Here is an 84,250-nt window from a genome sequence, read left to right as displayed (position 1 = left end):
CCAGCGCCGATGGTACTGCACTCGACAGGGTGTGGGAGAGTAGGACACCGCCGAACACAACTTCAACCAGACAACCCCCGACCACCACGGTCGGGGGTTCTCTGCATTTCGAAACATCACCCCCACAGCCCAACCCACACACGCAACCGCCACACCCACCCCCGGCGCATACTCGGGTTCGTGTCCTCGAACACCGCGGGAGTCGACTCCGCACACAGCAGCTCTGCGTCTATGGCGAACGCGCGCGCATTCGCTGTCCGCGCGCACAATCGCACCCGGACCACCGACCATTTCCCGCGCACCTGACACACGCGCGCGCATTCGCAGACACCTCACCGGCCGGATCCGGGTGTCGGCGTCACTCCAGCTTCCCGTCACCCCGACAACCGCGTGCGACGGATCGTCCGAACAAACGCGCGCGCATTCGCCATCGGCGCGCACAATCGCACCCGGACCACCGACCATTTCCCGCGCACCTGACACACGCGCGCGCATTCGCAGACACCTGACCGGCCGGATCCGGGTGTCGGCGTCACTCCAGCTTCCCGTCACCCCGACAACCGCGTGCGACGGGTCGTCCGAACAAACGCGCGTGCATTCGCCATCCGTCGCGCATTCGCCGGGCGCTCGCACTGTCGCAGCCCGACCGCTCACCAGCCCCCGCGCATCTGAGACACGCGAGCGCATATGCAGTCGTGACCGCTTACACGTTCGATCCGACGGGTATGTGTTCGGCAGCGTCGAAGCTGCAGTACTCCGCTCGGACGCCGGCGGCATCGATCCTAGGGCCGAGTGCGCCCGGAACTGTGGTTCAGCCCGAAAGCATCCGTCGTGCAAAGGGATTCGACACGGCATGCCCATCCTTGCTCTTGGGCAAATTAATTCGGTGGAGTTCGTTGTCGAGACCGTGCATGATCGTCGAACAAGCACATCGCAGAGACCGTGGAGGTGGACAGTGACAGCAGAATCTGAGAATGCAGACCGGCGAGTCGTCTGTACGCGGTCTGTGATAGTTGCCGATCAAGCTCTCTGAGTAGAGCTTCGGGCCGAAGGTGATGTGTAGCCCTTCGGATTCTTCGCCACGCGGCAGTGTGCTGTGTTCGGCGTCCATTCTTGTTGTAGGAGAACACATGTACCAGTACGAGCAGATCTTGAACGAACACCGACAACGCGCCGCACGTGGCGTGCGAAACTACGAACGGCTACGGGTTGCAGCAGAAAGGGCAGCGAACAAGGTTGCGAGCACACCGAACTCGGCCGCTCGAGAGATCGATGACGACGAAGCACTCACTGTTTGGGAGCCTGCGGAATCCGAGTTGGATCTCGGCGCGGGGGCGTCCTCGCTGCGCTGACGGTCAGTGCTGGACGAGATCGGAATACTTGTCTCCCGCTGCTTCGATGAAGTCGCGAACGAACCAGCATGCAGGGACGACACGGAGTCCTTGCATGCTGGTGTCATCGAGGGCGTGCTCGGTGAGGGCAGCGGCGAATCCCCGTCCACGAAAATGCGGAAGAGTCACTGTGTGATGGAACGTCCTGATTCCGTCCCGTTCGAGGTACTCGGAGTAGCCGGCCAACTCGGAGTCGACGTAGATCTCGAACCGGTGGTCGGCGTTGTCGTGGGTGATCGTCGCAGACATCGTGGTGCCTCCTGGGAGAAGTTCGGTGTCTTCACGGTAACCGGCACTTGGCGGACAGGGTGTTCGGCGGTTACTCGAGCGAGGGTCGAAGCAGTAGGGTGAGGGAAACCGAGTCGTGCAGGCGCCACCCGTCGCAACACCTCTCTTCATAAGTACGGGGCGCTCTCGAGGCTGAAGGTGGCAATCCGTGGAAGACACATCCGACCGGGGAATCAAGGCATTCATACGAACTGTCACGCAGCGCGGTGGGCGTGCGGAGCGGCTGACGACATCGCGCCGCAACCCCGTTCAGGTCTGGTCGATGGACGGCAAGTCCTCGTGCATCGTTCGAGTGCGATCGAAAGTGGCAGGGGACTGGAAGGCACGTCGGCAGGACGAGTCGCTCGAGAGTGACGACACCGGATCGTCCTACTGGGTGTTCGTCGACCTCGCGAACGAAGAGCCGCGCTTCTATGTGGTTTCCTCGGAAGAGATGGCCACCGATATTCGCGGAGAAGTCGATCTCTGGGTTCAGGATTCGCCCCTCCGCACCAGGACCGGTCATCATGCGATCGCCGTGGACCGGGTTGCGCACGGCAGCGAGCGGTGGGACCTGTTGGGGCTGAGCTCGACCCTGGACGCCACCATCGATGTCGGTCCCGAACAGACGTGGGTTCGTACCCCGCGGGTGAAGGCACCCCGCAAGTCGGCCAAGGCTGCGGTGGAGGAGGAGGTCATCGACAATCGGGTGCGGGTGGTCGCCGACTGCGAGGGATACCGCCTGAGCGGACGCTACGACCCCGAGACTCAGCGACTCGAGATCACCGCTGGACCGATGGAAGGCAGACGGTTCGACAACCCGTCCGTTGCTGCCAGCGCTGTGGCCACGCACATCAGCGGCGACGTCGAAGAGCGTGACGGCTGGCAGTTCTGGCAGCTGGACACCCCTGATCGTGCCCCGCTGGGATCGTTTCAGTAGAGAAGTAAAAACTCGCGACGGCTTTGTTGTGACTCCTCACGAAATCGGCATTTACCGTGAAAACGGGACAAAGGTCCGATTAACCTGACGCTGGTAGGACGAGCTCCCTCTTTAGCCCCTGGGTCGAATCGTTGTTCGAGAGTTCGTCCGTGCATCGTAATTCGGGTATCAGCGAGCTCAACGGTCGACAGTGCGAGGGGTGCTGTCGACCGTGGGGAGAGGTATTCACCATGGATCATTTTTTCCGGTCGGGCTCAGCTCACGCGTCGCGTTTCCTGTTCCTCATCGCGCAGTTCGTCGATCGACGAATTCCAGCCGAGTTCTTCGCAACCCAGTTTCGTGAACTACAGAACACGCAATCCACCTATCTCGATTCCGACGTGTCGTCCGTGATCGGAATGCTGTCGGTGGATGTCGGTGCCTACCTGGGTGACGTCGAGATCCGCGGTGTCGACTACATCGACTCCGAGCAGTTGTGGATGGCTGCCGGGCAGGCGTTCCGTGATCTGATGACTGTCCAGTCCGAGCACTTCGAGCGTGAGGCCGGCTGACTGCCCGCGGCAGACGTCAGCGGAATCGATCGCGCTGCCGCAGCAGATCTTCGAGCCGAAATCGTCGATGAGTTCCGCGCATCTCGATCGGCAAGTCGCCTGAATCGGCCAACCGTCTGACGTAGGTGTCGGACACGCCGAGTACTTCTGCGGCTTGCGAGGTCGTCAGCAGTTCGTCGACTGTGCCGATCGCGACCGCTCTGCCGGTAGCCAGCTGGATGAGGAGTTCGAGCACCGCACCGCGTGTTTCGTCGTCGAGGTGCACCGTCGAATCTCCGATCCTGACCTCGACGTCCGCGCTGGTCCGGTCGTGCACGACTGATGAGAGCAGTGCGGCCGCGCGCGATGCGAGAGCAGGCACGACGAATCGGAAGTCCATTCGACCAGAGTAGAAGCGGGCAGTACGCATAGGCTCGAGGCACCCCGACTCACAAGGAGTGTTTCAGTGCCGCAGTTGTTGCACCTCGATTCGTCCGCCGACCCGGCTCGTTCGGTCAGCCGCCGCGTGACTGCCCGATTCTCTGACGACTGGCATGCGATCGGCACCGACCATTCGGTGATTCATCGTGACCTGCACCTGAATCCGCTGCCGCACTTGCCCACCTCGGCACTGCACTGGGCACCCCATCTGCGCACCGCAGACGAAACCGTCGAGGCTTCCGCCGAGGCGCTGCAGATCGAACTGATCGAGGAACTGATCTCGGCCGACGTGGTGTTGATCGGTGCGCCGATGTACAACTGGTCGATACCGTCGACCCTGAAGGCGTGGATCGACTACGTGCACGTTCCTGGAATCACCGTGCCCTTCGACACCCGTACGGCACCCCTCGTCGGCAAACCTGCAGTCGTGGTGACCAGTCGTGGCAACGACTACACCCCCGGTACCGAAGGCGAATCCGCCGACCACACCACGGCGCAGCTACGTCAGGTTCTCGGCGTCGCACTTGGTATGGACGTCCATTTCGTTCCGATCGACCTGACGCTCGCCGAGCGTGTACCAGCACTCGCACCGCAGATTCCGCAGGCTCGCGCCAATCTCGAGGCCGCGTATTCGGCCGTCGACGACCTCGCGCTGCAGTTGGGCGGAGCATTGCCCAGGTGAGAGCCGAGTAGCCTGGCGAGGTGCTATCGAACGGCCCAGGCAACGACACCACCCGTGGCAACCACGGATCGGGTCGCCATCGCATCCACTCACCGTCGCACCAGCGTGGTCTCGCGCTTCGGATCGGACGGGTCGTCGTTGCGACCGCTGCCGTTGCCTCGATTGCGGTGAGCGGGATCGGGTTCGCGGTCTACCGCGAGGCCACCACGGGATTGACCACCTCGGACGCTCTCGACGGGATCGCTGACAACGATCCGAGTCGCAACGGCCGAGACACCAACATCTTGTTGATCGGCCTCGACAGCCGCAAGGACATGGACGGAAACGACCTGCCTGCCGAGTTCGTCACCGATGCGCTGCACGCCGGCGACAGTGATGTGGGCGGATACAACACCAATACGCTGTTGTTGGTTCACCTTCCGGCCGACGGTGGCCGTGCGACTGCACTCTCGATACCTCGTGACGATTACGTCGATGTACCCGGATACGGCAAGCGAAAGATCAAGGAAGCGTACGGACTCGCCAAGGCCGACGCCGATACGGAGTTGCTCGACCAGGGGGTCACCGACTCGGCGGAGCGTGAGCGGAAAGCGCGGGAAGCAGGTCGACGATCGACGTTGACAGCAGTTCGTGATCTGCTCGACGTACCGATCGACCACTTCGCCGAAGTGAACCTTCTGGGCTTCTACGATGTGGCGACGGCCGTCGGACCCATTCGGGTGTGCTTGAACAATCCGGTCGACGACAGCTACTCGGGCGCTGACTTCCCCGCGGGAGCGCAAGAACTGAGTGCCTCGCAAGCCTTGTCCTTCGTACGGCAACGCCACGGCCTCGACAACGGTGATCTCGACCGAACCAAACGACAGCAGGCCTTCGTGGCCGGAGTGATGGCAAAGCTCAGCTCCTCCGGCATCCTCGCGAACATCAGCGAACTACGCGCGCTGGTAGCGGGCACCAAGAACGACATCGTCATCGACGCATCGCTGGATCCGATGACTCTCGCCGGGCAGGCCGGTGCCGTCATGCAGGGCGACATCGACTTCTACACGCTGCCCATCACGGGCTACGAGACAGTCGACGGGCAAGACGTCAATCTCGTCGATGTGGACGCGATCAGGGCCGAGACCGCACGGCTGATCGGCAATGTGCCGCCGCCCACTCCGTCGATCACAGCGGTACCCACGCCGACCAGCGCAGCGCCGGTCGAGGTCGCGGCACCGGATCCGGCTCAGGATCTACCCGCGGCACCCGACGAAGGCGTCCACAGCGACGGCGGCATTCCCTGCGTCGACTGAGCCCTACGTCGATTGAACGGTTGCTCGGTTGTTCAGGGCTTGGATGCGCTGAGCAGAACATCCATCAGCTGCTTCTCGACTGCGGCGAACTGGGGAGTCGTCACGATGTCGAGTCCGCGTGGTCGGGGAAGCGTCACCTCGACCTGCCGTCGTACATGGGCGGGCCGGGGAGAGAGGACGATCACGCGGTCGGAGAGGTAGACCGCCTCGCGGATGTCGTGGGTGACCATCAGCACCGTCCACCGAAACTCCGACCACACCTGCTGCAACCACGCTTGCATGTCGCTACGAGTCAGAGAGTCGAGTGCGCCGAACGGCTCATCGAGCAGGAGCACCGATCGTCCCTGCACCACCGTGCGCAGCAGTGCAGCGCGTTGGCGCATACCGCCGGAGAGCTCGGCGGGCCTGGCAGACTCGTACCCGTCGAGGCCGAACACCGGGAACAACTCCCATGCCCTGGCCCGTGCCTCCTTCTTCGCGACTCCCTGCACTTCGAGACCGAGCGTGGTGTTGTCCAGCACGGATCGCCAGGGAAACAACAAGTCCTTCTGCGGCATGTAGGCGCACGGCGGGACGCGAACAGTGCCGGAATCCGGTCGGTCGAGTCCGGCCAGCATATTGAACACCGTGCTCTTGCCGGAGCCGCTGGGTCCGATGATCGAGACGAATTCGCCGGGCTGTGCGGCGAACGAAATGCCGTCGAGCACAAGCTTTTCCCCGAACGATTTCGTGAGGTCGCGGACGTCGATGCAGTTGTCGACGGTGGTGGGGTCAGACATCGAGACCCACCGAACCGTGGCGTGCCCAGGGAGCGACCAATCGCTCCACCACGAAAGTCGACACGAAGAGGAGCACACTGATCACGGCCGTGACGGCGACGGCAGCCAGCACCAGATCGGTTCGAAACGAGTTCTTCTGCTGGCTCATGTAGATTCCGAGTCCTGCACTCGCCCCAGCGTATTCGGCGAAGATGGCCCCGACGACCGCGTAGGTGATTCCGATGCGCAGAGAGGTGAAGAAGCGGGGTAGCGCAGAGGGTAACCGTACGTACCGAAACTGTTGCCAGCGTGAAGCGCCCATGCTGGCCAGCAGGGATCGCGCATCGCGATCGGCTGCGGCGAAACCCTCGATGAGCCCGATGGCCATCGGAAAGAAAGTGGCCAGCGCGATCACCAGAATCTTCGGGAGCAGACCGAAGCCGAACCAAATGATCAGCAACGGTGCGATCGCAATGATCGGGAGTGTCTGCGACACGACGAAGAGCGGGACGAACGCCCGCCTCAACCAGGGCGAGAAATCCACCGCGACGGCAAGCAACCAGGCCAGGGCCAACGAGACCGCGAAGCCGACGAGGGTCACCTGCAGGGTCGCCGCCGCATTCTCGGCGATCGTATCGCGCTGCGCCCAACCCTGGACCACCACGCGGCCGGGGGACGGCAGCACCTGTGGCCGGATGCCGCTGATCTCGACGTAGATCTGCCAGGTGGCGATGAGCGCAGCGACGACGGTCAATGCAGGCCACGCCCAGCGCAGCGAGGCTCGGATACCGCTGAACGAGAACGTGTCTCGGTCAGTGGTGACCGGCTTATCGATCGCCGAGGTAGTCATTGGTGAAGTAGGTCGACCAGTCCGGCTCCGCCGTCAGAGGTGCCCCGTTCTGATCGGCCAGCACACCGCTCTCGTACAGAAACTTCGAGTAGGCGGTCCACTTGTCGAGGTTCTGCCTGCCTACCTCGCCCGCGGCGTCCTTCATGTACTTCGACGCAAGCATTTCCTGGCTCTCGAAGACGAGAGATTCGTCGGTGAAGGTTCCGGGATTGGCGTCGATCAGATCATGGGCGGCCTTGTCCGGATCGTCGGCAGCGAGTTGGTACCCGCGCTGCAGTGCCTGCACGAACTTCTTCGCCTCGTCAGGGTGGGCGTCGAGCCACGGTTCGTTGCCGCTGATCGTGATCGCGTAGGCATCGGGAAATCCGTAGTCGGTGTAGTCGAAGTACTTCATCGGGGTTCCGCTGTGTTCGGCTTCGATGCCCTCCCACGCGAAGTAGGAGACGGTGAAGTCCGCGGTACCGGAATATACCGCCTCGTATGCCGAGGTTCCCAGCACTACTGTCTCGTATTCGCCTGTGCCACCGTCGTTCTTGATGACCTGCTGAAGTCCGGCTTGCTCGCCGGACTCGCCGAAGCCGGCGTAGACCTTGCCGTCGAGTGCTTTCGGGCTCGGAATGTCTTCTCGGTCCGCCCGTACTCCGATTCCGGTCGCCCAATGCTGCAGCGGCGCAAGGACGGAGACTGTCTGTGCGCCTGCAGAGGTCGCGAATACGCCCGAACTCTGCGTGCTGATGCCGAACTCGGCGTTACCCGCATCGACGAGAGTGTCGGCCGCGGTGTTGTTGTACGGCAGAATTTCCACGTCGAGCCCGGCGTCGGCGAAATAGCCCTCCTGAAGGGCGACGTAGAGTCCGGTGTGATTGGTGTTCGGGGTCCAGTCGAGGGCAAACCGGATCGTGTCGGAGTCGGTCGACTCCGAGCAGCCGGCGACTCCGGTCGTCGCAAGGAGTGCCGCGGTCAGCGCAGTGAGAATTCGAGTGGCTCTCATGCGTACACAGCATTCTCGGCCAGGGGCCACGGTGTGGGATGTAATGCGCTGTCCCAGAACATCAATTCGTATCTCGACGCGACAACGAATGCGTCGATCATCTGTTCGCGCTGCGCAGGGGTCGCGGCGGCTGCGGCGTCGTCGACGAAGGTCTTCGCAGCGTCGACGATGGCATGGAATTCGGGTGCGTCGTACGCGGCCACCCACTGTGCGTACGGGTGTTCGGGTTCGCGATCGAGAACCGTTTTCGCAGCGTCAGCGAGTGAGCGGCCGACGTCGGCGTAGATCCAGAAGCAGGGCAGCACTGCCGCTGCCGCTACGGGATACGGTTCCGTCGCTGCCGTCGCCGTCAGGTAGGACGTGTAGCCGAGGCATGCGGGGGAGGGCTCCGGCACCTCGGTCGACGGGGGAAGTGCCCCACCGGTCAGCATGGCCTCGTGCGACGCCGCTTCGTCCATGGCGCTCGAGGCCGCGCTCGCCCAGAATGCTCCGGCGACCGGACCCGGTGCGTGCGCTGCCAACAGAGACAGCGACTTCACGTAGCCGCCCAGGTAGAGCGAGTCCTGCTCGAGGTATCGACGGAACGCATCGAGCGGAAGTGTTCCCGCTCCGAGCAGCCGGAGGAACTCGAGGTCGACTATCGCGCGTCGAATGTTCTCGGACGCATTCCACAGTAGATCGGTGAAGCGGACCGGGTCCGCAGATACAACAGGCGTCATCGCCTTGACATCCCTTCGTCAGCATTACCTGCATCAGGTTCGGCGGGTTTGATCTCAGCATCCGCATCGGCGGACACACCCCGTGTCAGAACGAAAGCGACAGTAACACCGGTCACTCGGTGTCGATGCCGCCGCCCCTGTATCTGCGGTTCGGCCTCAGCCCAGCATGTCTTCGAGTTCCATGCCCTTGGTCTCGCTGATCTTGGCCTTGACGAAGAAGAACGAGAGCGCAGCGAACAGTGCGAAGCCTGCGTAGATGACCCACAGCCCGACCGACGACGTGAGCGGTGGGAATGCAAGCGTGACAGCGAAATTGGCGACCCAGTTGGCCGCGGTACCGATTCCTAGCGCCATCGCGCGCATGCGGTTGGGGAACATCTCGCCGAGCATCACCCACATGATCGGACCCCAGGTTGACGCGAAGAAGATCACGAACAGGTTGGCACCGATCAACGCGATGGCACCCCACGGAGCCGGCAGTGTGACGTCGTCCCCGCTTCCGGTCGCCTGCGAGAACGCGACGGACGCCATGACGAGTCCGCCGAACATGCCGATGGAACCTGCCATCAGCAGTTTGCGCCTGCCGATTCGGTCGACGAACAGGATTGCCACGAACGTCATGACCACGTTGATGACGGCGGTGATGACAGAGGTGGTGAACGACTGATCCTCGGTGAAACCGACCGAGCGCCACAGCGTCGTCGAGTAGTAGAAGATCGCGTTGATGCCGACCAGCTGCTGCAGCACGGCCATGGTGATGCCTACCCAGACGATCGGTTGCAGGCCGAACTTGGGCCCGCGGATGTCGGCGAACGACGAGCGTGACTCCTTGCGGAGCGTCAGTCTGATCTCGTGGACGCGTTCGTCGGGATGCAGTTCACCGGTGATCTCGGCGAGGACTCGGGCTGCCTCGTCGTCGAGATGCTGACCCACCAGGTAGCGCGGGGATTCCGGGATCAGCGTTGCCAGCAGCCCGTACACCAGCGCGGGAACCACGCCGACGAGGAACATCCAGCGCCATGCTTCGATGCCGAACCACAGGTCGTTGGAGGCACCGTCGGCAGCACCGGCGAGCAGAGCGTCGGACAGCAAGGCGGCGAAAATGCCGATGGTGATGGCCAATTGCTGCAGCGAAGCCAGGGCTCCGCGCCACTTGGCAGGAGCGATCTCGGCAATGTACGCCGGTGCGATCACCGAGGCGATGCCGATTCCCAGTCCACCGAGTACTCGCCAGAGCATGAGATCGGGGACGCTGAAAGCCAATCCGGAACCGATCGAGGAAATGACGAACAAGGCCGAGCCGAGCAGCATGACCTTCTTGCGTCCCCATCGGTCTGCGAGGCTGCCGGCGAACCAGGCCCCCACTGCGCATCCGATCAGGGCGATCGCGACCACGAAGCCGGTGGTGAACGAGCCGAGGAGGAAGTGATCTTCGATGGAGTCGACGGCTCCGTTGATGACCGAGCTGTCGAAACCGAACAGGAACCCGCCCACAGCAGCGGCGACGCTGACGCCGATGACCTTCGCTGTGTGACGGTCCGAGGTCTGATTCATGAGTGACGCACCTTCCGGCCGCGCGCACGGGCGTCGGCCGCTGGGGAGACCGTACGGCAGGAATTGTCGTACCGTCCCTGGACATTACGCCTGGTAATTTGCTGAGCGAACGAGACCGTCAGCGAAGGTCGAAATCCTCGGCCGAGACAGTGAATCCGTGACCGACCTGATCGGTACAGGTCACCCCGGCCTGTTCGTCGATGCTGCACTGCAGTCCGTTGGTCGAGCCGCTTCCAGGGACGGTGAGAACCTCGCCGTACGGCAACGCCGCTGCGGGGCCGTCGAAACGATGGAACTTGGGGTCGCCGAGACTCTCGAACTTCGCCGGTGATCCGGCAATCAGTTGCACTGCGTTGGGCTTCACAGCAGTTCCCGATGTGCCACTGCCGGGAACCTTCGGCGCCGAATCGGGAAGCGAACCGTGGCAACCGGCGATCGAGGTGTCGAGTACGGCGATGCCGCACTCGAATTTTCCGCTGGGGCTGGAGAAGTAGTACCAGCCCGGAGCTTTGCCGGCATAGTCCTGCGGCTTCGCCTGGGCTGCAGCCGAACTCGTGGGTGCCGCTGTGGAGGTGGATGTGGGCGGTGTCGTCGAGGTCGGTGCGGTCGTCGGCACGCTGCGGGTCGCGGACGGAACCGAGGTGATCGGGGTCGGCCGGTCGGTGACGATCGTCGCCATCGGCCCGTTGGCATCGCCACCCGAACCGCAGGCGGCCGACAGGCCCATCATCACGACTAGCGCTGCGGCACATCCGATTCTCTTCATCGTCGATTCCTTCGCTCGCGGGCGACGGTGTCGAACGTGATGTCGCCGACGCGGTGGATGATGTTGGTACGTTGGGCAACGACCGAGCAGGAGGTTCGATGGACACCACGTCTGACTCCACCGTATGCGTGAGCACGCCGTACGGTGACGTCCTCGGCTATCCGGTCGTCGGCGACACTTCGCCGATCGTGGCCTGGCGGGGCATCCCCTACGCGACACCGCCGGTGGGGCAGCTCAGGTTCCGGGCACCCAGACCACTGCAGCCGTGGTCCGGCGTGCTCGACGGCCTCGAGTTCGGCGCAATGGCCCCGCAGGGGCGCGACAGTCCGGTGCCGATCGATCCCTCGTTGTCGATCTCCGAGGACTGCCTCACGCTCAATGTCTGGGCCCCGCGTCCCGACGGGGAGCAGCGTCCGGTGCTCGTGTGGATCCATGGAGGCGCGTACTCGCTCGGTTCGTCGGCGCAGCGGGTCTACGACGGTCGGAACCTGAGCGAGAACGGCGACGTGGTGGTGGTGACCGTCAATTTTCGTCTCGGCGCATTCGGTTTTCTCGACCTCTCGTCCTTCTCCACCGACGAGCACACGTTCGAGACCAATCTCGGACTGCGAGACCAGATCGCAGCCCTCGAGTGGGTACGCGAATGCATCTCGTCGTTCGGCGGAAATCCCGACCAGGTCACGGTGTTCGGCGAATCCTCCGGTGGTGCGTCCGTCACGACGTTGATGACGTCCCCGAAGGCCGAGGGCCTGTTTCAGCAGGCAATCGTGCAGAGCGCTCCTGCGACGTCGGTGTACGGGCCCGATCGAGGGGCCGCGGTGGCATCGAGGTTCCTGGAGTTGGTGGGTGTCGACCCGGCGGACATCGGCGAATTGCTCGACATGCATTTCACCAGGCTGGTCACGGCGGGAGACATCCTCTGCTACGAGATCCCGACGAGAGTTCCGGGCACACTGGGGCTTTCGCCGGTCGTGGATGGAGACATCGTCCCGCGCTATCCGGTGGCAGCGTTCCAGAAAGGCCTCTCGCACAGGATTCCACTGATCATCGGCACCAATCACGACGAGCCGTCGATCTTCCGATTCATGAAGTCCCCGCTGATGCCGATCACCTCCGACACCGTCTCGGAGATGTTCCGGGCCATTGCACACGATCACGCCGATCTGCCGGCCTATCGCGTCGCCGAAATCATGGCGGCGTACCCGGACAGGGACAAACCGGCCGGCGCACAAGCCATGTCGCGTGATGCAGGATTCGTCATGCCGAGCATGTGGATCGCCGACGCGCACAGCAGGCACTCGCCGACATGGATGTACAGGTTCGATCACGCGACGCCGATGCTCAAGGCCGCCCGTGTGGGTGCCGGACACGCCACGGAGCTGCCGTACGTATTCGGCAATTTCGGGACGCTGAACCGAGATCCGACGTTCTGGCTCGGCGGCCGTAAACCGGCCATGGCGGTGTCGGCGCGAATACAGAGACGGTGGCTCGCATTTGCGCGGTACGGGGTGCCCGCGGCGTTGGACGCGTCCAAACACTGGGCTCCGTACACAGAGAAGGCGCGCTGGACCCTGGTGATCGATACGTCCGACACCCTCGTCGACGATCCCGACGGCGACATGCGCGCCGCATGGGGCGACCGCGTTCTGGGATTCAGCTGACACGTGCGCCATCCGTTATCGCACGGGCGTCGCTGACATGAATCGAACGTAACAGCAACAACACCAGTCGCAGGAGTCTCACCGGTAACAATTGGATGTCAGCACGCTGTCGGTGGCGGCGGTTATGTTCGGTGTGTGTTGATGTCCAGGATCGTCGAAACCTCCCGTGCCGTGGCTGCGACGCGCTCGCGCAAGGTCAAGATCGAGCAGCTGAGCGTGCTGCTCGCCGCGGCGGATGCCGGTGACATCGAGCCCGCCGTCTCGTGGCTGTCGGGGGAGTTGCCGCAGGGTCGGATAGGTGTCGGCTGGCGCACTCTCGCCGATCTCGACGTTGCGTCGGCTGCGGAGTCGACGCTGACGGTGGCCGAGGTGGAAGAGTCGATTTCCGCGGTTGCGTCGACGTCGGGCGCGGGTTCGGCTGCGCGTCGGGTAGCGCTGCTCAGCGACTTGTTCTCTCGCAGTACTGCCGAGGAGCGTCAGTTTCTGATCGGACTCGTCACCGGCGAGCTGCGTCAGGGCGCGCTCGAAGGAATCATGGTCGACGCCGTCGCTGCCGCGACGAACCTCCCGCAGGGCGCGGTGCGTCGCGCATTCATGCTCTCGGGCCGCCTGTCCGCCACCGCGGTTGCTGCAATCACCGGTGGCGTCGAGGCGCTGGATGCGTTCCGTCTCGAGGTAGGACGCCCGGTCCGCCCGATGCTGGCCTCGCCCGCAGAATCTCTGCTCGCGGCATGGGAGCAACTGGACGGCGACGTCACGGTCGAATACAAGCTCGACGGCGCTCGTATTCAAGTGCATCGTTCCGGAACCGACGTGAATATCTACACCCGTACCCTGCGTGACATCACGTCGAGCGTGCCCGAGTTGGTGGAACTCGTACTGGCCCTGCCGTGTGAGTCGGTGGTACTCGACGGAGAGACCCTCGCGCTCGAGGACAGTGGACGACCTCGACCGTTCCAGGAAACCATGAGTCGGTTCGGCGCGGAAAGTGCACACGAGCTCCTGCTGCAGCCGTACTTCTTCGACTGCGTGCACCTCGACGGTGTCGACCTGCTCGATGCACCACTCGAGCAGCGGCTGGCTGCACTGGACCGGGTGGCACCGGGGCACAGAATCCCCAGCGTCGTCCGGCCCGATGCCGACGAGGCAGCGGCCCATTTCGACGCTGCTCTCGAAGCCGGTCACGAGGGGGTCATGCTCAAGGCACTCAGCGCCCCGTACGCGGCGGGCCGACGCGGAAAGAGCTGGCAGAAGGTCAAACCCGAGCACACCCTCGACCTCGTCGTACTCGGTGCCGAGTGGGGATACGGCCGCCGCACCGGTTTCCTGTCCAACCTGCACCTCGGGGCACGCGATCCCGATGGCGGCGACCCGATCATGGTCGGTAAGACGTTCAAGGGATTGACCGACGTTCTGTTGCAGTGGCAGACGGACGAATTCCCCAAACACGAGCGAGAGCGGGACGAGCACACCGTGTACCTGCGCCCGGAACTGATCGTCGAAATCGAACTCGACGGCGTGCAAGTCAGCCCGCGCTACCCGGGCGGAGTGGCCCTCCGATTCGCGCGCGTGCTGCGATACCGACCCGACAAGAATCTCGGAACGGCAGACACCATCGACGCCGTACGCGCATTGCTCCCGAACTCGGGTTCCTGACCCAGTACGCACCGTCCGACGATTAATACATACGAAACCGGGCGAACGATCCCGTAACACGGCGCAAAATATCTTGAGGGTGCAAGCCAGCGAGAGATGGAGTGCCAATGATGTCCACAGTTCGAGCTGCTCTGGTCCAAAGCAAGTGGACCGGTGACAAAGAATCGATGATCGCGGCACACGAGGGGTTTGCTCGGTCCGCCGCCGAGCAAGGCGCGAAAGTCGTCTGCTTCCAAGAACTTTTCTACGGACCGTACTTCTGCCAGTTGCAGGACGCGAAGTTCTACGAGTACGCCGAATCGGTACCCGGGCCCACCGTGGACCGTTTCGCCGCACTGGCGAAAGAACTCGGCATCGTGATGATCCTGCCCGTCTACGAGCAGGAGCAGCCTGGACTTCTCTACAACACGGCGGCCGTGGTCGATGCAGACGGCACCTATCTCGGCAAGTATCGAAAGCACCACATTCCCCACGTGAACGGATTCTGGGAGAAGTTCTACTTTCGCCCCGGCAATCTGGGGTGGCCGGTGTTCGATACGGCGGTCGGCCGAATCGGTGTCTACATCTGCTACGACAGACATTTTCCCGAAGGCTGGCGAGCGCTCGGCCTCGCCGGGGCCGAAATCGTCTTCAATCCCTCGGCCACCTCGCGGGGACTGTCGAACTACCTGTGGAAGCTCGAACAACCTGCTTCGGCCGTAGCCAACGAGTACTACGTGGGCGCGATCAATCGCGTCGGAATCGAATCCGAGTACGGGGACGACGACTTCTACGGGACCAGCTACTTCGTGGACCCCGAGGGCAAGTTCGTCGGCGAGGTTGCATCCGATTCCGAACCGGAGATCATCGTGCGCGACCTCGACATGGACCTGATCAAGGTGGTTCGCGACCGGTGGGCTTTCTATCGTGACCGCAGACCCGACGCATACGGCCCACTGGTGCAGCCCTGATGGCCACCACCTTCGTGCACGGTGGAACAGTGGTATCCACCACCGGCGCACAGGAATTGGATGTGCTCATCGACGGTGAGACCATCGTCGCAGTGCTGGCTCCGGGCTCGGTGTCACTGGCCGCAGACCTGAAGACCGCTGCGGACATCGTCGTCGACGCGACCGGCAAGTACGTGATTCCGGGCGGGGTCGATGGACACACGCACATGGAGATGCCGTTCGGTGGCACGTTCGCATCCGACACCTTCGAAACCGGAACGCGCGCAGCGGCCTGGGGTGGTACGACGACCATCGTGGACTTCGCTATTCAGACTCCCGGCCAGCGCGTCCAGGAAACCCTGGCGCAGTGGCACGAGAAAGCGGCGGGGAAGTGTGCCGTCGACTACGGGTTTCATCAGATCATCGGCGATGTCACCGACGATTCACTGAAAGCCATGAGCGAGTTGGTATCCGAGGGTGTCACCAGCTTCAAGCTCTTCATGGCGTACCCGGGCGTGTTCTACTCCGACGACGGAAAGATCCTGCGCGCCATGCAGTCTGCCGCCGAAACGGGTGCATTGTTGATGATGCACGCGGAGAACGGCATCGCGATCGATGTACTCGTTGTGCAGTCGATCGCCCGCGGAGACACGGCCCCGTACTTCCACGGCACGTCACGGCCGTGGCAGCTCGAGGAGGAGGCGACGCATCGAGCCATCATGCTGGCGCACGTCACCGGTGCACCGCTCTACGTCGTGCACGTGTCGGCCAAGCAGGCCCTGGAACAGATCGCGCACGCTCGGGGCAACGGGCAGAACGTGTTTGCCGAGACCTGTCCGCAGTACCTGTATCTGTCGCTCGAGGAACAACTCGGTGCACCGGGCTTCGAGGGTGCCAAGTGGGTCTGCTCGACCCCTCTGCGCTCGCGAGCCGAGGGCCATCAGGACGAGCTGTGGCGCTACCTGCGCACCGGGGACGTGGCGACCGTCAGCACCGATCACTGCCCGTTCTGCATGAAGGATCAGAAGGAGATGGGTATCGGCGATTTCTCGAAGATTCCCAACGGGATCGGCTCGGTGGAACATCGCATCGATCTGATGTTCCAGGGCGTCAAGAGCGGCAAGATCACTCTCGAGAAGTGGGTCGACGTCTGCTGCACGACCCCGGCTCGGATGTTCGGCATGTACCCGAGGAAAGGCGTGATCAGCCCGGGTGCCGACGCGGACATCGTGATCTACGACCCGAACGGGCACACCAGCATCGGTGTCGACAAGACCCACCACATGAACATGGACTACTCGGCGTACGAGGGTTTCGAGATCGACGGGCACGTCGACACCGTGATCTCGCGCGGTCGGATCATCGTCGACGGTGGATCCTATTCCGGCACTGCGGGTCACGGTCGATTCGTCCGACGCGACCTGTCACAGAATTTGATCTGAGCCATGGACATCGGAGTAGTGCTCCAGTGCAATCCGCCGGCGTCGAGAGTTGTCGACCTGGCCAGGCAGGCGGAGACGCACGGGTTTTCGCACGTGTGGACGTTCGACTCGCACTTGCTTTGGCAGGAGCCGTACGTCATCTACAGCCAGATCCTGGCCGCGACCAGGCGGGTGACCGTCGGTCCGATGGTCACCAATCCCGCGACTCGCGACTGGACGGTGACTGCGTCGACGTTCGCGACGCTCAACGACATGTTCGGCAATCGAACCGTTTGTGGCATCGGCCGTGGCGATTCCGCCGTCCGTGCCCTGGGCGGACGGCCGACAACGCTTGCGGCGCTTCGAGAATCGATCGAGGTCATCCGCAGCCTGGCCAACGGTCGTAGTGCTCGGGTCGGTGAGACGACGGTGCAGTTCCCATGGGCAGAGCGGTCGCAGCTCGAGGTGTGGGTCGCGGCGTACGGGCCCAGGGCTCTCGAGCTCACCGGACAAGTGGCGGACGGGTTCATTCTGCAACTGGCGGATCCGGACATCGCAGCATGGACGATCGGCAGGGTGCGCGACGCGGCGGAGAAGGCGGGGCGCGATCCGGATTCGATCTCGATCTGTGTGGCGGCCCCGGCATATGTCACCGACGGAACCGACGCAGCCCTCGAACACGCCCGAGACCAGTGTCGTTGGTTCGGCGGCATGGTCGGCAATCACGTCGCCGACATCGTCGCTCGATACGGCAGCGACGGCGGCGTTCCTGCCGCGCTCACCGACTACATCGCGGCGCGCACAGGGTACGACTACAACGAGCACGGGCGGGCCGGAAATTCGCACGCGGAGTTCGTTCCGGACGAGGTGATCGACAGGTTCTGTCTGCTCGGCTCACCGGCTGATCACATCGCCAAACTGACAGACCTCGAGGCTCTCGGCGTCGATCAGTTCTCGGTGTACCTTCAGCACGACGCCAAAGCAGCGACGCTGGAAGCGTACGGAGAGAGCATCATTCCGCAGATACGCCCGAGCGTGACGGCGACGTCGTGACGAGTGTTCTCGATCAGGCTGCGGTGGTGATCCCGACTCCCGCCCGCTCGGTTCGCGGGTCTCGACGTCCGTTGATGGCTGTGGTGGCCGTCGGGCTGTTGCTGGTGTTCTGGGAGCTGGTGAAAGTGATCGTCCCCGAGAACGGGGTGAGCATTGCCGGTGTCCGGGTGTTGCCACGTACCGATGACGGTGCGCTGCCGCATGTCTGGTCGGTGTTGGCGGCGCTGACCGAGCCGGAGGTGAATGTCGCCGGGGCGCGCAGTGTCGGTGCCGCGGTCGTCTCCAGTGGCCTGTTCACGTTCGGGCTGGCACTGTTGGGGTTTGCCCTGGGTGCGGTGGTCGGTCTCGTGCTGGCCGTGGCCATGCAACGTTTCGTCTGGGTCGAACGGTCCGTCCTGCCGTATGTGATCGTCTCTCAAACGGTTCCGCTGATTGCACTGGCACCGCTCGTCGCGGGCTGGGGCGGGAAGATCGCCATCGGTGGTTACGCGTGGCAGCCGTGGATGAGTATCACCGTCATCGCGTCGTATCTCGCGTTCTTCCCGGTGGCGGTGGGGATGCTGCGAGGCCTGCGCGCACCCGATCGGGCAGCGTTGGACCTGATGCACAGTTATGCGTCCGGATGGTGGACCACACTCGTTCGACTGCGTCTGCCCGCCTCTGTGCCGCACCTGATTCCGGCACTGCGTCTGGCCGCGGCCGCAGCCGTGATCGGTGCCGTGGTCGCCGAAATCTCCACCGGAACGACGGGCGGCATCGGCAGGCAGATCATCGTGTTCTCGCAGCAGGCGACAGGAGACGCATCCCGCCTGTATGCCGCTGTTCTCGGCGCAGCGGTGCTCGGGCTGGTGGTAACCGGGTTGGTGTCCCTGCTCGACATTGCATTGGGTCGGTATGCGGGCCGCTCACCCGGTCGAAAGGAACGGTCATGACCGAGTATGCGGTACTCGTCGAGGGCGTCGGGAAGACGTTCGACGGGGGAGTGACTGCACTGGAGGATGTATCGCTGGCGATTGCCCCCGGTGAATTCGTCTCGCTCATCGGGCCGTCGGGGTGCGGTAAGTCGACCTTGCTCCGCATCGTGGCCGATCTCGAGCAACCCACGTCCGGTGCTGTGTCGGTGTTCGGTCTGACTGCGCGCCGAGCCCGCATCGAACAGAAATACGGCATCGCCTTTCAGCAGGCCGGGTTGCTCGAGTGGCGTACGGTGCAATCGAACGTCGCATTACCGCTGGAACTGCACAAGGTCCCCAAACGTGAACGCACGGAACGGGTTCGTGAGCTGCTCGACCTCGTGGGACTGGGCGATTTCGCCGAGAAGTTCCCCAGCCAGTTGTCCGGTGGGATGCAACAACGAGTAGCGATCGCCCGGGCGCTGGCCCGAACGCCGGGCCTGTTGCTGATGGACGAACCGTTCGGCGCCCTGGACGAGATGACCCGAGAGAAAATGCAGAACGACCTGCTTCGCATTGCCGAGGAATCCAGCGCAGCAGTGGTGTTCGTGACCCACTCGATACCCGAAGCGGTGTACCTCTCCGATCGGGTGGTCGTGATGTCTCCCCGGCCGGGGCGGATCGTCGACACCCTCACCATCGACGCCTTCGACACGAACGGCGACCCGCGCGAATCCGCGGAGTTCTTCTCCTCCATCACCGCGGTTCGAGATGCATTGCACGGCCGTACGGTTCGCAGTGCGGATCTGCGATGAAGCTCTGGCTTCCGCCGGTGGTATTCGGAGCGGCGGTGCTCGCACTGTGGCAGTTGCTCACGGTCGTCGCGGGGGTTCCGTCGTTTCTGCTGCCGTCGCCCAGCGCGATCGCCGAACAATTCACGCGCAACGTCGGCAACATCGGATCAGCAAGTCTGGCAACGGGAACCAATGCTTTCGTTGGGTTGATAGCAGGGTCGGTCCTCGGTCTACTCGCGGCGATGGCAGCGGTTCGCCTGCGGATCGTCGACGAACTGCTCACCCCTTTGGCGGCGGGGGCTGCGGCCGTGCCCATTGTTGCACTGGCGCCGGTGTTCAACTCGATGTTCTCCTCGACCACCGATCTACCGCGCCGCCTCGTGGTCACCATCGTCGTGTTCTTTCCGGTCTTCGTCAGTGCGGCAAAGGGACTGCGTCAGGTCTCGGCTGTCCACCACGACCTCATGACGTCGTATGCCGTCGGTGGTTGGCAGTTCACCCGAATCGTTCGTCTCCCGTCCGCTGTTCCGCACATCTTCACCGGCTTGCGGGTTGCCGCTCCGAATGCTGTTATTGCTGCCATCATCTGTGAATACTTCGGTGGATTACAGAACGGTCTGGGGTCGCGGATCACCTCCGCCGCGGCGAACACGGCCTACCCACGGGCGTGGGCCTACGTGGTAGGTGCCATTGCAGTCGGTTTGCTCTTCTTTCTGGTTGTTCTGCTACTCGAGAAGCTCGTGTCCCGGCGTCGTATCTAGGAGATGAACGTGAATATCACCCGAACCCCCCGATCTCTTCTCGCGGCCGTGATGGCGCTGGCAGTGGTCGCCTCGGCCTGTAGCACCACCACGACCGACACCGACACCGGTGCCGACGGGGGCACCACGATCAAATTGCAACTGCAGTGGTTCAAGCAGGGCCAGTTCGCGGGCTACCTCGCCGCTGTCGATCAAGGCTTCTACGCCGAGCAGGGTCTCGACGTCGAAATCCTGGACGGCGGAACGGATATCGTTCCGCAGACCGTACTCGCTCAGGGCCAGGCCGACTACGCGGTCGCGTGGGTACCGAAGGCACTCGCATCCCGCGAAGCCGGAGCGGGCATCACCGACGTGGCCCAGATCTATCAGAAGTCCGGCACCTTGCAGGTCTCGTTCAAGGACCAGAACATTGCCTCACCCGCCGACCTTCGCGGCAAGACAGTAGGAAACTGGGGCTACGGAAACGAATTCGAGTTGTTCGCCGGAATGACCAAGGCCGGGGTGAGCCCCGCGGACGTGACGTTGGTGCAGCAGCAGTTCGACATGAACGGCCTGCTCTCCGGCGATATCGCTGCCGCCCAGGCGATGTCGTACAACGAGTACGCGCAGTTGCTCGAAACCGTGAACCCCGCAACCGGTGCGCTGTACACCGCAGACGACTTCGCTTCGCTGAACTGGAACGACGACGGCGTGGCCATGTTGCAGGACGCGATCTGGGCCAATACCGACAAGCTGTCCGACGAGGCATATCAGGATCAGACCGTGAAGTTCCTCGCAGCGTCGCTGAAGGGGTGGATCTTCTGCCGCGACAACGTCGAGAAGTGCCGCGACATCACTGTCGCAGCGGGCTCCACGCTGGGGGCGAGCCACCAGCTCTGGCAGGTCAACGAAGTCAACAAGCTGATCTGGCCGTCCACGGAAGGCATCGGCATGATCGACGAGGCGGCCTGGCAGCAAACCGTCGACGTCGCGAAGACCACGAAGAATGCCGAAGGATCGACGGTGCTGACCGCCGATCCCGACGCCGAGGCCTACACCAACGAATACGTGAGCCAGGCGCTGGATTTGTTGAAGGCCGACGGTGTGGATGTCACCGGAGAGTCGTACGCTCCGATGGAGGTCACACTGGAGGAAGGCGGCAAGTAGATGGATCACGTGTTCTACTCCTGGTCGGCGCAGGCCGAACTGAACCCGATCACCGTCGAGGGTGCGGAGGGATCGTGGTTCTGGGACGACAAGGGAAACAGGTACCTGGACTTCTCGTCGCAGTTGGTCAACGTCAATCTCGGGCATCAACACCCCGACGTCGTCGCTGCCATCGTCGAACAGGCCCAGGTTCTGACGACCATCTCGCCGACCGTCGCCAACAACAAGCGCAGTGAACTCGCCGCGCTGATCGCCGAGCGGGCACCGGGTGATCTGAACCGGGTGTTCTTCACGACCGGAGGCGCAGAAGCCGTCGAACATGCGGTGCGGCTGGCGCGACAGCACACCGGGCGTACGAAGATGCTTGCCGCGTATCGGTCGTATCACGGAGGAACCGGAGTTGCGATCGGTCTCACCGGCGAGCCGCGGCGATGGGGCACCGAGCCGACCAATGTCGACGTCGTACGATTCTTCGGGCCGTATCCGTACCGATCGCCTTGGGGCACAACGACTCCCGAGGACGAGACGTCCGCCGCGCTGGCACACCTCGAGCAGGTCATCGTGCTCGAAGGTGCGCAGAACATCGCCGGATTGATCCTCGAATCGGTCATCGGTACCAACGGTGTGCTGATCCCTCCGCCCGGCTATCTGGCCGGCGTTCGGGCGTTGTGCGACAAGTACGGGATCGTCTACATCGCTGACGAAGTGATGGTCGGCTTTGGGCGAATCGGCGAATGGTTCGCATGCCAGGCCTGGGATGTGACACCGGATCTGATCACGTTCGCCAAGGGCGTCAACTCCGGATACGTGCCGCTCGGCGGGGTCGTGATCTCGGAGAAGATCGCCTCGCAGTTCGACCACAAAGCCTATCCGGGCGGATTGACCTACTCCGGCCACGTGCTCGGATGCGCCGCGGGCGTGGCATCCATCGGAGTGTTCGAGCGCGACAAGATCCTCCCGCACGTGCGTCACGTCGGCGAGGACGTACTGGGTGCAGGCCTGTCCAAGCTGGCCGAATCCCATTCCAGTGTGGGCGAGGTGCGCGGCAAGGGATTCTTCTGGGCCGTCGAGCTGGTCAAGGACGGCACGACCCGAGAGCCGCTGGTGCCTTTCGCCGCGTCGGGCAAGGATGCGGCGGCAATGGGCACGGTGACCGCAGCGGCGAAGTCCCGAGGTCTGTGGCCGTTCGTCGCAGGCAACCGCCTCCAGATCGCCCCGCCGTTGACGACATCCGAGGACGAGATTCGTCAGGGACTGGAAATCCTCGACGACGTACTGACGGTGGCGGACGGGTTCGTCGGCTGACTCGGGGTCGTGAGCGTAAATTCGACCCCAGCTACGAAGTTGCACGCACGTGCGGCACCAGCCGCTCTGCTCAGATCACGGCACCGGGATTGAGAATGCCCGCTGGGTCGAGAGCGGTCTTGATGCGGCGGGTCAGCTCCATCACGTCCTCACCGACTTGATCGGGGAGCCAGGCCTTCTTGAGGCGACCGACTCCGTGTTCACCGGTGATGGTGCCGCCCAACGAGATTGCCAGATCCATGATCGCTCCGAATGCGACGTTGGCGCGACGGGTCATGTCGGCGTCCTCGGGGTCGAAGACGATCAGCGGGTGGGTGTTGCCGTCGCCGGCGTGCGCGATGACGGCAACCAGTACGTCGTATTTCGCGGACAGGTCGGCGATTCCGTCGACCAGGGCGGGGAGCGCGGGCAGTGGAACGCCGACGTCCTCTAGCAGCAGGCTGCCGAGTCGTTCGACCGCGGGGATGGCGAATCGCCTGGCGGCAGCGAAGGCCTCGCCCTCGTCTGGGTCGTCGGTGGTGAACACGTCCGAGGAACCGGCCTCGGTGCATGCGGCGGCCATGATCTCGATTTCCCGGCCTCGGTCGGCCCCGGGGGAGTCGGACCGGGCGATGAGCATTGCCGCCGCCTCGCGATCGAGTCCCATGTTCATGGCGTCCTCGACGGCACCGATGGACACGCGGTCCATGAATTCGAGCATGGACGGCCGCAGCGTTCGGGTGATGGCCAGAATTGCGGCCGTGGCGTCGTGCACCGATGCGAACGACGCGACCACCGTGCTGGCGGGAGGTTGTGCCGGGATCAACCGCAGTGTGATCTCGGTGATGATGCCCAGAGTGCCCTCCGATCCGACGAACAACTTCGCAAGAGACAGCCCCGCAACATCTTTCAGGCGCGGCCCGCCGAGCCGGACGGCAGTTCCGTCGGCCAGGACGACCTCGAGCCCGAGAACGTAGTCGGTGGTGACGCCGTACTTGACGCAGCACAGGCCGCCCGCGTTGGTGGCCGCGTTGCCTCCGATGGAACACATCTCGAACGACGACGGATCCGGTGGGTACCAGAGGCCGTGTTCGGCGACCGCCTTTTTGACCTCGGCGTTGAGCAGTCCTGGTTGTACGACGGCGATGCGGGTCACCGGATCGACGGTGATCCCTCGCATCAACTCGGTGGTGAGCACGATTCCGCCGTCGACGGCAGTCGCGCCGCCGGACAGGCCCGATCCCGCACCACGTGGGACGACGGCCACGGCGTGTTCGGTGGCCCAGCGCATGACGGCTCGAACGTCGTCGGTGGACTGTGCGCGCACGACGGCAAGCGGGGTACCTGCGTCGGGATCCTTTGCCCAGTCGCGTCGGTAGCCCTCGGTGATGTCCGGGTCGGTGACCACCGCACCTGCAGGAAGTAGGGATTCGAGTTCGATCAGGCGGGCATCTGCATGGGTCGTCACCGACATCCGGGTCTCCTCACGTCGAAAATGTGACCGTCGCCACTCAAGTCTGTCACGACCTCGGATGAGGCATGGACGAGGGATCCCGTCGCGTATTTCGAGTCACATCAGTAACACCAGCCTCAGGCGTTACCAGATCGATGCGTCGTCGACACGCAATCTTGTAGTTCGCCACGCTAGCGTCCAGCGCAGCGAACCTCGCGCCCCATGTGACGCGAGTCGACAAGGAGGCTGCACCATGATCGATCCCGGAAGTGACTCCTGGAACTACGTGGCGGCGATGTTCTCGTACGAATTCCTGGGTGGCGGAGTCGAATACGACACCATCGAGCGAATCCACCGGGGCGAAATCGACGATTGGGTCCAGGCACTCACCCAGTCCGGGCTGTTCGAGCGGGCCGCGGTGTCGCAGATTGCAGACTCGTGGAGAGCGGCCCCCCGCGAGTTGTTCGACATGCTGGTACTCGACGCGGACGAAATGACCGCACGGCGTTGCGCGCTGGCATGGTCATCCCTCGATCGGCTGGCTCCGCTGGCACGCCTGGGCTGATCGGCACCCCATGGACACGTTCGACGACCCAGTACGGTCAGCCGCCGAGCAATCGCGTCCCCGAATCGTCGACGACGATGGCCTGTTCGTCGGTCAAGCCGCGACAGGCGATGCCGTCGCGGCGTAGGCGTTGCAGAGTGGTGCGACCCGAATCATTCTCGTCCAGTACGGAATTCAGGTGCGGAATGATCGAGAAGTCCACCAGATCCAATCCGCTCCACACCGGCTCGACTCCGGTGGTGGGACGAACCTCGCGGGGATCGTCCGCGTCCTCGACTCCGACCAGAGACGGTGCCGCCACGCATGCACCCGCGCTGTAGCCGCCGTACACGATGGAGTCGGATCGAATTCGGTCACGCAGAATCTCGTCCGCACCAGAGCGAGCAAGCTGAGCGCGCAGCACGAAGGTATTGCCCCCGCGCACCCACACCGCACCGAACCCGTCGAGCGCGCGCTCGACGGCGGCGGGCCGACCCACGTACTCGCGCAGATCCACCTCGGCCGGCCGATATCCGAGAGCGCGCAGTGGACCGAACTCGCTGCGAAGCGAGGATTCGCGAGCGGCAGCAGGCCACGCGTCCGACGCGTTGGCGATGACAGCGAGATCGGACGGCGGCCCGGTGAGCTCGACGAAAGTATCGGAGTGGCCGCCGAATCGGTATGACGACAAGAACAGTTTCACGCCGTCGGTTCGCCGTTCAGTCGGGTCAGCCCGACTCGGACGGCGTCCGCCACGCGATCGGGCTCACGCAGGCGGCGCGTCACGAACCCGGTAGCGAACCGCAGCCGATCCCGATGCCAGCGAGGAACGACGTGCAGATGCAGATGGAAAACCGTCTGAAACGCGGCCTTGCCGTCGTTGATCACGAGATTGGCTCCGTCGGCGCGCAGGTCCGAGTGCCGCACTGCGCGCGCCAGGGTGTGCCCGACGCGGAAGACGTCGGCGGCAGCGTCCGGATGGGTCGCGTTCAAATCGGTGGCGTGGTCGCGCGGAACGACGAGCAGGTGTCCACGGGTGATGGGTCGAATGTCGAGAAATGCGACGGCATGGTCGTTCTCGAACACGCGGTGCGCGGGAGCGTCACCCGCGACGATGGCACAGAAGATGCAAGGTTCCACGGTTGTCACTGTAGGGTCCGTTCATCACCGATAGACCCATATGGCGTGCATCACAATTGCTCTCCCGTGGCCGAGGAATGTCGAAACGGACTCGATTCAGAACGAATCGGACTGTGTTCCGGGCTACCCGCGGTCTGTCTCCTCTGGCTACTATCAGGGACCTTGTGCCTTGTCGCATGGGTTCGTCCGCTCGTCGCAGGCTCGGGGCCGTTGGCCGATACGTGGACACCATTCAACGCAGGAAGACGGAGATTTGGATACATCGCAGAGCACGGAGAAGGGTTCGGGATCCACGACGGTCGTCGGTGTGGTTCGAGAATCGGGGGAGGGCGAGCGTCGTGTCGCTCTGGTGCCCAAGATCGTTGCCTCCCTGACGGGCAAGGGCGTCGAGGTCGTCGTGGAATCGGGTGCCGGATTGGGCGCTCTGATTCCGGACGAGCTGTACGTTGCCGCCGGCGCCACGATCGGTGATCCATGGTCGGCGGACGTCGTCGTCAAGGTCGCGCCGCCGTCCGACGCCGAGATCGCCAAGCTGACGTCTGGTTCGACGCTCATCGGCTTCCTGGCCCCGCGCAACGCGGAGAACAGCATCGGCGCACTGAAGGCGGCAGGGGTGCAGGCCTTCGCTGTGGAAGCCATCCCGCGGATCTCGCGCGCTCAGGTGATGGACGCGTTGTCGTCCCAGGCCAACGTCGCGGGCTACAAGGCTGTGCTCTTGGCCGCGTCGGAATCGACCCGGTTCTTCCCGATGCTCACCACCGCTGCAGGCACCGTCAAGCCTGCGACCGTACTGGTACTCGGCGTCGGAGTGGCGGGTCTGCAGGCTCTGGCCACCGCGAAGCGTCTCGGCGGCCGCCCCACCGGGTACGACGTGCGTCCGGAGGTTGCCGATCAGGTTCGCTCCGTCGGTGCACAGTGGCTGGATCTGGGGATCGACGCAGCCGGTGAGGGTGGTTACGCGCGTGAGCTCACCGAAGACGAGCGCGTGCAGCAGCAGAAGGCACTCGAAGAGGCCATCAAGGGCTTCGACGTGGTCATCACGACCGCCCTGGTGCCCGGCCGCCCCGCACCGAGACTGGTCACGGCCGCGGCTGTCGAGGGAATGAAGCCCGGCAGCGTCGTGGTCGACCTCGCGGGCGAGACCGGCGGAAACTGCGAACTCACCGAGCCAGGCCAAACCGTCGTCAAGCACGACGTCACCATCTGCTCCCCGCTGAACCTCCCCGCCTCGATGCCCGAGCACGCCAGCGAGCTGTACTCGAAGAACATCTCGGCATTGCTCGAACTCATGTTGGTCGACGGCAAACTCGCCCCCGATTTCTCGGACGAGGTTCTCGCCGGTGCCTGCGTGACACGTGAGAAGGAGAACTGATGTACACCCCGCTGCTCGCGAACATCGCGATCCTGGTGCTGTCCGGGTTCGTCGGCTTCGCCGTGATCTCCAAGGTGCCCAACACCTTGCACACCCCGCTGATGTCGGGAACCAACGCCATCCACGGCATCGTCGTGCTCGGTGCTCTGGTCGTCCTCGGCAAGGTCGAGGACCCCTCGATCGGCCTGCAGGTCATTCTGTTCGTCGCGCTGGTCTTCGGAACGGTCAACGTCATCGGTGGATTCGTGGTCACCGACCGCATGCTCGGCATGTTCAAGTCCAAGCCCGTTCCTGCCAAGGCCACGAAGGGTGCTGACTCCTGATGGACAATCTCGTCAACATTCTCTACATCGTTGCCTTCGGCATGTTCATCTACGGTCTGATGGGTCTGACCGGCCCGAAGACCGCCGTGCGCGGCAACCAGATCGCCGCGGTCGGCATGTTCGTCGCCGTCGTGGCCACGCTGATCTCCATCCGCGACACCGGAAACTGGATCCTGATCATCGTCGGACTCGTCGTCGGCGTCGCTCTCGGAATTCCGCCTGCGCGTCGGGTCAAGATGACCGCGATGCCGCAGCTGGTGGCTCTGTTCAACGGCGTCGGCGGCGGTACGGTCGCACTGATCGCATGGGCGGAGTTCCTCGACACGTCCGGGTTCTCGAACTTCAACCACGGTGAATCGCCGACGGTGCACATCGTCATCGGTTCGCTGTTCGCGGCGATCATCGGCTCGATCTCGTTCTGGGGCTCGCTGATCGCGTTCCTCAAGCTGCAGGAGACCCTGCCCGGCTCGCCCATCACGATCGGCAAGTTGCAGCAGCCGCTCAACGCTCTGCTGCTCATCGGTGCGGTTGCCGCTGCGGTGGTCATCGGCATCAACGCCACCCCGGGCGGCGGAGTGTCGCAGTGGTGGATCGTTGCGGTTCTCGTACTCGCAGGCATCCTCGGTCTCACGGTGGTGCTGCCCATCGGCGGTGCCGACATGCCGGTGGTGATCTCACTGCTGAACGCACTCACGGGTCTGTCCGCTGCTGCAGCAGGCCTGGCGCTGAACAACACGGCGATGATCGTCGCGGGCATGATCGTCGGCGCGTCCGGCACGATCCTGACCAATCTCATGGCCAAGGCCATGAACCGTTCCATTCCGGCAATCGTCGCCGGTGGATTCGGCGGCGGCGACGCTGCTGCCGGTCCCGCTGGTGCAGGCGGCGGAACGGCGAAGGCCACGTCCGCAGCCGACGCGGCGATCCAGATGGCCTACGCCAACCAGGTCATCGTCGTACCCGGCTACGGGCTGGCTGTTGCGCAGGCGCAGCACGCGGTCAAGGACATGGCCAAGTTGCTCGAATCGAAGGGCGTCGAGGTCAAGTACGCCATTCACCCCGTCGCTGGCCGCATGCCCGGTCACATGAACGTGCTGCTCGCCGAGGCCGACGTCGCGTACGACGCGATGAAGGAAATGGACGACATCAACGACGAGTTCTCCCGGACCGACGTCACTCTGGTCATCGGCGCGAACGACGTGACCAACCCCGCGGCACGTAACGACCCGTCGAGTCCGATTCACGGGATGCCGATTCTCAACGTCGATCAGTCGAAGTCGGTCATCGTGCTCAAGCGATCCATGTCCTCGGGCTTCGCAGGCATCGAGAACCCACTGTTCTTCGCCGAGGGCACGTCGATGCTGTTCGGTGACGCGAAGAAGTCGGTATCCGAGGTGACCGAGGAGCTCAAAGCTCTCTAGTCACGACCTCGTAGCAATGCCCGATGGGGCGCTCCCGATGTCAACGGGAGCGCCCCATCTTGCGTTGAACGGCGAGTGCCGCGGTATCGAGCGGGTTGTGGGCCTCACGGGCAGCGGCTTCGGGGGAGTAGAGCATGACGATCGAGCACGCAGGCCACCACACGAAGGAAACCATCAGCGCGCCCGCGAGCCCGGCGATCGACGCGGAACCGACTGCCAGGGCGGATGCGGCCACCGCGAGCGTTGCGACCGTTCCCAAGCCGAGGACGACGGGCCGCCACGAAGTCGAGGCCACCATGGATGCAGCACCGAGCAGCGCCCCCACGGCGACGAGCTGGCCGAACGGAAGGTCCTCGGGCGACACGGACGATCCTGCGAGCTCACGGACGAGCTCACCGGTGACGACGGCCCCGATCGTGCAGGCGATCACCACCCCGATTCCGTACGGCAGTTTGCGCAGCAGCGCGACGACGGCGAGGACAGCGACAGCGGTCAGCACAGTGGTCACGTCGATCGCGTCGAGCGCGACGCCCGCCAGTGCGACGGCGGGGGTTTCCTCGGCGGGCACCGACGGCGCGTGCGGTGCCGATATCAGCAACACCGACAGCGCGATCGCGAACGAACCCGAGACTGCCACCCGCGCGACGATTGCATTCTTGCGTGGGCGGGCCGAGCTCCTTCCTGGCACCGTGGTCGTCTCGGTATCACGAGTTCGTCGCATCGGGCCGCTGTCGAGACTTGATGGTGGCATGACCGTCACAGTGCCCGATGCAGCTGAGCGATCGATGTGAGGATGTTGGGAACTCGCTGATGGTTTCCTCGGTAACGGTGCGATCACGGAAGAGCCCCGCACGGGCTCGTGGCGGGAGTAGCAGGGCAGCTCTACTGTCAAGTTGCGGGCATCTGGAAAAACTGCAGTAATTCGGGCGTCGAGAATGTTTTACGCCTCGCTGCAGTCTCGCGACCCGAAGCAGGCGCGAGTGCTGCGGACCGCCGATGTCCGTTTCCGGATGGGTGGACGTCGTGTCCGCTGGACCTCTGGGTCGCCTAGCTGGGCATTTGCCCGCTTATTGTTCCTGATCACAGCATTTCGTAAAGCGAACTATGACTTCGTTGCAAGTCGTTGATTGGATGGGTAAAAGTGTGTGACGATAGTCACATTAGACAGTTCACCCCGGGCGAGACCGTCGAAAAGGGCGTAGTTTCAGCCGCATCGGAAAACCGTGTTCCGTCGTTACATTCAGTTCGATAACGATCTGAAAACGGTCCACAGAACCCGTCGGAGCCTGTCGAAGACGGGTATCCAACACATACGGACGCCGAAAACTCGAAGGAGAAGAACATGACCGCAATGTCTCAGGGACAGCTCGATATGGTCCGCGCGTTCTTTTGCAACGAGTTCCAATCGGACTCCCTCGATCGATCCATCATGCCCGAGCCCACCGTGGATGCGGTAGCCGAGTGGATCGGTGCGCTCGCCGCAAGCGGACTCTTCGCTCCAGCCGAGGTGAGCAACATTTCGTCGGTCTGGGCGGCGGAGCCGGACGCACTGGTTGCGTTGCTGGTCGGCGAGGTGGACGAGATCGCGGTCAGGCGTCACGGAGCTTCCGCGCCTGCTGCTGCGATCGCCACTCCGGCACTGATCTCTGCCTTCGGTCGCGCCAGCTGACTCCTGCCCTCGCGGTGTCTCGACACCCGAGCGTGCTTCGCTTCGATACGATCGATCGACTCCGACTACGGGAGCCGACAGTCGTATGTCGCACAGCGAAGTGAGGGTACTGGATGGGCGCAGTGGGGCTGGACGAAGATGCGGTGTCGACCTGGATCGCAGGATTGGGAATCGGCGCAGCAACCCCGGTGACCTTCCGGCGAATCGGTAACGGGCAGTCGAATCTCACCTACGAGGTGCGCGACGCCGACGCTGGTGTCTGGGTGCTTCGTCGCCCGCCGCTCGGGCACTTGCTGGCCTCTGCCCACGACGTGGTGCGTGAACATCGAATTCTGTCGGCGCTACAGAACACTGCAGTGCCGGTTCCCGACATGATTGCGCTGACCGAGGATCCGTCGATCTCCGATGTCCCTCTGGTACTGATGAGTTTCGTGGACGGCGTTGTGGTCGATTCGGTCGCCGCAGCCGAGCAACTCGACACCGACCACCGTCGCCGAGTCGGGCTCGGTCTGACCGTAGCGCTCGCCGACATCCACCGCGTCGATCTCGATGCTTCCGGTCTCGCCGACCTGGCCAGCCACAAGCCCTATGCCGCTCGTCAACTCGCCCGCTGGACCAAACAGTGGGAGTCCTCGCGCACTCGCGAGATCCCCGGTATCGACTCTCTCGCAACACGACTGGCTGCCGGCATTCCGCAGCAGCACGAAGTGACCTTGGTGCACGGCGATTTCCACCTGAGCAACGTCATCACCACCCGCGACGACGGTCGGGTCGCGGCGGTGGTCGACTGGGAACTGTGCACACTCGGAGATCCACTGGCAGACCTCGGCGGACTGCTGGCCTACTGGCCGCAAGCCGACGACGGCGTCGCGGGCCCGTTCATGGCGTCGACCCTGCCGGGCTTCCCCACCAGGGCCGAGCTGATCGAGTCGTATGCGGGGCACACCGGGCGCGATGTATCGGATGTCGGATTCTGGCAGGTGCTGGCGCTGTGGAAGCTCGCGATCATCGCCGAGGGAGTCATGCGCCGAATGGAAGCGGACTCGCGGAACCGCGCCGTTGCGGGCGGGCCGACCACCACTCTCATCGACGACATCGTCACCCGTGCGGTGAACACCGCCGACGACATCGGCCTGTAGAACCGTCAGCTCGCCGAAGTTCCGATCACCAGAGTGCGTGCTGCGCTTTCGATCTCGGGTGGGATCGCGACCGGTCTGCGCGTGACGTTATCGACGTAGACATGTACGAAACGACCCCGGGCTGCTAGTTCCAGCGCATCGTCCTCGGCCTCCCGGAACAGCGCGAGCGAGTACACGATGCTGCGGGTACCCAGCTTCTCGACGGCCAGGCCGACCTGAAGCCGATCCGGAAAGCTCAACTCGGACAGGTAACGGCACGATGTCTCCGCTACGACGCCGATCGCCGACAAGTCCCGAATGTCCACACCTGTCGTCTCCATCAACCAACCGTTGACCGCGGTGTCGAAATACGCGTAATAGGTGACGTTGTTGACGTGCCCGTAGTGATCGTTGTCGTCCCACCGGGTCGGCACCGGCCACAACGCCGGAAAATCCGACGCACGAGACAACTCCGCGCTTTCGTTCACCTGATCCGCCATGAACGAGACACTAGCCAGTCTCCTCGGGTGCGGTAGCGATCGGGGACTGCCGCCGCAGGATCGCCCGCACCGCGAGTCCGACCACCAACGCCCAGAATGCGGATCCGATTCCTGCGAACGTCAGGCCGGACGCGGCAACGAGGAACGTCAGAACGGTCGCTTCCCTGTCCGACGCATGCTCGAGTGCCCCGAAGAGGGACGCCGCGAGGGTCCCCAACAGTGCAAGTCCCGCAACGGTTTCCACCACTCCTGCAGGTGCCGCGGCCACCAAGGTTGCCAGGGCCGTGGCCAGCAGCGCGAGCACCAGATACGAGCAACCGACGGAGAAGGCCGCGATCCATCGCCGCTTCGGGTCCGGATGGGCAGCGGGATTGGCCGACAGGGCAGCGCTGATCGCGGCGAGATTGATCGTGTGGCCGCCGGCGAATGCACCCAGGACAGTGCCGGTTCCGGTGACCGTCATCGACGCGCGCCATGGGATTCGGAATCCGAACGACGCCATGACCGTGGTGCCAGGAATGTTCTGCGACGCCATCGTGACGATGTACAGCGGCACCGCGATCCCTATCGTGGCCTGCCAGGTCCAGTGCGGAACCGTCCAGTCGATTCCGGGAACGAGATCGGACGCCGCGATCGAGGTGCCGCTGCCGATCAAGTCTGCGGCGATGACAGCGGCCGCTGCAACGAACGCTGCGGGCACTGCCCAGCGGGTGCTGAAGCGGAGAACGACGAGCCAGACGACCGCCACCGGCGCTATCAGCGCGGGGGAGTCGGCGAACGCGGCCACCGGTGCCGAGCACAGGGGTAGGAGAACCCCGGCCAACATTGCTTGGGCAAGAGGTACTGGAATTCTCGAGACCAGCGCACCCAGTCGGGGCCACAGGCCCGTCAGGACGATCAGGATCCCGACCGTGACGAACGCGCCGACGGCGGCGGGCCACCCTCCCACCACCACACCGGTTCCGGCCAGCAGCGCCGCACCGGGCGTCGACCACGCCAAGGTGATGGGCTGTCGGTATCTGCGGGCCAGCCACATCATGCCCAGTGCCTGCGTCACGCACAGCGCCGACAATCCGGACGCCGCCTCTGCCGGGGTGGCACCGACCGCACGCAGGCCGGTCAGCACGACGGCGAAGGAGCTCGTGAAGCCCACCAATGAGGCCACGATTCCGGCACTGATGGGAGTCGAGAGTGGAGTCGGTCCGTAGGCGGAATCGGCAGCGGTCACGAGTGTCGATCATGCACGGTGGGCCGCGGTCTGTCGCATCCTTTCCCAGCGGCCGAAGGCCGCGATGTTCCTCGGGTAGCGGAATGCTGTCGAGGTGGTACCGACGTCGCGTAGTCTTCGGTTGGACCGGACCAGTCCGTACCGCTGGCTCGGCGATTGACCGAAAGGCCGGCGCAGTGGTGATGCCCGTACATCTGAGGGACAGTCAGGTCCCGAAACACGAACAGTTGCGCGCAATTCTGTTGCACCGCTGCACCAAGGAGCTTCAGCCGGGCGACTTGATGCCGAGCGAACGCAAGCTGATGGAGGACTACGGCGTCAGCCGTATCACCGTCAGGGAAGCGATCGGGCAATTGGTCAACGACGGACATCTGGTGCGAGTCCGCGGTAAAGGTACTTTCGTGGCCAGTCGCACCGTGCAATCTCGTCTACACCTGGCGTCGTTTTCGGAGGAGATGCGCGCGCAAGGATTGACACCCACGACGGTGGTGCTCTTCGCTCGACTCGAGAATCCCTCGGCGGCTACCGTTCGTGCCCTGGGGCTGGCGGATGGGGAGCAGACGTACCACGTCAAGCGCCTACGATTGGCCGACGCCGAACCGGTCAGCGTGGACGACGGCTGGTTTCGCGCCGCGCTGCTTCCGGGTCTGATCGGTCACGATTTGAGTAGGTCCGTGTACGAGGCCGTGCACACTCACTACGGTCTGACCATCGACAGGGCCGAGCAGACCGTCAAAGCAACTGCGGCCGACAGTGATACGGCGACCCTGCTGGGCACCAAACGCGGTGCACCGGTGCTGTACTTCGACCGAGTCTCCTTCAGCGGCGACGAGCCACTCGAACATACCGAGAGCTGGTACCGATGCGATCGGTACCAGCTCTCGATGGAGGTGGAAGGCCGGCGACGCACCCCGCAGCGTCGGTGAGATCAGGGCAGCTCGAACAGTGGATCGCCCGATGCCACGGCGGTGCCGATGTGCGCGCTGGTGATCGAATCCGGCTTCGAGTCCATGACGACGACGGGGACGACATCGGAATAGCCCGCCGCTGCGATCGCAGCTGGATCGTAGGTCACGACGAGATCGCCTGCTTGCACGCGATCCCCCTCGGCCGCAACGAGTTCGAAGCCCTCGCCCTTCATCTTCACGGTGTCGATGCCGATGTGCACCAGTACGCCCGCCTTGTCGTCGGTGAAGACGACGAACGCATGTGGGTGAAGTTTGAGTATCTTGCCCGCGACCGGCGAACGAACCTCGACGGGGGCATCGCTCGGGGCCGGGCGCAGTGCGACACCGGAACCCACCATTTGCGCAGAGAACACCGGATCGGGGACGTCGGCAAGCGAGATGACTTGGCCGGCAACGGGACTGAGGATCAGGTTGGCGTCGCTCACAGAATGTCTTCGATATCTTCGGCGAGCGTGTCCGCTTCGGGCCCGACGATGACCTGAACAGCTGTGCCCTTGTGGAACACGCCGTGGGCGCCCGCTGCCTTCAGTGCCGCCTCGTCGACCAACGAGCCGTCCTTCACCTCGGTACGAAGCCGAGTGATACATGCTTCGATCTCGACGATGTTGTCGGCACCGCCGAGGCCCTTCACGATTGCATCCGCCTTGGACATGGTCCGTTCCCACTCTCTGTCGACTGTAATTCCTGTCGGCTGGATCACACGTCTGGGTTGACATGAGCTCGCCACCTGGTCAAACTACAACTGGTAATGACCGGACAGTACCCCTGATGGCAGCCGGTCACAACAGCGGAATCATCCTTGACGGACCAGCCTCGAAGAGAAGGTCGCCATGACCCCGAAGAACACGGACTCGGTCGATACCGAGCCGAAGAAGGACTCCCGATCACTGGCCGGGTTGCAGCGGTTCGGTCGCAGTCTCATGCTCCCCATCGCAGTCCTGCCCGCCGCCGGAATTCTCCTTCGGCTCGGCCAGGACGACCTGCTGGGTAGATTCAGCGCGCTGGAGACCGCAGCGGCGGTCATCTCCGCCGCAGGCCAGGCGGTGTTCACCTGGCTACCCCTCATCTTCGCCGTCGGTATCGCCATCGGCTGGGCCAAGAAGTCCGACGGTTCGACGGCACTCGCGGCCGTCGTCGGATACATGGTGATGAACGGTGTCTTCACGGCGATGTCGCCGGTGGTACTCGACGGAAAGGTCGATGCCAACGGTGACCCCGCAGTGATCGATTACGGCGTACTGGCAGGAATCGTGATCGGCCTGCTCTCGGCCATCCTCTGGCAGCGGTTCTACCGGCAGAAGTTGCCCGACTATCTCGGATTCTTCAGTGGCCGTCGACTGGTGCCGATCCTGACGGCGATCACCGGACTCGTTGTCGCCGTGATCTTGTCGTTCGTCTACCCGCTCTTCTACAGTGCCCTCAATTGGGTCGGCAATACGGTCGCCGATCACAGTGTGGTGGGCAGTGGCATCTACGGATTCGCCAACCGCATGCTGATTCCGACGGGTCTGCACCACATCCTGAATTCGGTCGTCTGGTTCCTCGTCGGCGATTACCAGGATGCGAGTGGGCAGCTGGTACGAGGTGACCTCAACCGATTCTTCGCGGGTGACCCGTCCGCCGGAGTGTTCATGACCGGCTTCTTCCCGATCATGATGTTCGCCCTTCCCGCTGCCGCATTCGCGATCTACCGCAACGCCAAGCCGTCTCAGAAGAAGATCGTCGGCGGAATCATGTTGTCCACCGGCCTGACTGCCTTCGTCACCGGCATCACCGAGCCGCTCGAGTACTCGTTCATGTTCGTCGCCTGGCCGCTCTACATCATTCACGCAGTCCTGACCGGAACCTCGATGGCCCTGACCAATGCCCTCGGAATACACGACGGATTCTTCTTCTCCGCCGGTGGCATCGACTACCTGCTGAACTACGGAATCGCCACCAAGGCATGGTTGCTCATTCCCATCGGCCTCGTGTACGCGGTGATCTACTACTTCCTGTTCAGCTTCGTGATCAAGAAGTGGAACCTGCGCACTCCCGGCCGTGAGGACGATGTGGTGGCCGAACCGACACAGGCATGACCGATTCGGACCCGACGACGCTACGAGGGCGAGTCGTCACCGACGAGGAGGTCATCGAGGACGGTGTGGTCGCACTGGAGGGAGATCGGATCTCGTGGGTAGGACCGACCCGGCTCTGGGCGGGAGATGCACTACCGCAATCCGATTCGACGACGATCCTGCCGGGTCTGGTCGATGTGCACTGCCACGGCGGTGCGGGGGCGTCGTTCCCCGATTCCGCAGCCGCCGATCTCATGACGGCGGTGCGCCATCACCGCTCCCGCGGCACCACGACGATGCTCGCATCGCTGGTGTCGGCACCGCCCGAACGGCTGATCGGCCAGACGTCGCTATTGGCCGATCTGTACGAGTCCGGGGACATCGCCGGGGTGCACATCGAAGGGCCGTTCCTGTCCGTCGCCCGGTGCGGCGCACAGGATCCGGCGTCGCTGCGCAACGGTGATCCGGGTCTGCTGACGGACATCGTCGGTGCAGGACGGGGAGCGGTGCGGTCGATGACTCTCGCGCCCGAGGTCGACGGGTTCGCGGCCGTCGCACAGATCCTGCGAGACAACGGCATAGTGCCGAGCATCGGGCACACGGACGCCGACGCTCTCACCACCCGCCGCGGTATCGAGATACTGGGGAGCGGGCCCATCACGGCGACGCACCTGTTCAACGGAATGCCGACGTGGCACCACCGTGCACCGGGGCCGGTCAGCGAGTGCTTGGCCACCGCGGCCCGCGGCGGGATGGTGCTCGAATTGATCGGTGACGGAGTGCATCTCGCCGACGAGACCGTACGAGCCGTGTTCGACCTCGTCGGTGGTGCACGGATCGCCCTGGTGTCCGACGCGATGGCCGCGGCCGGTATGTCGGACGGCCGATACCGACTCGGACCACTGGACGTGACCGTCCGTCACTCGGTCGCACGCCTGTCGCGTGAGGCCGATTCGGAGACGGCACCGATCGCAGGTGGGACAGCCACCGTATTGGATCTGGTGCGCCGGGCCGTACAGAACGCGGGCGTGCCGCTGGTCGAGGCGGTGCGGGCCGGATCGTCCACACCGGCAACGACATTCGGCTTCGGTGCCGACATCGGCCGCCTGGAGCGTGGAATGAGAGCCGACGTACTGGTGGTGGACACAGCATTCGAGCCTGTGCGGGTCATCAGGGGCGGAATCGCGATAGAGGAGGACAGCTAGATGGAGATCGTGATCCTCGACGGGGTGGACGCGGTAGACCGAACGGCCGCCGACATCGTCGAGCGCGCAGTTCGATCAACCCGGGTATCGACCCCTGTTCTAGGGCTGGCGACCGGATCCACTCCGGTGGGTACCTATCGCGAATTGGCGCGACGTCATCGCGACGAAGGTCTGTCGTTCTCGCACTGCCGGGCCTTTCTGCTCGACGAGTACATCGGTCTCGCGAGAAGTGCGGAGCAGTCGTACTTTTCGTTCATTCGTGAGAATTTCGTCGACCACGTCGACCTGAACGATGCCGCGGTGTTCTCACCCGACGGCGAAGCAGACGACATCGCGGTTGAGGCGCAGCGCTACGACGCGGCGATCGCAGCCGCAGGCGGCATCGATGTTCAGATCCTGGGAATCGGCACCGACGGGCACATAGGCTTCAACGAGCCTGGATCGTCGCTGCGCTCGAGGACCAGGGTGAAGACACTCACCGAGCAGACCCGCGCGGACAATGCCCGCTTCTTCGATTCGCCCGAGGACGTCCCGCATCACGTGCTGACACAGGGGCTCGGCACCATCGACGAGGCGCGTCACCTCGTGTTGATCGCAACAGGGGAGTCGAAGGCCGATGCGGTGACTGCGGCCGTCGAAGGACCGCTGTCGGCGCACTGTCCGGCATCGGTGATCCAGTGGCACCCACATGCAACGGTGCTGTTGGACGAGGAGGCGGCGTCGTCGCTCGCGCTTGCCGATTACTACCGCTACGCCTACGCCAACAAGCCTCGGTGGCAGGACCTGTGAGTCAGCTGCGCGAGAACTCCGAGGCACGGGCGATCTGTTCGTCCGACGGCCGCACACCGGTGTAGAGGACGAATTGTTCTGCGGCCTGCAGGGCTATGACCTGTGCGCCGGTGATCACGGGCTTGTTCGCCGCCCGGGCGGCGACGATCAGCGGCGTCTCGGACGGCATCGCGACAACGTCGAACACCGCGTGCGCCGCGCCGATCTGGTCGTCGGTGAAGGGCGCCGAGTCGGCGTCGGGGCCACCGGCCATCCCCACCGGAGTGACGTTGACCAGCAGATCCGCCGCCACCGCCTCGGTAGACCATTCGTAGCCGTACGTCTCGGCGAGGGCAGGGCCGGTGGTCGCATTACGTGCGACGACCGTGCCTCGGCTGAAGCCCGAATCTCGCAGTGCCGCAACGACAGCCTTCGCCATGCCGCCGCTGCCGGTGACGGCAACCGAGAAGTCGGTCGACAAGGAGTGCGCCGCCAGCAGATTCGCAACGGCTTGGTAGTCGGTGTTGTATGCGTGCAGAACGCCGTTCTCGTTGACGATGGTGTTGACGGAGTCGATGGCACTGGCCGATTCGTGCGTCACGTCGACCAACGCGATGACGTCTTCCTTGAACGGCATGGAGACGGCGCAGCCTCGAATGCCCAGCGCGCGAACGCCACCCACGGCCGCGGCAAGGTCGGTGGTGGTGAATGCCTTGTAGACGAAGTTCAGGCCCAATTCGTCGTAGAGATAATTGTGGAATCGTGTTCCGATGTTGCTCGGTCGGCCGGACAGAGACATGCAGAGCTGGGTCTCACGGTCGAGGAAGCTGCGCGGGTGTGACGTTGCCATCGGCCTTACGTTACGCCGCGCACGTCGAGGCGACCGAGGCGAGAGCCTTCTGATCGTCCTGGGTGATCGGCAGCTCGTACTGGGCGGCCACCGACAGGTACTTGCCCGCGTAGAAGCAGTGGTACGCCGCGTTCGGCGGCATCCACTGCGAGGGAGTCTTGTCGCTCTTGGACTGATTGTCGGCTCCGTTGACCGCCAACAGATTGAAGGCGACGTCGTTGGCGAACCGAATGCGCTTGTCGGCCAACCACGTATTCGCGCCCATGTCCCATGCTGCGGACAGTGGATACACGTGGTCGATCTGAATTTTCCCGGCATCGGATTTGGTGAACTGCAACCGCTCACCGGAGTACGGGTCTGCGAGCGAACCCGACAGGACGACACAGTCGCGAGTGCCGGCACGAAACTCGACCTCCGACATGGACAGCGCCAACACGTTGTCGCGAGTGCCGCAGCCGTCGTGGCCGCCCGGCCCGTCGTAGTCGTCCGTCCACGCCGGTCCGAACACGCATCCTTCGCCGTTCTTGCACCCACGCTCGTACCCGAGGGCGTCGGGTCGGGCAGCGACCACACGAACCTGGGCCAGCAACTGTTCGATCTGCACCCGGGTGGGGCTGCCGGGAGCGGGTGCGGCGGGGGAGAAGCCGGGTAGGACAGTACGGTCGCACGATCCGAACGCAGCCATCATCACCGCAGCGATCACCAGCGCCGTCGCCGCCCACAGTTTTCTCACACACGCCCCATCGTCGATCGTCCGCAGTCTGCCCTCGGGGTAGCAGTGTGCCGGACGGCACCGACAGTGATGCGGCGCCACGAACCGAGGGTCAGCGAACCTCGACGACCACCTTGCCGAGCGAGTGCCCGTTCTCGACGAGGGCGAGGGCCTCACCTGCGCGGACGAGCGGGAACACATGGTCGATGCGTGGGCGCAGCACACCGGTGGCGGTCAGGTCGGCCAGCCGGGCGAAGGCGGCGGTGGTGCGATCGCGTACGACGCCGGAACCACCCCACTCGGATGCGAGCACCGGATCGGCGACGCTGACGATCGGTGTTCCGGGCCCGACGGCAGTGGCGGCTGCGCGCAACGTCTCGCCGCCGACGAGATCGACGATGCCGTCGACCGGCCCGGCGACCGCGTCAGCGATGTCGCTGCCGGATTCGACGAACCTGGCTCCGAGGCTTTCGATCCACTCCCGTTTTCCCGCGCTCGCGACCGCCACGACGTCCACACCGTCCGCACGCGCGAGTTGCAGAACGGCCGAACCCACACCACCGCCCGCGCCGAGTACGAGAACGGTACGGCCCGCAGTCACGGCCAGGCTCCGTACAGCGTCGTATGCGGTTCCTGCCGCCACCGGCAGAGTGGCCGCGGCCGCCCACGACACGGAGTCGGGCTTGTGAGCGGTGCTCGACGCGTTGAGCACGGTGTATTGCGCGTAGCCGCCGTAGCCCGAAGCAGTCCCCCCGAACACGTGGTCCCCGACCGCGAACTCGTCCACACCGGAGCCGACCAGGACCACGGTGCCCGATACTTCCCGACCCAGAACTGCGGGCAGAGTTGTCTGCACGGTGTCTTTGCGGTTGCCCGCCCGCACCTTCCAGTCCGCAGGGTTGACTCCGGCGGCACGTACCGCGACGAGAATCTGCCCCGGTCCCGGCTCGGGGACGGGTAGGTCGAGAAGGTATTCGGTGTCGGGTCCGCCGTATTCGCTGAAGCCGTACGCGATCATGTCCATACTCTGCCCTACGGTTCGAACCGATCGGCACCCTGCCCGGTGGCCTCGGCGGACTGCCTCACCGAGGTGATGTCGGTGCGTCCTGGTTGGATGGACCGATGCTGCACGGTCTGTGGTCCCCCGGTGCCGGACTGATGCTGTGGGACGACGAGATCGCCACCGGCGACGAACCCGATCTGCCCCCGACCCACTCGCAGATGCTCACCAGAACGTTCCGGCACCGCGCGTCGGTGTCGTTCCCGAACCCCGGTCATCGAGCGACCGGCCGGGCCCCGGTTCAGGTTCCGGCTATCGCCCTCGCGCCGCACGACGCCGCGGACCTGCTGTTGCGAACGCCGCCCGATCACCCGTCGATTTCCGGTGACCTGCGATATCTCGCGCACGTCGCCCGCGGAATCGAACGTTGGGTCCGCGGTGGGCGGGTGGTTCCTGCGCTGAAATTGATGGACGGTCAGTGGTGGCCACGGTGGCGTCTGGTCGGCGGTGAGCGTCAACGCGCCTGGCTCAGCGAACTTTCGGTGTCGATGCCACCTGTGCAGCGGGCGGACGAGCGACCCAAGAAGATCCTCGACGACGTGGTCGAGGAGCTCACCGACCCGATCGTCAGATCGCTTCTCGGTCGCCCCGACTCGGAACATGCCCTGCTGTCCGCTCTGATACGGGACGACCCGTATGTCGATGGCACACAACAGATCTCGACCCTGCTGGAGAAGTGGCGCGGAAGTCTCACCGTCGACGAACCGTCACTGGTGCTGCGTCTGCTCGAGCCCGATGACGAGGATGACGCAGCCGATGCCGGCACCGACGAGTCGGCGGAGTCGTTCTGGACGCTGCAGGTATGCCTACGGGCCGACGGTGAAGCGCCGCGTCCGGTTCCGATGAGCCGCAAGGTCGACGCCACACTGCTGTCGATTGCCGTACGCAAGCTCGGCGACGCAGTAGCGGCGTACCCGAGGCTGCGTGATCTGCCTTCCCAGGACGGCACTCTCGATCTACTTCTCCCCACCTCGGTCGTCATCGATCTCGTCGAACACGGTGCAACGGCACTGCAGGCCACCGGCACGACGGTGCTGCTTCCGCGGGCGTGGACGAGGCTTGATCCGTCGATGAGACTGCGCGTCGACTCGCCTGCGGTCACCAAAGCTGCCGCCGATCGTGCGGTCGGCATGGACGAGTTGATCTCCTACGACTGGCAGCTCCAACTGGGTGACATGGTGCTCACCGAGGCGGAGATGAACAGGCTCGCCGTCTCCAAGGGCGATCTCGTACGACTCCGCGGTCAGTGGGTCCTGGCCGACGGTGGTCAGCTCGCACGAGCAGCCAAATACGTCGCCGAGCATCACGGCGACGGGACCGCGCTGAGCACGCTGATGCGCGAGATGACGCTGGCCGATCCACCGCCCGCTCCGGTTCAGGACATCCGGGCCAGCGGATGGGCGGCCACGCTGCTCGAACCGGGCGCGGTGCCGGAGAGCATCCCCGTCCCCGTCGGTGTCAACGCGACTCTGCGGCCGTATCAGCAGCGTGGGCTCGACTGGCTCGCGTTCATGAGTCGGCTCGGTCTCGGCGCGGTGCTCGCCGACGACATGGGTCTCGGCAAAACACTGCAGGTGCTCACACTCCTTGCCCACGAACGACATCCGAGGCCGACACTGCTGGTGGCACCGATGTCGGTGGTCGGCAACTGGCAACGTGAGGCTGCGAAGTTCACGCCTGCACTTCGGGTCCTCGTGCACCACGGCCCGGCTCGGTCCAAGGGAGAGGAGCTCGACCGAGCGATCGCCCAGCACGACCTGATCGTCACCACCTACGCGCTGATGGCCAAGGACCGCGAGCAGCTCGCCGAGCAGACGTGGCGACGAGTGGTTCTCGACGAGGCGCAACACATCAAGAACGCCGGCACCGTCCAAGCCAAGGCAGCGCTCGCCATCCCGGCGGAACACAAGCTGGCGCTCACCGGAACACCGGTGGAAAACCGTCTGGACGAGCTCAGATCCATTCTCGATTTTGCCAATCCGGGCATGCTGGGGAGGCCGTCCGATTTCCGGAAGCGATTCTCGGTGCCGATCGAGCGCGAGAACGACGAAAATGCCGTCTCACGTCTGCGGGCCATCACATCGCCGTTCATTCTGAGACGCGTCAAGACCGACCCGACGGTCATCTCGGATCTGCCCGAGAAGAACGAAATGACGGTGCGCGCGAACCTCACCGCCGAGCAGGCTGCGCTGTACAAGGCGGTCGTCGACGAGATGATGGCGCAGATCGCCGATGCGAAGGGTATGAAACGCAAGGGCGCGGTGCTGTCCGCTCTCACCCGCCTCAAGCAGGTGTGCAACCACCCCGCCCATTTCCTGTCCGACGGTTCGCTCGTGCTCAAGAGAGGTCAGCACAGGTCCGGGAAGATCGGGTTGGTGGAGGACATGCTCGATTCGATTCTGGGCGACAACGAAAAGGTGTTGTTGTTCACGCAGTTCCGGGAGTTCGGTGAGCTCGTGGCGCCGTACTTCGCGGATCGATTCGGAGCCGAAGTGCCGTTCTTGCACGGCGGAGTGAGCAAGACCAAGCGTGATGCGATGGTGGAAAGGTTTCAGAGCGAGGACGGTCCACCGATCATGATGCTCTCGCTGAAGGCGGGTGGTACCGGATTGAATCTCACCGCCGCCAATCACGTTGTGCACCTGGACCGTTGGTGGAACCCTGCGGTGGAGAATCAGGCGACGGACCGCGCGTTTCGCATCGGCCAGCGTAAGAACGTCGAGGTGCGCAAACTGTTGTGTGTCGGCACCGTGGAGGAGCGAATCGACTCGATGCTCGTCTCCAAGCAGGGCCTGGCGGATCTGGCGGTGGGCACCGGAGAGAACTGGGTCACCGAGATGGACACCGCGGAACTGCAGGAGTTGTTCCGGCTCAGCGAGGATGCGGTGGGGGAGTGATGGTCGACTTCTCGCAGTACGGTAAGCGTCGAAAAGCCAAGGGCGGCATCGAGTCCCGAAACAAGCGCGGAGCCTTCGGGCAAACGTGGTGGGGCAGGCATTTCGTCGCTGCGATGGAAGACCTGGCCGATCCGGGTCGTATCGCGCGCGGAAGAACCTACGCTCGTCAGGGGCAGGTGCTCACTCTCGGCGTCGAGCGCGGGCAGATCTACGGCGAGGTGCAGGGCAGTCAGCTCGAGCCGTTCTCGGCCTCGGTCACCGTCGATCCGCTGACGCAGGGTGAAGTGGCCGCGCTCGTCGATCGGGTGCGGTCGAATCCTGGGATGCTGGCCGAGTTGGCGTCCAATTCCATTCCGCAGCCGTTGGCCTCGATGTTGCTGCCACACGACAAAGGCCAGCTCGACTTCGACTGCACCTGCCCCGACGACGGGTGGCCGTGCAAGCATGCGGCGGCGCTGATGTACATCGCCGCCGAGCACATCGACGCGTCCGCGGTGACCATTCTGACACTGCGTGGAGTCGACCTCGATCAGTTGATCGAGGGAGTCGGCGAAAGCGACGGCGGCACGGAGTCCGACGCCGACGACTGGTTCGCCGACCGTGCGTCCTTCCCCGACCTCCCCCAGGTGTCGTTCGCTCCCGCGATGGACGATCTCGATCCGTTGATCCTGCGTCGTGTCTTCCGCGCAGACGGCTCCAACGAGGCCGAGGTCAGCCGTGCCTGCGCCGATCTGAGGCAGTTCTACGACCGAATGTGACGAATTCTGGACTTGCATGGACATCCGACTATAGGATGGGCGCACTTCACTTCCACGCTCCAGGACGGACGAATTCCATGGCTCGCGAACTCACACACTTCATCGGCGGCAAGCACGTCGCCGGAACCTCCGGAAAATTCGGGGACGTCTTCGATCCCAACACCGGTGAGGTGCAGGCACGGGTGCCACTGGCCGATGTCTCCGAGGTCGAGGCCGCGATCGCCGACGCCGAACAGGCTCAACGCGAGTGGGCAACCTGGAACCCACAGCGCCGCGCCCGCGTGCTCATGAAGTTCCTCGCTCTGGTCACTCGAGACATGGACGAGCTCGCCCGTCTGCTGTCCTCCGAGCACGGCAAGACGATCGCCGACGCCAAGGGTGACATCCAGCGTGGCGTCGAGGTCGTCGAATTCTCCGTGGGCGTCCCGCATCTGCTCAAGGGCGAGTACACCGAGGGTGCAGGCGGCGGAATCGACGTCTACTCGATGCGTCAGCCGCTCGGCGTCGTAGCCGGAATCACCCCGTTCAACTTCCCCGCGATGATTCCCCTGTGGAAAGCCGGCCCGGCCATCGCCTGCGGAAACGCGTTCATCCTCAAGCCCTCCGAGCGCGACCCCTCCGTCCCGCTCAAGCTCGCCGAACTCTTCCTCGAGGCAGGACTGCCGCCGGGTGTGTTCAACGTCGTCAACGGCGGCAAGGATGCCGTCGACGTGCTCCTCACCGACGACCGCGTCAAGGCGATCGGCTTCGTCGGTTCGACCCCCATCGCGCAGTACATCTACGAGACCGCAGCCCAGCACGGCAAGCGCGCACAGTGCTTCGGCGGAGCCAAGAACCACGCCCTGGTGATGCCCGACGCCGATCTCGACGAGGTCGCCGACGCACTGCTCGGTGCCGCCTACGGTTCGGCAGGCGAGCGGTGCATGGCGATCTCCGTCGCCGTTCCCGTCGGAGAGGAGACCGCCGACGCGTTGGTCGCCAAACTCACCGAGCGAGTGGCGAAGCTGAAGATCGGCCGCAGTGACGACGAGAGCGCGGACTTCGGCCCGCTCGTCGGCAGCGATGCTTTGAAGCGCGTCAACGACTACACCCAGATCGGTGTGGACGAGGGTGCCGAGCTCGTCGTCGACGGACGCGGCTTCAGCCTCGACGGCCACGAGAACGGATTCTTCGCCGGCGCAACGCTGTTCGACAAGGTGACCACCGACATGCGGATCTACAAGGAAGAGATCTTCGGGCCCGTCCTGATCGTCGTCCGCGCCAAGGACTACGAGGATGCCCTGCGCTTGCCCACCGAGCACGAATACGGCAACGGCGTCTCGATCTTCACCCGGGACGGTGACACTGCCCGCGACTTCTGCTCCCGCGTCCAGGTGGGCATGGTCGGGGTCAACGTGCCGATTCCGGTGCCGATCGCGTACCACACGTTCGGTGGTTGGAAGCGTTCGGGATTCGGCGATCTGAACCAGCACGGACCCGATTCGATCCGCTTCTACACCAAGACCAAGACCGTCACCCAGCGCTGGCCGTCGGGCACCAAAGAAGCTGTCGCACAGAATCACTTCGTCATTCCGAACATGGACTGATCCGGCGATGTTCACCTTGAACGAGGACGAGCGAGCGATCAACGACACCGCTCGCGAATTCGCCGACGAGTTCCTGGCACCGAGTGCCATCGAGTGGGATCAGCAGAAACACTTCCCGGTCGACGTGCTGCGCAAGGCAGCGGGACTGGGGATGGGCGGCATCTACATTCGCGAGGATGTGGGCGGATCGGGCCTGACCAGAGTCGATTCGGTGAGGATCTTCGAGCAGTTGGCCACCGGTGACCCGTCCATCGCGGCGTACATCTCCATTCACAACATGGTTGCGTGGATGATCGACACCTACGGCGACGACGAGCAACGGCAGCGTTGGCTTCCGGGCCTGTGCGCGATGGATCAGTTGGGGAGCTACTGCCTCACCGAGCCGGGCGCGGGATCCGATGCCGCGATGTTGGCCACCAAGGCGGTGCGCGACGGTGACGAGTACGTGTTGGACGGCGTCAAGCAATTCATCTCCGGCGCAGGCACATCCGAGGTGTACGTCGTGATGGCGCGCACCGGTGCACCGGGGCCGCGTGGCATCTCGGCGTTCATCGTGCCGAAGGACTCCGCGGGTCTCTCGTTCGGAGCCAACGAGAAGAAGATGGGCTGGAATGCTCAGCCAACCCGGCAGGTCGTTCTCGAAGGAGTCCGCATTCCGGCCGAGAACCTGCTCGGCAACGAGGGCGACGGGTTCCGTATCGCGATGAACGGTCTCAACGGCGGGCGCATCAACATCGCCGCGTGTTCGATCGGCGGGGCGCAGTCCGCTCTCGACAAGGCCGTTGCCTACCTCGCCGAGCGCAAGGCGTTCGGGGCGCGGTTGCTCGATGCGCAGGCGCTCCAGTTCCGACTGGCCGACTTCACGACCGAACTGGAGGCGGCCCGCACGCTGCTGTGGCGGGCCGCGGACGCGTTGCAGAACGACGCTCCGAACAAGGTCGAAATGTGTGCGATGGCAAAGCGTTTCGGAACCGATGCCGGGTTCGACGTCGCCAACGGAGCGCTGCAACTGCTGGGCGGCTACGGCTACCTCGCAGAATACGGCGTCGAGAAAATCGTTCGTGATCTTCGAGTGCACCAGATCCTGGAAGGCACCAACGAGATCATGCGGCTGGTCGTCGCTCGATCGATCGTGGGCGCCGTATGAGTGACGTGATCCTCGAGGTCTCCGGCGGTATCGGTCGAATCACCCTCAATCGTCCCAAAGCCATCAACGCCCTCGATCATGCGATGGTGCGCGAGATCGCACCGGCATTGGCGCAATGGGCAACCGACGATGCCGTCGACGTCGTCCTGCTGACCGGAGCCGGTGAGCGCGGATTGTGCGCAGGCGGCGACATCGTCTCGATCTACCACGACGCCAAGGACGGCGGCAGCGGTAGCAGGGACTTCTGGCGCGAGGAGTACATCCTCAACGCCGCGATCGCCCGGTTCCCCAAGCCGTTCGTGGCCATCATGGACGGCATCGTCATGGGCGGAGGCGTCGGACTCTCGGCACATGCCAACACTCGCATCGTGACCGAGCGATCGAAGATCGCGATGCCCGAGGTCGGAATCGGTTTCGTTCCGGATGTGGGTGGCACGTACCTGCTCTCGCGTGCACCGGGCGAGATCGGCACCCATTTCGCGCTCACCACGGCGCGGATGAATGCCGCCGACGCCATCGCGGTCGGCTTCGCCGATCACTACATCCCTTCCGACAAGCTGGAAGACTTCTACTCGGCACTCGAGACGGTCAGCGTCGGAGAGGCCGTCGCAGCGTTCAGTGAGCCGGCACCGGAGTCCACAGTTGCCGGCCAGCAGGAATGGATCGACGAGTGCTACGCCGGCGACGACGTCCAGGGCATCGTGGACGCGCTGGCCGCCAGCACAGTACCCGAGGCACAGAAGTCGGCGGAGGACATTGCGTCCAAATCGCCTGTCTCGCTCGCAGTGACTCTGAGATCGCTGCGTCGGGCAGCGACACTGCCGACGCTCGAGTCTGTACTCGACGAGGAATACCGCGTGTCGGTCGCGTCGCTGAGCAGCCACGACCTCGTCGAGGGAATTCGAGCACAGGTGGTCGAGAAGGACCGCAACCCGCAATGGCAACCACGTACGTTGGCAGAGGTCACGCCCGAGGATGTAGACCGGTACTTCGCGCCCCTGGGCGACGCGGAACTGGGCCTGTCGAACGCACACACAGAAGGTGAGCAGTCATGAGCGAGAAGACGATCGGCTTCATCGGCCTCGGCCACATGGGTGGACCGATGGCCGCCAATCTGGCTGCGGCCGGCTACACGGTGCAGGGATTCGACCTGGTTCCCGCCGCGCTCGAGCAGGCCACGAAGGACGGCGTCACCGTGGTGGAGTCGGCCGTGGCCGCCGTCGCCGGTGCCGACATCGTCATCACGATGCTGCCCAACGGCCGACTGGTGCTCGGGTTGTATGCGGACCTGCTGCCTGCTGCCGCGCCGGGCACGTTGTTCATCGACTCCTCGACCATCGACGTCGCCGACGCGCACGCCGCGCACAAGCTCGTGCACGAGGCAGGCCATCGCAGTCTCGACGCGCCGGTATCCGGAGGTGTCGGGGGAGCCGCGGCAGGAACGTTGACCTTCATGGTCGGCGGTTCCGAGAAGGATTTCGCCTCTGCCGCAGCAGTTCTCGACGTCATGGGTCGCAAGGTGGTGCACTGCGGCGCAGCAGGTAACGGTCAGGCCGCCAAGATCTGCAACAACATGATCCTCGGAGTGTCGATGATCGCCATCAGCGAGGCCTTCGTGCTGGGGGAGAAGCTGGGCCTGAGCAACCAGGCACTGTTCGACGTGGCGTCGACTGCGTCCGGTCAATGCTGGGCACTGACCACGAACTGCCCGGTGCCCGGACCGGTCCCGACGAGCCCTGCCAACAACGAGTACAAGCCCGGCTTCGCTGCGGCTCTCATGGACAAGGACCTGGGTCTGGCGGCGAATGCACTGCGCGACAACGGTGTCGAGGGTGTTCTGGGTCTGGCCGCAGCCGAGCTGTACGCTCGATTCAAGGAAACGTCCGGGGGCGGCACCGATGTCGACTTCTCCGGCATCATCAACGACATCCGCGAGCGCTCGAACGGAGCAGGCCTGTGAGTGACTACGAGACGGTTCTGCTCGAGCGTCGGGGACGCGTCGGCATCATCACGCTCAACCGTCCGAAGGCGTTGAACGCGCTCAACTCCGAGCTGATGCGTGAGGTCGTCTCGGTGGTCGAGGAACTCGACGCGGACTCCGACATCGGTGCGATCCTGATCACCGGTTCCGAGCGGGCATTCGCTGCTGGGGCCGACATCAAGGAGATGCAGCCCAAGTCCTACATGGACGTGTACCTCGACGACTTCTTCGCGGCCTGGGATCGGCTGGCATCGGCTCGGACGCCGCTGATCGCAGCGGTCTCCGGTTACGCACTCGGCGGCGGGTGTGAACTCGCGATGCTGTGCGATGTTCTGATCGCCTCGGACACCGCGGTATTCGGACAACCCGAGATCAAACTCGGCGTCATTCCGGGAATCGGCGGGTCGCAGCGCCTGACGCGTGCGGTGGGCAAGGCCAAGGCCATGGAGATGTGCCTGACCGGTCGCAACATGAAGGTCGAGGAAGCCGAGCGAGCAGGATTGGTCTCGCGCATCGTGCCGGTCGCGGATCTGCTCGACGACGCCATCGTGACCGCGACCACCATCGCCGAGATGTCGCTACCGGTTGCCATGATGGCGAAGGAAGCGGTGAACCGATCGTTCGAGTCGAGCCTGGCCGAGGGTGTGTTGTTCGAGCGCCGCGTGTTTCATTCGACGTTCGCCACGGAGGATCAGAAGGAAGGCATGTCGGCGTTCATCGAGAAGCGAACGCCGAACTTCCGGCACCGCTAGGGCCGGTCCACCCTACCTGTCTGGGGACAGGAGCGCGGCCCCGCGGGCCGAGACGAGTTCCGGCATCGACGGCACCAGAGTCGTCAGGCCGGTCCGCAGTTCGAGCGACCGAGCTATCGACGTGATGTTCGCGCCGCCGCCGACCACGACGATGGACTGCGGCCTGGCACTGGACAATTGGATGGTCTGCTCGACGAGCATGCCCACGTACCGCACCGGTCCGGCGATCAGATCGTCGAAGTCGCGTCGGGTGAGCACATGCCGTGCAGTACCGGATGGGTCCGTGGTGCTGACGACGGAATCGACGCTGAGTTTCTCCTTGATGGATCGGCTGGCGTCGATTCCGACGCGTACGCCCTTGGACGAGAGCAGTCGACGAACCGAATGGTCGAGATCGTCGCCGCAGAAGGTGGCCGTGCGTCGTGTCATGAGAGTGCGAGTGGAGGCGAGATCGACGACAGTGACGGTGGTTCCGGTACTGCCGATATCGCACAGCACAGTGACACCGTGGTTGGGTACCAGCCCGATGAAACGCAGATAGCGCACTTGCGCAGCGGTTTCCGGCACCAGCGATGCCGTGCGGGCCGCGCCGCTGGTGGCGACCGAACCGGGATCGGTCGCCACCCGGTACGCGATGGCGGAGAACTGCACCGGCAGCGACATCGACCCGGCGATGGAATGTACGGCGTCGACGCCGGTGGCAATGGTGGTGGCCAAGGACTGGCCGGGCGCGCGGCGCACCGTCCGCGCCACGATGGGTGTTCGATGGGGGCTGTCCAGATAGGTCAAGATCGCACGTGCACCGTGTGCACCTGCCCCGACTCCCAATACCAGCACCCGGCCCCACCCTTCAGCAGATCGACTCCGCCTTGTTCACAGAGCAATTCCACCACGAACGGTACGGGTGTGCCATTAATTTGTGACGAGTCACGACAGATATCAGAACGATGTGGCTATGTCATCACTGTCGAAATCGCCTGCATCCGAACGTAGTTCCGCCAGGATACGGACCAGTGTGAGCAGCTTGTCGCGGGCCAGGCCGGGGTGGGTGAACACCAGCGAGTTCAAGCGCTCGGTAGCCTCGAGGGCCAATGCCCGTCCCTGCTCGGTGATTTCGACGAGAGTGGTGCGACGATCGCTCGGATGGGGAATGCGGCGAACGTATCCCACGGATTCGAGACGGTCCACAGCGTTGGTCACGCTCGTCGGGTGGACCTGTAGACGTGCGCTCGCCTTGGCCATCGGCAGAGCGCCGTTCTTGGTGAACGTCAACAACGTCAGCAACTCGTACCGCGAGAAGGTCAGCCCGGTCGGCTTCAATGCCTCCTCGACGCGGGCCAGCATGATCTGCTGCGCGCGCATCAGCGATGTCACCGCAGCCATTCCGTCGGCGGCGTCGGACCACCCGTGCTTGGACCACTGACGGTGGGCCTCTGCAATGGGATCGAGTGGCAACGGAGACGGTGCAGGCATAGCGACCATCCTCCCACGGTGTCGGCTTCGTGCGACTACCGAATCGCGTTGCGAAGTACCGCCAGAGGTACCCGATCCGTGATCGCAACCCGAACGCGCGAGATCTGCTCTCGGGCTTGGGCTGTGCGCGCGGTGTCGGTCTCGCCGCTCACCAATGCCCTGTCCAGGAGCTCGAGTTGAGCCAGTACGGCGTCGACGTGGTCGGTCGACCGCGCCGCGCGGCCCACTCGCTCGGCGAGACGAATTCCGGCTTCCACCACCATCGGGCTTCCGGTGCCGTAGATCCGCACCGCATCCAGTGCGTGATCGATCAGCGACTCGACCGCCACGCGGCCGATGATCACTCGCACGATGCCGTCGGAGTCACACCGTGCACGGCAGGGCATCGGACGCTGGACGACCGCGACGAGTCCGACGGAGAGGTCGTCGATGGCGTTGCGTGCCGTGTACGGGTCGTTGACCCCGGTGGACAGCGCGCGCACGGCCATTTCGGTCATCTGCTCGACGGCGAAGGCTATGTCGTGCCGGGGTGTTCGGCTGGTGCCGATGTCGAAGGATCCTCGTACTCGGCCGATCGCGTCCTCGGATATGTCGGCCGAACGATCGGCGAGGATGTCTGCGAGGGGTTCACCGGCGACGACATGGTCACCGGGCGCTCGATGAATCTCGACCATGGTGCTGCTGTCGGTGGCGATGCCCAGGACACCGACCTCATCGATATCGATGATCACTCCGGATTCCTCGGCGAGCACCGTGGTGTAGACGGGTGGCTTGGAAATTCCGTCTGCCGACGCCGCGTCGTCGGGTTGCTCGAGTGGATACAGAGCGTCGACGGACTCCGACAACTCGTCGCGGACTCGGGCGGACAGCGTGGCGACCTGAATCGACTGAGCGATGTGATGAATGAAGTACACGAGCACACCCACGTCGACGACCGCGAGGGCGACGGCAACGTTGACGGCGATGTCGGGCACGAATACCGAGCCGTCGGATTCGATCGATCGAATCGACCGCAACACCATCAGTGAGTACAGGAATGTGGCACCGAAGATGCCGAGTACCACCTGATTGCCTCGGTCTGCCATGAAGTTTCGCACCAGACGAGGGCCGTACGACGAACTGGCGGTGGCGAGTACGGAGATCGTGATGGAGAACGACGTCGCGGCCACTCCCAACATCGAGCCGCCGATGGCACCGAGAATGTCTCTGCTGCCACTGGCGCCGACGTGATAGAGCAGCGAGCCCGTCAGATCCACCCGGGTGTCGAGCAGATAGCGGTCGAGACTCACCAGGGCCTGCGCGAGCAGGAGCGCGCAGACTCCCAGGACAGCGGGGATGAACCAGAACGACTCCCGCAACGTGGCCATGTGTTCCTTCATGAGCCACAGTCTTCCCCGGGGTATCCGAATCAATCATCGGGGTTCGAATCACGATGATCGAAACGGTGGGCCACGCCCATCCGATACGGCATCGTCATCGGTGATGCGGGTGTGGCTGAGTGGCTAGGCACCGGCCTGCAAAGCCGTTTACACGGGTTCGAATCCCGTCGCTCGCTCCATCATCGAGACCGACCAGCAATGGTCGGTCTCGATTCATTTCCCATCAGGCGAGCAGGGCGGGCTTTCGTGCCACGGTCACGGCCCAATCCGCGTCGGCGCGCCATGGCCGCAGATCCCAGGTCGCGAATCGATGCTCGACGACGAAGCCGACCGCCGCCAAATCGTCGTCGAGCATGCCAACGGAGTACTCGCGATCGGTGGCGAAGCCAGTGACGAACACCCCGCCGTCGGCCAGGTGGGCCCAGATACGTTGCAGTGCTGCACGTTCGGTGCCCGGAGCCATGTAGACGAGAACGTTGCCTGCCGCAACGGCTGCGTCGAACGTTCGTCCCAGATCCAGCGTCGTCAGATCGGCGACGTGCACGTCGAGTTCGGGCCGCGCTTGCGCGGCTTCGGCCAGAACCGGATCGAGATCCACTGCCGTTACCCGGTGGCCGCGGCGGACCAGTTCGGCACCGAGTCTGCCGGTACCGCATCCTGCATCGAGGATGCTCGACGCGGGGGAGACCAACGCGTCGACCATGCGGGCCTCACCGTGCAGATCCACGCCGCGTTCGGCCAGGCGGTCGAATCGCTCGATGTACCGCTTGGAATCGTCTACGGTGTTCTCGGCTTGCCAGCGTGTGGTCATGCCGCCAGGGTAGGTCAGGTCAAGGAGTCCAGGGCCGACTGGGCTTCGGCGACTCGGGCTCGGGCTGCCTCGAGTGCCTCCGCCGTCGACCCCGCCTGTACGACGCTTGTTCTCTCCGCTTCCCGCGCAGCCTTCGCGCGGGTCTTCGCCGCAGTCAGTTCCGACTCGATTCGTTCGACTTCCGCTGCAGCGCTGCGCAGTTCGGATGCCGTCCGTTCGGTGTCGGCCTGTGCCTCCTCCGCCTCGACGCGCGCGTCATCGAGGTCGGACTCGGCCGATTCGAGTTCGGCGACCAGTCGATTGTGCTCGACCTCGCGCAGCTTCTCGGCTTCGGAAGTGTCCTCGGAATCGGACTCTGCTGCGTCCTCGGGTGCGTCATCGGCAGTGTCCGATACGCCGTCGGTCTCGGTCTCGTCCTCGGTAGGCTCCGGAACCAGCGAGAGCAGCGCAGGCCCGAAGCCGCTGTACGTTTCGGCCACCACGGTTCTGCCGGCACGGACACGGTCGCGTATCTCGGGGTCGGCCATCGCCGCGCTCAGGGTGTTGGAGATCTCGCGGGCGGCATTGTCGCCGACGCTGGTGCCGAGGTCACGTCCCAGCGTGACTGCTCTTTCGGTCAGCGCGCGTATCGAAGTGCTTCGAGCCGTGGACAATTCGCGCAGCCGGGAGCCGTCGCCGCGCTGCTGGGCTCGTTCGAGCTGCTCACCGAGGTCGAATAGTTCTGCCAGAGCCGATTCGTCCTGCCGCGCGAGTGTGTTCACCAACCACGCCACTACCGTGGGCTTGCGCTGGGCACCGATGCGGGCGGCACCGGCTTTGTCGCCGAATTTCTTGAACCGGGTGACGTACGCGGAGCGATGCGAGACGAAATCGGCGGGAGGGAGCGAATACAGATCGTCGATGACGGTCTCGATGTGGGGGAGATTCTCGGACATCGAAGTCCACCGTCTCGTTCGAGCAGTCACCCAAGGAGGATGACGTGCGTGAAAGATGTGTGCCCCCGGCAGGATTCGAACCTGCGGCCTTTCGCTCCGGAGGCGAACGCTCTATCCCCTGAGCTACGGGGGCGCACCGGACGAACCGGTGTGCCTGTTGGGCTGTACGAAAGACTAGCGCATCCGCGACCCGAGCCGAAATCACCCCTCGGGCAGCGGCTGCGCACCCTTCTCGTCGAGCATCTGCTTCATGAGGGTCGACTCGCTGGTCTGGGTGGCAACCATGGACTTCGCCAGATTGATCACCGCAGGCGACTGCGCGTGAGTCTGGGCGTACTCCATCATCGCCAGGCCGCCCTCGTGGTGGCGCAGCATGAGTTGCAGGAACATGACGTCGACGGCCGGGCCGGTGGCCTGCCGAAGCGCTGCGAGTTCGGTCGAACTGGCCATGCCCGGCATCGCCCTGGTGGGATCCGACGACCCGGGATCCATGGACATTCCGCCCATCGAGTGCCCGTGGGAGTCGTCCTCGGTCATCCAGGTCATGTAGCCGTCGGTCGAGATCGGTGCACGGTCCCACAGAGCCAACCAGCCCTGCATCTGCCCCACCTGGTTCTGCTGCGAGGTGAGCATGTCGAACGCCAGGTTCTTCACGGCCTGATCCGAGGCGTTGGTCAACGCCACCGCGGCCATCTCGATGGCCTGGTTGTGGTGCACGGTCATGTCCTGAGCGAAACCGACATCGACCGAGTCCGCGGCGGCCGCACTGTCGTCGCTGCGGAACGGACTCTGCACCAGAAAGCCCAGGGCGAAACCGATCGCCAGGACTGCGATCAGCGCGAGTATCACCAACGCGGTGCGTTGGCTCGGCTTGGTGGCTACCGCATCATCGGTCGGTGTCGGTTCGATCATCAGTTCGTGGGGATCTGGAGGTCGCTGGGCAGCTGCATCCCGCCGGCTCCACTTGTCTCACTGGTGTCGGGGGTGATTCCGGCACCGTCCATCGGCACTGCGTCCGGACCGGGTGCGGAGGCGTCGAACAGCGGTGGGTTGTCCGGGTCGAAGGCGTTGTCACCTGTGCCCGGTACCGATGCGCAGCTGGCACCGACCTCCGGGTAGGCGAAGCGGTTCAGGCGCAAGGCGGAGATGAACTGGCCGATGCGCGCGTCGTCGACACTGTCCAGCTTGAGCTGATGGCCCCAGGACTGCAGCGAGACGGGGGTGTCGAGGCCGGGATAAGGCGACATCAGCATCTGGGTCTCACCGTCGACGCGGTCTGCGAGTGATTGGATCTGGTCCGCATTCAGGTCATCGGGGTTGTAGGTGACCCAGACGGCCCCGTGCTCGAGAGAGTGGACGGCATTCTCGGTGCGAATCGCCTCGGGATAGACGATTCCCGTGCAGGTGGCCCACACGGCGTCGTGCGGCCCGCCGAACGGCGGCGACTGGTCGTAGGCGACCCGCTGCGTGCGCGCAACGTGCAGAGCCGCGGGGTACTCCTGGACCGTCACGCCCTCGATGCCCGTCGACGGGTCCTGATTGGACTCGCTGGGCGCGAACTTCTGCGCCTCGGCCCGATCCTGGTACTTCGGATACAGATTGATCCCGAGTCCGGCGACCAGACCGACAACCACTACGACACCGGCAACCGTCAGCCAGGGAATCTGCCTGCCCTTGGCGGCGGGAACGCCGCCCTTCTTCTTACGAGCGGACTTCTTGTTAGCGGCATTGATGGCTTTGTCTGCCTTCGCAGCCGACTTGTTCTGACTGCCTTTGTCGGGACCCGTTGGCATCGCTGTAGTTGCTCTCTCAGTCGAGGAAAGGTGGTGGTCGTTGACGCTGTTGGTACGTATCTGCTGGTGACGGCGTTGATCGCGGACCGTCGGCGCAGAGCGTCCTTACTGTACGTTCTCTGCCTGAGAGCGTGCTCAGAGCCCGTGTGGACTGCATGGGCCGAGGGTGCTCACCGGCAGACGGGCAGTGGATGCGAGGACGGCGCGCACCAGCCAATAGGATAGCTACCTGTGACTCCCGCCGATCTTGCCGAACTGCTACACGCGACCGCCGCGAAAGTGCTTGCCGAGCGCGGTCTGGACGCATCCGTTCTTCCCGCGAAGTTGACGGTCGAGCGTCCCCGCAACCCCGAGCACGGCGATTACGCGACCAACGTGGCACTGCAGGTCGCGAAGAAGGCCGGAGCCAATCCCCGCGACTTCGCCGGCTGGCTCGCCGACGCTCTCGCTGCCGAGGCCGCGATCGACAGCGCCGACGTTGCAGGCCCGGGATTCCTGAACATCAGGCTGGCCGCTGCTGCTCAGGGCGAGATCGTCGCCCGAGTACTCGCCGCAGGCACGGCATTCGGCAACGGATCGTCGATGGCGGGAAAGAAGGTCAACCTCGAGTTCGTCTCGGCCAACCCGACCGGCCCGGTACATCTCGGCGGCACCCGGTGGGCGGCCGTCGGTGATGCGCTCGGTCGCATTCTCACCGCTCACGGCGCCGAGGTCACTCGCGAATACTTCTTCAACGATCACGGCGCTCAGATCGCGCGCTTCACGCACTCGCTCATCGCCGCCGCCAAGGGTGAGCCTGCACCAGACAACGGCTATGCGGGCGAATACATCGCCGAGATCGCAGCGCATGTGCTCGCCGAGCGACCTGATGCGCTCGCCCTGGACACCGAGGCACAGGAAGAGACGTTCCGATCCATCGGCACCGAGCTGATGTTCGATCGGATCAAGGCGAACCTGCACGAGTTCGGCGTCGACTTCGATGTCTACTTCCACGAGAACTCGCTGTTCGAATCCGGTGCGGTCGAGAAGTCGGTCGAGTACCTCAAGACCTCGGGGAGTCTCTACGAGGAAGACGGCGCCTGGTGGCTCCGGTCCACCGACTTCGGTGACGACAAGGATCGCGTCGTCATCAAGAGCGACGGCAACGCCGCCTACATCGCCGGCGACATCGCCTACTTCCAGAACAAGCGCCAGCGCGGCTTCGACCTGTGCATCTACATGCTCGGAGCAGACCACCACGGATACATCGGACGGCTCAAGGCGGCCGCGGCAGCGTTCGGAGACGACCCCGAGACGGTCGAGGTACTGATCGGACAGATGGTCAACCTGGTCCGCGACGGCGTGGCCGTGAAGATGAGCAAGCGCGCCGGAACCGTCATCACCCTCGACGACCTGGTCGACGCAATCGGCGTCGACGCCTCCCGGTACGTCATGATCCGGTCGTCCGTCGACTCCAGCATCGACATCGACCTCGCACTGTGGGCGAGCGCGAGCAACGAGAACCCGGTGTACTACGTCCAATACGCCCACGCTCGCCTGGCCTCGCTCGCGCGCAACGCTGCCGAGCTGGGAATCAGTGCGGAACAGCCCGATCTGAGCCTGCTCACCCACGAGCAGGAAGGCGAGCTGATCAGGACGATCGGCGAGTACCCCCGAGTGGTGGCCAGCGCCGCCGAACTACGCGAACCACATCGGATCGCCCGCTACCTCGAAGAGTTGGCGGGGGCCTACCACCGTTTCTACGGTGCGTGTCGAGTACTTCCACAAGGAGACGAGGAGCCCGGACCTGTGAACACCGCACGACTGGCGTTGGGGAACGCGACCCGGCAGGTCCTGGCCAACGGCCTGGAACTGCTCGGGGTCAGCGCACCGGAGCGCATGTGAGCGCACATCCGGCAGGACCGAAGCATGCCGACAATCCCGCCGTACAGAGCACGTCCCATCGCCCGTCCGACGCGTCGGAGATGACGACTCTGCCGGCGCAGGTGTGGCCCCGCAACGCCGAGCGCGGTGAGGACGGAACCGTCCGTCTCGCCGGAGTGTCGGTGACCGATCTCGCGGCGCAGTACGGCACACCGCTGTTCGTCATCGACGAGGACGACTTCCGTTCGCGCTGCCGTGAAATGGCCGCTGCCTTCGGGGCACCCGAACGAGTTCACTACGCCTCCAAGGCTTTCCTGTGCGGAGAGATCGCGCGCTGGGTTGCCGACGAAGGGCTCTCGCTCGACATCTGCTCCGGAGGCGAGCTGGCCATCGCGCTCGCCGCGGGATTCCCCGCGGACCGAATCGCCATGCACGGCAACAACAAATCGGTGGCCGAGCTCGAAGCAGGCGTGCGCGCGGGCGTCGAGCATGTGGTACTGGACTCCAACATCGAGATAGACCGTCTCGACGGAGTTGCCGGCGCGGCCGGTGTGGTGCAGGACGTTCTGATTCGCATCACCGTCGGTGTCGAAGCGCACACGCACGAATTCATTGCGACCGCGCACGAGGATCAGAAGTTCGGTTTCTCGCTCGCCGACGGTTCGGCACTCGACGCGGTCCGCCGCGTGTTCGCTGCAGACAACCTTCGCCTCGTGGGTCTGCACAGCCACATCGGGTCGCAGATCTTCGAGGTCGACGGCTTCGAGTTGGCAGCGCACAAGGTCATCGGGCTGCTGGCAGACATCGTCTCCGAATTCGGCGTCGACAAGACCTCCCAGATCTCGACGCTGGATCTCGGTGGCGGCATGGGTATTTCGTACGTGCCGAGCGACGACCCGCCTCCGGTGGAACAACTCGCGGCGAAGCTGACCGCCATCGTCGAGACCGAGTCGGCCGCGGTGGGACTGCCGGTCCCGACCATCGCAGTCGAGCCCGGCCGCGCCATCGCCGGACCGGGCACCGTCACGCTCTACGAGGTCGGCACGATCAAAGATGTCACCGTCGACAAGGCGACGCGCAGGCGCTACATCAGCGTCGACGGCGGAATGAGCGACAACATTCGCACCTCGCTGTACCAGGCCGAATACGATTGTCGATTGGTGTCGCGGTCCAGTGAGGCAGAGGCAGTCGTGGCCCGGGTGGTCGGAAAGCATTGCGAGAGCGGCGACATCGTCATCAAGAACACGTGGATGCCGGCAGACGTCGGGCCGGGTGACCTGCTCGCAGTGGCGGCCACCGGGGCCTACTGCTACTCCATGTCCAGTCGCTACAACCTGCTGACGCGGCCCGCTGTGGTCGCGGTCAAGGACGGGCAGTCACGCCTGATCCTGCGGCGGGAAACCATCGAAGATCTGCTCAGCTTGGAGGTTCAGCCATGACATCGAAGCCGATAGGCGTCGCCGTACTCGGACTCGGAAACGTCGGTAGTGAGGTCGTCCGAATCCTCACCGAGAACGCAGAGGATTTCGAGGCGAGGATCGGTGCGCCACTGGCAATTCGAGGCATCGCTGTACGGCGGGTCGACGGTGATCGTGGCGTACCGGCCGAGCTGCTCACCGACGACCCCGCAGAGCTGGTCGGCCGCGACGACGTCGACATCGTCGTCGAGGTACTCGGCGGCATCGACATTCCCCGCAAACTGGTGCTGTCGGCCCTGGAGAAGGGCAAGTCCGTCATCACGGCTAACAAGGCCCTGCTGGCCGAGTACACCGGTGAACTGGCCGACGCGGCCGAGAAGTCGCGCGCAGACCTGTATTTCGAGGCTGCCGTGGCCGGAGCCATTCCGGTCGTTCGTCCGCTGATGCAGTCCCTCGCGGGCGACCGCGTGAACAAGGTCGCGGGCATCGTCAACGGCACCACCAACTTCATCCTCTCCGCCATGGACGAGACCGGCGCGGACTACGCCGAAACCCTTGCCGAAGCAGGGCGTCTCGGTTACGCCGAGGCCGACCCGACCGCTGACGTCGAGGGATACGACGCCGCATCGAAGGCAGCCATCCTGGCGTCCATCGCGTTCCACACGCGGGTCACGGCCGGTGATGTGTACCGCGAGGGCATCAGCAAGATCACCTCGGACGACCTCGAGACCGCGAAGTCCCTGGACTGCACCATCAAACTGCTGGCCATCTGCGAGCGAATCGTGACGCCCAAGGGCAAGGAACGAATCTCCGCTCGGGTCTACCCGGCGCTCGTTCCGCTGAACCATCCGCTGGCATCGGTGAACGGTGCGTTCAACGCCGTGGTCGTCGAAGCCGAGGCTGCCGGACGCCTGATGTTCTACGGACAGGGTGCGGGCGGCGCGCCGACGGCGTCCGCAGTACTCGGCGATCTGGTGATGGCCGCGCGCAACAAGTTCTACGGCGGCCGGGGCCCGCTCGAATCCAAGTACGCCAAGCTCAAGGTGGCCCCCATGGGTGACATCCTCACTCGCTACTACGTCAGCATGCAGGTGGCGGACAAGCCCGGCGTGCTGGCGACCGTGGCAGCCGAGTTCTCCAAGCGCGACGTCAGTATCTCGACGGTGCGCCAGCAGGGCTCGGGTGACGGAGCCAGGCTCGTCGTGGTCACCCACCTCGCGGCCGACTCCGCACTGTCCGAAACCGTTGCATCGCTCGAGCAGCTCGATGTGGTCGTCCACGTCGCCAGCGTTCTCCGATTGGAAGGCACCACCGTATGAGCGTCCACACCCCCTGGCCCGGTCTGATCGAGGCATACCGCCCGCGTCTGGCCATCGGCCCGGACTGGAAGACCGTCACGCTGCGCGAAGGCGGAACTCCGCTGCTGCCCGCCGGGCATCTGTCCGAACTGACCGGGTGCACGGTGCATCTGAAGGTCGAGGGGCTCAACCCCACCGGTTCCTTCAAGGACCGCGGTATGACCATGGCCGTCACCGACGCGCTCGCCCGGGGACAGGAAGCAGTTCTCTGTGCCTCGACCGGCAACACCTCGGCCTCCGCAGCCGCCTACGCGGCCAAGGCCGGAATGAGCTGTGCCGTCCTGGTGCCGCAGGGCAAGATCGCCATGGGCAAGCTCGCTCAGGCAGTCATGCACGGAGCCAAGATCATTCAGGTTCAGGGCAACTTCGACGACTGCCTCGAACTGGCGCGCAAGACCACAGCCGAGTTCCCGACCATCGGTCTGGTCAACTCCGTCAACCCTGTTCGCATCGAGGGCCAGAAGACTGCGGCCTTCGAGATCTGCGACGCCCTCGGCGATGCACCGGACATCCATGCACTGCCGGTCGGCAACGCAGGCAACATCACCGCGTACTGGCGGGGCTACTCGGAGTACTTCCGAGACGGTCTCACCACACGCAAGCCGCGGATGCTCGGAGTTCAGGCCGCAGGTGCCGCTCCGCTGGTTCACGGTGCGCCCGTGAAGGATCCCGAAACCATCGCCACCGCAATCCGGATCGGCTCGCCTGCTTCCTGGAACGGTGCCGTCAACGCGAAGGAAGAATCCAACGGTGCATTCCGCGCAGCCACCGACGAGGAGATTCTCGAGGCGTACCGACTGATCGCGAAGACCGAGGGTGTGTTCGTCGAGCCTGCGTCCGCGGCCAGCGTCGCCGGACTCCTGGCGGCCCGAAAGGAAGGCTGGCTGGAGCCGGGCCTGACCGTGGTGTGCACGGTGACCGGAAACGGCCTCAAGGACCCTGATACCGCACTGTCGGGAATGCCTGTGGTAGAACCGATTTCGGTCGATCCCGTCGCTGTGGCGGCCGCGCTCGAGCTGGCCTGAGTTGACGGAATCTCCGGCTATGACGACGACACTCCCCATCGGGCTCACGGTCACCGCGCGTGTTCCAGCGTCCAGTGCCAACATCGGACCTGGATTCGACAGTCTGGGAATCGCTTTGGGGCTCTACGACGAGATCGAGGTCACGACGACCTCGTCGGGGCTGCGAATTCACGTCGACGGCGAGGGCTCGGCGGACGTGCCGTGGGGTCCGACGCACTTGGTGGTGCGTGCCATCGAGCGGGGACTCGAAGCTGCCGGAGTGTGGGCCGATGGCCTCGATGTCCACTGCCGCAACGTGATTCCTCATTCGCGAGGTCTCGGTTCGTCGGCGTCGGCTGTGGTCGGTGGCCTCGCAGCGGCCAATGCGCTGGCTGCGAAGGTGGATCCGTCGTTGTCGCTGTCGGAGAGTCAACTCGTTCAGCTCTCGTCGGAATTCGAGGGCCATCCCGACAACGCGTCGGCAAGTTGCCTCGGTGGTGCCGTCGTGTCGTGGAGTGAACCGCCCAATGCCAGTGTGACGGCGCGAAAGTACGCAGCGGTTCGGCTCGCGGTGCACCCGAGCATCAAGGTTGTCGTGCTCGTACCGTCCGAGCGTTCGTCGACGTCGCACACGCGGGGTCTGTTGCCGGAGTTGGTGCCCCACCGAGACGCGGCCTTCAACGTCAGTCGCAGTGCCCTCGCGGTCGTGGCCCTCACCGAGCGTCCGGATCTCCTGATGTCGGCAACCGAGGATCTGCTGCATCAGGGCCAACGAGCTCAGGCGCTGCCCGATACCACCCGTTGGATCGCGACACTCCGCGCTCGGTCCATCGCGGCGGTGGTCTCCGGAGCGGGACCGACCGTCATGGCGTTGTGCACCGAGGAGTTTCCGGCGGACCTTCGTGACGCGGCGACGGCCGAGGGATGGCGGGTACTCGACCTCGACGTCGCCGACGGTGTCACCATCGCGTGACAATTGCCGAATAGGGTTCTTGCCGACTGAGGACAACGGCGCTATGGTGAACCCTGTCCGTACATCGTGCGCTTCAGACGCCGGTTTCGTCAGGGCAATCAGGTCGCTGTATTCGGGGGATTCAAACGTCCGAGTGATGTGACGCTCCTGACTCGATCCTCCCCGTAGTTCTCTGCGGGCTCGGTTCGATGGTGTCGTCGACGGAGTGCGTCGAACATGAACGGCAATATCCGAGTTCGGTAGAACGCCGAACTGCGGAACGAACCCTCTGCTGCGCATCGAGCGAGCGAGGGAAGGAAAGGACCTCCGTGACCGATACGGAACTTATCTCTGCGCCCGAAACGTCACGCCGACGTGCCGGCCTGTCCGGAATGGTTCTCACCGAGCTGCGCAGCCTCGCCGGTGAACTGGGCATCAAAAGTATTTCCGGCATGCGCAAGGGCGATCTGATCGCTGCGATTTCCGAGCGTCAATCGGGCGCTGCGTCGGCGAAGGCCGACGCACCGAAGTCGCGTCGAGCTGCTGCAGCAGCACCCGTCGTAGAAGATCGACCGGCCGCCGACAAGACTGCCGAGAAGGCCCCCGAGAAGGCGTCTGCCCAGTCTGCTCCCGAGGTAGCGCCGTCGGACGCCTCCGCAGGCCAGTCGGGCGATGCCGGTGACGCAGCACCTGAGACCGGACGTCGCACGCGCGGCCGTCGGGCCGCGGGTCGCCGCGCCGGTGCACCGGATCAGCTCCCGCTCGACGACAGCGGTGACTCGGCCGGATCGACGCCTGCCGCAGCAGACGCACCGGCCGCAGTCGTGCAGTCCGACAAGACCGACGAGTCCGGCGACAACGAGACGGGCCAGCGCCCGCGACGCAGTCGAGGCGAACGTGGCCGTCAGGACGGAAGCGATCGCGAGCTGCGCGACGCCGACGACAGTCGGGACAATTCGGGTCGCGACAACTCGAATCGCGACAACTCGAATCGCGACAACTCGAATCGCGACAACTCGAATCGTGACAACTCGAATCGTGACAACTCGAATCGTGACAACTCGAATCGTGACAGCGGAAGCCGAAATCAGGGCGACCGAGACTCCTCCAATCGCGAGAACGGCAACCGAGACAACGGCAACCGCAATCAGGGTGAACGGGACAGCTCGAACCGGGACGGCGGCGGTCGCAATCAGGGCGATCGCAACGGTCGCAACCGCAACCAGGGCGACGGCCGCAACGACAATCGCAACGACGGGCGTAACGAGGATCGCAACAACGGTCCGCGCGACAACCGCGACAACAATCAGGACGACGAGGGCGAAGGCCGCGGTCGTCGGGGTCGCCGGTTCCGCGAGCGTCGTCGTGGCCGCGACCGTGGCGAAGGCAACGACGGTGGCGGTCGCGAGCGCGACACCGAGATACGCGAGGACGACGTCCTTCAGCCCGTAGCCGGCATCCTCGACGTTCTCGACAACTACGCGTTCGTCCGCACTTCGGGTTACCTGGCCGGTCCCAACGACGTCTACGTGTCGATGAACCTGGTGCGCAAGAACGGTCTTCGGCGCGGCGATGCCGTGACCGGTGCGGTTCGCGTGGCCCGCGAGGGCGAGCAGTCCGGTCAGCGGCAGAAGTTCAACCCGCTGGTCCGTCTGGACACCGTCAACGGGGGCGAGGTCGAGGCCGCTCGCAAGCGCCCAGAATTCGGCAAGCTCACCCCGCTGTACCCCAACCAGCGGCTGCGTCTCGAGACCCAGCAGAACATCCTCACCACACGCATCATCGATCTGGTCATGCCGATCGGTAAGGGACAGCGTGCGCTGATCGTCAGCCCGCCGAAGGCCGGTAAGACCAGCGTTCTGCAGGCCATCGCCAACGCGATCGCGATCAACAATCCCGAGTGCTACCTCATGGTCATCCTCGTCGACGAGCGTCCCGAAGAAGTGACGGACATGCAGCGCAGCGTCAAGGGCGAGGTCATCGCGTCGACGTTCGACCGGCCGCCCGGCGACCACACCGCGGTTGCCGAGCTCGCGATCGAGCGCGCGAAGCGCCTGGTCGAAGCCGGCCAGGACGTGGTGGTTCTGCTGGACTCGATCACTCGTCTGGGACGTGCGTACAACAACAGCTCGCCCGCGTCGGGCCGAATCCTCTCCGGTGGTGTCGACTCGACCGCGCTGTATCCGCCGAAGCGATTCCTCGGTGCAGCTCGAAACATCGAGCACGGTGGGTCGTTGACGATCATCGCCACTGCCATGGTCGAGACCGGATCGACCGGCGACACCGTGATCTTCGAGGAGTTCAAGGGCACCGGTAACGCCGAACTCAAGCTCGATCGCAAGATCGCCGAGCGGCGTGTGTTCCCGGCCGTCGACATCAACCCGTCCAGCACCCGCCACGACGAACTGCTTCTCGCTCCCGACGAGGCGGCAGTGGTGCACAAGTTGCGGCGCGTTCTGTCCGGACTCGACTCGCATCAAGCCATCGACCTGCTGGTCGATCGCCTGAAGAAGAGCAAGAACAACCTGGAATTCCTCATGGAGGTCTCCAAGACCGCACCGGGCGGCAACAACGACTGAACGGTTGTTCCCCGGGTCTTTCGCCCGGGGAACAAGCCGGTGGGTGCGTGCGTTGTAAGCATCTGTCGGCACAGAAGTACCGACGATTAGCAGGGCGGTTGCACGCTCTGGCATAATCAACGGCCGAGTCCGGTTCCGGTTCACGTCTTCGATCAGCGAAGGCGACCCGGCGACCATTACAAAGAACGGTAAGGACACCATGAAGGCAGGAATTCACCCCGACTACACACTGACGACAGTCGTCTGTGGTTGCGGAAATACTTTCGAGACCCGAAGCACCACCGACAAAGAGCGCATCAGCGTCGAGGTCTGCTCGCAGTGCCACCCCTTCTACACCGGCAAGCAGAAGATTCTCGATACCGGCGGTCGCGTCGCACGCTTCGAGGCTCGCTACGGCAAGCGCGCCGGCAAGAAGGCCGACGCAGACAGCTAGCTGTTCCGCCGACGCCCGTCCTGTGATCCACAGGGCGGGCGTCGGCTTTTTTGTGTCCACACCCCGTTGCACCCGCGTTCGAGAGTGAGTCATCAACATGGCGAGAACAGTCAAGCCTTCGGCGATCGACGACATCCTTGCCGAACACTCCGGGCTCGAGCAGCAACTGGCAGACCCAGCTCTGCACAACGATCCGTCAGCGGCACGCAGAGCGGGCAAGAGGTTCGCCGAACTCGCCCCGATCATGTCTGCGCACTCCAAGTTGACCTCCGCTCAGGACGACCTCGAAGCCGCGCGCGAGCTGGCCGCCGACGATTCGTCGTTCGCGGCCGAGATCCCCGACCTCGAGGCGACGGTGGTGCAGCTCGAGCAGACCCTCACCGACCTGCTGGCACCGCGTGATCCGCACGACGGCGACGACATCGTGATGGAGGTCAAGTCGGGTGAGGGCGGCGAGGAATCGGCGCTCTTCGCAGCCGATCTCGCGCGCATGTACGTGCGCTACGCAGAACGCCGTGGCTGGCGAGTCGAGGTGCTCGACGCGAACGTCTCCGACCTGGGGGGATACAAGGACGCGACGCTGTCGATCAAGACCAAGGACCCGCTCGACGGCGTCTGGGCGCGCCTGAAGTTCGAGGGCGGCGTGCACCGAGTGCAGCGGGTACCCGTGACCGAATCGCAGGGGCGCGTGCACACCTCCGCGGCCGGCATCCTGGTGTACCCCGAACCGGATGAGGTCGAAGAGGTTCAGATCGACGAATCCGACTTGCGCATCGACGTGTATCGCTCGTCCGGTAAGGGTGGCCAGGGCGTCAACACCACCGACTCCGCGGTTCGGCTCACTCACCTGCCCACCGGCATCGTGGTGACCTGCCAGAACGAGCGATCGCAGCTGCAGAACAAGGCACGCGCGATGCAGGTTCTCGCCGCTCGCCTCCAGGCGGCCGCAGAGGAAGCGGCCAACGAAGAGGCCTCGGCCGGTCGAGCCAGCCAGGTGCGTACCGTCGACCGCTCGGAGCGGATCAGGACGTACAACTATCCCGAGAATCGCATCACCGATCACCGTATCGGCTTCAAGGCGCACAACCTCGACGCCCTGCTGGACGGCGAGATGGATGCGCTGCTGGACGCGCTCGCCAAGGCGGACCGCGATGCCCGCATGCAAGCAGAGTAGTTGCGGCACAAAGGTTCACGGATTTCGCCGGGATGATTCGCTGATCGGTGCGATACCCTGGCGGCCAGGTTCGACCCCGTTACCAGCGCCCGAGAGGCACAGCAGACATGAACCAGGCCTTGACCCCCGCAGGCGAGAACGCCGTGTCCGAGCTGTCGTCTCGCTACGGCGTCTCCACCGATGCCGTCCGCACCATGCTGGACGCGGTGAACAACGGCCGCGGCACCATGGCGCAGTTCAACATCCCCGAGCTCGGTGGCAGCGGACAGTGGATGCGCGGCGGGATGACCATGGTGGGCAACATGTTCGATCACGGACTCAAGAGCCGGGTCGACGGCCTCTGCCGCGATCTGTCTGCGGTGCTCTCACAGCATCAGGTGTATCCGCCGCGGGAGACCGGTAGTGGTTCCTACGGTGGCAACTCGTTCGGCTCCGGTTCGTGGTGGCCCTCGGACCTGGGAGCGCCGAGCTCTAGTGGCGGTCAGAACGGCTCGCAGTATGCGGTGTTCCCGGGGTCCCGACGCCTCGCAGTACTCGTCGGCGGCGAACTGGCGGTGTACGACACGCTCGATCACAACATCGGGGGAGTGCAGCAGCAGCAGAGCGGAGGGCCGGGGTCTGTGGAATTCACCAGCCAGTACGGCACGTTCACTGCCGGAAGCCTGCCTCGCGTCGACCAGAATTCGAGCGGAACGACCTCGCCGAACCAGTCCGCACCGCAGGCCTACCCGCAACAGTCCTCGTCGCAGCAGTCTTCGGTTCCGCAGGCCTCGAACCAGCCCGGGGCCGGGGGACACCAGGTCGGCGTGGACATCTCCGAGATCACCGCTGCGATCGAGGCTCTCGCAGGTCTGCACGCGAAGGGGTTCCTCACCGACGACGAGTTCTTCACCAAGAAGTCGGAGTTGCTGGGGCGCGTGTGAGTGAGCTGTCGGAGCCTCGTGGCAGTCTGAACGGGTGAGCCGAAAGCCGCTACGTCTAGCCATCCTCGAAGCAACCTCGATGCTCGAGGCAGCCGGTGTGCCGAGTCCGAGGGTGGATGCAGAACTGCTCGCCGCACACCTCGTCGGTGTGGAGCGCGGTCGTCTCGGTCTGGTACCGCTCGTGGAACCCGAGCTCGTCGAGGCTTACTTTCGAACCATCGAACAACGCGCGAAACGTATTCCGCTGCAATACATCACCGGTACGACGTCGCTGGGCAACATCGACGTCGAAGTAGGCCCGGGAGTCTTCGTGCCGCGCCCGGAAACCGAGCTGCTGTTGGCCTGGGCGCTGGCGTACCTGGAGAACGTCGACCACCATCCTCCGGTCATTCTCGATCTGTGTACGGGCTCGGGCGCATTGGCACTCGCGATAGCCAACGCTCGGCCGGACGCCGTCGTTCACGCCGTCGAGCTCGACCCGTCGGCACTGGCGTGGGCCCGTCGTAATGCCGATCTGCGCAGCGGACAGGGCGATACTCCGATCACGCTGCACCACGGCGACGTCACTGCTCGCGACTTGTTGACCGAACTGGACGGTGCAGTCGACTTGATCGTCGCGAATCCGCCCTACATCCCGGAGGGGGCAGACCTCGATCCAGAAGTGATCGATCACGATCCGCACATCGCGCTGTTCGGCGGCGCGGACGGACTGTCGGTCATCGAACCGATGATCGGCAACATCGCCCGCTGGCTTCGAATCCCGGGCGGTGTCGCGATCGAACACGACGACTCCAACGGCAGCGAAGTGGCGGCCCTTCTGTCCAGGCGACGTGTGTTCACCGAGGTCACCGAGCATCCGGACCTGGCGGGCAGGCCCAGGTTCGTCGTTGCCGCACGAGCCAACCCGCCCTCGGCCTGACTGAGAGGACGGCAGGCGGGCAGCACCTGACATCACGTCGTTACCGAAGATGGAAGGATGGTCGCCGTGAGTACCGTTTACGACTGCCGTGAAGCCGATGCGCGCACTGCCGGACTGACCGCGGCCCGCGGTGCCCTCAAGTCCGGCCGACTGGTCGTCCTGCCCACCGACACCCTGTACGGGATCGCTGCCGATGCCTTCGACGGCAGCGCAGTCACAGATTTGCTCCGCGCCAAGGGGCGAGGCCGCGATATGCCTGTTCCCGTTCTCGTCGGTTCGTGGAACACCATCGACGGCCTGGTGCAGAGTGTCCGGCCACGCACCCGAGATCTGATTCGCGCCTTCTGGCCCGGCGCGTTGAGCATCGTGGTGCAGCAGGCGCCCTCGCTGGCCTGGGACCTGGGCGATGCGCAGGGAACTGTGATGCTGCGGATGCCGCTGCACCCGGTCGCGCTCGAGCTGTTGCGTGAGGTCGGCCCGCTCGCGGTGTCCAGTGCCAACATCTCCGGCAGCCCGCCTGCCACCACTGTGACCGAGGCGCGAGAGCAGCTCGGGGGTTCGGCCGCGGTGTATCTGGACGGGGGACCGGCCGACCACGCGGTGGCGTCGACGATCGTCGACCTCACGAGCGATCGGGCACGAATTCTGCGGGTCGGTGCCGTTCCCACCGAGAAGATTGCCGAGGTTCTCGGTGTCACCGCCGAAAGCCTGGTCCCGGGAGCGTCCTGACATGCCCGTCCGTCCCGCATGAGCGTCGAATTACTGGCTCAGTCGAATCTGGGCGCAGGCGTTCCCATTCGCGAGCTGCTGCTGGTCTTTCTCACTGCTGCCGTGGTCACGTTCTTCGCCACCGGCGGGGTCAGAGTGGCAGCCATCAAGTTCGGTGCCGTTGCCGTTCCTCGTGATCGCGACGTCCACGTGCAAGCGACCCCCAGGCTCGGGGGAGTGGGCATCTATGTGGGCATGCTTGCTGCGCTGCTGTTCGCGTCGCAGCTGCCGGCCCTGGCGCGGGGCTTCGACGTCGCCTACAACCGCGACATTCCGGCCGCACTGGTTGCCGGCTTCGTGATCGTGTTGGTAGGCGTCATCGACGACCGATGGGGTCTGGACGCACTGACCAAGTTCGTCGGCCAGGTGACCGCGGCCGGAGTTCTCGTCATCATGGGCGTGAGCTGGGTTGTGCTCTATCAGCCGTGGGGCGGCGAAGAGGGACAACCCGGAACCACGCTCGTCCTGGACCAACTGCAGGCTGGGCTGGTGACGGTTCTGATCACCGTCGTCATCGTCAACGCAATGAACTTCGTGGACGGGCTCGACGGGTTGGCCGCCGGTCTGGGTCTCATTTCTTCGGTGGCGATCTGCATCTTCTCGGTGGGGCTGTTGCAGGAGCAGGGCGGCGACGTCGGCGTCTACCCGCCGGCTCTGATCGCAGCGGCATTGGCCGGTGCGTGCCTGGGATTTCTTCCGCACAACTTTCAACCCGCGCGCATCTTCATGGGTGACTCGGGCTCCATGCTCATCGGGCTGACGCTGGCCACGATCTCGACGAGTGCCTCGGGGCGGATTCCTCTGACGGCGTACGGCCCCCGAGATCTGCTGGGCCTGTTGTCTCCGCTGCTCCTGGTCGGTGCCGTGATGCTCATTCCCATACTCGATCTGTTGCTGGCCGTCATTCGCCGCACCAGGGCTGGGCGGAGTCCCTTCAGCCCGGACAAGATGCATTTGCACCATCGGCTGCTACAGATCGGTCACTCGCACCGTCGGGTGGTGCTCGTGATCTATCTATGGGTCGGTGTTCTTGCGTTCGGGGCCGTCGGATCGTCTCTGCTCGACCGCCGAATAGTGGTCCTTCTGGTTGCCGCGGGTCTGGTGTTCGCACTGGTCGTCACCGCTGTACCGACGTTGCGGGTGGACCGATCGCGGGGCACGGAACCACGAAGCGCTCGACGCGGACGCTGATCCCATCGGCTGTTCGCGGTCGCGTGCTGGGTACTCTCGACAACTGTGACCTTCACTCCGCAGTCCATGCCCGACCAATTCGCGCCGCTACGCGCCGCGGTTCGATACGGACTTATCGGACTGGTGGTGCTGACTGTGGTCAGCGTCGGAGTCTCCGTCGCTGCGGCCGGAACACCTGGCCTGTGGGGATCGCTCATCGGTGTGGCGATCGGCGGCGGTTTCGTGATCACGACCGCACTGTCGGTCGCCCTCACCACGCGCTTCCCGGCCTCGGCCGTCGGAGCCCTGCTGCTCGGCGGCTGGTTGGTGAAGATGGTGATCGCGCTGATCGTGCTCGTTGCACTCAAGGACGCCGACTTCTACAGCAGGTACGCGCTGGGGCTGACGATTCTCGGTGCGCTGGTGGTCGTTCTCGGGGCGGAGGTCTTCGGCGTCGTCAAGACGAAGGTTGCCTATGTCGACAATGCGCCTGACGAAAGCCGTACCGACAACCGGTAGTACGACGAGGCGTCGTAATCGGTTAAGCTGAGGGCCGCCTACACAACGTCGTAGTTCTGTTGATAAAGTTTGCATCAAGCGGTGGGCAAGACCGGGACAAAAGAGACTTTTTCCCCGGACTGGACCCCCGCAGGTAGCAGTCAGCGTGAGCTTCCTTACAGTAGGCCCGGAGTCACCGACTTCGGCAACGTAAGGTTCCGCCCTGAGAGTTGCCGAGTCGACGTGAGTCGCCGACACCCGACAGACGCTTGGCCGATGAAGACCGGGCCTCAGCCTCTGACGATTGCGAGCCGATTTTCGTCGACTTGATAGATCGTCATTGTCCGATCGAACCGCAGTCGTCACCCGGCTGCGGCCCGAACACGGGAGAGACCGCTGAGCGTCACCAACCTGGCTGCGGAGTTCCATCCGCCGTCACTATCCGATTTCTTTCCTCCCGCGGTGCTGTTCGAGGGAACCCCGTTCGAGCTCGACCGACTGATGCTCATCCGCATCCTGATGTCGGCGCTGCTGATCGTCTTCATGCTGATCGCTCTGCGCAGCCCCAAGATCGTTCCTCGCGGCATTCAGAACGTCGCCGAGATCGCTCTCGACTTCGTGCGGATCCATGTGGCGGAGGACGTCCTCGGTAAGGAACAGGGACGCCGCTTCCTGCCCGTCATCATGACGATCTTCTTCACGGTGCTGGCGGTGAACGCCAGTGCAGTCATTCCGTTCCTGAACATTTCGTCGAACGCCAGGATCGGTCTGCCCATCGTGCTGGCCGCGGTCGCGTACGTCGCGTTCATCTATGCGGGCGTGAAGAAGTTCGGCGCAGCCAAGTTCGTCAAGGGCACGATCGTCATCCCCGGCATTCCGCCGGCCATGCACGTGCTGCTCATCCCGCTCGAGTTCATCTCGAACTTCGTGCTCCGCCCGTTCACGCTGACCGTGCGTCTGCTGGCCAACATGCTCGCCGGCCACATCATGCTCGTGCTGTTCTTCAGCGCCACGCAGTTCTTCCTCTTCGAGGCCTCCGCAGGCCTGAAGATCTTCGCTGCACCCTCGCTCATCATGGGCTTCCTGTTCACGATGTTCGAGATGCTGGTGATCTTCCTGCAGGCGTACATCTTCGCGCTGCTGACGGCGATCTACATCGATCTGTCGCTGCACGCCGACTCGCACTGACCGACCAACAGACCGAACCAGCTACACCGCCACCTCCGACACCCGGATGTGGACCGAAGAAAGGGAACGGAAAACCCAATGAGCCTCGAACTTCTGGCCCAGGCGCAGGAAATCACCGCAAAGGGATACGGCGCCATCGGCTACGGCCTCGCAGCGATCGGTGGTGGCATCGGCCTCGGCCTGGTCGTCGCCAAGAACATGGAAGCCACCGCTCGCCAGCCCGAGCTGGCCGGACAGCTCCGTACGACCATGTTCCTCGGCATTGCATTCACCGAGTCCCTCGCCCTGATCGGCCTCGTCGCCGGCTTCATTCTCTGAGAGCGCGATGACAAACGCGATAACGCTGCTCGCAGCCGGGGCCGAGGGGGAGGAATCCCCGAACCCGCTGTTGCCCGCAACATACGACATCGTTTGGTCGATCGTCTGTGTCGTGATCATCGGCTTCCTGTTCTGGAAGTACGTCGTACCTCGTTTCCAGACGGTTCTCGCTGAGCGTTCCGAGCTCATCGAAGGCGGAATCAAGAAGGCCGAGCAGGCACAGGCCGAGGCCAAGGCGGCTCTCGAGCAGTACCACGCTCAGCTGGCCGATGCCCGTTCCGAGGCCGCGCAGATCCGCGAGGAAGCGCGTACCCAGGGACAGGCGATTCTCGCCGAGATGAAGGAAAAGGCGCAGGAAGAAAGCGACCGGATCGTGGCCGCAGGTCACAATCAGCTCGTAGCGCAGCGTCAGCAGATCGTCACCGAACTGCGTGGAGATCTGGGACGCACGGCCGTCGAACTTGCGGAGAAGGTCATCGGAGAGCAGCTGTCCGACGACGCGAAGCGTTCCAGTTCGATCGATCGCTTCCTCAACGAGCTGGATTCCGTCACCGCGGACTCCGCATCCGGAAAGTGAGTCGAACCATGTACGCAACTTCTCGTGAGGCACTCGCTCGCACGCGGTCGGTTGCCCACGAAGCTCTGGGGTCCGCGTCGGCAGGCGAGGCAACTGCCATCGCCGCACAGACCGGTGCCGAGTTGTTCGCCGTCGTCGACACTCTCGACGCGCAGCGCACGTTGCGTACCGCTCTCGCCGACTCGTCGGTCGAGGGCGATCGGCGGAGCGCTCTGGCCGGAGATGTCTTCTCCGGCCAGGTGTCGAGTGCGACGACGACGATCATCAAGGCCGCTGCCGGCGAGAGCTGGTCCAACGCTCGTGACCTGTTGAACTCGCTGGTCGAGCTGGGACGCGAAGCTCTGCTCCGCGCCGCGGCCGATCAGGATCAGCTGGATACGGTCGAGGACGAGCTGTTCCGTCTGGGACGCATCGTGGCTGCCAACCCGCAGCTCGAGCAGGCCCTGTCGGATCGCTCGAAGCCGTCGCAGGCCAAGCGCGAACTGCTCGGTCGGCTGCTGTACGGCAAGGTCACCGCTGTTACCGAGGCGCTCGCAGTTCAGGCTGTGACGCGTCCCCGAAAGACGGCCCCCGCGGACGTGCTCAACGGATTGGCCGACCTGGCCGCCGAGCAGCGTGACCGTGCGGTTGCACACGTGCGCAGCGCAGCCCCACTGAGCGACAGTCAGCTCGAGAAGCTGACCGCAACCCTGACCCGCACGTACGGCAAGCAGGTCACGGTGCACGTAGAGGTCGATACCGAACTGCTCAGCGGACTTGTCGTTCGTATCGGCGACGAGGTCATCGACGGTAGCGGGGCAGGTCGCCTCGCTGCATTGCGAAAGACGCTCAAATAGTCCGACACGGACACAGTAACGAGAAGAAGCGTCTCGACTTTCGAGACATTTCACCCCGCGATCATTTGAAGGAAGAGCAGGAAACACTATGGCGGAGCTGACGATCTCCTCCGACGAGATCCGTAGCGCGATCGATAACTTCACCGCGAGCTACTCACCGGAGTCTTCCCGCGAGGAGGTCGGCACGGTTACGGACACGAGCGACGGAATCGCCCACGTGTCCGGATTGCCGTCGGCGATGTCCAACGAACTCCTGGAATTCCCCGGCGGAGTTCTCGGTGTCGCGCTGAACCTGGATGCCACCGAAATCGGTGCCGTCATCCTCGGTGACTACGAGCACATCGAAGAAGGCCAGGAAGTCAAGCGCACCGGAGACGTGCTGTCGGTCCCCGTGGGCGACGGCTACCTCGGTCGCGTCGTCGACCCCCTGGGCAAGCCCATCGACGGCCTCGGCGACATCGAGTCCTCCGAGACCCGCGCCCTCGAGCTGCAGGCTGCCTCGGTTCTCGAGCGTCAGCCCGTCGAGGAGCCGCTGCAGACCGGCATCAAGGCGATCGACGCCATGACGCCGATCGGCCGCGGCCAGCGTCAGCTCATCATCGGCGACCGCAAGACCGGCAAGACCGCGGTCTGCATCGACGCGATCCTGAACCAGAAGGCCAACTGGGAGAGCGGTGACGAGAAGAAGCAGGTTCGCTGCATCTACGTCGCCATCGGCCAGAAGGGCTCCACGATCGCAGGCGTCAAGGCTGCGCTCGAAGAGCAGGGCGCACTCGAATACACGACCATCGTCGCGGCCCCCGCGTCCGATTCGGCCGGCTTCAAGTGGCTCGCTCCGTACACCGGCTCGGCCATCGGCCAGCACTGGATGTACCAGGGCAAGCACGTCCTCATCGTGTTCGACGACCTGACCAAGCAGGCCGAGGCATACCGCGCCATCTCCCTGCTGCTGCGTCGCCCGCCGGGCCGCGAGGCATACCCGGGTGACGTCTTCTACTTGCACTCCCGCTTGCTGGAGCGTTCGGCGAAGCTGTCCGACGAGCTCGGTGGCGGATCGTTGACGGCTCTGCCGATCATCGAGACCAAGGCCAACGACGTCTCGGCGTACATCCCGACCAACGTCATCTCCATCACCGACGGCCAGGTCTTCCTGGAGTCGGACCTGTTCAACAAGGGTGTTCGTCCCGCGATCAACGTCGGCATCTCGGTTTCCCGAGTCGGCGGTGCGGCACAGACCAAGGGCATGAAGAAGGTCTCCGGATCTCTTCGCCTCGAGCTCGCTCAGTTCCGTGAGCTGGAAGCCTTCTCGGCATTCGCTTCCGACCTCGACGCGGCCTCCAAGGCGCAGCTCGAGCGCGGCGCACGTCTGGTCGAGCTGCTCAAGCAGGATCAGTACGCACCGGTGGCCGTCGAAGATCAGATCGTCTCGATCTGGCTCGCAGGCCAGGGCACGTACGACTCGGTTCCGGTCGGCGACGTTCGCCGCTTCGAGACCGAGCTGCTCGAGGATCTGCACCGCAACGCCAGTGGCGTCTACGACAGCATTGCCGGTGGCAAGGCTCTCGACGACGACAACCAGAAGGCACTGACCGAGGCGACCGAGAAGTTCAAGGCCGGATTCGTCGACTCGGACGGCAACCGCGTCGTCAACGAGGCCGAAGCCGACACTCTCAACGCCGACGAGGTCAGCCAGGAGCAGGTCAACGTCACCCGCAAGACAGTCAGCAAGTAGGCCCGCGATGACAGGTGACATGACGAGCACAGAAGGGAGCGTGAACAGCTAGATGGCAAGCATTCTCGAGCTTCGCTCCCGCATCAAGTCGGTCAACTCGACGAAGAAGATCACCAAAGCACAAGAGTTGATTGCAACATCGCGAATCACCAAGGCGCAGGCCCGTGTTGCCGCATCGAAGCCGTACGCGGAAGAGATCACGAAGGTGCTCTCGGCGTTGGCGAGTGCATCGAGTTCGCTCGATCACCCGTTGCTCAACGAGCGGCCCGAGCCCAAGCGTGCCGCGGTTCTGGTCGTGACCAGCGACCGCGGTATGTGCGGCGGCTACAACTCCAACGTCCTCAAGGAGACGGAGGAACTGTTCCAGCTCCTCCGCTCCGAGGGCAAGGATCCGGTCATCTACGTACTCGGCGCAAAAGGCCTGGGCTACTACACATTCCGTGAGCGGGACGTGAAGGGTGCCTGGACCGGCTTCTCGCAGGAGCCCGGCTACGCCGATGCAGCCAAGGCCAGCAAGCATCTGGTCGAGCTGTTCATGGCCGGCTCGGGCACCGAGGTCGACGCTCCCAACGGTGAAGGCACCGTCGAGGGCGTGGACGAGTTGCACATCGTCTACACCCGCTTCGTGTCGATGCTCACGCAGAAGCCCGAAGTTCGCCGGATGGCACCACTCGAAATCTCGTACACCGACGAGGAATTCGAGATGGGTGCGGACGCGTTGAGCGACTCACCGACGGCAGATGTGCAGGCACAGTACGAGTTCGAGCCCGAGGCAGGCGCTCTGCTCTCGGCGCTGCTGCCCAAGTACATCAGCACCAGGATCTACGCGTCGTTGCTCGATGCAGCAGCGTCGGAGTCCGCGGCGCGTCGTACCGCCATGAAGGCAGCGACGGACAACGCGAACGAATTGGTCGAGACCCTGAGCCGTCAGGCCAACCAGGCTCGGCAGGCCCAGATCACCCAGGAAATCAGCGAAATCGTCGGTGGCGCCAACGCGCTGGCCGACAGCGCAGGAAGTGACTAAGCAATGACCGCAGCAGTAGCCCAAGAGAACGCGAGCGGAGCGGACACACAGTCCGGCCGTGTCGTTCGGGTCATCGGCCCCGTTGTGGACGTCGAGTTCCCGCGCGGCTCGATTCCCGCACTGTTCAACGCCCTCAACGCAGAGATCACTCTGCCGACCGTGGCCAAGACCCTGACGCTCGAGGTCGCACAGCACCTCGGCGACAACCTGGTCCGCACCATCTCGATGCAGCCCACCGACGGACTCGTCCGCGGCACTGCAGTCGTCGACTCGGGTAAGCCGATCTCGGTTCCCGTCGGTGACGTCGTCAAGGGCCACGTGTTCAACGCCCTCGGTGACTGCCTGGACACCCCCGGACTCGGCCGCGACGGCGAGCAGTGGGGCATCCACCGCAAGCCACCAGCCTTCGATCAGCTCGAGGGCAAAACCGAGATCCTCGAGACCGGCATCAAGGTCATCGACCTTCTGACCCCGTACGTCAAGGGCGGAAAGATCGGTCTGTTCGGTGGTGCCGGCGTCGGCAAGACCGTGCTGATCCAGGAAATGATCACCCGTATCGCCCGCGAGTTCTCGGGCACCTCGGTGTTCGCAGGAGTCGGCGAGCGTACTCGTGAAGGCACCGACCTTCACCTCGAGATGGAAGAGATGGGCGTCCTCCAGGACACCGCCCTCGTCTTCGGTCAGATGGACGAGCCGCCCGGCACGCGTATGCGCGTCGCGTTGTCGGCACTGACCATGGCGGAGTACTTCCGCGATGTTCAGGGACAGGACGTTCTTCTGTTCATCGACAACATCTTCCGCTTCACGCAGGCAGGTTCGGAGGTGTCGACCCTTCTCGGTCGTATGCCGTCTGCCGTCGGTTACCAGCCCACGCTGGCGGACGAGATGGGTGAGCTCCAGGAGCGCATCACCTCGACCCGTGGACGCTCGATCACCTCGCTGCAGGCGATCTACGTTCCCGCCGACGACTACACCGACCCGGCCCCGGCCACGACGTTCGCGCACCTCGATGCGACGACCGAGCTCTCGCGTCCGATTTCGCAGATGGGTATCTACCCCGCTGTGGACCCGCTGAGCTCCACCTCGCGCATCCTCGAGCCCGGCATCGTCGGTGCGGAGCACTTCCGCGTCGCCAACGAGGTCAAGCGGATCCTGCAGAAGTACAAGGAGCTGCAGGACATCATCGCCATCCTCGGTATGGACGAGCTTCAGGAAGAGGACAAGGTTCTGGTCGGCCGCGCACGCCGTCTCCAGAAGTTCCTCGGCCAGAATTTCATCGTTGCCGAGAAGTTCACCGGCGAGGCCGGCTCGGTCGTGTCGCTCTCCGACACCATCGAGGCATTCGACAAGGTCACCAAGGGTGAGTACGACCACCTTCCCGAGCAGGCCTTCAACAGCTGTGGCGGTCTCGACGATGTCGAGGCAGCCGCGAAGAAGATGGCCGGAAAGTAGACCGACGTGACTTCTTCCGAGAAGAGCGGCATGGAGGTCTCCCTGGTCGCTGTGGAGCAGAAGCTGTGGTCCGGTACCGCGACCATCGTCAGCGCTCAGACCACCGAAGGCGAGATCGGCATCATGTTGGGCCACGAGCCTGTCCTCGGGCAGTTGATCGAGGGCGGCACGGTGTCCATCACGACCACGGACGGTGAGAAGCTCATCGCGGCCGTCCACGGTGGATTTCTGTCGGTGACGGGCAAGACGGTCACCGTGCTGGCAGAATCGGCCGACTTCGCCGACGACATCGATGTCGAGGCGGCACGGGCTGTAGTGGCAGAGAACGGCGACGACCTCGAGGCCATCGCTGTGGCCAAGGGGCGTATCCGCGCTGTCGAGCGGTCCTAGGTTCACGAGAAGCCGCGACGAGACCTGCGATGCACATCGGATTGATTGTTCTGATCATTCTGGTTGTGCTGCTCGCAGGGATCGTCGCGGCTTTCGCGTATCGTCTGATGGTTCTTCGCCGCGGAGGCACTGCTGCCATCATGCGTGTGCTGCCGTCGGACGGTGGAAACGGGTGGCGTCACGGCATCATTCGGTACGGCGACAACACGTTGGTCTTCTTCAAACTGTCCAGTCTGCGCCCTGGACCGGATCACCGTCTGGGTAGGCAAGACATCCACGTGGGAGAACGACGGGCCCCACAGGACACCGAATTCGACATCATGACACCCGATATTGCGGTGCTCGAACTATCCGACCACGGCAAGAATTTCGAGATTGCGCTGGACAGGAGCGCGTTGACCGCGTTCATGTCCTGGGTGGAGTCCCGCCCGTCGGGACGCTCGCGTCGCCGCCGTCCGGCGGCCTGATCAGCTGTTGTCGTCGCTCGACGTACGGCTCGATCCGGGAACCCACTGAACGTCGCCCTCGGGATTGGCGTACCGGCTCAGAATGAACAGCAGATCCGAGAGACGGTTGAGGTATTTCGCCGGCAACTCGCTCGTTGTCTCCGGGCTCGCGTGCACCGCAGCCCAGGCCGATCGCTCAGCGCGTCGTGCGACCGTTCGCGACACGTGCAGTAGTGCTCCCAACGGTGTGCCGCCGGGCAGAATGAACGAGGTCAAGGCCGGCAGGTCCTCGTTGAATTCATCGCACCAGGATTCGAGCCGGTCGATGTAGCTCTGGTCGATTCGCAGCGGCGGATACTCCGGGTTCTCGACGACCGGTGTCGACAGGTCGGCCCCGGCGTCGAAAAGATCACTCTGGATGGTGCGAATAACCGTGTGTACCGATTCCGACGGGTTGCCCAGTGCCAGAACGACTCCCAGGCTCGCGTTGGTCTCGTCGCAGTCTGCGTAGGCGACGAGCCGCGCATCGTTCTTGGACACCCGTGAAAAGTCGCTCAGACCCGTCGTCCCGTCGTCGCCGGTTCGGGTGTAGATGCGGGTGAGGTGGACGGCCATGCCTGCCACGGTACCGCGCGGGTGTCGGCCGGTCCCGCTGGCTACGCTGTCGAAGTGAGTGAACGCTTTTTGGTCAACGGTGGTAACCGGCTCGTCGGTGAGGTGGCGGTCGGTGGAGCGAAGAACAGCGTCCTCAAACTGATGGCTGCGGCGCTACTCGCCGAAGGCACGAGCACGATCACCAATTGCCCCGACATCCTGGATGTGCCGTTGATGGCAGAGGTGTTGCGCGGGCTCGGTTGTGAGGTCGAGCTCGAGGGTTCGGTCGTGCATATCACCACGCCGTCCATGCCCAAATATCACGCCGATTTCGCTGCGGTCCGACAGTTCCGTGCATCGGTGTGTGTGCTGGGTCCGTTGGTCGCGCGGTGCAAGAAAGCTGTGGTTGCCCTGCCGGGTGGCGACGCGATCGGCTCGCGCCCCTTGGACATGCACCAGTCCGGTCTGCAATTACTCGGGGCCCGCAGCGAAATTCAGCACGGATGCGTTGTTGCAGAAGCAGACGAATTGCGTGGTGCCAACATCAGGCTCGCGTTCCCGTCGGTCGGTGCCACCGAGAACATCTTGATGGCAGCAGTGCTCGCCACGGGGGAGACCGTCATCGACAACGCGGCGCGAGAGCCGGACATCGTCGATGTGTGCAACATGCTGAACGAGATGGGTGCCGACGTCCGGGGTGCAGGTACGTCCACTTTGACTATTCGCGGTGTGAGCGCACTGAAGCCGACCACTCACCGGGTGATCGGTGATCGAATCGTCGCCGCCACCTGGGGTATCGCTGCGGCCATGACGCGTGGCGACGTACGGGTTCGCGGGGTCAACCCGAAGCATCTGTCGCTCGTGTTGGACAAGTTGAGGTCTGCCGGTGCCGATGTCACCAGCGAGCCCGACGGCTTCCGCGTCGTGCAACACGAGCGACCGCGGGCAGTCAATTTCGCGACGCTTCCGTACCCGGGATTCCCGACCGACCTGCAGCCGATGGCCATCGGGCTCGCCACTGTCGCCGACGGGACGTCCATGATCACCGAGAATGTCTTCGAGGCACGCTTTCGATTCGTCGAGGAAATGATCAGGCTCGGGGCCGACGCGCGTACCGACGGCCACCACGCAGTGGTCCGCGGCGTCCCGCAGCTGTCGAGCGCACCGGTTTGGTCCTCCGACATCCGAGCCGGAGCCGGACTGGTACTCGCAGGATTGGTGGCCGACGGCACGACCGAGGTGCACGACGTCTACCACATCGACCGGGGGTATCCGCGCTTCGTCGAGAACCTGACCGCGCTCGGTGGCAGAATCGAGCGCGTCAGTTGAGCAGTTCGGCTTCGAGCGCGTCCACCAATACGCTTATCGCATAGTCGAACTCGTCATCTCCGATCGAGCCGTACCCGACGACGATCCCACCCCGAGCGGTGGACGAACGCGTGGAATGCTCGAGTGTGGGCAGATCGACGCCACTGGCGGCGCACACGGTAGCGACGTTCTGCGCAGCGCCGGCTTCGAGCACGAGGACGGTGTGCAGTCCGGCTCCGACTCCGCTGAGTTCGCCGAACTTGGACAGTGCTGCGGTAACCACCCGGTCGCGGGCTCGGTAGAGCCTGCGTGCTGTGCGTACCGCCCGGTCCCATTCTCCGTCGCGGAGCATCGAGGTCATTGCCTGCTGCAGGGGAACCGACGGGTGGTCGCCTGTTTCACGGCGGGTCGAGGTGATGCGGTCGACGATCGACTGGGGTGCCACCATCCATCCCAGTCGTATTCCCGCACCGAGGGTCTTCGAGACAGTGCCGAGGTAGACCGTCCGATCGGGTGACAACTCGGCCACAGTCGGCAAAGGTGCAGCACCATAACGGAATTCGGAGTCGTAGTCGTCCTCGATGATCATGGATCCACTGCGGCGTGCCCAGTCGGCGAGGGCACGTCGACGGCCGATGGGCATGAACCCGCCGGTCGGATACTGATGTGAAGGCGTGACGTATACGGCTGCAGTCTGCTGGGGACTGGAGTCGAGGTGCTCGACGACCAAGCCGTCGCGATCGACGGGAATGTCATGGATGGACCATCCTCGGTGTTTTGCCAGCGCAGCAGCCGACCTGTAGCCGGGATTCTCCAGTGCCAGAACGTGTTCGGTCGTGTTCGGTTTCGCGAGTGCGCCGAGCGCGAGGTCGAGGCCATGAATACTGCCGGTCGTGATCACGACCGATGCAGCATCGGTGTGCAATCCACGCGCGCGGCGGAGTAGGTCTGCGACGTGGGTCCTCAATTCGAGGGTTCCTGCGGAATCGGGGTAATCACCGGGCGGGGGAGAGCCGCCGACATCCCGCCATGCGCGTCTCCATGCCTCGGAGGCTCGGAGCGGAGTCCACGGGATTCCGGGGCGAAGCGATATTCGCGGGGGTGTCGCCGATGCGGCGTCCGTGCTCGGTGACGAGGCGGCCGACCGGACTGCGTGCGGAACGAGACGGATGTAGTTTCCCGAACCTCGTCGCGCATCGATCCATCCTTCTGCAACGAGTTGTTCGTACGCCTTCTCCACGACCGCTCGCGCGACACCGAGATCGGCGGAAAGTGCTCTGGTGCTTGGTAATCGAGATTGTGGGCGCAGTTCGCCGTTGTCGATTGCGGCTCGGATGCGATCTGCGAGCTGGACCGGCAGCGTTCGAGTGTCGGCGCGGTCGATGGTGATCGACAGAGAGATCGGGAGCATGAATCCTGGGCCTCCATTGTCGGTTGAGCAGAAGTGGCCTGTGCATATTCAGGAGAACTGGACCGTGACTGCAGGCCAGATGGGACCCATTCTGTACCCATGACAGTTGACAGCGCACCTCTTTCTCCCACGGCCCGTACCGCGGTGAAGCGTGGCAAGGGCCGTGCGCGGCTCGAACGGGCAGCGCTGCTGGACGTACTCGGCTCGGCGCGGATCTGCCACCTGGGTGTACTGGTGGACGGTCTGCCTCGGGTCCTGCCGACTGTGTTCGGGGTGGATCCAGCCGGTCCCGATCGAGAAGGGACGCTGTACCTGCATGGGTCCGTGGCGTCACGCAGCATGATCGATGCCCCTGAGCAGGACATCTGTGTGACCATCACGGTCGTCGACGGACTGGTGCTCGCCAGGTCGGCGTTCCATCATTCGATGAATTACCGCAGTGCGGTAGTGGTGGGCCGGCCGCGTCGGGTGGAGAACGCCGACGAACGTACTCGAGCTCTGGACGCGATCGTCGATCAAGTCGTACCTGGCAGAAGTGCGCATCTGCGTCCGCACACTCGGAAGGAACTTGCGGCCACCACCGTGCTGGCGCTTCCGCTGTACGAGGCATCTGTGAAATCGCGATCCGGTGGTCCCATCGACGACGCCGCCGACATCGACACCGGTGGCGTGTGGGCTGGTGTGGTTCCGGTTCGGGAAAGCCTCGGTGTCAGCGACCCCGCAGCAGACCTCGAGCCGGATCTCGCGGAACCGCAGCACGTGCGCGATATCCGTCGACGTCAGGAGTGAGGAAGAACCAATTCGAAGAGGCAGACGCCGAATATGGTTGGCGTCACAGCGAAGTAACTCTGCGAACGGGTGATAGTTGAGGCGTGCGCACCGGGCCTCAACTGCGCGGATGTCACGAGGAAAGCTGTCCACCTGCCGATTTGCGTTGGTGTGGTTGGTGGCGTAACTTTTGTCGAGTCAGAGCGACGGACACCGACCTGGTCTTCACGGACTGGGATACGAGGTTGGACGTGTGGCCTGGCAGGTTGTGTCCCCCAAGAGTCGGGCCTTGTGTCCGAGACCAAGCTGGGATACGCTGGAACAGTTGCCCTCGAGGCCGACGGACTGTGTGTTCGTGGGGTTGGAGTGTGTGCGTGTTCTTTGAGAACTCAACAGTGTGTCGATGAATGTCAGTGCCGAATGTTTTTGGCGCTCAAGCCTTTTGGGGTTTGGGTGTGACATCTT

Annotated in this window: 84 protein-coding genes, 2 tRNA genes and 1 riboswitch; of the genes, 57 read left to right on the top strand and 29 right to left on the bottom strand. The window is 64.2% G+C overall.

The window, feature by feature from the left end; all coding sequences use genetic code 11:
* Positions 1-1,130: 1,130 nt before the first annotated feature.
* Positions 1,131-1,352 (top strand): hypothetical protein, encoded by a 222-nt coding sequence (locus tag CH275_RS04445; protein WP_094675584.1) that lies wholly within the window; start codon positions 1,131-1,133, stop codon positions 1,350-1,352.
* 3 nt (positions 1,353-1,355) lie between these two features.
* Here CH275_RS04445 and CH275_RS04440 read toward each other — a convergent pair whose 3' ends face one another.
* Positions 1,356-1,640 (bottom strand): GNAT family N-acetyltransferase, encoded by a 285-nt coding sequence (locus CH275_RS04440; RefSeq protein WP_094675582.1) that lies wholly within the window; start codon positions 1,638-1,640, stop codon positions 1,356-1,358.
* 187 nt (positions 1,641-1,827) lie between these two features.
* Here CH275_RS04440 and CH275_RS04435 point away from each other — a divergent pair, with 187 nt between their 5' ends.
* Positions 1,828-2,598, top strand: coding sequence for a hypothetical protein (locus CH275_RS04435; RefSeq protein ID WP_094675580.1), 771 nt, complete (start codon positions 1,828-1,830; stop codon positions 2,596-2,598).
* Between the two features lie 230 nt (positions 2,599-2,828).
* Positions 2,829-3,149 (top strand): homoserine dehydrogenase, encoded by a 321-nt coding sequence (locus tag CH275_RS04430; RefSeq protein ID WP_094675578.1) that lies wholly within the window; start codon positions 2,829-2,831, stop codon positions 3,147-3,149.
* A 16-nt stretch (positions 3,150-3,165) separates the two neighbouring features.
* Here the strand turns inward: CH275_RS04430 and CH275_RS04425 are convergent, their stop codons facing one another.
* Positions 3,166-3,528: a helix-turn-helix domain-containing protein gene (locus CH275_RS04425; RefSeq protein WP_094675576.1), complete on the bottom strand. Its 363-nt coding sequence runs from the start codon at positions 3,526-3,528 to the stop codon at positions 3,166-3,168.
* A 66-nt stretch (positions 3,529-3,594) separates the two neighbouring features.
* Between CH275_RS04425 and CH275_RS04420 the strand changes: the two genes are divergently transcribed.
* Both CH275_RS04420 and CH275_RS04415 read left to right on the top strand, forming a co-directional pair.
* Positions 3,595-4,251, top strand: a complete 657-nt coding sequence (locus tag CH275_RS04420) for an FMN-dependent NADH-azoreductase (protein ID WP_094675574.1) — start codon at positions 3,595-3,597, stop codon at positions 4,249-4,251.
* 20 nt (positions 4,252-4,271) lie between these two features.
* Complete coding sequence (locus CH275_RS04415) at positions 4,272-5,546, top strand: LCP family protein (RefSeq protein ID WP_094675572.1); 1,275 nt, start codon at positions 4,272-4,274, stop codon at positions 5,544-5,546.
* A gap of 32 nt (positions 5,547-5,578) precedes the next feature.
* Here CH275_RS04415 and CH275_RS04410 read toward each other — a convergent pair whose 3' ends face one another.
* The 6 genes from CH275_RS04410 to CH275_RS29845 form a co-directional block, all read right to left on the bottom strand.
* Positions 5,579-6,325, bottom strand: coding sequence for an ABC transporter ATP-binding protein (locus CH275_RS04410; protein ID WP_094675570.1), 747 nt, complete (start codon positions 6,323-6,325; stop codon positions 5,579-5,581).
* On the bottom strand, positions 6,318-7,154 hold the full coding sequence (locus CH275_RS04405; RefSeq protein WP_094675568.1) for an ABC transporter permease: 837 nt from the start codon (positions 7,152-7,154) through the stop codon (positions 6,318-6,320). The genes CH275_RS04410 and CH275_RS04405 overlap by 8 nt, the downstream gene beginning before the upstream one ends.
* Positions 7,132-8,145: an ABC transporter substrate-binding protein gene (locus CH275_RS04400; RefSeq protein WP_094675566.1), complete on the bottom strand. Its 1,014-nt coding sequence runs from the start codon at positions 8,143-8,145 to the stop codon at positions 7,132-7,134. The genes CH275_RS04405 and CH275_RS04400 overlap by 23 nt, the downstream gene beginning before the upstream one ends.
* Positions 8,142-8,864 (bottom strand): TenA family protein, encoded by a 723-nt coding sequence (locus tag CH275_RS04395; RefSeq protein WP_094675606.1) that lies wholly within the window; start codon positions 8,862-8,864, stop codon positions 8,142-8,144. Before CH275_RS04395 ends, CH275_RS04400 begins: the two co-directional genes overlap by 4 nt.
* Positions 8,858-8,957, bottom strand: a riboswitch (TPP riboswitch). (Overlaps the previous gene by 7 nt.)
* A 63-nt stretch (positions 8,958-9,020) precedes the next feature.
* Complete coding sequence (locus tag CH275_RS04390; RefSeq protein WP_094675564.1) at positions 9,021-10,418, bottom strand: sugar porter family MFS transporter; 1,398 nt, start codon at positions 10,416-10,418, stop codon at positions 9,021-9,023.
* Between the two features lie 118 nt (positions 10,419-10,536).
* Entirely contained in the window at positions 10,537-11,184 is a 648-nt protein-coding gene (locus CH275_RS29845) for a hypothetical protein (RefSeq protein WP_256990850.1), read from the bottom strand.
* Positions 11,185-11,282: 98 nt separating this feature from the next.
* Here CH275_RS29845 and CH275_RS04375 point away from each other — a divergent pair, with 98 nt between their 5' ends.
* The 10 genes from CH275_RS04375 to CH275_RS04330 all read left to right on the top strand — a co-directional run bounded on the left by CH275_RS04375 (position 11,283) and on the right by CH275_RS04330 (position 22,803).
* Positions 11,283-12,845, top strand: coding sequence for a carboxylesterase/lipase family protein (locus CH275_RS04375; RefSeq protein WP_094675602.1), 1,563 nt, complete (start codon positions 11,283-11,285; stop codon positions 12,843-12,845).
* 135 nt (positions 12,846-12,980) lie between these two features.
* The gene (locus CH275_RS04370) at positions 12,981-14,501 is read left to right on the top strand and encodes an ATP-dependent DNA ligase (RefSeq protein ID WP_094675560.1); all 1,521 of its coding nucleotides are present in this window, start codon (positions 12,981-12,983) and stop codon (positions 14,499-14,501) included.
* Positions 14,502-14,611: 110 nt separating this feature from the next.
* Complete coding sequence (locus CH275_RS04365; RefSeq protein ID WP_198289438.1) at positions 14,612-15,451, top strand: nitrilase-related carbon-nitrogen hydrolase; 840 nt, start codon at positions 14,612-14,614, stop codon at positions 15,449-15,451.
* The gene (gene hydA / locus CH275_RS04360) at positions 15,451-16,872 is read left to right on the top strand and encodes a dihydropyrimidinase (RefSeq protein ID WP_094675558.1); all 1,422 of its coding nucleotides are present in this window, start codon (positions 15,451-15,453) and stop codon (positions 16,870-16,872) included. Before CH275_RS04365 ends, hydA begins: the two co-directional genes overlap by 1 nt.
* A gap of 3 nt (positions 16,873-16,875) precedes the next feature.
* On the top strand, positions 16,876-17,904 hold the full coding sequence (locus CH275_RS04355; RefSeq protein ID WP_094675556.1) for a TIGR03842 family LLM class F420-dependent oxidoreductase: 1,029 nt from the start codon (positions 16,876-16,878) through the stop codon (positions 17,902-17,904).
* Positions 17,901-18,836, top strand: a complete 936-nt coding sequence (locus CH275_RS04350) for an ABC transporter permease (RefSeq protein ID WP_094675552.1) — start codon at positions 17,901-17,903, stop codon at positions 18,834-18,836. The genes CH275_RS04355 and CH275_RS04350 overlap by 4 nt, the downstream gene beginning before the upstream one ends.
* Positions 18,833-19,612 carry an ABC transporter ATP-binding protein gene (locus CH275_RS04345; RefSeq protein ID WP_094675550.1) on the top strand — a complete coding sequence of 260 codons (780 nt, stop codon included), beginning with the start codon at positions 18,833-18,835 and terminating at the stop codon, positions 19,610-19,612. Before CH275_RS04350 ends, CH275_RS04345 begins: the two co-directional genes overlap by 4 nt.
* A complete protein-coding gene (locus CH275_RS04340) occupies positions 19,609-20,352 on the top strand; it encodes an ABC transporter permease (protein WP_094675548.1) in 744 nt (247 codons plus the stop codon). The genes CH275_RS04345 and CH275_RS04340 overlap by 4 nt, the downstream gene beginning before the upstream one ends.
* Positions 20,353-20,361: 9 nt before the next feature.
* Positions 20,362-21,498, top strand: coding sequence for an ABC transporter substrate-binding protein (locus CH275_RS04335; protein WP_094675600.1), 1,137 nt, complete (start codon positions 20,362-20,364; stop codon positions 21,496-21,498).
* On the top strand, positions 21,499-22,803 hold the full coding sequence (locus tag CH275_RS04330; RefSeq protein WP_094675546.1) for an aspartate aminotransferase family protein: 1,305 nt from the start codon (positions 21,499-21,501) through the stop codon (positions 22,801-22,803). It abuts the gene before it with no gap.
* Positions 22,804-22,873: 70 nt separating this feature from the next.
* Here the strand turns inward: CH275_RS04330 and CH275_RS04325 are convergent, their stop codons facing one another.
* Positions 22,874-24,256, bottom strand: coding sequence for an FAD-binding oxidoreductase (locus CH275_RS04325; protein WP_094675544.1), 1,383 nt, complete (start codon positions 24,254-24,256; stop codon positions 22,874-22,876).
* A gap of 232 nt (positions 24,257-24,488) precedes the next feature.
* Between CH275_RS04325 and CH275_RS04320 the strand changes: the two genes are divergently transcribed.
* On the top strand, positions 24,489-24,800 hold the full coding sequence (locus CH275_RS04320; protein ID WP_094675542.1) for a hypothetical protein: 312 nt from the start codon (positions 24,489-24,491) through the stop codon (positions 24,798-24,800).
* A 37-nt stretch (positions 24,801-24,837) separates the two neighbouring features.
* Here the strand turns inward: CH275_RS04320 and CH275_RS04315 are convergent, their stop codons facing one another.
* On the bottom strand, positions 24,838-25,482 hold the full coding sequence (locus CH275_RS04315) for a Type 1 glutamine amidotransferase-like domain-containing protein (protein ID WP_094675540.1): 645 nt from the start codon (positions 25,480-25,482) through the stop codon (positions 24,838-24,840).
* On the bottom strand, positions 25,479-25,928 hold the full coding sequence (locus CH275_RS04310) for an HIT family protein (RefSeq protein ID WP_373453676.1): 450 nt from the start codon (positions 25,926-25,928) through the stop codon (positions 25,479-25,481). The genes CH275_RS04315 and CH275_RS04310 overlap by 4 nt, the downstream gene beginning before the upstream one ends.
* Positions 25,929-26,172: 244 nt before the next feature.
* On the opposite strand from CH275_RS04310, the gene CH275_RS04305 reads away from it, so the two are divergent.
* Genes CH275_RS04305 through CH275_RS04295 form a run of 3 tightly spaced genes read left to right on the top strand, consistent with a single transcriptional unit; the run spans position 26,173 to position 29,035 of the window.
* A complete protein-coding gene (locus CH275_RS04305; protein ID WP_094675538.1) occupies positions 26,173-27,291 on the top strand; it encodes a Re/Si-specific NAD(P)(+) transhydrogenase subunit alpha in 1,119 nt (372 codons plus the stop codon).
* On the top strand, positions 27,291-27,614 hold the full coding sequence (locus tag CH275_RS04300; protein WP_068048360.1) for an NAD(P) transhydrogenase subunit alpha: 324 nt from the start codon (positions 27,291-27,293) through the stop codon (positions 27,612-27,614). The genes CH275_RS04305 and CH275_RS04300 overlap by 1 nt, the downstream gene beginning before the upstream one ends.
* Positions 27,614-29,035 (top strand): NAD(P)(+) transhydrogenase (Re/Si-specific) subunit beta, encoded by a 1,422-nt coding sequence (locus CH275_RS04295; RefSeq protein WP_094675536.1) that lies wholly within the window; start codon positions 27,614-27,616, stop codon positions 29,033-29,035. Before CH275_RS04300 ends, CH275_RS04295 begins: the two co-directional genes overlap by 1 nt.
* 40 nt (positions 29,036-29,075) lie before the next feature.
* Here CH275_RS04295 and CH275_RS04290 read toward each other — a convergent pair whose 3' ends face one another.
* Positions 29,076-29,786 (bottom strand): hypothetical protein, encoded by a 711-nt coding sequence (locus CH275_RS04290; protein WP_143546677.1) that lies wholly within the window; start codon positions 29,784-29,786, stop codon positions 29,076-29,078.
* Between the two features lie 591 nt (positions 29,787-30,377).
* On the opposite strand from CH275_RS04290, the gene CH275_RS04285 reads away from it, so the two are divergent.
* Positions 30,378-30,704 (top strand): hypothetical protein, encoded by a 327-nt coding sequence (locus tag CH275_RS04285; protein ID WP_094675532.1) that lies wholly within the window; start codon positions 30,378-30,380, stop codon positions 30,702-30,704.
* A gap of 113 nt (positions 30,705-30,817) precedes the next feature.
* Positions 30,818-31,843, top strand: coding sequence for a phosphotransferase family protein (locus tag CH275_RS04280; RefSeq protein WP_094675530.1), 1,026 nt, complete (start codon positions 30,818-30,820; stop codon positions 31,841-31,843).
* Positions 31,844-31,848: 5 nt separating this feature from the next.
* On the opposite strand, the gene CH275_RS04275 is transcribed toward CH275_RS04280, so the two are convergent.
* Together CH275_RS04275 and CH275_RS04270 are read right to left on the bottom strand one after the other, a co-directional pair.
* A complete protein-coding gene (locus tag CH275_RS04275; RefSeq protein WP_094675528.1) occupies positions 31,849-32,322 on the bottom strand; it encodes an acyl-CoA thioesterase in 474 nt (157 codons plus the stop codon).
* 10 nt (positions 32,323-32,332) lie between these two features.
* On the bottom strand, positions 32,333-33,550 hold the full coding sequence (locus tag CH275_RS04270; RefSeq protein WP_094675526.1) for a benzoate/H(+) symporter BenE family transporter: 1,218 nt from the start codon (positions 33,548-33,550) through the stop codon (positions 32,333-32,335).
* 179 nt (positions 33,551-33,729) lie between these two features.
* Between CH275_RS04270 and CH275_RS04265 the strand changes: the two genes are divergently transcribed.
* On the top strand, positions 33,730-34,476 hold the full coding sequence (locus tag CH275_RS04265) for a GntR family transcriptional regulator (RefSeq protein ID WP_094675596.1): 747 nt from the start codon (positions 33,730-33,732) through the stop codon (positions 34,474-34,476).
* 2 nt (positions 34,477-34,478) lie between these two features.
* Here CH275_RS04265 and CH275_RS04260 read toward each other — a convergent pair whose 3' ends face one another.
* Complete coding sequence (locus CH275_RS04260) at positions 34,479-34,943, bottom strand: PTS sugar transporter subunit IIA (RefSeq protein WP_094675524.1); 465 nt, start codon at positions 34,941-34,943, stop codon at positions 34,479-34,481.
* A complete protein-coding gene (locus tag CH275_RS04255; protein WP_032378914.1) occupies positions 34,940-35,170 on the bottom strand; it encodes a glucose PTS transporter subunit EIIB in 231 nt (76 codons plus the stop codon). The genes CH275_RS04260 and CH275_RS04255 overlap by 4 nt, the downstream gene beginning before the upstream one ends.
* 178 nt (positions 35,171-35,348) lie before the next feature.
* Here CH275_RS04255 and CH275_RS04250 point away from each other — a divergent pair, with 178 nt between their 5' ends.
* The 3 genes from CH275_RS04250 to nagB are packed head-to-tail and all read left to right on the top strand — an operon-like array spanning position 35,349 to position 38,569.
* Positions 35,349-36,596: a PTS transporter subunit EIIC gene (locus CH275_RS04250; RefSeq protein ID WP_094675522.1), complete on the top strand. Its 1,248-nt coding sequence runs from the start codon at positions 35,349-35,351 to the stop codon at positions 36,594-36,596.
* Positions 36,593-37,780, top strand: coding sequence for an N-acetylglucosamine-6-phosphate deacetylase (locus CH275_RS04245; protein WP_094675520.1), 1,188 nt, complete (start codon positions 36,593-36,595; stop codon positions 37,778-37,780). The genes CH275_RS04250 and CH275_RS04245 overlap by 4 nt, the downstream gene beginning before the upstream one ends.
* On the top strand, positions 37,781-38,569 hold the full coding sequence (gene nagB / locus CH275_RS04240; protein WP_094675518.1) for a glucosamine-6-phosphate deaminase: 789 nt from the start codon (positions 37,781-37,783) through the stop codon (positions 38,567-38,569).
* Position 38,570: 1 nt separating this feature from the next.
* Here nagB and CH275_RS04235 read toward each other — a convergent pair whose 3' ends face one another.
* From CH275_RS04235 to CH275_RS04225, 3 genes are all read right to left on the bottom strand, one after another.
* Positions 38,571-39,398: a shikimate 5-dehydrogenase gene (locus CH275_RS04235; protein ID WP_094675516.1), complete on the bottom strand. Its 828-nt coding sequence runs from the start codon at positions 39,396-39,398 to the stop codon at positions 38,571-38,573.
* Positions 39,399-39,408: 10 nt separating this feature from the next.
* On the bottom strand, positions 39,409-40,086 hold the full coding sequence (locus CH275_RS04230) for an HNH endonuclease family protein (RefSeq protein WP_094675594.1): 678 nt from the start codon (positions 40,084-40,086) through the stop codon (positions 39,409-39,411).
* A gap of 136 nt (positions 40,087-40,222) precedes the next feature.
* Entirely contained in the window at positions 40,223-41,128 is a 906-nt protein-coding gene (locus CH275_RS04225; protein ID WP_094675592.1) for an NADP-dependent oxidoreductase, read from the bottom strand.
* 104 nt (positions 41,129-41,232) lie between these two features.
* Here CH275_RS04225 and CH275_RS04220 point away from each other — a divergent pair, with 104 nt between their 5' ends.
* From CH275_RS04220 to CH275_RS04190, 7 genes are all read left to right on the top strand, one after another.
* Positions 41,233-44,067 carry a DEAD/DEAH box helicase gene (locus CH275_RS04220; RefSeq protein ID WP_094675514.1) on the top strand — a complete coding sequence of 945 codons (2,835 nt, stop codon included), beginning with the start codon at positions 41,233-41,235 and terminating at the stop codon, positions 44,065-44,067.
* Positions 44,067-44,825, top strand: a complete 759-nt coding sequence (locus CH275_RS04215) for an SWIM zinc finger family protein (protein ID WP_094675512.1) — start codon at positions 44,067-44,069, stop codon at positions 44,823-44,825. The genes CH275_RS04220 and CH275_RS04215 overlap by 1 nt, the downstream gene beginning before the upstream one ends.
* A 77-nt stretch (positions 44,826-44,902) precedes the next feature.
* Positions 44,903-46,411: a CoA-acylating methylmalonate-semialdehyde dehydrogenase gene (locus CH275_RS04210; protein WP_094675510.1), complete on the top strand. Its 1,509-nt coding sequence runs from the start codon at positions 44,903-44,905 to the stop codon at positions 46,409-46,411.
* A 7-nt stretch (positions 46,412-46,418) separates the two neighbouring features.
* The gene (locus CH275_RS04205; protein ID WP_094675508.1) at positions 46,419-47,558 is read left to right on the top strand and encodes an isobutyryl-CoA dehydrogenase; all 1,140 of its coding nucleotides are present in this window, start codon (positions 46,419-46,421) and stop codon (positions 47,556-47,558) included.
* Positions 47,555-48,613, top strand: a complete 1,059-nt coding sequence (locus CH275_RS04200) for an enoyl-CoA hydratase/isomerase family protein (protein ID WP_094675506.1) — start codon at positions 47,555-47,557, stop codon at positions 48,611-48,613. The genes CH275_RS04205 and CH275_RS04200 overlap by 4 nt, the downstream gene beginning before the upstream one ends.
* Complete coding sequence (gene mmsB, locus CH275_RS04195) at positions 48,610-49,518, top strand: 3-hydroxyisobutyrate dehydrogenase (protein ID WP_094675504.1); 909 nt, start codon at positions 48,610-48,612, stop codon at positions 49,516-49,518. The genes CH275_RS04200 and mmsB overlap by 4 nt, the downstream gene beginning before the upstream one ends.
* Positions 49,515-50,291: an enoyl-CoA hydratase gene (locus tag CH275_RS04190; RefSeq protein ID WP_094675502.1), complete on the top strand. Its 777-nt coding sequence runs from the start codon at positions 49,515-49,517 to the stop codon at positions 50,289-50,291. The genes mmsB and CH275_RS04190 overlap by 4 nt, the downstream gene beginning before the upstream one ends.
* A gap of 12 nt (positions 50,292-50,303) precedes the next feature.
* On the opposite strand, the gene CH275_RS04185 is transcribed toward CH275_RS04190, so the two are convergent.
* From CH275_RS04185 to CH275_RS04175, 3 genes are all read right to left on the bottom strand, one after another.
* The gene (locus tag CH275_RS04185; protein WP_094675500.1) at positions 50,304-51,128 is read right to left on the bottom strand and encodes a hypothetical protein; all 825 of its coding nucleotides are present in this window, start codon (positions 51,126-51,128) and stop codon (positions 50,304-50,306) included.
* A gap of 102 nt (positions 51,129-51,230) precedes the next feature.
* Positions 51,231-51,764: a MarR family winged helix-turn-helix transcriptional regulator gene (locus CH275_RS04180; protein WP_094675498.1), complete on the bottom strand. Its 534-nt coding sequence runs from the start codon at positions 51,762-51,764 to the stop codon at positions 51,231-51,233.
* Positions 51,765-51,799: 35 nt separating this feature from the next.
* Positions 51,800-53,143: a DUF2254 domain-containing protein gene (locus CH275_RS04175; protein WP_094675496.1), complete on the bottom strand. Its 1,344-nt coding sequence runs from the start codon at positions 53,141-53,143 to the stop codon at positions 51,800-51,802.
* A 105-nt stretch (positions 53,144-53,248) separates the two neighbouring features.
* Between CH275_RS04175 and CH275_RS04170 the strand changes: the two genes are divergently transcribed.
* Positions 53,249-53,322, top strand: a tRNA-Cys gene (locus tag CH275_RS04170).
* A gap of 44 nt (positions 53,323-53,366) precedes the next feature.
* On the opposite strand, the gene CH275_RS04165 is transcribed toward CH275_RS04170, so the two are convergent.
* From CH275_RS04165 to CH275_RS04145, 5 genes are all read right to left on the bottom strand, one after another.
* Positions 53,367-53,954 carry a class I SAM-dependent DNA methyltransferase gene (locus CH275_RS04165; RefSeq protein WP_094675494.1) on the bottom strand — a complete coding sequence of 196 codons (588 nt, stop codon included), beginning with the start codon at positions 53,952-53,954 and terminating at the stop codon, positions 53,367-53,369.
* 14 nt (positions 53,955-53,968) lie between these two features.
* Complete coding sequence (locus CH275_RS04160) at positions 53,969-54,889, bottom strand: hypothetical protein (RefSeq protein ID WP_094675492.1); 921 nt, start codon at positions 54,887-54,889, stop codon at positions 53,969-53,971.
* Positions 54,890-54,949: 60 nt separating this feature from the next.
* Positions 54,950-55,022: transfer RNA gene (locus tag CH275_RS04155), tRNA-Arg, on the bottom strand.
* A 68-nt stretch (positions 55,023-55,090) separates the two neighbouring features.
* Positions 55,091-55,801 (bottom strand): DUF305 domain-containing protein, encoded by a 711-nt coding sequence (locus CH275_RS04150; protein ID WP_094675490.1) that lies wholly within the window; start codon positions 55,799-55,801, stop codon positions 55,091-55,093.
* The gene (locus CH275_RS04145) at positions 55,801-56,682 is read right to left on the bottom strand and encodes a DUF3105 domain-containing protein (protein ID WP_094675488.1); all 882 of its coding nucleotides are present in this window, start codon (positions 56,680-56,682) and stop codon (positions 55,801-55,803) included. Before CH275_RS04145 ends, CH275_RS04150 begins: the two co-directional genes overlap by 1 nt.
* Before the next feature lie 231 nt (positions 56,683-56,913).
* Between CH275_RS04145 and argS the strand changes: the two genes are divergently transcribed.
* From argS to CH275_RS04030, 22 genes are all read left to right on the top strand, one after another.
* The gene (gene argS / locus CH275_RS04140; RefSeq protein WP_094675486.1) at positions 56,914-58,566 is read left to right on the top strand and encodes an arginine--tRNA ligase; all 1,653 of its coding nucleotides are present in this window, start codon (positions 56,914-56,916) and stop codon (positions 58,564-58,566) included.
* The gene (gene lysA / locus CH275_RS04135; protein ID WP_094675484.1) at positions 58,563-59,984 is read left to right on the top strand and encodes a diaminopimelate decarboxylase; all 1,422 of its coding nucleotides are present in this window, start codon (positions 58,563-58,565) and stop codon (positions 59,982-59,984) included. Before argS ends, lysA begins: the two co-directional genes overlap by 4 nt.
* Complete coding sequence (locus CH275_RS04130) at positions 59,981-61,282, top strand: homoserine dehydrogenase (protein ID WP_094675482.1); 1,302 nt, start codon at positions 59,981-59,983, stop codon at positions 61,280-61,282. The genes lysA and CH275_RS04130 overlap by 4 nt, the downstream gene beginning before the upstream one ends.
* Positions 61,279-62,346 carry a threonine synthase gene (thrC, locus tag CH275_RS04125; protein WP_094675480.1) on the top strand — a complete coding sequence of 356 codons (1,068 nt, stop codon included), beginning with the start codon at positions 61,279-61,281 and terminating at the stop codon, positions 62,344-62,346. Before CH275_RS04130 ends, thrC begins: the two co-directional genes overlap by 4 nt.
* A 19-nt stretch (positions 62,347-62,365) precedes the next feature.
* Positions 62,366-63,298 carry a homoserine kinase gene (gene thrB / locus CH275_RS04120; RefSeq protein WP_094675478.1) on the top strand — a complete coding sequence of 311 codons (933 nt, stop codon included), beginning with the start codon at positions 62,366-62,368 and terminating at the stop codon, positions 63,296-63,298.
* A 308-nt stretch (positions 63,299-63,606) separates the two neighbouring features.
* On the top strand, positions 63,607-65,856 hold the full coding sequence (gene rho, locus CH275_RS04115; RefSeq protein WP_179275973.1) for a transcription termination factor Rho: 2,250 nt from the start codon (positions 63,607-63,609) through the stop codon (positions 65,854-65,856).
* Between the two features lie 199 nt (positions 65,857-66,055).
* Positions 66,056-66,289 (top strand): 50S ribosomal protein L31, encoded by a 234-nt coding sequence (gene rpmE / locus CH275_RS04110; protein WP_008715081.1) that lies wholly within the window; start codon positions 66,056-66,058, stop codon positions 66,287-66,289.
* Between the two features lie 97 nt (positions 66,290-66,386).
* Positions 66,387-67,463 carry a peptide chain release factor 1 gene (gene prfA, locus CH275_RS04105; protein WP_094675476.1) on the top strand — a complete coding sequence of 359 codons (1,077 nt, stop codon included), beginning with the start codon at positions 66,387-66,389 and terminating at the stop codon, positions 67,461-67,463.
* A gap of 107 nt (positions 67,464-67,570) precedes the next feature.
* The gene (locus tag CH275_RS04100) at positions 67,571-68,386 is read left to right on the top strand and encodes an SHOCT domain-containing protein (RefSeq protein ID WP_094675474.1); all 816 of its coding nucleotides are present in this window, start codon (positions 67,571-67,573) and stop codon (positions 68,384-68,386) included.
* A gap of 34 nt (positions 68,387-68,420) precedes the next feature.
* Positions 68,421-69,305, top strand: a complete 885-nt coding sequence (gene prmC, locus CH275_RS04095) for a peptide chain release factor N(5)-glutamine methyltransferase (RefSeq protein ID WP_094675472.1) — start codon at positions 68,421-68,423, stop codon at positions 69,303-69,305.
* A gap of 66 nt (positions 69,306-69,371) precedes the next feature.
* Complete coding sequence (locus CH275_RS04090; RefSeq protein WP_094675588.1) at positions 69,372-70,034, top strand: L-threonylcarbamoyladenylate synthase; 663 nt, start codon at positions 69,372-69,374, stop codon at positions 70,032-70,034.
* 18 nt (positions 70,035-70,052) lie between these two features.
* Positions 70,053-71,264: a glycosyltransferase family 4 protein gene (locus tag CH275_RS04085; protein WP_094675470.1), complete on the top strand. Its 1,212-nt coding sequence runs from the start codon at positions 70,053-70,055 to the stop codon at positions 71,262-71,264.
* A 66-nt stretch (positions 71,265-71,330) separates the two neighbouring features.
* Complete coding sequence (locus tag CH275_RS04080) at positions 71,331-71,762, top strand: hypothetical protein (protein ID WP_179275976.1); 432 nt, start codon at positions 71,331-71,333, stop codon at positions 71,760-71,762.
* A 441-nt stretch (positions 71,763-72,203) separates the two neighbouring features.
* On the top strand, positions 72,204-72,929 hold the full coding sequence (atpB, locus tag CH275_RS04070) for a F0F1 ATP synthase subunit A (RefSeq protein ID WP_373453675.1): 726 nt from the start codon (positions 72,204-72,206) through the stop codon (positions 72,927-72,929).
* 78 nt (positions 72,930-73,007) lie between these two features.
* On the top strand, positions 73,008-73,247 hold the full coding sequence (locus tag CH275_RS04065; RefSeq protein ID WP_032368773.1) for an ATP synthase F0 subunit C: 240 nt from the start codon (positions 73,008-73,010) through the stop codon (positions 73,245-73,247).
* Between the two features lie 7 nt (positions 73,248-73,254).
* Positions 73,255-73,824, top strand: coding sequence for a F0F1 ATP synthase subunit B (locus tag CH275_RS04060; protein WP_032378886.1), 570 nt, complete (start codon positions 73,255-73,257; stop codon positions 73,822-73,824).
* 8 nt (positions 73,825-73,832) lie between these two features.
* On the top strand, positions 73,833-74,660 hold the full coding sequence (locus tag CH275_RS04055; RefSeq protein WP_094675466.1) for a F0F1 ATP synthase subunit delta: 828 nt from the start codon (positions 73,833-73,835) through the stop codon (positions 74,658-74,660).
* Positions 74,661-74,748: 88 nt separating this feature from the next.
* Positions 74,749-76,392 carry a F0F1 ATP synthase subunit alpha gene (atpA, locus tag CH275_RS04050; RefSeq protein WP_032378884.1) on the top strand — a complete coding sequence of 548 codons (1,644 nt, stop codon included), beginning with the start codon at positions 74,749-74,751 and terminating at the stop codon, positions 76,390-76,392.
* 52 nt (positions 76,393-76,444) lie between these two features.
* The gene (locus CH275_RS04045) at positions 76,445-77,416 is read left to right on the top strand and encodes a F0F1 ATP synthase subunit gamma (RefSeq protein WP_094675464.1); all 972 of its coding nucleotides are present in this window, start codon (positions 76,445-76,447) and stop codon (positions 77,414-77,416) included.
* Between the two features lie 3 nt (positions 77,417-77,419).
* Entirely contained in the window at positions 77,420-78,868 is a 1,449-nt protein-coding gene (atpD, locus tag CH275_RS04040) for a F0F1 ATP synthase subunit beta (protein ID WP_027497899.1), read from the top strand.
* Between the two features lie 30 nt (positions 78,869-78,898).
* Positions 78,899-79,258, top strand: a complete 360-nt coding sequence (locus CH275_RS04035; RefSeq protein ID WP_094675462.1) for a F0F1 ATP synthase subunit epsilon — start codon at positions 78,899-78,901, stop codon at positions 79,256-79,258.
* Between the two features lie 29 nt (positions 79,259-79,287).
* Positions 79,288-79,725, top strand: coding sequence for a DUF2550 domain-containing protein (locus CH275_RS04030; RefSeq protein WP_094675460.1), 438 nt, complete (start codon positions 79,288-79,290; stop codon positions 79,723-79,725).
* Here the strand turns inward: CH275_RS04030 and CH275_RS04025 are convergent, their stop codons facing one another.
* Complete coding sequence (locus CH275_RS04025) at positions 79,726-80,319, bottom strand: cob(I)yrinic acid a,c-diamide adenosyltransferase (RefSeq protein ID WP_094675459.1); 594 nt, start codon at positions 80,317-80,319, stop codon at positions 79,726-79,728.
* A 54-nt stretch (positions 80,320-80,373) separates the two neighbouring features.
* Here CH275_RS04025 and murA point away from each other — a divergent pair, with 54 nt between their 5' ends.
* Complete coding sequence (gene murA, locus CH275_RS04020) at positions 80,374-81,627, top strand: UDP-N-acetylglucosamine 1-carboxyvinyltransferase (RefSeq protein ID WP_094675586.1); 1,254 nt, start codon at positions 80,374-80,376, stop codon at positions 81,625-81,627.
* Here murA and pdxR read toward each other — a convergent pair.
* Positions 81,620-83,017 (bottom strand): MocR-like pyridoxine biosynthesis transcription factor PdxR, encoded by a 1,398-nt coding sequence (gene pdxR, locus CH275_RS04015; RefSeq protein ID WP_094675457.1) that lies wholly within the window; start codon positions 83,015-83,017, stop codon positions 81,620-81,622. The genes murA and pdxR overlap by 8 nt on opposite strands.
* A gap of 99 nt (positions 83,018-83,116) precedes the next feature.
* Between pdxR and CH275_RS04010 the strand changes: the two genes are divergently transcribed.
* Entirely contained in the window at positions 83,117-83,806 is a 690-nt protein-coding gene (locus CH275_RS04010; RefSeq protein WP_094675455.1) for a pyridoxamine 5'-phosphate oxidase family protein, read from the top strand.
* The last annotated feature ends 444 nt before the right edge of the window (positions 83,807-84,250 follow it).

Origin of the sequence: Rhodococcus sp. 06-235-1A (assembly GCF_002258785.1) — a bacterium.
In the GTDB taxonomy this organism is placed as follows: domain Bacteria; phylum Actinomycetota; class Actinomycetes; order Mycobacteriales; family Mycobacteriaceae; genus Rhodococcoides.
The sequence above is the reverse complement of the archived record's forward strand: the minus strand, read 5'-3'. Positions and strand labels throughout refer to the sequence as shown.

Bases quoted from the DNA above. Each gene is read 5' to 3' on its own strand.
- CH275_RS04445 (WP_094675584.1), top strand. From the start codon at position 1,131: ATGTACCAGTACGAGCAGATCTTGAACGAACACCGACAACGCGCCGCA.
- CH275_RS04440 (WP_094675582.1), bottom strand. From the start codon at position 1,640: ATGTCTGCGACGATCACCCACGACAACGCCGACCACCGGTTCGAGATC.
- CH275_RS04430 (WP_094675578.1), top strand. From the start codon at position 2,829: ATGGATCATTTTTTCCGGTCGGGCTCAGCTCACGCGTCGCGTTTCCTG.
- CH275_RS04425 (WP_094675576.1), bottom strand. From the start codon at position 3,528: ATGGACTTCCGATTCGTCGTGCCTGCTCTCGCATCGCGCGCGGCCGCA.
- CH275_RS04410 (WP_094675570.1), bottom strand. From the start codon at position 6,325: ATGTCTGACCCCACCACCGTCGACAACTGCATCGACGTCCGCGACCTC.
- CH275_RS04405 (WP_094675568.1), bottom strand. From the start codon at position 7,154: ATGACTACCTCGGCGATCGATAAGCCGGTCACCACTGACCGAGACACG.
- CH275_RS04400 (WP_094675566.1), bottom strand. From the start codon at position 8,145: ATGAGAGCCACTCGAATTCTCACTGCGCTGACCGCGGCACTCCTTGCG.
- CH275_RS04395 (WP_094675606.1), bottom strand. From the start codon at position 8,864: ATGACGCCTGTTGTATCTGCGGACCCGGTCCGCTTCACCGATCTACTG.
- CH275_RS04390 (WP_094675564.1), bottom strand. From the start codon at position 10,418: ATGAATCAGACCTCGGACCGTCACACAGCGAAGGTCATCGGCGTCAGC.
- CH275_RS29845 (WP_256990850.1), bottom strand. From the start codon at position 11,184: ATGAAGAGAATCGGATGTGCCGCAGCGCTAGTCGTGATGATGGGCCTG.
- CH275_RS04375 (WP_094675602.1), top strand. From the start codon at position 11,283: ATGGACACCACGTCTGACTCCACCGTATGCGTGAGCACGCCGTACGGT.
- CH275_RS04365 (WP_198289438.1), top strand. From the start codon at position 14,612: ATGTCCACAGTTCGAGCTGCTCTGGTCCAAAGCAAGTGGACCGGTGAC.
- hydA (WP_094675558.1), top strand. From the start codon at position 15,451: ATGGCCACCACCTTCGTGCACGGTGGAACAGTGGTATCCACCACCGGC.
- CH275_RS04355 (WP_094675556.1), top strand. From the start codon at position 16,876: ATGGACATCGGAGTAGTGCTCCAGTGCAATCCGCCGGCGTCGAGAGTT.
- CH275_RS04345 (WP_094675550.1), top strand. From the start codon at position 18,833: ATGACCGAGTATGCGGTACTCGTCGAGGGCGTCGGGAAGACGTTCGAC.
- CH275_RS04340 (WP_094675548.1), top strand. From the start codon at position 19,609: ATGAAGCTCTGGCTTCCGCCGGTGGTATTCGGAGCGGCGGTGCTCGCA.
- CH275_RS04330 (WP_094675546.1), top strand. From the start codon at position 21,499: ATGGATCACGTGTTCTACTCCTGGTCGGCGCAGGCCGAACTGAACCCG.
- CH275_RS04325 (WP_094675544.1), bottom strand. From the start codon at position 24,256: ATGTCGGTGACGACCCATGCAGATGCCCGCCTGATCGAACTCGAATCC.
- CH275_RS04320 (WP_094675542.1), top strand. From the start codon at position 24,489: ATGATCGATCCCGGAAGTGACTCCTGGAACTACGTGGCGGCGATGTTC.
- CH275_RS04300 (WP_068048360.1), top strand. From the start codon at position 27,291: ATGTACACCCCGCTGCTCGCGAACATCGCGATCCTGGTGCTGTCCGGG.
- CH275_RS04295 (WP_094675536.1), top strand. From the start codon at position 27,614: ATGGACAATCTCGTCAACATTCTCTACATCGTTGCCTTCGGCATGTTC.
- CH275_RS04290 (WP_143546677.1), bottom strand. From the start codon at position 29,786: ATGCCACCATCAAGTCTCGACAGCGGCCCGATGCGACGAACTCGTGAT.
- CH275_RS04285 (WP_094675532.1), top strand. From the start codon at position 30,378: ATGACCGCAATGTCTCAGGGACAGCTCGATATGGTCCGCGCGTTCTTT.
- CH275_RS04280 (WP_094675530.1), top strand. From the start codon at position 30,818: ATGGGCGCAGTGGGGCTGGACGAAGATGCGGTGTCGACCTGGATCGCA.
- CH275_RS04275 (WP_094675528.1), bottom strand. From the start codon at position 32,322: ATGGCGGATCAGGTGAACGAAAGCGCGGAGTTGTCTCGTGCGTCGGAT.
- CH275_RS04255 (WP_032378914.1), bottom strand. From the start codon at position 35,170: ATGTCCAAGGCGGATGCAATCGTGAAGGGCCTCGGCGGTGCCGACAAC.
- CH275_RS04250 (WP_094675522.1), top strand. From the start codon at position 35,349: ATGACCCCGAAGAACACGGACTCGGTCGATACCGAGCCGAAGAAGGAC.
- CH275_RS04245 (WP_094675520.1), top strand. From the start codon at position 36,593: ATGACCGATTCGGACCCGACGACGCTACGAGGGCGAGTCGTCACCGAC.
- nagB (WP_094675518.1), top strand. From the start codon at position 37,781: ATGGAGATCGTGATCCTCGACGGGGTGGACGCGGTAGACCGAACGGCC.
- CH275_RS04235 (WP_094675516.1), bottom strand. From the start codon at position 39,398: ATGGCAACGTCACACCCGCGCAGCTTCCTCGACCGTGAGACCCAGCTC.
- CH275_RS04230 (WP_094675594.1), bottom strand. From the start codon at position 40,086: ATGATGGCTGCGTTCGGATCGTGCGACCGTACTGTCCTACCCGGCTTC.
- CH275_RS04225 (WP_094675592.1), bottom strand. From the start codon at position 41,128: ATGATCGCGTACGGCTTCAGCGAATACGGCGGACCCGACACCGAATAC.
- CH275_RS04220 (WP_094675514.1), top strand. From the start codon at position 41,233: ATGCTGCACGGTCTGTGGTCCCCCGGTGCCGGACTGATGCTGTGGGAC.
- CH275_RS04215 (WP_094675512.1), top strand. From the start codon at position 44,067: ATGGTCGACTTCTCGCAGTACGGTAAGCGTCGAAAAGCCAAGGGCGGC.
- CH275_RS04210 (WP_094675510.1), top strand. From the start codon at position 44,903: ATGGCTCGCGAACTCACACACTTCATCGGCGGCAAGCACGTCGCCGGA.
- CH275_RS04205 (WP_094675508.1), top strand. From the start codon at position 46,419: ATGTTCACCTTGAACGAGGACGAGCGAGCGATCAACGACACCGCTCGC.
- CH275_RS04200 (WP_094675506.1), top strand. From the start codon at position 47,555: ATGAGTGACGTGATCCTCGAGGTCTCCGGCGGTATCGGTCGAATCACC.
- mmsB (WP_094675504.1), top strand. From the start codon at position 48,610: ATGAGCGAGAAGACGATCGGCTTCATCGGCCTCGGCCACATGGGTGGA.
- CH275_RS04180 (WP_094675498.1), bottom strand. From the start codon at position 51,764: ATGCCTGCACCGTCTCCGTTGCCACTCGATCCCATTGCAGAGGCCCAC.
- CH275_RS04175 (WP_094675496.1), bottom strand. From the start codon at position 53,143: ATGAAGGAACACATGGCCACGTTGCGGGAGTCGTTCTGGTTCATCCCC.
- CH275_RS04165 (WP_094675494.1), bottom strand. From the start codon at position 53,954: ATGACCACACGCTGGCAAGCCGAGAACACCGTAGACGATTCCAAGCGG.
- CH275_RS04160 (WP_094675492.1), bottom strand. From the start codon at position 54,889: ATGTCCGAGAATCTCCCCCACATCGAGACCGTCATCGACGATCTGTAT.
- CH275_RS04150 (WP_094675490.1), bottom strand. From the start codon at position 55,801: ATGATCGAACCGACACCGACCGATGATGCGGTAGCCACCAAGCCGAGC.
- CH275_RS04145 (WP_094675488.1), bottom strand. From the start codon at position 56,682: ATGCCAACGGGTCCCGACAAAGGCAGTCAGAACAAGTCGGCTGCGAAG.
- CH275_RS04130 (WP_094675482.1), top strand. From the start codon at position 59,981: ATGACATCGAAGCCGATAGGCGTCGCCGTACTCGGACTCGGAAACGTC.
- thrC (WP_094675480.1), top strand. From the start codon at position 61,279: ATGAGCGTCCACACCCCCTGGCCCGGTCTGATCGAGGCATACCGCCCG.
- thrB (WP_094675478.1), top strand. From the start codon at position 62,366: ATGACGACGACACTCCCCATCGGGCTCACGGTCACCGCGCGTGTTCCA.
- rpmE (WP_008715081.1), top strand. From the start codon at position 66,056: ATGAAGGCAGGAATTCACCCCGACTACACACTGACGACAGTCGTCTGT.
- prfA (WP_094675476.1), top strand. From the start codon at position 66,387: ATGGCGAGAACAGTCAAGCCTTCGGCGATCGACGACATCCTTGCCGAA.
- CH275_RS04100 (WP_094675474.1), top strand. From the start codon at position 67,571: ATGAACCAGGCCTTGACCCCCGCAGGCGAGAACGCCGTGTCCGAGCTG.
- CH275_RS04085 (WP_094675470.1), top strand. From the start codon at position 70,053: ATGAGCGTCGAATTACTGGCTCAGTCGAATCTGGGCGCAGGCGTTCCC.
- CH275_RS04080 (WP_179275976.1), top strand. From the start codon at position 71,331: ATGCCCGACCAATTCGCGCCGCTACGCGCCGCGGTTCGATACGGACTT.
- CH275_RS04065 (WP_032368773.1), top strand. From the start codon at position 73,008: ATGAGCCTCGAACTTCTGGCCCAGGCGCAGGAAATCACCGCAAAGGGA.
- CH275_RS04060 (WP_032378886.1), top strand. From the start codon at position 73,255: ATGACAAACGCGATAACGCTGCTCGCAGCCGGGGCCGAGGGGGAGGAA.
- CH275_RS04055 (WP_094675466.1), top strand. From the start codon at position 73,833: ATGTACGCAACTTCTCGTGAGGCACTCGCTCGCACGCGGTCGGTTGCC.
- atpA (WP_032378884.1), top strand. From the start codon at position 74,749: ATGGCGGAGCTGACGATCTCCTCCGACGAGATCCGTAGCGCGATCGAT.
- CH275_RS04045 (WP_094675464.1), top strand. From the start codon at position 76,445: ATGGCAAGCATTCTCGAGCTTCGCTCCCGCATCAAGTCGGTCAACTCG.
- atpD (WP_027497899.1), top strand. From the start codon at position 77,420: ATGACCGCAGCAGTAGCCCAAGAGAACGCGAGCGGAGCGGACACACAG.
- CH275_RS04035 (WP_094675462.1), top strand. From the start codon at position 78,899: ATGGAGGTCTCCCTGGTCGCTGTGGAGCAGAAGCTGTGGTCCGGTACC.
- CH275_RS04030 (WP_094675460.1), top strand. From the start codon at position 79,288: ATGCACATCGGATTGATTGTTCTGATCATTCTGGTTGTGCTGCTCGCA.
- CH275_RS04025 (WP_094675459.1), bottom strand. From the start codon at position 80,319: ATGGCCGTCCACCTCACCCGCATCTACACCCGAACCGGCGACGACGGG.
- pdxR (WP_094675457.1), bottom strand. From the start codon at position 83,017: ATGCTCCCGATCTCTCTGTCGATCACCATCGACCGCGCCGACACTCGA.
- CH275_RS04010 (WP_094675455.1), top strand. From the start codon at position 83,117: ATGACAGTTGACAGCGCACCTCTTTCTCCCACGGCCCGTACCGCGGTG.